Raw genomic sequence first — 115,343 nt, forward strand, 5'->3', positions numbered from 1 at the left:
GGAGCCAGCGTTTAAACGAACTACTACATGGAAAGCTTTAGTTGCAGCTAAAGCCTGGGTCTCACATTACCCGAAACTGGTCGATTTAGAGGGATAATTTCCCATACAAACAATTTAAGAGTGATTCGGCACGCGTGGCATTTTTACTATGCGTCGATTTTAGTGTTAAGGTTGTATGCGGTGGCAAAGGTATTGCGTGCTTCACACGTTAATTGGGCGTTATGCATTTCTCCAATTTTACGATTCAATGATGATTTATGAATGATTCAAAAGTGGTTTTAATCACAGGTGGCGGCCGAGGCATCGGCGCAGCGACTTCCAAATTATTTGCGTCAAAGGGTTATGCGGTTTGCATTAATTACAAGTCCAATTCAGCTTCGGCCGAAGCGTTAGCTCAAGATATTAGAGCTGCGGGTGGCCGTTGTATTACAGTTCAAGCAGACGTCTCCGTTGAGAATGACGTATTGAGGCTGTTCGAACAAATTGACGATGAGCTAGGCTCATTATCTGTACTCGTGAACAATGCGGGAATTTTGCGTAAGCAGTCTCGTCTTGAGGATCTGACGGCCGACAGAATCAATACAATTTTGACTAACAATGTGACTAGCTACTTTCTTTGTTGCCGAGAGGCGGTTAAACGTATGTCTACTCGTCATGGTGGCGACGGTGGCGTCATCGTAAATGTTTCATCGGGAGCAGCTCGCTCTGGCTCGCCCAATGAGTACATTGATTATGCTGCTTCAAAAGGAGCAATTGATACGCTAACAAAAGGCTTGTCACTAGAAGTTGCCTCAGAGGGCATTAGAGTTAATTGTGTCCGTCCGGGGCTGATACATACGGAAATGCATGCTTATGGTGGTGAACCTGAAAGGGTTGAGAGGTTAAAGAGTATTATTCCTCTTCAGCGTGGTGGTAAACCAGAAGAAGTGGCAGAAGCTATTTATTGGCTCTCATCGGAAAAATCATCGTTCTCGACAGGAAATTACTTAGACCTGTGTGGTGGTTTATAAATGCTTAGTATCAAGTTTGAAGTGCGACACTTTTTACAGATGCGCATGAATATACTCCGGTGGTGTTCTATACCAAAGCCTTTTGCGTGGGCGCATATTTAATTTTGTGTGCAATTTCATTGCAGAGCTTCTGTGTCACGTATGACATAGAAGTTCGTTTTGGTAAGTATTGTCGTATCAAGCCATTGATGTTTTCATTAGTGCCTCGCTCCCATAAATGGTATGGATTTACAAAGTAAAAATGTTTTTCTAGTTGTGCATAACCATGGAATTCAGTGCCGTTATCAGCAGTTATAGTTTTAAAAGGTAAATCAGAGCGGGTCATGATTTTGCTCATTCTCACATTGAGTGATCCCGTCGTTCGGTCGTCTAATTGGCCAATAAAAGTGTAGCCAGTCATTTTGTCGTTCCAAATATGCTGATAAATGAGCTCGTGGCTCATTGTTGGATAGCCTCTTACCCTTAGGTATCCGACGATTTGGTCAGGACTCCAATCCAGTCGTAGCAAGGCATCAGGCAACCTAAAGTCGATTTCGCTGTAGCGCTTGTTTCTGCGTGACCGGCTCAGTCGATTACGAGCCATTTGTTGGGGGCTCCATGCTTGATAGGAGTACCTTTAAAGTGTCTGTTGTATCGGGAATTACGTTCAATTTCTCGATAGATAGTGGCTTTGTGACGACCCAGTTGTTTAGCTATTTTTTGTGGTACTAATTCCTTGCTTTCTGAGTACAGAAATCATATACCTTTCGTGCTCAGTGAGGTGCGTGTATTTCATGTTTTTTACTTCTTGGCGGGAGCAAACTTCATGATTATCGCATCTCACTGTTTTTATGTTCAGAGGTGTCGCACTTCGTACTTGAATCCAAGGTCACAATTAGAGGGTTATTTGTGATTTTGCTAAGCATAAAATTCTTTTCTTTGTCTTGAGGTAAGCGTTTTCAGCCTTCAAGGACAGTTCATCTTCAATTATGATATTTTCATAATTAGAAGGTTTTTTGCTAACGAATCCATTTTTTATATTTTCCGAGGAATCCCCATGTTTCCTTTTTCCAGACAGTTCAAAAAGTTTATATTCTGAATTAAGAGTTGGTTTTAAATTAAACCAATGAGAGATTTTATTTAATGTATAATCAGTGTTATTTATTATAGTCTCGGAATCTAGGTAGTATACATCTTTCGTTTTGGCGTATTTAACAGCTATGTTTTCTATTTCGCTTAGTCTTTCTATGTAATATTTAGTTGCAAGGTCCACTCTCGCAAAATCGTGACTTGGATTGACTCTTTGGTAGAGTTTTACGATGCTTTTTATAGCCATATCTGGTCTTCTTAACATAAAGAAAAGAGACACATTATCTTGTTGAAAAATAGATTCTTTTATATGGTGTTCATTGTGCAGAATTTTGTCAAAATAGTAATCCGTTACAGGTTCTGCTGGGTTTTCACGAGAGAACTTTATCTTTTTTCTAATCAAGCTTTTCCAGCTGTAGTAACCAATATGGTGCTCATAATATCCTGATATATTATGATGGCTGCCAAAAATGTGCCCTAGTAAAGTAGTATTTGCTCGCATATGGCTTATAAGAATGATGTGTTTTTTCGGTAACAAAAGTGCTGGTTTTTTAATAGCTTCGACTAACATGTTAATTCCTTTTAAATGTTACGTATAGACTATTCTGAAGTGGGGTTTTTGACTTTATATATTAAAGTTAAACCACTTAAATACAAAGAGAATAGAAACCATTTTAAGCTGAATCGAACACCTAACGCTTGTCTTGAAAACGATGCGCTTTTTTCGTAATCTTTGTTTCTATATAATTCTTCCGTCATTTTTTTTAAAATATACATTTTATTCCTAATGCAAACATCCCTAACATTAGATGTTTTTGAAAATATTAATCCTTTGTTATACATTCTAAGTTGGTAAATAAATCTTTCTATATCAGAAGATGCGGTAGAAACATTATCTTTTTTCTTAGCGTTTGGAATGTTGTGTCTAGCTATAAATCTTGGACTGAATAATATTATTCCTTGCGCTAAGTCTATCGTTCTCAAGTAAAGATCTCTATCTGACTCGTAACGAATGTCCTCATCCATACCACCAATTTTTTCAAAAAATTCTTTACGGATGATTGAACAATTAAGATGAGAAAATCCATTGCTTTTAGTTAAATGGGTCACATCTAAAACCGTATTTCCTAGGTTGTCTTGCTTAGTATCCTCGAACCGAGAAATTAAATCTTCAAGCCATATACAGTTGCTGCTTTCCTGGCCATTTGGATCGTATGCTTTCTGATTTGTGTAATAAGCATCAACGATTTCTGTGTGAGATTTAATTGATTCATGTGCTGTACTTAAATGCTCATTATCAATCCAAAGATCATCATCGTCTAGAAAACATAAGTACTGACCGTTAGATACTTGTGCACCATAATTACGTGAGTAACTTGAACCATGGCCTTTAGGTCTGTGTATGAGATTGTAAAACCTGACGTTAGCTTGGCAGCCTGATTCTATCTCTTTGTACATTTTCATCGATTTGTCATCACTACCGTCATTGACAATAATGATTTCTATATTATCGAATGTTTGGTTGATCGCAGACTCAAGAGCACGTTTGAACAAAATCGGTCGATTTCTTGTAGGTATAATGACAGAGAAAAAAGGGACTTGTGATGTACTATTATCCATAAAATTACTCTTCCCAATCGAATTAGCGAGTACACTGAACTCACAGAGTGAACATTTAAGTACATCGGCATCACCTAGAAAGGAGCCTAACACTCAGCTAGTTCATGTTAAAATTCTACATTTAACTATAACACCAGATCTTTGAAAAGATAGTAAGAATGGCTTTTACTATTAACATTATAGTAGAGGTATACATCACTAATTTATCAATAGTAATAATGTAATTATCTCTCGATATAGCTTCATACGACAAGACTTGTCTATCCTAAAGCATAGATTAGTGATTTAGTCTAAAGTGTAGTGTGGCAACTCTAAAATTAGCAACGTTTTGAGAAACTCAGTTAACAAGGATATTGGCTGTGGAAAATTGGCTAGGGACAGTGGGCTACTCTTTGTCAGGAGCCGCATATCTATTTTCATTTCTTTTGTTGATCTTTACACAAACAACGTCACAGCAACGAACTTTGCTTGCAGCTACATTTGCTGTGGGAGGACTGTGGTCGGCGGGCTTTGCGGTGCAAAGCTATTATGGAAACTTTGCGCTCTACGTGTTTAGCCTAGAAACATTGAGAAACGCAATGTGGATAGCCATACTGGCCAATCTTTTAGACCGTGATGTTCAATTTTTCCGTTTGGTTGCAGGCAGTAAGCTTAGAGTGTGCATTTCGACGTTGTTAGTTTTATGTTTAATCATAGAAACAGGCCTTGGAGGGGGCACGGGAAGATACGAGGTATTCCTCATCCTTCACCTCGCTCAAGCGATTTTAATTCTTTGCTTGATCGAGCAACTCTATCGTCGCACAGCAAAGGTTCATCGCTGGAAGGTTAAGCCGCTATGTTTAGGTCTTGGTTTAATCTATACCTATGATCTCGCCTTTTTTTCCGATGCTTTACTTATCCAACGGATTGACGAGAGCTTTTTATATGGTCGTGGCTGGGTTTCTTTAATTGCTATTCCATTCATTCTTCTCACTGTAAGACGATTCCAGCAGTGGTCTATTCGAATTTATGTATCAAGAGATATTCTTTTTCATAGTACGTTGCTAATAGTATCAGGGGGGTACTTATTAGTGATGGCGCTTACTGGCTACTTGATCAAATATTTGGGGTATAGCTGGAGTAACATTGCTCAGTATGTCTTCCTGGCACTTAGCTGTTCAGTTTTGGTTAGTCTGTTCTTATCTGAATCATTGAGAAGCCAACTAAAAGTTTTCATTGTTAAACATTTTTATGAAAACAAATATGATTACCGTGAAGAGTGGATGAAATTTTCCGCAACGTTAGAAAGCGATAGTTCCACACCTTATCACGTTGCGCTGACTTCAATGATGAAACCTTTTAACTGTGAACAAGGACTTTTGTATGAAGTTAAGAATGACAGGCTCATTCAACGTGCTGAAAATAATGCTGTCTCACTTTATTATCAAGAGAACTTGACTAATTTGTCGAGGCAAGCAATTGAACACGATTGGATAGTTGATATCGATGAGGCTAAGAGTAAACCAACTTCCATGCCATTTGAGTTCAATCATGAAGATATCGAGAATGTGGGTGATATAAAATATATTGTTCCTGTTTCTGGATCGGGAAACTTAAAATTTGTTTTCTTAATATCAAAAATCAATAGCACTAGTAAACTTGATTTTGAGGACAGAGATTTGATGAAGGTTATAGGTACACAACTTTCAGTCTTTATCAATCTACATGTCACGAGCTCACAACTGGCGGAAAATGAACAATTTATTGCATTCAATCAAATGTCGACATTTCTCATTCATGATTTAAAAAATGTGTTGGCTCAACTTGAATTACTTTCTAAGAATGCGATAAAGCACAAAGGCAACCCTGAATTCATTGACGATGCGTTTGTGACTATTGACTCTGCGGCGTCACGCTTAAACAAAGTGTTATCACACCTACGCAAACATCGAGTCCAAGATAGCGGAATAGAAAAAACCAACTTGTGCGAAGTTGTCTTGCAAGCTTGCACTGAAAGAAAGAACACATCACCTTCACCCATTTGCGACATACGACCTGATGAGAAGGTATTTATAGAAGCAGATAAAGAAAGGATGAAGAATGTGTTCTCTCACCTAATACAAAATTCACAAGATGCAACTCAGCCAGATGGATGTGTAACCGTCTCGAGAATTAATAAGAAAGGATTCTTTGCTGTCAGTATTGAAGATGATGGTATTGGTATGTCTGAAGAGTTCGTTACCAAGCGGTTGTTTAAGCCTTTTGATACAACTAAAGGCAACGCCGGTATGGGTATTGGGGCGTATGATGCAAAAAAATTTGTTGAGCAGTTAAATGGGTACATTGAAGTCAGCTCGGTTGAGGGGGTCGGGTCAAGATTTGATGTATATATTCCTACCGACAAATAAAACTCTACTATAATCAGAATAATAGTCATGGTGTATAAAAGTGAAAGTTGTGCCAGAGGAAGGTGTGATGGAAAAGCTACTCGTCGTAGAAGATGATATTGGTATTCAAAAGCAGTTAAAATGGACACTAGATAACTATGATGTGGTATTTGCCAATGATAGGTCGTTGGCGATCTCATCCCTTCGACGATTTACACCTAGGGTGGTCACATTAGATTTGGGTTTGCCTCCGGATGAAGAAAACGCGAGCGAAGGGCTTGCTACTTTACAAGAAATTTTGTCGTTGAACCCAAGCTGTAAAGTCATTGTAATCACTGGAAACGATGACAACCAGAATGCACTTAAGGCAATCAAGTTAGGTGCCCATGACTTCTATCAAAAGCCAATTAACGATGAAGAACTGACCGTCATCATTAATCGAGCTTTTCTGGTTTCAACGTTAGAATCAGAGAATGCCAAGCTTGATGCTATCGATTGTAGCGATACACCTATCATTGGCTCCAGCCCTAAGATGATGAAAGTTAAATCCATGATTGACAAAGTCGCTCCAACTGAATTGACAACGTTATTATTAGGTGAAAGTGGAACCGGTAAGGATCTCATCGCACGAGAAATTCATCGTAAAAGCAGCCGAAGTGATAAGCCATTTGTTGCAATAAATTGTGCATCGATACCTGAAACCTTATTAGAAAGTGAACTTTTTGGTTATGAAAAAGGAGCGTTTACAGGAGCGCAGAAAACAACACCGGGTAAAATAGAATGTGCCGACGGTGGGACGTTATTCCTGGATGAAATTGGCGATATGCCCTATTCATTGCAAGCCAAACTGTTACGCTTTTTGCAAGATAAAATTATTGAACGAGTTGGCGGAAGAAATCAAATATCTGTCGATATCAAAATTGTATGTGCCACGCATCAGAATCTAAGAGAAATGGTGTTAGAAAAGACATTTAGGGAAGATTTATTCTATCGTATTAGCGAAATTATTATTGATATTCCGCCATTAAGAGAACGCAACGAAGATGTACTTACTATCAGCAGAACTCTATTAAACCAATCTGCTGACATGTTATCAAAGAACTTCAATGGATTTAGCGATGAAGCCATGAATGCGATACTATCTTATCATTGGCCAGGTAACATTCGAGAATTACAGAATAAAATTAAGTCAGCAGCATTAATGAGTGAGGCTAAACTAATATCTGCCGAAGATTTGGGGCTAAATTCAAATCAATCGACAATAGAATTCAATCTCAAGGTCACCCGTGATAAAGCAGAAAGAGAAGCCGTATCAAAAGCATTGACCTATTGTGATGGGAATTTATCAAATACAGCCAAGTACTTAGGAATCACTAGGCCGACTCTTTATCAACTTTTAGATAAATACGCATTGAAGAATTCTTAGTTGTTCGCAATTGGCAAGAACAAATTTAATTCTTTGGTCTATTTTTTAGAACTGGATTTATTAGGGTTATAAAGTGAATGTTACCATCATTAAATCAAAAATTACCGAATCAGCTAAAGAAAATGTAATATTGTTTTTATTTATTATCCCTTTAGCTACAGCCTTTTTCTTGCTGATAAATGTTTATCTTCTTAGCATCGGTTTTTATGATGATATCAATACAGTATTTGATTTTGACCAAGCTTGGTTTATCGAAACACTCGGCTATTCATCTTACGATTGGAAGATAAAGACCGCACACGAATCTCCTCCATTACTAATAAAGCACCCATTTCTTTACTTGTATCGTTTGCCTTGTGAAATATTTCAGTTATTTGGGATAAGTCCTGAAATAAGCGTTATATTCGTGTGCATTATATTCCATGTTGGATTGATTATTGTCGCTTACTTTATATTTTTTGAAATACTTCAATGTGCATTTAAAGCTTCATTAATGACATTATTCATGTTGTGTAGTTCTACTTTTCTCGTCAATGGTATTGTTCTGGATTCGTATGTACTTGCTGGGTTCTGGATCTCATGTTGTTATTATCTATACATAAAAAGTTACAATAAACCTGGCTTAGAAGTGACATGGTTAAAAATTTTTGTGTATACGATGGCAATAGGAACCACTACCTATCTATTGTTACTCATACTACTACTTGAAGTTAGCTTGCTGACAACGAAAAAAAACAGTTTAAACAATAAGGATATATATAAGTATCTGATTAGTGGGATTGTTCGCTTCCTACTTATATTTGGCACACTTTTTTTCATCTGCTATTACCAAAGTATTTATGAGTTACTTTCTAATCCTGTAGAAGTCATAAAACGGACTCTTTGGTCCGTTGTCCGACCTGGCGAGAAACAAGGTTTGCTATCAATTATGACCACGTTCTTGGCACATACTTTTATTGCACCTTTTCATCATGTAGTAGAAATCGGTCCTGACAACTTGATGGCTGATTTTCGTTCTGGTCGATTTAGCTTCATTGGTTACATAGGGTTAGGCGCATTGTTGTTTTTATATATACGCGCTTTCATACACCGAGACTCTTTACTTTTTATCGCTGCAGTTTGGTTGGTTATCACTATGCTTTTTCATGTTGAATATCAGGATCGTGGCAGCTTATTCTTGTATACAGGGCACACGATGTTAGCTTCTTCGATCATTATCGCATTTGGATTCAAGGGGTTACCATTAAAAAAGGCAGGCCTTTTAGCTGGGCTTCTGATTATCAGCATCGCATATAATAACCTAAATGCTATTTTTTATGCGATCCAAAGTGTATATCTGGTATGAGAAAATATTAATAGTAATTGCCTTCATAAGGGATGTTATTATCAAGGTGACGCTGTAACGCAGTAGTGTGTGAGATCGGCAATCATATTACCTAGAGGACTGTTCCGATGCGTCTTTCATTGGGGAAAGTTTCCTCAGTACTTGCAAAGCTAACTGCCACACCACAAAATCACAGCCGTTGAAATACCAGGCAATGGATATTTGCCTTGAGCAAAGTCGCCAACTTCTATTGATGAAATGGCAGAGAACGTGCGCAATCAATGTACCAAAAATTCTAAAATTGATGTCGTTACCATCTCCATGAAGGAATGATAGCCCAAAATGGGCAGAAATGTATCGCGTGGAGATTGGCAGCCTAGTACGTATTAATACCGCGCCAAAGCTTTTTGTCCATTTTATCATCGCTGGCCACCAAGAAATTATTATAAAATCTTTATGTCCTTGTTCTCTCCACCACATAGTCGTGAATCTCTAAAACATGACGATCTCCAACAAACTTTCGTTATAAAGCTACCAAAACGATAGCTGAAAGATGGCATAAATCTTTGTTCATAAATAGCTACGATGGTCAAAATATTACACTGATAACCGACTTTGGCTTTGTAAATCGTTGCCGATACTTAGTACCTTACTTTGAGTTATACATGATAGCTCAACCAGGCATTGCTCTATCTTATAACAACTTTAGTTTCACCTTCTTCCATAGGTTCAACTTGGCAAGATTTCACTAGTTACGGCGTCACTTTAGTGAGTCAAGTTTATTTTCTTATGATGCCAGAATACTGTTTTTCCGTTCTACATGAATTCAAATTAATTTCTACTTATGTAAATGTATATTTTCAAAAGTAGCTTACAGGAACTAGCGATTTTGTTAGTATTCAACTAGGATAAATTTCAGTTGGAAACTTAACAGTGCATAAGGCAAGTATGGTCAACAAACGAAATGAGGATTGTGAGCCAATGATTACGACAACATCGCTTGCAAAGTACCAAGAGAACGAAAATGCAGTTTTAGTAGCTGGTCATCAAACTAGAAATCCTGCTATTTCGTATTTACAAAGTTTGCCGAGTCGTAAAAGCCGACGCACCGTTGCATCATGTCTCAACTCATCTGTTCGACATTTTGGAGGTAAAGATATTCAAAATTGGGTATGGCACGAACTCAGTAATGTCCACTTGAGATTTATCGTTGATAAGCTTTTAGAACTGGGTCGTGCACCAAGGACTATAAATCTTTACTTAGCCGCATTAAAGGGCGTTGCTAACGAAGCTTTCATGATGAAACTTATTTCTTCAGACACCCTAGCTCTGATCAGAATGGTTAAATCAGTTAAAGGTCATCGTATTCCCAAAGGCCGCTCTTTAGACAACGATGAAATAGATAAGATATTTCATCACCTCGATCAGAAATTAGACGTAATAGCCATACGTGACGCAGCGATAATCAGTTTAATGTTAGGTGCAGGATTAAGAAGAAGCGAAGTTGTTGCGCTTGATTTCGCACATCTGTCATTTCGAGATATGTCATTGATCGTACATGGAAAAGGAAATAAACAAAGGCGAGTTTACCTACCAGCTCAAAGTTGGGAGCGGATAATGCAATGGATTGAAAAAGTGAGAGGTGAGTACCTCGGACCTTTGTTTACCCGTATCAGACGTCACAATGACGTGACACAAAACCGGCTGTCCGATCAGGCGATATACTATGTTTTACAGCGCCGCCGTGAGCTAGCAATGATACAAGATGCGTTCGCTCCCCATGATTTACGCCGAACTTTTGCCTCCGGTATGCTGGAATGTGGTGAGGATCTAGGTACATTAAAAGACGCCTTAGGGCATGCGAGTATTACTACAACGCAGCAATATGACCATCGCCACTTGGAGCGATTAAAAGATGCGAGGGTACGATTAAATACACGCTTTAAACTATAGGAGAAATTTTTAAAGTGCAGTGATACGCTCCGTATTAATTTGCATTTGTGATTCTTTTTTTAGAGTAGATAAACAAATAATCATAGCAAGAAGTACATAAAACAGTTCAAAATATGCCATCGATACAGCTGCTCCTGACACACAATAAGCCGTCAACGAAACTTTTATCATTCGTGCTAATTTAGACTGCCAATGACCTTTAAAGTATTTTTCAATTGATGATAGCTTCAAAAAGGCCAAAATGATGATCATCAAAAACAAAAATAGACCAACGAAGCCGTGATCTCCTAGCACTTGAAAATAGATACTGTGTGCCGCCCAACCTTTATCACCCGGAGGCGCAGATCGAATAAAACTTAATTTGTCAAAATCATACGCTAAATCTCGCCAAATATAGCCATATTGAGGTGCTCGGAATCCACCGCCAATAAGTGGCCTCTCTAACGCCATAAGGGTGTGTATTTTCCAAGAAACGAGTCGAGTAGCGAAAGATCCGTCGCTTTCAGCAGTTTGAATGGTTTCCATACGTTCAAACCATTTGTCTGGGAGTAGATCTATAGCAATGAAACTTAATGCGGCAAATCCAACAGTCGCAAGTAATTTTTTTTCAGATTTGACCCAAAAATATGCACCAACAATTAACAGGCCAATAAAGCCACCACGGGATTTTGTACCTAAAACAGCCAGAACACATACAAATATAAGCCCTATGAGACCTATTCTTAGCCACTTTTCCGGTGTATAAGAAATTAAATAAATAAGCAATGGTATCGCCATAAGAATAGCTAATGCCATATGGTTGTTATCGCCTAAAATATGACCATAAGCTCCGTGGACCTGGTGAAAGCCACCAGATTTTATGAACTTCAAACCTTCAACAAGTGCAAAAAAACCAATCGATAGAGCAATGATCCATATCAATAGGTTGAAGTGATTGATATTTCTAACTGTTAAATAAATAAATATAAACAGCAGAATAACTTTGAAAAAGTTATCCCATATAATCCATGAAACAGATGGTGGTATCAAAGTCATACTTGTTGTTATTGTCGTATGTAAGAAAAATATCAAAACTAAAAAAAACAGAGAGTCGAAATGAACACTTGGCTTTTGTTTGTAAAAGGCGTAAGCGATAATCGCACTTCCAGCAAATATTACGTTGTATCTGATAGCTTCAGCGAATCCGTATAGCCAGTATATGGGAACAAATATTCCTGACCACAACCAAATGGATACAGCAATAAAAGGCTTTCTAAATGAAATGAATAAGATTATGGCAAAAAATATTATAAATACTAAGTCCCTCATCAGTCTTCATCATCCTCAATTTTGTTCGCTCTAATACAGACGAAGACCACCATAACTAAGCAGCATGCAAATAAAAAGCTTTCCATACTAATTCGCTACCGTTTTATAGATAATATTGTATGCATCTACCATCTTGTCTTGACTATAATCAGAAACAATTCTTTGTCTTGCTTTATTAGACATAGCATGGAGACGTTCTCTATCATTAAATAGGTCAATCATCTTCAGATAGTATGTATGTTTTTCATTGTTTTCCAAGCTTAGCCCTGTTTGTTCATTCAGGATTACTTCTTTAATTCCACCAACGGATGTCACAAGGTGAGGTAGTCCCATTGCCATAGATTCGAGAAGTGTCATCGGTATACCCTCAGCTATGGATGACATAACAAATACATCAAACATTCCATAATAATCTCTGACGTTTGTTTTTGAACCAGTAAATATCACTTTTCCTTTCAAACTTTCATTTTGTAAAGCTTGCTTTTCGAGTTTATCTTTATCAGGCCCACTACCAACGATAACAAGTAAGCAGTTGTCTTTGAAACTATTACTTTCTGAGCATGCCTGATAAAATTGTTCTATTAGAAAACATTGGTTTTTTATTGGATGTAGCCTAGATACATGACCAAATACAAATTTATCTTTATAAATACCTTTATTGGTTTTACTTGCAAAGCTAGGGTTATAATATTTAGTATCGATCCCGTTCCTAATTAGATTCAACTTTTTAACTGGTAGACGGACATCATTTAACATCCAATTATGTAGGTCTAAGGAAACAGAAACGAAATGATTGATGAATGGACTCATTAACCGTCTCAATATCTGGTACTTTTTTATACTTCCATGAATGTCATATGAGTCTCTTCCATGCTCAGCATGAATTCTAAGTGGGACGCTAGCTATACACGCTAGCCATTGATATTCTATCGTAGATAAATTGTAACTATGCAGTATATCTGGTCTGATTTTTTTGATGAGATTAAACAACTTTAGATGTATTGAAAAATCATGACCTTTTGTCTTGTGTAGTGAGTAAAAGTTTGCGTGTTCTTCCACTTCATTAGCAAATGCACCAACTTCCGTCAGCGCAATAATACTGTGCCTATATTGTTCTTGATCTAGTGTTTTAATGCAGTCCGCGATCACTCGTTCCAAACCGCCGATATCGAAACTATAGACCAGATGACATACATGAATTCTTTCTTCCTTAACCATACAATCATTCTGTCTTTAATACATTCCATTGCCTAATGGTAACTCTAGGACTAGATTCGAAAATTTGCAAAATCATTGGTTATGGTCTTTAACTACATATGTTGGACGTAAATATGCTGTATGACTTATTGGAAAAGGACTTAAATATGTTGGTAAGAGCACGTTCTCCCCTACGGTTAGGGATTGCCGGTGGCGGTACTGATATTTCTCCTTATTGCGATACATTCGGTGGGTGCGTATTAAACGCAACGATAGATATGTACGCCAATTGTACCATTGAGCTCAAGGAGCACCATGACGGTATCACCTTTATCGCGCAAGATATCGAACAGAAATTTCATTCCCCATTAACGAATGAGCTACCGTTGAGTGGTGAACTACTATTGCACAAAGCAATCTACAATCGCATTGTTCGTGAATTTAACAACAATGAACCTTTACCGGTAAAAGTCTATACATACTCTGATGCTCCTCCTGGTAGTGGGCTTGGCTCATCCTCAACAATGGTTGTGACGATAATTAGTGCTTATCAGCAATTATTAAATTTACCGCTTGGAGAGTATGACGTAGCCAGGCTTGCTTATGAAATTGAGCGTAAGGATTGTCAGCTATCTGGTGGTCGTCAAGACCAATATGCGACAACCTTTGGTGGTTTTAACTTTATGGAGTTTTATGACAACGAGCGTGTCATCGTTAATCCTTTGCGCATCAGACAAAGCATATTGAATGAACTTGAAAGCCAAATTATTTTGTTCTTTACTGGTGTTTCGCGCTCTTCGGCTCGAATTATTGATGATCAGGTAAAGACAACCAATTCTGAAGATAAAAAGCCTCTTCAAGCGATGCATGAAGTAAAACATTTAGCATACTCAATGAAAGAGTGCCTGCTCAAATCCAATATTGATGGTATGGCTGATCTTCTGAAGGATGCATGGAATGCGAAGAAATCAACATCGTCCGCTATTTCGACTCAACAAATAGAGTTAATTGAGGATAAAGTGCTTAGCGCTGGTGCAAAATCCATTAAAATATCTGGAGCCGGGGGCGGGGGATTCATGATGCTCTTTGTCGACCCTATTCGACGATTAGATGTAGAAAGAGCATTGAATGAATTAGATGGGCATATACAGCCCTTCCGTTTCACCCAGCAAGGAACACAATCATGGACAGTCTAGAGTTTATACAGCAACACATTGCTGAATCCATTGAAACTAAGCAGGCGCTACTTTCATGCCTTTCGATAAATGAAAACATTGTTCAAGCGGCGAAAACCTGTTTGGCCGCCTATCAAAATGGACAAAAAATTCTGGTGGCTGGCAATGGAGGCAGCGCAGCTGATGCTCAACACATTGCCGCAGAGTTTGTGAGCCGTTTTGAGTTTGATCGGCCCGGTTTGCCAGCTCTTGCCCTAACGACTGACACTTCCATATTAACTGCAATAGGCAATGACTACGGTTTCGAAAGGTTGTTTTCACGTCAGATTGAAGCCAATGGCATGGCTGGTGACATATTTATAGGCATCAGTACATCCGGCAATTCTCCAAATATATTGGCTGCATTTGAATCCGCGAAACAGAATGGATTAACGACAATTGGCTTGGCGGGAGTTGGAGGAAAGATTCAAGATGCATGTGATATCTGTATAAGCGTTCCATCCTCACATACGCCACGAATACAAGAAAGCCATATTCTCATTGGTCATATAATTTGTGCTTACGTAGAAGAGGAACTTTTCCGTGCAAAGTATGGATAGCATTACCGCGATAATCCTCTGTGGCGGGTTGGGGACGAGGTTGCGCTCAATAAGCGGTCAGTTACCTAAGCCGATGGTCAGTGTCGCTGAGCGCCCATTTCTGGAGTATATACTTGATTACCTGATAGAGCAGGGTGTGACAAAAGTCATATTAGCGGTGTCTTACCAAAAAGAGGTCATTATTGAGCACTTTGGTTGTAAATATAAAAGTCTAGATATCACATACTCTGTTGAGTCTACTCCTCTTGGTACTGGTGGAGCAATCAAGCAAGCTATGGGGCATTTATCCCAGCCTACTGAGCAGCTCGCACTCATTATTAATGGCGACACCTTAGTTGAGTATGACCTGACTGACATGTACGCCAAAAGTACAGTCAAAAACGCAGATCTTGTTATGTCATTAATAAGCATTGAAGACACAAGCCGCTATGGACGGGTAAAGGTGTGCGATGAAAAAATAACGGACTTTGAAGAAAAGAAGAGTGGTCATTTTGGATTAATTAATGCCGGAGTCTACTTGTTTCACTCTCGTCTTTGTAATGAGCTCCCGCCGCAATCGTCGTTTTCTTTTGAACGCGATTTTTTGGATAACGTTATCCATACACACAATGTATTACCATCTATCTCTGATGGCTACTTTATCGATATTGGCGTTCCCGAGGACTATCGAAAAGCTCAATTGGACTTTACCAAGTTTAACGAAAATGTAGGAAACGCATGACGCTTGTTGATTTTTATGACGGGAACATTGTTGGGTTAATTGAGTGAGTGTAATCACTCTTCATACTCTTTTAATCGACTTCGAACACATTCACAAACATGGAAAGCACAGTGATAAATTTTCTTAACGGTTTGATCAAAAGACGCAACATTATTAAGTTTAATAAAGTGTTGTCAAATGTAATTGATACCCCTCCTATCTGTAGTTCCGATACTTCAGATGTACTTTTGGTTTCACAAGTACACCATGCTGCAGTGAAAATGTCATTGGTTGCAATTAAGTCTTTTGTCCAGAAATTCGGTAAGTGCAAAATTGAACTGATTGATGACGGGAGTTTAACCAACGACGACGTATTTTTATTGCGGAAACATATAATAGATGTCTCAATAATCGACATTAACGAGATCGAAACCTTCAGTTGTCCTCGAGGGGGGACATGGGAAAGGCTTTGTTATTTATTAAAAAGAACTGATTATTACTATGTCATTCAGCTCGATAGTGACACCGTCACTATTGGTGCGTTATCAGAGATCCGAGAGCAAGTAAATAATAACCAAGGCTTTACTATTGGTAGCCCAATGTTTCCTGATCCTGTTCCAATTGACTACATGGCTCAATTGGCAAGGAGTTGGAATAATAACCATGTGCAAGCAAAAGCGGAAATGAATCTAACGGCGCTTAAGGTGTTGAACGCTAGCCATTACTTAAGAGGATGCTCTGCATTTGCAGGTTTTCCTAAGGGGTCTAATTTACTGACATTACTGCCAGAAGTATCTAAAATCATGGAAGGAAAGCTAGGGAAAGATACATGGTCTGAGTGGGGAACCGAGCAATTTTCTAGTAACGTGATGCAATCATTATGTGAAAACAGCCAAGTTCTAAAATGGCCAAAATATCATAATCATGGTTTTCCGAACTTTGAAACCAAACAGTCAGGGTTAGCAGGGTATTTAGGCAAAGTCTCTTTAATTCACTTTATAGGCCCAACTAGATTCTCTAACGATCTCTATACAAAAACCGTTAAGCACACCATACAAAATTTAGGGCAAACATTATAGATTAAATTTTATACGGTTATACAAATAACAGTTTCGATATCAACGTGGGTACGTTATGGACAACAATGAATGTTATCCGATGTTTGTAGACTTGGATGGCACCTACACCAAAACTGATTTGCTATTTGAGAGTTTTATAGTCGCTTTCAAAAAAAATCCGCTCATCGCTTTTTACTGCTTTTTTTGGCTGCTCAAAGGCAGATCATATATCAAGTATCAACTTTCTGAGCGTGCCGAGCTTGATTTAAGGTCTCTACCGTTAAACCAGGAGCTTAACTCTTTTCTCCAAGAAGAGAAGAGCAAAGGGAGGAAGATATACCTTGCTACTGCGTCAAACGAAAAGTACGCGAGAGAAATTGTTAGCCAACATGATATTTTTTATGATTGTATTAGCAGCAACAAAAATGAAAATTTAAAAGGGAAAACCAAACTTAAGAAGATAGAAAACATAAGTAAAAAATTTTCTTACGCGGGCAATGATGTTATAGATTTTGAAATATTTGAACATGCGGAGCAAAGTGTACTGGTCAATCCTACTTATCAGGCAAAACGGAAAGCGCTGCAATTTCGAGTTGACAAAACGTTTGATGTTCAACAACCAAGTATGCGGGTTTGGTTTAAGCAGCTCAGGACCTATCAATGGTTGAAGAACCTACTTATTTTCGTCCCACTGGTCGTTTCTGGTACATTCGAAGATCTCAATAATATTAGCACCGCCATCTATGCATTTTTCGCATTTAGTTTCTTAGCATCATCAACTTATATTCTCAACGACCTTTTGGATATAGAATCAGACAGAGCCCATCGGATAAAGAAACACCGTCCTTTAGCTGCTGGAGTGATCAGCATCAAAAGCAGTGTTATTGTAGGCATAGTATTCCTTCTTATTGCATCTTTCATTTCAATTTTTATTGGTTATCAGTTTGCTCTCATTTTATTTTCGTACTTGATTTTAACCGTTTTGTATTCTTTTAAAGTCAAACAATATGTCGGTATGGACGTCGTGACACTTGCCCTACTTTACACGATTAGAATACTTGCTGGTGCTGCAGCCATAAATGTCGTTGCTTCTTTCTGGTTGTTAGCTTTTTCGATATTCATTTTTCTTAGTTTAGCGTTAGTTAAACGATGCTCTGAAATTCAAACTATGGAAGTAGATGGCCAAAAAAGCGTAAAAGGCCGAGATTATTCACCTAAAGACTACTCTGTATTGATCAGCTTTGGTGCCTCTTCTGCGTTATTGTCAGTACTTATGTTCTGCTTCTATATCAATAACAATGTACTTACAGACCAATACCAACAACCGGATATACTCTGGTTGATTGTGCCGGCTCTATGCTATTGGTTAATGAGAATGTGGATAAAAACCCATCGAGGAGAAATGCATCATGACCCCATAATATTCTCGCTGAGAGATAGGGGTAGCATAATCACTATAGGTTTTTGTGGACTAGTATCAATAGCGGCGCAAGTACTATGAATGTTATCTCTATTATATTAATTTTATTTAGCGTTTCTTTATCTGTTTTAGCACAGATTTTATTGAAACAGGGGATGTCAAATCCAACGGTTCACGATTCATTCAGCCTTGGAGTTTTTTCAGGTGTTACAACTGTTTTAACGAATATTTTTGTCCTGGGGGGCCTATTATCCTATGTCTCCAGTGCGGCTATTTGGTTAGGCGTATTAGCAAAGGTAGATGTTAGCAAAGCGTATCCATTCGTCGGTTTAGGCTTTATCGGTACAATGCTGTTTGCGTATTGGTTTTTAAATGAACCCTTAACCATAAATAAGACAACTGGAACACTGTTGATACTTGCCGGTGTATTTTTAATCTCAAAATAGAAAGTGTATGATACGTTGTATCAGCTCTGATCGTGTCTAACTATTGCTATAGATTAATTAATATCCTTCGAAAATAGATCATGATATCGAAGTCCAACATCTTTGAACTACAGCTAAAAATGTACCTGCCGCCTGATGCTGAGCTATAGTTTAGATGTGATCAAACGAATAATTATTTCGAATGTAGAAAATTCAACTATAGTGTGTGCAAAACCGTTCGGTTTTCTCATTAGTACTAGGGGGTATATAGGTGCCCACGATATCGTACCCATGAAGTTTTCTGTTAGGGACACCAATTTCATTCACGCAGTTTTATAGATGATATCGAGGTGTAGGTGATCAACGTTTTAAACATTGCTATTATCAGTTCGTTGCTACTCAGCTTTAATGCCACTGCAACATTGATTTTCATGGAACACATAGACGAAAGCCAAAGTGTCTTCTGGCTACATGTGCACTTAAATAGCGATTATCTACAATCGTCACAAAGAGACAACGGGGCAGTTAACACTCAAAGCTATTTTACTAACCAAGTTAATCTCGGCTCTCCGACCCAGCGTAAACGAAATAGCTCAATAACAGTACTTGATACTGTAATAGCCACTAGCAGCAATAATAGCGACCTATATTCACCTGATCTTGGAAAACTCGAACTTCCGGTTAACATAGATATCGTTAAGGAGTGGTTTCTTAGTTCTGGTAGCCAAACAAATCTACTTAGTGACTGGAAGAAGTATGTAGATGATATAGTTTATGAAAACCAAACCTATGGCGTATCAACTTCATCCCAAGACTATAACGCTTTCTATCATGACTCTTTTTTTGATTGGCAAATAATAGAAGGCTCTGGTCTGCTGACGTGGGCCAAAGTGTTTGTTGCTGTTATATTGGTATTACTTGGCTTCGTTACTTACATTCGTAATCAACCATCAGATCGGATACGGTCAAGAAGGTAAGAACAACACTACAAACCGCATTACTACTAAGCACGTGGTGTACTCTTAATGGGTGGAAATTAGATCCGTCAGTAATCTTGCGCCATCAACAGATGGATGATGATCATCAAAATACAACGCTTTACCATCCCTAACTGCAAAACAGTCTTTATCATCACAAAATGCATCCGTCGGGTCTATGAAAATCACATTGTCGGGATAACTCGTGTTCTTAAAGTGATTAAGAATAACTTCATTTCTCTTGTTATAAAAAGTCAAAGTAGTTCCGAGCACTTCATGGAAACCAAGATTACTCAACCATACTTTTGAGAGTAACAGCCCTATTGGTTTCTTTATCTCCGGAATAGGCAAATAAACATAGATATTCTTTTTACTTTTTGACAACTCCATAATTGCACGATCGACTGATTCCAATATCTCTTGGAAATTGTCATATAGCGGTCCAACATTAGGATAACTAGACAAATGATCGCCTAGCAAAGCAACAGAGTACCGGTGATTAAACACAACGTTTTGAATTCTGCTTTCATTAAGTATGCTCTTAACTGACTCGTTATACCATTTAGCACATTTTGAAAACCCATTCCCCTGCCCATAGGAAGGAAAACAACCAGAGAAGCTAAAGTGCTTAACACCACGTCCTGATTCTTTTAACTTTTCAGCTAAAGCATATGCAATTTCAACAGTGTGACTATCTCCTAATATCGCCCACTGAACATCGTTCTCAAAATACTCACAAGAATCCTCAGGTCGTTGGTATTCTCCTATGTGACACTTGTCTCTGTAAGGACTTGGATTGGCCATCGCCATAAGTGACTTAAACTCCATTGGTAGTCGATTGACATATCCTTTTTCGATAACCACCATAGAGGCTAAAACAGATACCCCTGCAACCATAGCCAAAGCTTTAACTTTCAGAATATCACGCCACGTTAAGTACCCAGAAAATCTATAACTTTCGATAAACTTAAAGCTTACAAACCCAAAAACTAAAGACAATATAATTCCATATAGAGACCAATTTCCAATATCAAAATAATAGCCAAACACCAAAATAGGCCAATGCCATAAGTAAATAGAATATGACCACTTACCTAAACACTGAAAAGCAAAGTTATTGGTCACAACGCTAGATTGCCGATTGGCAAGAACCATTAGGTAAGTGCCAAAGACAGGTAATAGTGAAAAATAACCAGGCCAAGGTACATCGCTCGATACAAAAAAGTATGAAACCAAAATCAAGGCTAAACCAATGCCTTCAATCAGCTTCTTTTTCTTTTCAGAACTAAGGCTCCAAGGGTAAAGAAAAGCAATCCCCCCCATCATCATTTCCCATGCCCGAGTAGGAAGAAGGTAATAAGCTGCATTGGGCCACTTCATCGTTGCAGCTGCACTAAGTACAAAACCTAACACAACACCAATGATGATTAACCTCTTTAAGTTCTCAAGAGAGATATATCGCTTTAGTGCTATAAGAACTATTGGATAAAGAATATAGAACTGCCATTCGACAGAGAGAGACCATGTGTGTAAAAGCCACTTCTCATTTGAAGCTGCATCAAAGTATCCAGACTCACTCCAATAGGTCACATTCGATAGGAAAACGATACTACTCACCACATGTCTTCCTAATGAGCTATAGTCTACGTGTGTGAGATAAAACCAACCAAAAATCAAGAGAACAAGACACAAAACAGCAAGCGCTGGAATAATCCGGTTAGCTCTAGCTACATAAAACTTAAACAAGTTGAAATTATTGTTCTCTAACCCTCTAAAAATAATCCCCGTCATCAAAAAGCCAGAGAGAACAAAGAACACATCTACACCAGCAAAACCACCTGGAACCCAAGATGGGTTAAAGTGGAAAAGAACCACAGCAATGACGGCTATTGCCCTTAATCCATTTATGTCATTTCTAAAATTCATCATTGATTTTAACTCGGCACCTGTCAGAGTTTGTGTCTAGATACTGTTTCCCATACTCTAATCACCCTGTTGACGCTCTCCCGTCGAACATATCCTCTATAAGGGAATTGGCTGTTAGTGTCTACACAGCGCCAATAAGTAGCTTCCGAAGTAGTAGGGCTATACACTTATCGATAATTTAGTTTGTTTCATCTATTGCTCTAACCATAATGGGGTTCGTATAGAACATATAGTCACCGTTAATAGGTTGGAAACTACGCCCTCTCAACCTTATAGCCATATCTCCACCCACAGCCAGTACTGGTACCGACATTACTATGCGATGACCGATCTTATAATCTTCTACATCAAATACTTGGCTTGTCACCGTTTCATTCGAGATAACGATTAACTCTACCTGTTCTAATTTTGTTGGCTTTCCTTTCCAGTTAAGTTCATTTAACGTTAGCTCAATATTGACTGTCAGCTTTTCGACGCCACTGATAGGTACTGTCTCTCCCATAATGGCAGGTCTTTCTAGCTTATCGTGCTTCAGCTCAAATTTTAGATCCCTTACGACTTTACCGTGACTAGCAAAAAAAGAGCCTTTACGTAATGCCTCTATTACTCCATTAATTGAATTGTCCCGCGAATAGACCCTAGTTTCTGAAAATTGACAAGGCCAATAATCACCTCTCGTACCATGAAAATCAGAAGGTGCACGTGCCCCCCAAAGTAATTTCCCTTTGCCAAGTAGATTATCCCACACCCCACCAACCTCTGAGACAACAGGGTCCCATCGGTCATGTGTCTTAAATTTATGGAAATACGAACCAATTTTATCACCAGGAACTCGTTGATGGCCTGGAGCTCCGGAAAAGCCTAAAAAAACACTGTTTTCTTTCGCCCAATCCTCCAAATTTCTAAGAGTCTCTTCAAAACTGTCGACTTTGCGGCTAGGGTGATTATAAAAAACTGCAGGTAAAACTGGGTAAGAATCGAAGCTACTTTCAAGCCACTTAAGCCCATCCCTCACAGATGAAAATGGGTTGTTAGGGTTTCTATAGTCATCGAACTGACGTCGAAACTGACTCGCTATCATGGCGGCAGTATGCCCTTCTGGGAACAGCAGCGTCGCATGCTCTCGTCCCTCATACGGAGGTAAATTCCATTCCAAGCCAGAAATAATTGAAAGTGTTGGAAATGCGCGATCGATTGCTTCAATTTCAAGAAAATAGTCTAATGAACCTGCATGTAAATCACCGTCTGAATGATCAGTAATCGCAATCGCATCGCACCCATAGCTCACCGCTTTATTGGCGATTTGTTCTATCGAATGCCCACCATCGGAATGCTTCGTGTGGATATGAGTATCGACAGCCAACCAAACACCATTGGAAGCCCAAGGGATAGTGTCAATTATAGCTAAACTCTTGTTTCTGGATAAATCATCTAAAGAACTGTTTTGATATAAGGTGAGAGCTTGCACTTCTGCTTGTAGTTTCTCTATCGTTTTAGTGTACTCCTCATTTTCAGTACTACCAATGACCTTTTCAAAGTCTTCAGAAGTTATAGAGCGATGCCGATTAACATTCGGAAAAAAAAGGGCTTCGGAATGACTAGCGATAAGAAGGTTTTGTGAGTGAACGGCATTAATTTTACGACTCGAGATAAAATTAGAAAATCTTGCACCAGCGATATCTGCGGCTAAATCAGAAATATCAAAACCAGAACCATCTTGATTAGCATCAAACAACTCTTTTAGTTCGCCCATATTATTAGCAATTGCTTCGCTACCAACTCTTTCAATAATAGCAGAATATAAAAAGTGCAGTGCTAAATCATTTCTGTTATTAAGAGATGCTGTCTTTGATGAGAGATTAGATAATTTAGTACCTATTGAATATGTATCAGCATCTATTAGCTCTGCAAAGCGATGGTTTGCGAATGCCATCGCGACCGCCCACAATGCATACTCATTTTCTTTTCTAGCATCACTAATGCGGCTTCTCTCTTTTGCATGTTGAAATACAACATTAAATATTTCTGATAGAGAAAGCTTTCTTTTTCTCATGATGACATCACTTTCCAACATAAACTCTAAATAGCTACCTATAACATCAGGATCAATTTTATTATTGTATCTTGAACTAAATGATTTTATAAATGAAGATATATCAGACAAACCAGATTTGATATAATTCTTTAGATCACCATTTTTTATCGCTCTTAAGCGTAATGTATTATCTTCTATTTCTATACTTTTTATAAATTGCTCAAAAATATCATTAACACCAGAATCAAATACTATTTTTAAAAAAACACTAACCCCGAATTCAACCAAAGAGCCAGGGACATAAATCCCGCCTACCTGACATGAATCGATGGCGTTATTACCATCTGGGATGATAAAGCAAGAAACGTTGACATATCGATTATTAATAAAACCGCTTAAATCTAAGGTTCCTAATACTACCGCACCATAATGAGAAACCTTAATCTCAAAATTCATATTAGGTGTAAGATGTGAAGCAACTTTAAATATAGATGTTAATTTTTCACCACTGATCTCTACTTCTATTTCATCCTCCAAACCAAAGATGACACCGGATACGTATTGATATTTATCCACTGCATCTTTGACCTCTTTTGGATTAATGTAAACATCAGAAACCAATGGTTTTTTAGATAACAAAAAAAATAGCGGCAAAAATAAAACAATCATAACAAACAGAATTAAAACCTTCCATTTATAACGCCTCAACTTGTCCATCTTTGACAATCACCTCATTGTAAACCCAATTTCAACTCTTTATATCTCACCTATTGATTAAAACATCAAAAATAAAATCATGCACTAACAAGGAATAAGTTAGTATTCAACTGAAACTGTAAAATTAGCTCTATTTTCTTTGTATATCGAACTATTGGCATGACGTAAGGACACGTCCCAAAAAATGCTGTTTGAAATCTGATTTTCTAAAGAAACATCGAATATACGGTAATAATTAATCAGAGATTCAGTTGGTTCAGAATCAAATTTATCTATATCAAATTGAAAGCTAGCAGACAATGAAGTCAAATTAGAGATATTGTGCAAAATGGCAAGTTTACTTCCATAAAGCTTACTGTCTCCTACATTATCACTTCCTACATTATCACTGTCAGAGAGTATTAGCCTCTCTTGAGCACGAAGGTCAAAACTAAACGTTGTTCTGCGTGTAATAAACGACGAGTTCATACTCAACTCTTTGACAAGTTGGAATTCCTCTATATTTTCTCCTACAACAAAAAATTGGCGTTCAAATCCTTCAAGTTCTTCACGATAGCTAATGGTGTTAGTCATTCTTTTGTTTATATTAATCAGCGTAAAGTCATAGGAATCCCCATAAAACTTTCTTGTGTAATCAAATGCTAAGAATGTTCTTGGGTTAGGATTAAGACTAACAGCCCACCTCCAAAAGTCCCTATCGTTAATCGAAAATTCGTAACCCAATTCAACATAAGATCTCCGATGTAGATAATATCGTACTCCAGGTCCCCAACTCCCAGATTCAACAACTTTATCTTGATTGCCTGTTGTATATCCTTCATAGTACGCGTGAATGAGAGGGCTCACCCCATATACAGTCTGAATTCCAACTTCTTGGTCGATCTCATAGTTATAATAGGATTCTTTTGTATTAGCAGATATGTTTTTTTCGTAAGAATAATCCGTCAACCAAAAATAATCCTTCTCAGACAAACCATTTTGAAAAACTATATTGCTTTCTATAGCATAATAATCACCTATACCATCTTCGTTAGATGTAGCGCTCCCATAAATGGATCCATAAATATCAAAATAACCTCTTGGATTATTCTGATATGAAATTTCTGCGTCTATCGAACGAGTTTCTATCGTGTTACCAGAAATAATATCAGGGTTAGCATTATCTTGAATAGAACGAGCAATATTGGTAATCGTAGCGTTAGTTTCTAACTCTACAGAGTCCTTATATATTTTTCTATTTGCGAAGAGTGAAAGTTCATTAAACAATTTATTTTCACTAGAGTCTTGCAGGTTAAACGTTTGATATACATCGTAGCCAAACAGCAACTCTCCATTATTTCCAATAGATTCAGTGATAACACCGGCGGACCATGTTGATACGAATCCACTGTTTTCATTTGTTGAATCTAAATTTATGTTATCGGAGTAAGTTAATTCGACCGAAGCCGTTGGACTAATCTCTACATTCGCGGAAAATACATTTTTAACGATGATAGATGATAAAATTAATATTATCCCCTCTAACTTTAGATATTTACAACTAGCCATACCCATAACCGTAACCATATTGACTTAGCTTATAGTTAACAGACTTATTAAGAATAAATCCAATGGCTAACCTGCTATCGAGCTGAGACACCGCCTCTTTGATAGATGAAATTTTCGTTTTGTTGTGTTCGACCACAACCACAACCTGACCGACGAGTTTTGACAACGAGATGGTTTCAATAACACCGAGAAGAGGCGGGCCATCGAACAGCACGATACGATCACTGTAACGGCTTGCTAATTCACTTGCCAATGCCAACATCTTGTCACTGGCCAAAAGTTCGTAGCTCAAATGATGAGCTTCACCTGAAGGCATTATCCGAAGGTTCTCTACTGAAGTGTTGTAAATAATACTCTCTACATCCGATACATCACCGTTTAAGTAGTCGATTAAACCAGGTCTATTATCAATATTAAGTATTCTGTTAACACTAGGATTTAGCACATCCGCATCAACGAGTAATACTGATTTGTTTTTCTCTAACGAAAGCATCATAGCTAAGTTAACAGCGCAGAAGGTTTTACCTTCATTTGCTGTCGAGCTAGAAACCATGATTAGATTGCCATTCTCATGGCTATTTGCTCCAGAGCCAAATGCATTGCTTACCAATTTATGTTTTATTGCACGAAACTCATCATTAACTCCTTGTTTATTCCCATTACTTCTTACGCAAACCATCCCCTTCTTTTTTAGATCTTCAACATCTATAACGATAATGTCTTTCTTTAAAAATCCAGGTTCATTGATTTCTTTCGTTCGCTCTTCTAAAGATAATTCACCGCTCTCTTCTGATTTTGAGTTGTGCATCCTTTCCCCCAAACGCATTTTATTGTAATAAATAAACTATCGAATCTACCTAATCATGCTATATATTGATGGAACAGTATTGATAACCAGTAACATGAACAACACGCTTAACAACATTAAGGTCATAAAAATAAATACCATTAACCTTTTCTTTTCTGCTGCTAGTAAACCAGAGCACGCTGTAGCCGACACAACACCAAAAACAGGCACTCCTGTCATCTGATAAAGTTGGTTTGGTGAAGTGGCCACTGGATACATCTGGCTCATAATAAACGACACCCCAAAGCCTGCCCCAACGCCAGCGACCAGAACGGCTAATAATAGTAGTAAGCGATTTGGGCCAGAAGGTGATGTCGGTATTGAAGGAGGCTCAATGATTTTGAATTTAATGTCTTCCGAAGCATTTCCGACGCTATTAGAAATAGAGGCAGTTTCACCTCGAGACATAAGCTCTAGATACTTTCCTTTAGTGACTTCGTAATTTCTTGTCAGTGATGTAAGCATAGCCTCAACATCTGGCACAATATCAAGCTTACTTTGATACTCGTCTATCTTCGCTTTGTGTTTTTCGACGCGTACTTCTAGCGATGCGATTTCATTGTTAAGTCGGTAAATCGAGATTTTTAAGTCCTGATAGACTAAATTATCATTTAAACTGTTGTCTACAGTGATATTTTTCACCGACTGACTTTTTAACTGTTTTAGCTCTAATAACTGTCGTTTAGTCTCAACGACATCAGGGTGTTTCTGTGTATATCGGAATAGAAGCTCATCTAAACGCATTTCGACAGCCTCAATCCTAGCGTCATACTCAGTCTGAATGGTGAATATTTGGCTCAATGCATTTTGCTTTTCTTCTTCGAGCTGAAGCTTGGCTCTAGCAACACCAGATCTTGCCTCTTTTAGGGCTAATTCTGCTTGTTCTAAATCAGACTTCTCTGATTCAAGATTTGAGTAGTAACTTTGATCACTACCAGGAAGAAGCCCGATATATTCTCGCTTAAAATCTGCTAAGTCTTTTTCTGCTTCGACTAATCGGTTTTCATAATATTCAATTTGGTCATTAATGACATAACGGGCTTGTTCAGCATCAAGTCGTTTATCTCCTAAACTGCTTTCAATAAATACGTTTAGCGCCGCTTGTACTACATTTTTGGCAAAAACTGGGTTTTCACCAGTATAACTGATTGTATATAAATTATTTCTACCCGCAGACCTAATTATTATTCCTGACTTCAAGTCATTTAATAATTCTTCGTATTCTTCTGGAGTAGTTGCCCTAATGTTAGCATCAACTTCATTTCCAATAACTTCGAGATTTCTCGTATTAAGTAATGTCTTTGCCATCAATTCCAATCTTTGGGAAGGATCCGTTTGTATTGCAAGCCCTCGTAGAAGTGGGCCAAGAATAGACTGTGTATCTGCGTAAACTTTTGCCTCTGATGTATACTGATTTGGCAGTAAAGTAACGCCAATCCACCCGATTGGACAAATGATCCAGGCCAAAATGAGCATATACCTTCTTTGCAACCAAATTCCCTGGAGATAGTAAGCCAACAACTTAACTTGTTCTTGCATGTATTGTTCTTCCCTGATTAAAACCACGCCTCTGGAATGATGATAATATCGCCAGGTAAAATATCGACATTCGCCTCTATATCACCGTCTCTCAGTAAGTCATCCATTCTTAAACCGAATTGTTTTTGCTGATTTTTAATCACTCTTATAAGTCGAGCGTTATTTCCGTCGGCAAAATCTGTTAATCCTCCAACCTCAATCATCACGTCAAAGAGCGTCATGTTTTCTTTATAATTGATAGCCTGAGGCTCTAACGCTTCACCCATTACCCGAACCTGCTCGCTGAATGGGCCAACAAAGGTGTCCACCGAGATAGAGACTATTGGATCTCTTATATACACAGATAGTTGGGCTTCAAGCTCTCTAGCGAGGAACGTTGGTGTCTTGCCAGCAACAACAATATCATCGACCAGTTGGGTAGAAATCATGCCATCAGGACGAACCGTATACGTTCCTGATGCCTCTGGATTTCCCCACACCGAAATGGTTAAAGAGTCTCCTGGGCCAATAAGGTAACGATAGTTATTAATGTCCTCAGTCAAGGATGGGTGGATTGTTGCCGTGGGTAACGAAGGTAAATCGTTAGTGGTACAGCCTATCATCAGCCAAACACAACTCAAAACGAATGCTTGTTTAGATTCTCTGTAGAATTGGCAAATTGCACTCATACATGCTTCCTTAGAATTCCTTTTCTCATCCATATCTTTACGTTCCGCTGCCACGTAAACTCAGAGTTCAACGTACCGAATGTTTCGTACTATGACTCCCTTTCCTATTTCCGAATGTACAAAGACATGAAAATCTATAGCTATACAAGAATCTAATATAGAACATGAATTTACACTCTGCACATTAGTTGACAGAAAAAACATGCCCCAAGAAATGCAAAAGTAAAATGTCAGTTACACCCAACATTGTTTTCAGTGGCACCACTCTTTTACCTATTTACATTGTGTAATACTACTCTTCAACATGCTTCCTTAACCTTCTGATTACCAAAATAATTACGGCGAGATTATCCAAATTAAGTAGGACACTACAAACCGCTACATTAAGATCTGAATCCTAATTGTGATTCGTTCATCACGGATTTACTTGAGTCATTAGGCGAACTGTCTTCTACAAGCAAACACTAAACTAAAGTGAAAATAGTCTAATATTGCATTGGATCTAACAACAAAACCCGTCTAAGTTTCATAAGTGTGTGACTCCCAAAATGTATTTAATTTGCTTTAGTGAGTTCTTAATTATGTCAGGGATAGGATATGTCGAGCGCTAAATTTCACGGATTGAATACCAATAATACTTTAATGATAGTTACTGATTTCATGGTGGTTTTTTTCAGTTTCATACTGACAATATTCTGCGCGAAGTTGTTCACGAGTGACTTTTATTTAAGTAATTCTAATATTGATGTTTATGTGCAATTCTTCATCTTTGCTCTGCCTTTACATTTAACGCTGTTAGGTGTTGGTTTATACAACGAAAAACTCAGGGAAACCTTTTATGGCATTCTAATTCGAATATTTGTCGCTGTTTTATTGGCTTATATATTAACCAGACTACTAAGCCATTTATTTATTGCAGACTTTTTCCCTCATTCATTCAATGAGTTATTATCCGTCTTCGCATTTTTTTCGCTGTCGATCTGCCGCTTTATCATGTTAAAGCTAGGGTTGAATCAATTGGTTAAGCGACGCATCCTAATCCTTGGTTCAGGGAAAAGGGCAAGTATCATTGAGCAATGTATGCGCCGTAGCTCCGATCGTATTGGGCTTGATTTTGTCGGTTTTGTCACTATTGAAGGCGATGCCCAGCAACAGATAAATGACGAACAAGTCATCAAAATCTCAGAACCGATTGATACTTTTGTAAGGCATAAGCAGATTGATGAACTCGTTATTGCAATTGATGAACGTCGAAATAACCTGCCCTTTGAAGAATTGCTCCGCTTAAAACAAGTGGGAGTGCAAATTACCGACATCATTGAATTTGTTGAGCGAGAAACTGGGCAAGTCGCCGTCAACTACCTCAACCCATCTTGGTTTCTTTTCCAGAACCATCGCTCAAAGAACCAATTGAGAACAAACTTGTATTGGTTGTTCAATGGTGCGATCGCGATTTCAATCGCTCTATTAACCCTCCCAGTGATGGCACTTACTGTGGTGGCCATCAAACTAGAAGGCGGGCGACATTTTCCTATCCTGTACTCTCAAGAGCGAGTCGGACTAAACGGCAGACGTTTCTTTATATACAAATTTACGAGCATGCGTACTGACGCAGAAAAAAATGGTGTTCAGTGGGCGCAACAAGATGACCCCCGAGTAACTAAAGTCGGTAAGTTCATTCGGAAATTTCGTATTGATGAACTTCCACAGCTCTACAACGTCATTATCGGTGACATGTACTTCGTTGGTCCGAGGCCAGAGAGACCACAATTTACTCAAGGCTTTAGTAGCTCCATTCCCTATTACAATCAAAGACACAATGTTAAACCAGGTTTAACAGGTTGGGCGCAGCTAAAGTATCCCTATGGCAGCAGTGAAAAGGACGCATTAGAAAAGTTGAAATTCGATCTTTACTACATAAGAAACCGCAACTTTACCTTGGATCTTTTAATTTTATTGAAGACATCCGAGATTATCCTCTTTGGAAAAGGTAGATAGCCGTATGACTGATTTACCAAGCAACGATCACTCTATAGCGCAGTGTGCGATGACCGTCGATGTTGAGGATTATTTTCAAGTAGCAGCCTTTGACAAAGTAATCAAACGTTCAGAATGGGGGACTAAGTACCCTCTACGAATCGAGCGAAGTACGAATAGGATCCTCGAAATTTTCTCAGAACATAATGTAAAGGCAACTTTTTTTATGTTGGGGTGGGTCGCTAATTCATGCCCACAATTGGCTAGAGCAATCACAGAGAACGGGCATGAACTAGCTAGCCATGGCTTCAATCACGAAAGAGCCACCTCTCAGTCCCCAATCGTGTTTAGACAAGATGTTCAACGTAGTAAAGCGTTGCTAGAAGATATAACTGGTGGCCAGATTAAGGGCTATCGAGCACCAAGTTTCTCGATCAACCCACAGAATGAATGGGCATTTAGTGTTTTGGCTGAATTGGGTTTTCTCTACAGCAGTAGTACTTACCCAGTTAAACACGACCATTATGGCGCGCCAGATTGGCCGAAATTGAAGTATCGTCGGCCTGAGGGAATTTACGAAATTCCCATACCGACGTTACATAAATTCAATCGCAGCGTCCCAATTGGCGGGGGTGGTTTTTTCAGACTCTACCCCTACGATTTGAGTAAAGTGTTGATTAACCGCTTTATTCGCGAGACTGGTTTGCCTTATAGCTTTTATTTTCACCCTTGGGAAATCGATCACCAGCAACCTCGCATCGCTGGGATAACCCTGAAATCTCAATTTCGCCACTATCTGAATCTTAATCGAATGGAAGCTCGTATTCAGCACCTATTAACGGATTTTTCATGGAATACGATGAGCCATGTTTTCCAACTGGATGGACTAACGGATGACTCAAAATCTACAAATCAGAAAAATGACTCAACAAGATATGTTGGCCTGGGATAAGTACGTTGACCATCATCAAGACGGTACGTTTTTTCACCTTACCGGTTGGTACACAGTCATACACTCTGTTTTCAAACATAAACCACAATACCTGCTCGCGGAACGCGACCACAACATCGTGGGTGTGTTGCCTCTTTTTGAGCAGAAAAGTGCGATTTTTGGCCACGCGCTGATATCGACACCTTTTTGTGTCTATGGTGGCGTGCTCGCTGACTCTGATGCCATTCGACATAAACTCGAAAAATCAGCACTTGAGCTTGGCGCGTCTTTAAATGTCGACTATGTAGAGCTACGCGATAAAACGCCCCGTGAATCAGAAGGGCCTTGGGTGGCACATTGCCAGCACGCAACGTTTTCATCCGTACTTAGTGATTCTCCCGATCAAATCCTAACTGACATTAAGCGAAAGCAAAGAGCGGTCATTCGCCACTCGCTTAAAAACAACCTGAAATGGGATAACAAAGACGACACGTCGTGCTGCTACGATGTGTATGCTCAAAGCGTTCACAACCTTGGCACTCCCGTCTTCAACAAAAAGCTTTTCGATTCACTAAAAGAAACGTTCGCTGAGCGATGCGAGACACTTGTTATCCATAATGATAAAGATACTCCAGTATCGAGTGTGCTCAGTTTCTACTACAAAGATACAGTACTTCCCTATTACGGAGGCGGTACTCACGATGCTCGAGATTTAAAGAGCAATGATTATATGTACTATCAACTTATGTGCATCGCTAAGGACAAGGGCATGACACAGTTTGACTTCGGTCGAAGCAAAAAAGATTCAGGCTCCTACCAGTACAAAAAACACTGGGGTATGCAGGAGAATAATCTTCACTATCGTATTGCACTAATCAAAGCCAAAAACTTACCGAACCTGTCACCAAACAACCCTAAATATCGGATACTAATAGGGTTATGGAAGAAAATGCCGTTAAGCCTTTCTCGTCAAATAGGGCCCCAACTTTCCAAATATTTAGGCTAGAACATGAAAGAACCGCTACTGTACTTGTGTCATCGTATTCCGTATCCCCCAAACAAGGGGGACAAAATCACGACATTCAATGTTCTGAAGTTCTTGAACAAACACTATGACGTATATGTGGGCTGCTTTATCGATGACCCAAACGACAAACAGTACACTGACAACGTTGCTAAGTTGTGCAAAGAATGTTTTTTTGTCGACCTCAATCCTACCCTAGCCAAAATAAAAGGATTAACTGCATTTGGTCGGGGTGAACCGATCACCTTACCCTATTACCGCAGTTCTAAAATGCAGAGCTGGGTTAATCAAACCATCGCAGAGCACAGCATCACTAAAGCTTTTATATACTCAGGCTGCATGGCGCAATATGTACTCAGGCCCGAATCACCAACCTTATATAAAGTGATGCAGTTTGCGGATATTGATTCTGATAAGTGGCGTCAATATGCATGTTCCTCAAACGGGGTCATGAGCAAAATATACATGCGTGAATACCAGGCTCTCGAAGGGTATGAAAAATACGTTGCAGATAAATTCGAGGTTAGTTGCTTTATCTCGGATGCAGAAGCTTCTCTTTTTAAGGAAATGGTGGACGACCATATTCAACCAAAAATTAAAACCTTAAGTAATGGTATCGACAGTGAATACTTCTCACCGTCAGCTATCGCGAACCTAAATGAAGGTTTTTCCGTTCAAGATGACAACTATATTGTCTTTACCGGCGCAATGGATTATCGACCTAACATCGAGACCGTAACGTGGTTTACTCATCATGTTTGGTCTGAAGTCATTAAACAGTGCCCAGATAGCAAGTTTTATATTGTCGGTTCCTCCCCCCCTAAACAGGTGTTGGAACTGTCCTCATTTTCTGGCGTTATTGTCACTGGTCGTGTCGATGATGTTAGACCTTACCTCGCACATGCTAAAGCGGCTGTCGCTCCTATGCAGATGGCTAGAGGAATCCAGAATAAAATTTTAGAAGCGATGGCAATGGAAAGGCCTGTACTTACGTCAAACCGTGGTATCGAAGGATTGGAAGGGTGCCCTAATGAAAACCTGTATGTCACCGATTCAGAACAAAATATGAGAGCATGGGTGATCAATAAGTTAGAGAGCCCTCCCCTTAACGCCACTGATTCTAGAGTGTGGTTAGAGCAAAATTACAGCTGGGAAGCAAAACTGACCCCTTTGCTGCATTATTTGGGAGCTCGCGGTGATTAAGCTACCCATATATCGCTTTATTCTCCCCCTTATCACTTGGGCTTTTGTTTACCATGAGTCTATAGAAAGCATGGTCACGGTATGGTCGCAATCTAAAACTTATGAACATGGCTTTATTATTGTTCCAATCTCTCTATGGCTCACTTGGCGTAAAAGAGACCAGATCAAGCAAACCCCGTTGGGGAGCAGCTGGATCCCTGTCGTTCTCTTTATATTCCCGACACTGTGCTGGATGTTCGGAAAGGCGGCAGATGTCGCGCTGCTTGAGCATATTGCCGCTATTTTCAGCTTGCAGCTAATACTTTGGGCGTTACTAGGGACTCCCCTAACGAAGATCCTGTTTTTCCCAATATTTTATCTAATTTTCTGTATTCCTTTTGGTGAAGAGCTCGTTCCTTATCTTCAGGTCATTACCGCTGATATCACCGTGTTTGCCCTACAACTCTCAAATATTCCTGTTTATCGTGAAGGGTTATTCCTCGAGATACCTAATGGCCAGTTTGAAGTGGCCGAAGCGTGTTCAGGAATACGATTCCTAATTTCTAGCCTCGCACTCGGGACCTTATTCGCTTACCTCAGCTTCAATAAATGGTGGAAGATACTCATTTTTGTCGGGTTCTCGTTTATTTTTCCGATTATCGCAAATGGCATCCGAGCTTACGGCATTGTGCTCATCGGCTACTTAAGTGACATGAAGTATGCCACTGGCGCGGATCACTTAGTTTACGGGTGGGTCTTCTTCGCTTTCGTCATCGGCATCATCTTCTATATCTCTGATAAGTTTGCCGACAACCCGCGATCTTCGGCTACGTCACAGAAACCGAACCATGTGATTCGAACGCCGGCCAAAACATTGACTATGTCGATATGCTTTACCGCCGTTTTGTTCCTACAATTCAAATGGGAAGCGTCTTTACAAAAAACCGACCAGCAAGCCGTCTCTCCAATTCGTTTACCTGACCAGATAACTGAAGTTCATTCGTCAGTGTGGGGGATCTCTTTCCCGCAGGCACTAACAGTAACGAGGGGCGTCACGCCTGACGGTCGAGTTGAATACTTTTCAGCAAGATATTCCATCCGTCAGAAGCATGGGGAATTAATTAGCTCAGTTAATCACCTCTATGACCAGAATAAATGGGCGCTGAACTCAAACTCGAAACACGTCATTTCACCACAGGTTATTGATGCCTTTAATGCAACGCAACTCACTATCGCTAATCATTACGGCGAGTCAATGAAAGTCCTTTACTGGTATTGCATCGATAATGTCTGTTCGAGTAACCCACTAGAAATAAAACTAATCAAAGCAACGAAATTGATGACTGAACGGTCGGGCACAGCAGATATATTGGCGTTGGCAAGTTTCGATTTGACAGACGAACAACTTCAAGCACTCGCGAAGGCATGGATGGCCAACGGAGACTACTAACAGGGAATCATGTTATGTGTGGAATATCCGGAATATTTAATCTTGAGACCAATGCAGCGATTGACGAGAGCCTATTAAAGCATATCAATCGAGTGCAATCTCACCGAGGGCCTGATGATGAAGGTTACTTCATTGATAGCGACGTTGGCTTAGGTCATCGTAGATTATCAATCATTGACCTCAGTAGTGGACAGCAGCCTATTTTCAATGAAGATCAATCCGTTTGCGTTGTCTTTAACGGCGAGATTTACAACTTCGAATCATTAGTTGCTGAGCTGTCATGTCTTGGCCATCGCTTCTCTACTCATAGTGATACTGAAGTCATTGTTCATGCTTGGGAAGAATGGGGAGTCAAATGTCTTGAACGCTTTCGCGGGATGTTTGCGTTTGCACTGTGGGACAGGAACAAAAAGCGACTTTTTTTAGCGAGAGATAGGCTCGGCAAAAAGCCTCTTTACTACACCAAAACCACATCAGGCCAATTCATTTTTGGTTCTGAGCTCAAGGTATTACTCGCCCATCCAGACGTCGACACAAGGTTACGCGAGCAGATGGCAGAAGAGTTCTTTATGTATGGCTACATACCTGAGCCATTCAGCGCATACAAAAACGTTTATAAGCTCAACGCCGGCCACTATATGCTGTTAGAGCCTTGCACAAAAATCCAACAAACTCGTTACTGGGATCTACCCGTGCCCACCAAAACTCATTCATGGGAAGATGTTCAAACCGAACTGATCGAGCGGCTAAATGAGTCTGTCAGAATTCGCCTGCTCTCCGATGTACCTTTGGGGGCTTTTCTGTCCGGTGGCGTGGATTCAAGTGCTATCACTGCCCTGATGGCTGGCCTGCAAGAAACCCCGGTCAACACGTGTGCAATAGGCTTTAATGAACGTGACTATGACGAAAGTGACTATGCCAACCAAATAGCCGTGAGGTACCAGACCAACCACATAAGCCAAATCGTCTCCTCAAACGATTACCATTTAATAGACAGGCTCAGTACCATTTATGATGAACCTTTTGCCGATAGCTCAGCACTCCCTACCTACCAAGTGTGCCAACTGGCACGGCAAAACGTAAAAGTTGCTTTATCCGGCGATGGCGGTGATGAAGTCTTCGCTGGCTACCGACGTCAAAGAATGCATTTAACCGAACAGCGTCTTAGAGATAAAATCCCCCTACATTTACGCAAATCTCTATTTGGTGGCTTAGCAAGCGTCTACCCTAAAGCCGACTGGGCTCCCAAGCCACTACGAGCAAAAACCACATTACAATCACTGGCGATGAATACGGTCGAGGCATACGCCAACACCATGTCAAAACTGCGAGCAGAACAAAGGCATCAACTTTTTCATCCCGATTATTTGCGTCGCCTCAATGGCTACTCCGGTTTAGAGATCATGCGACAGCATGCTAAGGCGGCACCAACCGATGATCCGTTAAAGCAGATCCAATATTTAGACATCAAAACTTGGCTTCCAGGAGACATATTAACCAAGGTGGATAGAGCCAGCATGGCGCATTCGTTGGAAGTTCGTTCGCCGCTACTCGACCATGTCTTTGTGGAATGGGCATTCTCAATTAAGAGTACGGACAATATCCGAGGCACCGAAGGAAAATACGCCTTCAAGAAAGCGCTTGAACCCTATGTGGACTCAAACATTCTCTACCGCCCAAAAATGGGATTTAGCATTCCTATCGCCGAGTGGTTTAGAGGACCGTTAAAGCACAGCCTCAGCTCAACCATACTTTCTGAAAATATGCTCGACAGTGGTTTTTTTTCTGCCGACACGCTTAAAAAAATGATTAATGAGCATATCGAAGGAAAGAGTAATCACGCCGACGCCCTTTGGTGCCTGCTGATGTTTGCAAAGTTTATGAATAGGCAGTAGTGATAAATGAAGATATTGACAGTAACAACCTTATTCCCTTACGCCAATAACCCAAAGCATGGTGTGTTTATCGAAACTCGGCTACGTCACTTAAAGCAGCATTTTCCTGACGTTGAAATAAAGGTTATCGCTCCGATTCCTTGGTTTCCATTTCGCCAGCCAATGTTTGGTGCGTATGCTTCTTATGCCAATGCTCCACTGCATGAAAATCGTTTTGGGATGGATGTCTACCACCCTCGTTACGTTGTCGTGCCTAAAATTGGAATGACACTCACTCCACATACACTCGCTAATACAATATATAAAAAAGCAGCGGAACTTATCCAGCAAGGCTTTGATTTTGACATAATTGATGGCCACTACTTCTATCCAGATGGGGTGGCCATATCACAAGCTGCAGAAAAACTGGGTAAACCCTTTACAGTCACAGCTCGAGGGACGGATATCAACCTTATTCCCGAATTCACAAAGCCTAAAAAAGATATCCAGGCGGTCCTTAAACGTAGCGATCACAACATGGCGGTTTGTGAAGCGTTAAGGAAGGAGATGATAACGCTGGGAGCGGAACCTAACTCGGTAACCACACTGAGAAATGGTGTGGATCTAGAGCTATTTTCCTATGTGGACGAGTTAAAACAAACCGCACTAAGAGCAGAGCTCAATCTGCCGCAGGATAAACCTATCATCATTTCTGTCGGTCATCTTATTGAACGCAAAGGCCATCACTTCGTTATCGAGTCATTACGACAGCTGCCCAGTGTCTTGCTTCTTATCGCTGGCAATGGACCAGACGAAAATCAACTCAAACAACAGGTCATAAAAAATCAGCTGCAAGATCGCGTCATTTTCCTCGGTAGTCTTAGTCAAAGTGAGCTTGCGAACTACTACGGAGCAGCTAACGCGCTTGTCTTGGCATCAAGCCGTGAAGGGTGGGCGAACGTTCTATTAGAGTCCATGGCCTGTGGAACCCCTGTCGTGGCAACAAATATCTGGGGGACACCGGAAGTGGTTCAAAATATACAGGCCGGTGTCCTTGTTGACAGAGATTCGAACTCGATCGCTCAAGGCGTACAGCATCTGCTAGAAAATCCCCCACAGCGAAATCACACTCGTCTTTACGCAGAACAGTTTGATTGGTTCACCACTTCTCAAGGGCAATACGAAATTTTTCATTCAGTAATGAACAGCTATCAAAAAATAGCATGAGGATATTTGATTCTTAACTTGCTTGCTTAAAGTTAAAAAATACGACCAGACTAAGGGTATAACTCAATGAAGATACTTTATCACCACAGAATCGCGTCTAAAGATGGCCAGTATGTCCATGTGGAAGAAATCATTAATGCCCTTGAAAGCCTTGGTCATCAAATTATTGTCGTTGGTCCAAATGTCTCCGAGGAGGCGGAGTTTGGCAGCGACGGTGGATGGGTATCAAAGCTAAGAAGTGTATTACCGAAAGCGTGCTCGGAAGTGTTGGAGTTTGGCTATGCGTTTTATGTCTTTTTCAAGTTGCTACTTGCTGCTATTAAGCACCGCCCCGATGCTATTTATGAACGCTATAACTTATTTTTGCCAGCTGGAATTTGGGTCAAGAAACTCCTTCGCCTTAAGCTCATTCTGGAAGTGAACTCCCCTCTTTACGACGAACGAAAGCAATACGGAGGCATCACACTAAAACCGCTGGCAAAATGGAGTGAAGTGTATACGTGGCGTAATGCCGATCATGTGTGCCCTGTTACCCATGTGCTCGCTCGCTATATCCTGCAAGTGGGCGTTCCAGCAGACCAAATTACGGTGATCCCCAATGGCATTGACCCTCAAAAGTTCTATCCAACCACTCAGCATGATCGAAATCGTAAATTTGAAAATCAGCTAACCATCGGCTTTGTTGGCTTTTGCCGGGAGTGGCATCAGCTCGATAAATTACTATCCTTGATAGCAGAGCCTGAAAATAACCATTTAATGCTACTTGTCGTGGGTGACGGCCCCGCTGCTGCAACGCTACAGCAACAAGCCCAACAGTTAGGCATTGAAGACCGTTTTCACGTCACTGGTTTAATAGAGAGAAACGATATGCCAGGTTGGCTAGACCAAATTGACATCGCTCTTCAACCTGCTGCAACACCATGGTCATCACCACTTAAGCTCATCGAGTACTTAGCAAAAGGGAAAGCCATTGTCGCACCCAATACCGAAAACATTAGAGAGCTTTTATGTGATAACAAAAACGCGCTTCTGTACGACATGAGCTCACCTGATGACATTTTAGTATGCGTGAAACGAATTCTCGCCGATGAAACCCTGCGGAAACAACTGCAGCTTGAAGCAACAAAAACCATTCAAGATAAGAAGCTGACCTGGCTGAACAATGCGAAACGTATCGAACATATATTTTCAGATATAACGTCTAAGGTATCGATACCGTTTAAGGAAACCGAGTAACGCAAGGAACTGCATGTGAACAAACTGGATAAAAGACTCCACATCGCTTTTTTGATTAATGATATAACAGCTCTTGGTGGTACAGAAAGGATGTGTACTATGATATCAAATGAACTCTTCGCCGCCGGGTTTGAAGTGACGATCATCAGTCACCATGAATCAAAAACAACACCTTTTTTCTTTCTCAATGAATCGGTGAAAAGAGAACAGCTGTTCGATGCATCGAAGTCGTCCCTTCACCATCTCACGCTGCCTTTCGCTATTTCTCGCATGATCTCACAACTTAAGCCTGACCTTATTATCAGCTGTGACACACAAATGTGCCTGTATTCATCGATACCACTGCTGCGCAAAAATCACGTAGCTTGGGAACACTTCAACTCTGGAATTAGCACCAGATTTGGTAGTCGTTGGTTTGGCCGTCGACTTGCCTCGCTCTTGTGCAAAAAAATCATTGTGCTAACAGCAACGGATAAAAGACATTGGATAAATACGCTTCAAACCAACCCTGACAAAGTGGTCGTTATTCCTAATCCCCTACCAATTGAACGACCTAAGAATTGGAACCACTCGGAGAGGAAGAACATCGTATTGGCAGTAGGACGAATGACCGCTCAAAAGGGATTTGATTTACTCATTAGAGCTTGGGCCCAAATCGAACGAGAATCAAAGAAAAACTGGACACTAAGAATCGTCGGCCCCACGGGGAGTGCGAAACCTGAGCTCGAAAAACTTATACGTGAATACCAACTGGAACAGAGTGTCGAGCTTGTTGCTGAGTCCACTCACATCGAGAATGAGTATCAACAAGCAGCGATGTATGTGCTGAGTTCACGCTATGAAGGATTCGGGCTGACCTTGATAGAAGCGATGGGCCAAGGGCTTCCCGTTATTGCGTTCAATTGTCCAATGGGGCCTTCAGAAATCATTGCCGACAAATATGGCAAATTACTGCCAGAGCATAATATTGAACAACTGGCAGAGTGTATTAACAGCTTCTTACTCAGTCCTCAACTTCGTGATGAATATGGCAAACTTGCCTACACACGTTCAGAGGAATACACACCCATCAATATCATCAACAAATGGACATCGATGATCCACCAACTATGAAGGCCTGCAACTATGAGTAAAGTGACAAAAAAAATCCGAATTAATGTGCTCGCTTATAATGAAGCAGATTTCATCGAGCGCTGTCTCAACTCTATCGATCAGTCTTTGTTCGCGCTGAGTAACATGGATGCAGAGGTCAACATCATCTGCAATGGATGTCGTGACGATACATACCCAGTAACTCAACGATACTGCCAAAATAAGGACGGTTGGCAAAGCTTCGACATCCCGCTAGGAGACAAGGCGAACGCCTGGAACTATGCAATCGAATTAGGCAACGATACCCCTCTCATGACTATTTTCATTGATGGAGACTGCACGATTACACCAGGTTCACTCATCAGTATCATGCAGTCATATGATGCTCACCCCGATTGCTACATCATCGCAGGCATACCAAAGACTCAAGGAAGAACGACAGATCACATCATCACAAATACACTAAAAGGAGAGGCGCTAAGCGGAGCGTTCTACGCTGTTACTCCGCTTTTTGTCGAGAAGTTGCAAAAGTTAGACTTTAGGCTACCTGTTGGGTTAATTGGTGATGACAGCCTTTTAGCTTGGGCCGCCAGCCATGATTTTAGACTATCCAATGGTTTTTCCTATGGCTTCATGCGCGGATGTGAAGGTGCCGAATTTTATTATCATCGGCTAACACCAACCAGTTTAAAGAATATTTATCTCTATATTAGGCGATTACATCGCTATAGCCTTAGACACCTCCAACAAAGTGCCATACGAGAACATCTGAACCATTATGACAGCTTCGAATCTTTGCCAGACTCGATTGATAGTATTTACAGTAACATCAAATTCGATCACTTAAGGTTAAAGTCACCAAACAGTGTTTTCGACATGATTAACTATTTTAAAATTAAAAACTCCGCATCAATAGCTACTTAAATCATTACCTAAAAGACGAGTACGCCAAATCTCACTATGGTTTCAAACACAGAAGTTAAAATGGGACATCATCATGAATAGTCACTCTTCCGATAGAAGTAACCAAGAAACTTATGTTGTAATCATCAGCGGAAACTCTCTTGGATTGGAAAATGATTCATTAGTACTTCAGTCTGCTCTAAAAAAAGCGTACCCCTGCATTTCCTCAAAAGTACTCTTGGGAAAGAAAAGTTTCTTAAACAAGGCATTGAGTATCGCCAGTCTCTTTCTAGAGAGAACTCGTGGTAAGGTGTTGGTGTTTATTCATATGGAAGAAATTCAGGCTAAATTGCTCTGGCTTGCAACACAAAATTACTTGATTCCTAATCAAGACTGGTTCCGCCCCCACACAGAGAAAACAACCTTAAGAAACGAAAAAATTGTGTTACTTTGCAAAACCAGAGACGCACTCCAAGCTTTTTCAGATATTAAAAATAGAACGCATTACTTAGGGTTTAGCTCTTTAGACCGTTATCAGTCTCACTCCCAAAAAAGTTTTAGCCGATATTTGCATCTCGCCGGAAAAAGCGAGAAAAAGGGAACATTATCTGTGATTAATTCGTGGAAAAGGCATCCTGAGTGGCCAAAACTGACTTTGCAAACCACCGTCGTTGCTCACATAGAATCAGCGAAAGACGTGAAGAATATTGACCTGATCACAACCAATCAAACTGGGGATGATTTACTCAGCTTGATGAACAGTCACGGCGTTCATATCTGTGTATCCGAAATGGAAGGCTTTGGTCACTATATCGTTGAAGCTCTCTCAACTGGTGCCGTCGTTGTCACAACAGATGGCGCACCTATGAATGAAATTGTCACACCCAACTGCGGCTTTCTGGTCAGTTGCGTCGAAGCAAATCATCAATATAGAGCGAAAGGATTCAAAATCAATGAGCCAGAATTTGAGAGTATCATCACTTCAATCACCAGAATGCCACACCACAAGCTAATGACAATATCGAAATGCAGCCGAAATAGATATCTTGAAATTACATCAACATTCGAAGGAAACGTTAAAGCTCATTTTGATCAATACATTCTTTCAAACAAATAAAGGATAGAGATAGAGATAGAGATTCTTTCTTAAACCATATTGTGGACTACTCGCTTGCCTTGCCATCGTAAAATGAAAATATCACTAGTCGCCAACAACAAGCGTCTCATTCAGTATCGTCATGATCTGCGCCGTCGGTGATAATGGTGGTCTTAGCTTCTTTTGCATATCCTCATCAAACATGACCTCATCACCTCGAATTATCGACACGATGAACCTTTCTATGTCTGATTGCTTTTCTGCTTTCAACATTGCGTCATAGCCTAACTTGCCGTAGTCATTCAGACGCTCTCTGATGTTCGGATTAAGGTAAAGTACTGGCTTACCTATGTATAAATACTCGGTGATAAATGAAGTACAATCATGGATCATGCCATCCGACTCTCTGAATAAACCCACATATTCCCCCTCTTCAAGTTGCAAATTAGGCTTGGATGACCAGAAGTTCCAATACTGATCGGTTTTTTCTTTTCCCCAGTCAGGGTGGCGATAAAGCTTCTCTTTTAGTAATGGATGGGGTTTAAAAGCAAAGTTCACTTGATCGGAATACTTGACCGCCAATGCTTTGAGGCACTCAGCGTTTTCAAGAAACGTTGCGTTGGATAAAAAGCTGCTATCAGCGATGCTGTGGTGTGGTGCAATGATGATTTTTTTGAGCGATGGGTTTATCCACGGGTTTTCATATTGGCTGTCATTATACAATGCCTCGGTCGCAGGATAGCCTACGACTACACTATTACTTCCTTCATTGTAAGCGTATTCTTGAGCAATTTTTCTATGGATCTCATTAATTTGAAAAAACTTCCATACCAGGTTTTCAGTCGGGCCATTAAAGTGAATAGCGAAATTCAAATCCAACAATTCAAAGTATGGAACATAACACGTAAGCTTATTTCTTAAGCTTGAGATAGAGTACTTCTCTAACGAGTCGTTATGTGGGTTGGTGAAGAATATCAGGTCTTGATTTATGACGTCATCCTCTTCCGCCCATTGTTCACTTGGGCAAGATCGGCTAACCCTATATCCCTTATCAACAAAGAACGCTTCGGTTTGTCTTGTGTTCGCTTCAATATCAGAAGCATTACACCTTGGGATCACCAAAATCATAGGACAATAATGGGGATGCTTATCCATCGCCTGGTAGAGCAAATCTGTTTTCCACATGCTTTTTTCAAGCACCAGAAACACTACCTTGATTTGATCGCCGTGTTTGGTCTTACGCCTAATCCGCTTTATCTCATAGTAGTGAAATGGTTTGGCGGCTAAGATTAAGAGCCGAGTTCGATGTTTTTTCACTCTCATCCATAACCAACGCACCATTGGCACTGTGCCTAAAACGTCCCTTATCATGATTACGCCTTATAAAAAGGGTCAAGCTGGTTGCGTTTGTATAGCGCCTCATAAGCATTCAAATCGTCGGTTGAGTCAATCTCTAACCATCCTGAATCCACCTCTACAGCTTTTATCTTCCAGCCTTTATTGATGAGTATCTGAAGAAAGCTAGTCATATACATATTGTAGAAATCCTTACCGTCATATAATGCCTGACGATCAAGTTTCAAATAGTCATTTACAAAGTCGCCAATCTTATCTTTTCGAATCTTGATAAGCCCAGTATATTGCCCTTGGATCTGATCATAACTTTCCGGCTTCTGACCTAACTCTAAGACGCATCCTTCCTTATCGAGCACCAAAGTCTCTGCATCGTTGAGGGGGTCATCCATCCTAATTGACCATAAATCATGCCAATTTTTGTCGACCATGAGCGCGATTTCAGCCTCCGATGCTAGCAGTGCCTCTAAATTCGATGGGTTATAGACAATATCACCGTAGCTAATAATCAAGTCCTCTTCACACGCTTCGATGAACTCAATTGCCGAAAATAAACTTTCTACCATATTAGTTCGCTGGAAGTGCTCATTGTAACTGGTATCATAACCGAGTACTTCAAGCTGCTCAGCGCAATAGCCAGTTGCGATGTGGATATCCTTAACGCCTTGACTTTTCAAGCTATCAATTTGCCTATCCAACAACGTTCGACCTACCAAGGGAACCAGACACTTAGGCTTATTATTGGTCAAAGGGCGCAGTCGCGTCCCTTCTCCTGCCGCCAAAATTAATGCTTTAGTCATAAGATTTGTCTTTTCAGTAAGTTTATGTCTAGTTGGTTGAAACCATCGACTCTTTCAGGGTGCCACATCATCCCGAACACTTGTTTTGAAGGATGAGTAAAAGCTTCAATATTTCCCATATGGTCTGATGCGATAGGTTTCAGATGCCTAGCTAATTTTTCTGAAGGGATCCCCCAACCATGAAAACTGTTCACCAATGTTGGCAATTCAAAATCCGCATTTAAAGTAACCAACTCATGCCAGGTACCAATGTGGCCTTCAATTGGTTGCAAACCGCCACCGAAATAATGATTTATCACTTGCATCCCTCGACATACCCCAATCAAAGGCAAATCATTTTCTAATGCATATTGGATAAGTGCATGCTCAAATTCATCCCTTTCAGGCGCCGTATCGCTCGCCAAGGGGTCAAGGTCAGTGATGCTATTTCCTCCGGAGAGGATAATCCCTGACAGACCTAGCGATGTCATCAGCACCTCCACTAGGCTTGCCGGAATATTCGGTAAAGGAACAGGCAACCATTCCATCGAAATCATTAATTCATACCAACGCTGATCGATTGCATCGCGTTGTTCGTCATGGCTTTCGACAAAGTCAACGCGGTGACTTATTCCCACGAGCTTCATTTAACGACTCTCAAGGTTTGTCCCAGGCAATCCAACTCGAGCTTATGAGAAGCTAATAATGCCTCGTAAAGTTTTTCCCCTACGCCTATGGCTGCCGGTAAACCTATCTCTGCGGCTCGAATCGCCATATGCGAGTTTGCGCCGCCAAACTGAGTGATCAGCCCTGCTATTTCGTGACCAAAAAGCCAATCGTAACCAGGATCAGCCTGAGGAATCATGACGATTTTCCCTCTAAGATTGATGTTCTCATTAGAGATAGAGGCAACCTCTGCCGTAACACTTTTTAAACCAATATAGTTTGGTAATGAAGAGTGTCTCTCAAAACAATAAAATTGAGATTGATCATTAATAAATGAAGGGAGCTCGACAATCCTTGTTATCTGATAGTCCGCCTTTCTTTTCTGTATGCTCTCAAGTAAGCCCTCCGTCGTCATTCGGTTGAGTGTTAAACTTTCAATGTCACTATATGTCATATAGGAGAGGTCATCTCTGCTTAACCCAATGCTATGACCCCATTTCACCAGACTGTCTAATGCTTTGCTTAAACTCTTTGTCATTTCGAATTTAACACTTTCACGCTGTTGAGTTGCTTTCACCAAGTACTCGATGAATGCAGACGTACTAAGAACTGATTCTAACTGTTCCAACAGACCACTCATGGCCAGCAGCTCACCGTCGGTAAACTGTATGTCGCAGCTTATTTGCTCTTTAGATTGCATCTCCTTCGGTATCAAGTAATGCTCAGGAAGCTCCCAATAGGCAGGCGTGGTCACTTCGTAAGTCCCTGGCCTCAAATGACCATACTGGTCTATTAACTCCCCCAAGGTGATTTCACCAGAGGAAAAACGCGCTTTATCTTTTTCAAACTGCCCCGCAACAGTGTCAAAACTACTCAAAAAACCCATGCAGCGCTCTTCCGACAAACCACCACTTTGTACCAAACTATTTAACAACGTACGAGCGACGAAACCCGCTCTCGCGGCATGAGAAAATGCCAAGGTACCATAACGCCTGCAATCATCGAGCAAGGCAAATGCTCTATCTAAATCCATCATACAGGCGTCATTAATATTCTGACGTCGCGATGTTAGGAGCACGACGGGACTCACGTCGTCATCTAACCGAGTCAGCGCATTTTGCGTTATTTCTTTTAGTCCTTGTTCTAAAATGGACAAGTCTGACTCTCGGACGCCATAAGGGAGTAAACGTGCAGATGCGTCTTGCTTAAACTCGGGCGTCCAAATCGTAAAAGCGACATCGAATTCAATTTTATCGTGCAGACTTGGGTTATTGTTCAGTATCGCGATGTAAGCATTGACGATCCTCCCCGCAGAGTCTTCAGGTACCGATTCAGGTATAAAAGAGCTAAAACTCGCTCTCACATCAACGTAAGGATGCCCAGAAAAACTGACAATTAACGGGTGTGGCCTCACGTCCTTGTAACCATACTCAGCTCTCTGTTTGGCCCAAACATCATTGGTAATAAGTTGCTGATACAGGCTTAGAGATAACGGTTTAGGCCGGGTACTAATGATTTCGGCAGGGTTCCAATCTGGCATATTGGCGAAGATTGTGGTGTCGCCGAACACAAAGGGAGGCTTAATTTGATACTCGTTATAACGGGTAACATTGGATTTTAGAGAGGTAATGATCCTGTTATTTTCGATCTCATCATCATTGCTGACTAAAACTGGCCGCACCTGAAATATATGCACTGTTCCGGAAGAGTCGACCGCAAACTCAATATCTAACTTGTCAAAACCGAGCAGTGTTTCTAGCTCTTGAACCGAAGTCAACACAGACTTGAGTTCTGGAGCCACCGTGTCGAGCGTCTCTGGATGAAATTTACTAACTAGGACGGTTCTTAATTCACCACCACAACCGGATGTCACTGACTCTGTAGATTGCGTTGTATCATCAAAATTAAACCGATAATAAGGTGCGCCGGTTTCTAGGCTACAGGTAAAGACAACACCGGACATGATGACATCTTGCAAAAACGCCTGAATAAGGATCTGTTCTTCACTCGCAAGTGACGGCCCATAAGAATCGAGCACCGTTTGTATCGCCGAGTTGAGTTGTGCCAGATCATTTCCATCAACGCCAAGAATACTATCAAATCCACCCGCGTTAGAGCTGTTCCAGTTGTCTTCGGCCTTTGAGCTGCTTCTCACCACCAGTTGCTTGTTTTCAAACTTATTTCTTATAGCTGCCAGTACTGTGGTTGAATCGATGCGCCATTCTGCTGCGGTAAAACTATACTGTTCGCCGATATAGCTGGTTTTTACGATATGTTCTAGGCGTGAAAGCGTGTCTGCTTTGGTACCCAAAATAAAATTTGCTATATCGTTTGGAGAATTAAACTCTGCCCACTCCCCCTTAACATCTTTATAATGGACGGTCAGTCCTTGCAGGCTCATGAAAGCGATAAGATCGAGCAGTTTTTTTCCTGCCATTTCTCGTTTAATGTCATGATTTGAGTCTACGATTACGTTGACGGCCCGCTCTCCGAAATACACTAAACCGGTAAATTCAAACAGTTCACTATCAACAATCAAAACTTCCGCTTTATCGATGTCTTCTTTTTTCCTGGCGTAGTACCTTTCTAACCAATGACTATCCACCGCAACGGTGATATCCGCCTCTAGTGAGATAAATTCATTAATAACATCATTTCGAAAGACAGTGTCCCCGTACGTTACGATGCAAGGTTTGTTTGAGATTGGGGCATGGAAGAAAGTATCCAGTGGCGTGGAACTTTTCCACTCTGGCGTGGCAATAAAGTTCAATTTGGGGTAAAGACCGATCACTTCCTCTATTTGATAACCTCCAAGAAAATACACATCATCAAGTCGAACTAAACTTGAAAAGCTGTGTATCTGCCAGTCCATTACTCTCGTATTCATTGAGATGTTTTTTAGTGCTGAAGGTTTGTTGCCACTCTTTGGAGCACCAGCCCCCAAAATAAACACGTTCACTCGCCACCCCCAACGTTCCATCCTTAGAACAAGCAATAATTAACTAACAGATTACTGCCGTCGTCGGGCATTGCTTTTCTTGTAACTAGGCAATCGCCCGACCAATTTCTCGCATCAGCGCTAATGGCATTCTCAAAAGCAAATAAATGCGACACTCTCATCCTTGCAAAAACCGCGAAGCTTCGACCGATTAAGCACAGGATATTTTCATCAAAATGCAACTTAGCATGCTTATTTTTTGTGATTATTCATTCAAAAATCGCTCGTTACTTCACCACAAATAATGACAATTATATTATCTTTCATTGCGTTATATCCAAATAACCAAGCAACATTCTGATTATCAAATAAGGTGTCAACCATCGTCTATCGTTAAATTAGATGGGAACATAAATCAGGAGCCCTTAGGCATAGCCAGCACGTAAGCCTGACTCTAGCCACGTTGATCATTAGGTTCGTTAAATAATTAGAGCCACTGCGTAATACGCTATGTGGCTCGGATATTTTACCTGTTCAGAACAAAATCGAATATTCAGCTCACTTTCCTACGACGAATCATGCCTAGGCCTAAAAGTCCCGCCGCCAACAAAAGGGTTGAACCTGGTTCAGGAATGCTTCTTGGCGTCCCGCGTCGTGGACTACCGTATGACTTATCACTCCCTGTACACTCTTCGATGCCATCCGGCAGCGTCGCGTCACCGGTACAGAGTTGCTGTGAACGAACGCCGGCTAAGCCAAAATCAGACAGCTCTAGTCCAAAATCCAATGTCGTCCACGTAAAAGTTTGGATTTGATCAAATCCTTGCGCGCCAAGTCTAAATACGAGCTCCCACTCATCATCTGGCGTTTCCAAATTAGGACTAAATCCTTCTAAATTACATCCGTTACCACAATTATTTGAGGTGGTATCTGTCGCCCAAAGCGCTACCTCATCTGCAGGGTCAATATTTGTCAAACCAATGTCCGCAGCCGTCGTCCCGGGCATCGTATGATCGCCAAAATCAATAAATAAACCCAGCGCTTCAGCATCCCAAGGGTCTACGGTAAACGAATAGTTAAATAAATTGTTAGTCTGGTCATGTTCGACGGCAAACACATAACTTCCAGATTCACCTTCATTCGTCGCCCAATTACTATAAACAATCTCAGCTTGCGCTTGAGTAATGAAAGCGATACCAAGATAAAGGAAGATTGCTGATTTAACACTCATAGCTTTAACACTCATAGCTTTAACCTCGTAAAGATGTATTGCAAGGATAAAGGAGCAAAGTTCACGCCAAAATTAAAAGTGCTAGTAAGACAACAAATTAGCGAAGCGCTCTTAGTAAGTCAGCCCTGAAGTGTAAAAAATATTGACAGTGTAGTTATTAAATAAAAATCCTCGTAAGCGGATGCGTCACGAGGATTCGGTTTAGAAAGCAAAAAATTTAGACCGTTATATGCTTATAATCAATTACTCTTCCAACAAGGCTTGATAACGGCTCTGATGGTAGTCTGAATCTCCGAGATGCATTTGGGCCACACGAATTCGCTTTAGATACAATCCCACATCCAACTCGTCTGTCACGCCCATTCCACCGTGCATTTGAACCGCCTCTTTGCTTATAAGATCCGCCATCTGGTTCATTTTCCATTTCGCTAAACTCACCGCTTTCGCACGTTGCTGTTCGTCAACTGAACTATCAATGACAGAAAACGCGTTCATCAAGGTGCTTTTGGCCAGTTCAAGTTCGACATAACACGCAGCAGCGCGGTGCTGAAGCGCTTGGAAACTGCCAATCGGTTGATCAAATTGCTTACGCGTTTTCAGATACTCTAATGTCATCGTAAACAGCGCCTCACTCGCACCAAACAACTCTGCAGCCAAACATGAAGCCGCGACATCCTGCGAGAACGCTAACGCTTCTCGAACTTCCTGCGCGCTACCAAGCATGGCCTCTTCCGTTACCACTACCTGCTCGAAACTGACCATCGCCATATTACGAGCATCGACCAGCTTCATCGATTTCTGCGTCACACCAACGCTGCTAGCGGGAACAAACACTAAACGAAGTTGGCTGTTCAGCTTCGCCACCACGAGGTAGGCATCTGCTCCTAGTCCATCGGTAACAAGTACTTTCTGGCCAGAAAGCACATAGCCATTATCATTCGCTGTCAGTGTGGTAGTCACCGTATTCGGATCATAAATGTGGCTCTCTTCATGAGCCAATGCCACGCGAAGTTCACCGCTAATAATCCCCGTAAGCCACTGATCTTTCTGCGATTCATTACTTAGCATTTCGATTAATGAACCGCACAATACCACTGATGAGAGTAAAGGCGATGCCGATAGATTGTGACCAATTTGAGTAAATACCGCGCCCATTCCTTTATAACCGAAAGCGAGACCGCCAAACTCTTCAGCGAATGGTATGGCAGTCCATCCCATTTCGGCCATACTCTTCCAAAGCTCGCTATCGAACGCTTGGTCTGTATTGTTGTCACGCAGTGTGCGCTGAGCAGATACCGGGCTGATCTCACCTAAAAGTCCTTCGGCACTTTCCAGTAACATCAGCTCATCTTGTGAATAAATTAGACTCATTGATGTACCCCTTATTGTGTCTTTTCTACTTTGCTCGCATCCGGCAAATTCAATACGCGTTTGGCAATCACGTTCAATTGAATTTCGGAAGAGCCGCCTGCGATGGTTTGAGTAAAGCTGTTTAACCAAGCTCGAGTGACACCCAGTTCCTGCTCTGAGAACGCATCATCCTGCCAACCCAGCCCACGATAGCCCATGACGTCAAGTAACAGTTCAAACTTGATTTTTTCTTGCTCAGTGTGCACGAGCTTCATGATCGACATTGTGCCACTCACGTCTAAGCCCGAACGCGCTTCTTCTGTCATGCGCTGAACCGTAAGCGCATAGGCTTGTTCTTCCATGTCGGCTGCGGTGATGCGTGCTTTCAGGCTTGCATTATTAGCAACCGGCGAAGAAGACAAATACGCTTTACTCAGTGCTAATAGGTCATAGTGCGTCGGCAAGCTAAACTCACCGAACTTCGACATCGCCGCACGTTCATGTTGAAGCAGTTGCTTAGCCAGTGACCAACCCAGATTTGGTTCACCAATGAGGTTGTTCTTCGGTACGCGCACCTCGTCGAAATGCACTTCGCAAAATGACGATTTGCCACTGATCAAATCAATCGGCGAAACCGTTACGCCTGGAGCGTGCATATCCATCAGTAATAACGAGATACCATGGTGTTTACTACCGGAGTTGTCCGTTCGTACCAAAGCATACATCCAGTCACTTTTATTGCCGTAAGAGGTCCAGATTTTTGCCCCATTGACGATGTAATCATCACCATCTTCTTTTGCCGTCGTGCGAATATTCGCTAGATCGGAGCCTGCATTAGGTTCACTGAAGCCTTGGCACCAACGCACTTCTCCACGAGTCATTGGGGTCAGAATACGTTGCTTTTGCGCTTCTGTACCGTATTTTAAAACCACGGGACCGAGCATCCAAATACCGAGGTTAATCTGCGCAGGTCGGCAGCCTAAGCGGCGAATTTCTTGTTCTAGAATATTTTCTTGGGTCGCATCTAAACCGCCACCGCCATATTCTTTAGGCCATCCCGGACAAAACCATCCCTTGTCGCGCATGCGCTCAAACCACAAACGCTGATCTTCCGTCTTGAATTCAATCTGGCTTCCGCCCCAAACCAGTTCGTCATCAGGAGTGGGCGTTCTTAACGAAACCGGACAGTTTTCTTCTAGCCATGCCCGAACTTCCTGTCGAAATAAATCTTTATCGCTCATCGATGTTCTCCTTGAATTATCGGGCTCGAGGCAATCCTAAGCCTAGCTGTGCGATCAATTCGCGCTGAATTTCGTTGGTACCACCACCGAACGTTACCGTAACAGAAGCGCGAACTTCATACTCTAACTCACCCTCAAGTAATGATGCCGCCGATCCCTGACGAACCATGCCATTCGCACCAGTTATCTCTTGTAGCTTGCGCAGTATCTCGATGACAGACTCTGAGCCGTATACTTTGGTCGTTGACGCTAAGGCCGCATCTAACGCCCCTGCTTCAAGCTCAGCCGCAATACGGAAATTGATCAAACGCATCGCTTCAAGACGGGCATAGCACTCAGCCAATGCTGTACGCACCCATGCTTTATCCATCGCTTTGTTGCCTTGCTCGTCCGGTGTTTTTGCCCACAAAAATACGCGGCGGAATAGACCAACGACTTTGTCGGACCATGAGCCAAGACCCAGTCTTTCATGGTTTAACTGAGCCGTCATTAGCTTCCAGCCACCGTTTAACTCACCAACCAACATCGATTTTGGTACTTCCACATTGTCATAATATGTCGAAGTAGTGGTGTTAGATGTCGTAGGAATTAGCGTGTGAGAAAAGCCTTCACTCTTGGTATCAACAATCATGATTGAGATACCTTTATGTCTTGGTAAATCAGGATCAGTGCGAGCCGCTAACCAAATATAATCCGCTTCATTTGCGCCTGATGTCCATAACTTGGTGCCGTTAACCACGAAGTGATCGTCTTTTTGACGCGCAACCGTCTGTAAGCTTGCCAAATCTGAACCCGCATTCGGCTCAGAGTAGCCAATCGCAAAATGGATATCACCGCGTGCAATACCGGGTAAAAACCTCTCTTTTTGCTCTTGCGTCCCAAAGGTCATCAACGCGGGACCAACGGTGCTGATAGTAACAAAAGGAAGCGGAGCGCCTGCGATATTGGCTTCTTCAAAAAAGAGCAACTGCTCCGTTGCGCTGTAACCTTGACCGCCATATTCTTTCGGCCAACCGACGGCTAACCAGCCATCTTTGCCCATCTGACGAATCACATCACGGTATTCCGTGCCGCTCTCTTTACCGCGTAATCGTGCTTTGAGCTCCGGCGTCATCAGTGCAGAGAAATAGTCCCGAATAGTACGGCGTAGCTCTTGTTGTTCTGGTGTTAAATCGACAAACATACTGCCTCCTACTCACTACCTAAAATCAGACCACTGGTTGGAACACCCGTACCTGCCGTCACGAGCACATTGTGTACATCATCAACCTGGTTGACTGCTGTGCCACGAACTTGCCTTACTGCTTCCGCAACGCCGTTCATGCCATGGATATATGCTTCGCCAATCTGGCCACCATGTGGGTTGATTGGGAGCTTGCCACCACGAGCATGATGACCCGCACGAATGAACTCTTTCGCTTGACCCTTAGGCACAAACCCAAACTCTTCTAATTGAGGCAGAACAAAAGGAGTGAAATGGTCATAAATGATCGCCGTTTGGAAATCTTCCGGTGTCAAGCCTGACTGGTTATAAAGCTCTTTTGCGACCACGCCCATTTCAGGCAAACCCGTGATATCTTCACGGTAATATGAAGTCATGCATTGCTGACCATCGGCAATGCCTTGAGCGCCCGCTTTGATGATGACTGGCTTAACTTGCAGTGTTTTTGCTACTTCAGTACGTGTGATAACCATCGCGACCGCGCCATCAGACTCTTGACAGCAATCAAACAAATGCAGGGGTTCGCAGATCCAGCGCGATGCTTGGTGCTCTTCTAACGTGAGCGGTTTTTCATAGAAAAACGCATTTGGGTTAGTCGATGCGAAATCGCGTGCCGCCACCGCGACGCGACCGAAATCCTCAGACGTTGCACCGTATTCATGCATATAGCGCTGTGCAAACATACCAACCCATGCTGCTGGCGTATGGAAACCATGCGGAAGGTACCAGCCGTAGTTAACGTTCTCGAAGATTGGCGTTGATCCGAAACCATAGTCGCCACTACCAAAACGGTACCACGAACGTTCATTCATCGCGCGGTAAACCACGACCGTATTGGCAAGGCCCGAGGCAACGGCCATTGCGGCATGCATAACCGGTGCACAAGCAGCGCCGCCACCATGAGGGATTTGAGAGAAAAAGGTCACTTTCTCACACCCTAGCAAGCGTGCTAATTCGTATTCCGGCACTTTATCGACCGAGTAGCTGCAAAAGCCATCGACTTCGGAAGGAGAAATGCCCGCATCTTCCAAGGCAGCTAACGTCGCCTCCATGGCCAGACGCAGTTCTGTGCGACCTGAGTTTTTGGAAAACTCCGTTGCCCCTAACCCCACGATTGCGGCTTTGCCGCTGATTGACGAATCCATTCTTTTTCTCCCTTATGCCGGCAATGACATTGAAACAGTGCCACTCACGTGTGTACCCATGCTATTTTTGCCCGCGATGCTCACGACGACGTTATTTGCTTCTGAGTCGATGTGCGTCACTTCACCTTTGAATAGCATGGTGTCGCCTGGGTAGTTAGGCATGCCTAGCTTGATCTTAAGATCTTTCAAACGGGCCCCATTACCCGCCCACTCTTCAACGTAACGCTGAACCAATGCATTGGTGGTTAAGATATTCATAAAGATATGCGGGGTACCCGATGCCTGTGCTGCATCTTTGTCATGGTGACCCGGAAAGTAATCGCGTGTGGCAAGTGCACCGCCCGTAATCAAAGCAACAGTAATTGGGATCGATAGCTCTGGTAAGTTATCACCAACATTGATTTCACTGATTCTATTATTTTTCTTCGAGATCATATTTCCACCCGAGTGTGTTGTTATCTGCTAGCCAATCGCCTAAGCGTTCAAGGTTGTCACTGCTGCCTCCAAGAGCAAGGCAAATCGCACGGCTCCAATACAAGTACAAATACGTTGGAGAGCTAATGTCAACGCCAAAGCCGCCATGCACATGTTGAGTTTTATGACAAATGAAATGCCCCGCTTCACACGCTTGCCACGCCGTTGATAAGGCCTCCGGCTCACACGGCAAACCTTGATCTAATCGATAAACCAATTGCCAAAGCGTAGATCGCACGGCCTCTAGTGAAATTTGGCAGTCGGCTAATACCATCTGCACCGCTTGGAATGCACCAATTTGTCGTTCAAATTGGCGGCGCTCACTAACGTACTCAACCGTGCGTTTGATTTGCTGCTTACACAGACCAACCAACATGGCAGACTGAGCCGCAATCAAACGAGGATGAAGCCAAGATTCTGCATCGTCAGACAGCAAATAGTGTTGGTTTAGACGTACGCCTTCAAAGACAAGATCGGAAACCGATTCTCCTTGAGTTAGCGTGCCATCAATGCGCTGGATGTCGCTTAAGCTCAAGTCGATCAATACCAAGCGTTTTCGACCTTCAAGCTCAGCGGCAACCAACGTATATTGGCTATCACTCGCTTCAGGTACGGCATTAACGCGTCCAGAAAGGATTAATTCACTACCTTCAAATTGTGCCGATAGTGAAGCGTCATCGAAGTTGGCGATGGTTAACACATTTGCCCCTTCTGCAGCAGTGATTGCAATTGGCAGTAAGGATTCATTGCCAAACTGACTGATCACCGCCGCAGCAAGTTGATGGCGATATAACGGTACCATTGCGAGCGATTGCCCTTGAGCTTCAAGCACCACCATCATTTCGGTCATGTTTAGTCCACTTCCGCCCACGGTTTCTGGGATCAACAGCGAGTGTAAACCGGTCTCGATGCACGTATTCCATAACGTTTCCATGCGATTTTTACCTGAATCGGCAAACGTGCATAACTGCTCATCGGTACAATAATCACTAAAAACGGAGACGGCTAACTCTTCGATGGCGCGCTGGTCATCTGTAAGGGTAAAGTTCATTGCGCCTCCCTAATTTTAAACATCGGTAATGTCAACTCACCATCAAAGGTTTCAAAGCACACTTCTACTGGAGTTCCAATAGCCATCTTCTTCGGATCCATACCAACGAGACCCGCAGTAATACGAACCCCTTCTTCAAGTTCAATAAGACCGATTGGGTTTGGGTAATCGAAAGGTGGAATTTCTGGGTAGTGCATCACCACGTAGGAATAAAGCTCACCTTGGCCGCTTGCCACTTGATAGTCGAGCTCAAAAGATTGACAGTGAATACAAACCGGAGCCGGTGGGTGCTGCAATTTATTGCAACTTTTGCAATGCTGAATACGCAATTCATGAGCATCACAGCCTTCCCAGAAAAAGCGGTTGTCATCACTGATACCAGGCTTAGAGCGCTTGATCACAGGAATCGCTGAATCACTCTCTTGTTTTGCTTCCACGGGATGAGCAGGCTTAAATTTGAACACTCGGAAAAGCAACTCGCCCACTTTCTCATCGCCGTTTGGTCGTTCTGAGAAATAGGCCATCTTCAATGTGACAAAATAGCCCGTACCTAGCGCGGTTTGTTTCTCGTCACTGAGCGCTTCGAAACGAGTCGTGTAGTACAGCTTTTCGCCCATTTTTAAATAGCGATCAAAGCTTAGCTCCGAGTTAACCGCCACGACCGATGGGTAGCCGTTTTCTTCAAGCAAACTCAATACACCATATGGATTTTCGTCGGTAGAACCTGGTGGGTAATTATTTTGATACAGCCCCGATTCACACCAACTCTGTAGCATCGCCGGTGGCGCAACTATTCCCTCAAATTCGGTGCGAAGTGCGTACTCAGGATCCGTGTACAACGGATTATTCACCCCCATCACTTCACACCATTGCCTTACCATTGCTGGGTTCACTTCATCCCACGCGTAAATACGGCCGAACTCTTTGCCGACCATTTCGCGTAATGGGGTTAACCAGTTATTATCAGCCAATGTCTTTCTCCTACTATTCAAAACAACTGATTACTTAGTTGTTGATGTGTTTACGCTTCTGCCGCAGATAAGAAAGCGGGTTTTTCACCACCACCATGGAGCACTAAATTACAGCCACTCCCGTATAGGCAATGTTCAGATGCCAAAAATAAGCACGCACCACCAATGTCACTTGGTTGGGCCATGCGCCCTAAAGGAATAGTCCCACTCACTGCTTTAATACCGGCATCATCACCATAATGAAGGGTAGATTGCTCAGTCTCGACCAAGCCTGGGGTCACGGCAACAACGCGCACTTTAGGTGCCCACTCCACAGCCAGCGATTGAACTAAAGACAATACGCCCGCTTTTGCTGCACCATAGGCAGCTGTGCCTGGAGATGGTCTCAACGCACTCACACTGCTGATGAAAATGATCACCCCAGGACGAGATTGACTCTGCATCAGGGTGTTTGCTCGTTGAGCTACATTGAGGGGTGCGATTAAATTGAGTCGAATAATACTTTCGTGGAAGCGTGGCGATGCCTTGTCAGCCAGTGCAAACGGGCTGCCTCCGGCGTTATTGATTAGCACATCGAGTTGGCCATATTCAGCCTGAATAATCGAAAACAAGGTATCGACAGAGTCTAAATCGCGTACGTCAACAGGTAAGAAGCGGGCTTTCATTGCGCCACTACTTGGCAATGTTTCTGGCTCTGTGCGGCCACACACAATGACTGTCGCACCACTTTGTAGAAATGACTCCGCAATACCGAAACCAATACCCTTCGTACCTCCGGTGATCAACACCGTTTTACCTATATTTTCAAATTGCATAACGTCTCCATTTACCATCATTCCATCACAATGGAAGTGTCCTGATGTTATTTTCAATGCTTATGCCGACCAATTCGTCGTCTAAATGGACGATGAAAAAAAAACGTGAGCTATAGAGAATCGCCTTGAAAGAGAAAGGAGTTTCCGATGGACGAAAAACCGGTTTTATTGACTTATCCTAGCGAAGGGGTAGCGCAGCTAACGCTCAATCGCCCACAGGCGACAAACGCACTGAGCTTAGAGCTGCAGAAACAACTCGCTGATTACTTTGTGCAGTTGTCTGAAGACTCAAGCGTGCGCTGTATTGTACTCACTGGTGGTGAAAAGGTGTTTGCAGCCGGAGGCGATATCCACAGCATGGTCGATTGCAGTCCTATCGATATTTATAAGCGTCACACCGAACGTTTGTGGGCACCGATAGCCAACTGTCCCAAGCCTATCATCGCTGCAGTATGCGGCTATGCTTATGGCGGTGGTTGTGAGTTGATGATGCACGCCGACATCATCATCGCGGGGGAAAGCGCCTCATTTTGCCAGCCTGAGATCAACATCGGTATCATGCCTGGCATAGGCGGCACACAGCGCTTAGTCCGTGCGATTGGTAAAGCCAAAGCAATGCAGATGGCGCTGACTGGTAAACCGATCAACGCCCATGAAGCGTGGGTGGCTGGTTTAATCAGTGAAGTCTGTGCAGACAACAACGTCCTTGAACATGCCAATTCAATGGCGAAAAGGGTCGCAAGAATGCCACCATTAGCCGCCGAGCAGATAAAAGAAGTGATCAATGCAGGGATGGATGCATCGCTGGATGCCGCGATGGCCATTGAGCGAAAGGCGAATGCGTTGTTGTTTGCTTCGTACGATCAAGAAGAAGGCATGAAAGCCTTTATTGAAAAACGCTACCCTAGCTTTAAAGGGGAATAAAGCAAACCCCAAGCCATGATTTCCCAAAAACATATCTTGGGAACGTCATGGCAATTATTAGGCTCATTTAATTAGCTTGAAGCGATGTAAGAACATGCTGCCACTGCATCAATAGGGATCACATATGAGCTTCTGCATCCGTGCATGCAAGTGGCGCAACACTGTTAAGCAGAATACGGACAAGCTCCGTTTGGCGTCGAACGCCGGTCTTGGAAAAGATTGAACGCAGGTGTGCACGAGCAGTATTGCGGCGAATATTGAGCCTTTCTGCCGCTTCTTCTAAAGACAGTCCGTTGGCCAATTCGAGTGTCAGCGCCGTTTCAGCAGACGTTAAACCAAAAATTTTCTTAGCAACATGACTGCTTGCCTGAGACTTAGCTACAGAATCACGGATATAAACCACCGCTTTTCCATGCCCAGTACCATTTTGCCATGCAGGCGATGGGATCACTTCGACAACAACCCCAAGGTTAACCTCACCCGATGGGCGAGCCACAGACATAGCTTCAGGCAGTATCGGTCGATCCGACTCCCTAACCATCTTAAATGAATTATGGATCAGCTGCTTGAGCTCTCGATTATCATTCGGATAATGGGCCGTCAATTTTCCGCCCTGAACTTTCAGTCCATCTTCTTGCATCAACAATTCATTGGCAAAGACATTCTGCTCAAGAACACGGCCCGATTCATCGATTTGCACCGTGGCGATCGATAGACGGCTAATCGCTTCATTGTACATTGAGCCGAGTGAGTGGCTTCTGTCTAGCTGGTGATGAATATCAAGGGCACGTTTAAGGTGGGAGACAAGCATTTGACAAAGCGCTTTGTCTTCGGAGGAAAAGTTTTGGGCAGCTTCAGGTCTCGTGATACGCAGTTTCACCGTTCCGCCATCACTCGTTGCAATATCAACCGACATCACATGATAGACATCAATATTTGCACACCAATATTTACGATAAGTACTTTGGATCCACGCTTCTTCATCCATTAGATCATCAACCGTAAATACCGTATCTACTTGTTGATTATTAAATGGTGTGATGTGATAACGATAAGGAAGATACTGCACCTTTTTTTCTGCGCTAATACCGTTTCCAATCGCGATCATTAAGCCTAGATCTTCTTCCTCATTTTCGAACGTTGGTTTAAGAATCAAAGTAACATAATTTGCCTCAAAGCAATCGCGCAAAGCTTGTAATGGCTTATACCAATTGGATTTACTTTGAGAAAATTCATAAATACCTTCAATCAGTCCACTGTACTGTTTAAGATCAAAAGACATGTCCGCCAAATTACCCTCCGTTATACTACTTATTTAAGGGTAGGAACCCGCAGTAATCACTTACTGCGGATCGCACTATGACTGAGCAATAGATTCCGTAAGTTCAGGAACCACAGTGAACAAGTCACCTTCCAGGCCATAATCAGCAAACTGAAAAATAGGCGCATCAGGATCCTTATTAATGGCTACTATTACTTTAGAATCGCTCATCCCTGCAAGATGTTGAATCGCGCCAGAAATCCCTACAGCTATATATAGCTCAGGCGCCACAATTTTACCGGTTTGCCCTACTTGATAATCATTCGGCACATAACCTGCGTCTACTGCAGCTCGTGAAGCGCCTAGCGCCGCACCCAGTTTGTCAGCCAGTGGTTCTAGAAGATCGCGGTAGTTTTGATCACTACCTAACCCTCTCCCCCCGGACACCACGACTGACGCAGTATTGAGATCTGGACGATCTGATTCAACCAATTCAATTTTAACAAACTGCGATAGACCCGTGTCTGCAGCAGCTTCAATGTTAACTAATTCAGCTTGACCTTCCATGGCTGCCTTTTCAAATGCAGTCGTTCTGACAGTTAAGATCTGAATTTTTTCTTTCGACTCAAGTGTTAACAGTATGTTACTAGTGTATATGTGGCGTTGGTAGATGCCAATATTTTCTATACTAATGACATCCGAAACTTGAGCTGTATCAAGAAGTGCACTTACACGAGGGGATACATTTTTTCCAAACGTTGAGCTGGCGCTAATAATAGCGTCGTACTGCTCTGTTCGAGCCAACTCAACCACAAGCTCTGCCACGTTTTCAGCAACCAAGCCAGCATAATGAGCGGCATCGGCATGTAATACGCGGTCAACACCAGAGATTTTCTGACACGCTTGCGCGACTTCAGCACACTGCTCGCCCGCAACAAGAAGATCAATCTTTGCGTCGGTACTCAAGCTTGCTAGCTTTTGAGCGGCGCCAACGGCATTACACGTAGCACTGACAAGTTGATTATTAAGATGTTCTGCGACAACTAGAATTTTCATAATTTCCCCTTAAAGAACCTTTGCTTCGTTCTTAAGCTTTTCGATTAGCTCTTCAACACTTGAAACCATCACGCCACCTTTGCGCTGCTCAGGAACGGCATAAGACACGGCCTTAAATCGAGGTGTGGTATCAATGCCTAAGCTTGCTATATCGATGGAATCTAAGGGTTTACGCTTTGCCTTCATGATATTCGGAAGTGAAGCATAGCGAGGTTCATTGAGTCGTAGGTCACACGTCACAACTGCTGGTAAAGGCATGTTCAATACTTCCAAGCCTGCGTCAACTTCACGTGTCACGGTCAGTGAATCACCATCCACGATAATCTCAGAGGCAAACGTCCCTTGTGGCCACTTAAGTAGCGCCGCAAGCATTTGACCAGTTTGGTTGCTGTCGTCATCAATCGCCTGCTTACCAAGCAACAATAGTTGTGGCAGCTCTTGCTCTGTCACCGCTTTTAGGGTTTTCGCAACCGCCAGAGGCTCGATGCCATCTTCGGCAAGAACATGAATGCCTCTGTCAGCCCCAACCGCCAATGCGGTTCGAATGATATCTTGGCAACCTTGACTGCCGATACTGACGACGACAACTTCAGACGCGACACCCGCCTCTTTTAGACGAACCGCTTCTTCTACCGCAATCTCGTCAAACGGATTCATGGACATCTTTACGTTATCAAGATCAACACCTGAGCCGTCTGACTTCACTCGCACCTTAACGTTGTGATCGACCACTCGTTTGATGGGAACCAGAATCTTCATGTATTACTCCCTCATTTGTACATGGCACCGATCATTGCTTTTAGAATCTTACGTTTAGCAATCATCGATTAACCGGGTTTTCCGTAAGTTTCACCAAGGTTAAGAAAAAGTAACGCGTTAAACATCGTCCATTGAGACTAGCGATAACTGTTGGGAAACAGTGAAACACAAAAAACCAAGACAAGAAAAAGCGGCCATCTAAAATGCCAACACCTATCAGCCATCAACTGTTATTGGTACCAATACATTACTTGCGTACGAAAACATGGTTTCGTGCCATCGGTTTCGTCATTGATGAGATTAAGGGCTCATCAAGTTGATCAAAAAGGCTGCGAATGTCGCTCCCAGTGAGCAATGTCCAAAAATAAGGAGAACAAGATGACAATGACACGCCCTAGATTTTGCATGACCACAACGTTCAGCCCCTTTGCAGCGTTGGTTTTATTGACAAGCTATAGCGATCTCGCCAGCGCTCAGTTACAACCCGCTTGTTGCGATGATAGATGGGATCCCGAATGGGCTCAGCGAGATATGTGGGGCCCAGGCATGATGAATCCTGGACAGCGACAACGAATGACAAGGCATTGGACATTTACGCACTCAAACATTCCACAAGAATATCTCAATGTAAAAAGCCATTTGCACAAAAGCCAGACGCGATTCGTGAAGGTGGCAAACTGTATCAACAGAAGTGTGTACGCTGTCATGGCACACAGGAGGTGGGAGATGGAAAAATCGCCAACTCATTAAATCCCTCGCCCGCACTTTTAGCGTATATGATCCAAATGCCTATGGCGGTGGATGGGTATTTACTTTGGTCAATCTCTGACGGGGAAATTGTTGGGCACAGGTATGCCTGCGTATAAAGGCCAGTTAACGCAGAATGATATGTGGAAAATCATTACTTATATTCGAGCAGGGTTCCCTCAGATACTCAAAGCGAGCAGAAATAATTCACCTGAATACGGGATAAGGAAGCCTGTGAGCCAATAGATATCATTAACTTATGCTTTCTTGGTTGGTCGTGCTAATATTTCGATATCCAACGACGTAACACTATCCTTAGGTAACAAAAACGGGAAGCGCTCACTTCCCGTTTGTTACTGTTTACACGAAGTCTCTTTAAGTAAAGCGAATCTTAGCTACTTTAGAGTGTGGGATCGCTTGGCAACTCAAAATCAGCTTTTGCTTGATATCACGCTCATCTAACACCTCATTAACCAGCATGCTGACATCGCCTTCTACCACTTCACACATGCACGAGGCACAAAGCCCGCTGCAACAAGAGTAAGGCAACTCGACCCCAGCTCGCTCGGCAGCGTTCAATAGCGTCTCGTCTGGCTGCCATGGGAATTGATGCGTTTCGCGTCCAATTTCCACCGTTGTGTCACAGATTGAGCTAAGCCCATCATCCGATGACATCTCAAGCACTGGCTTACTGTCAGCGGATGGCGCAACAAAGCGCTCTAGGTGAATCGCCGACTTTGGTATGTCAACGGTCGATAGCGCGTTTTCTACCGCGTCCATGAAAGGTGCCGGCCCACAAATGAAAACCTGAGCTGAAGATGACATTGAACTCGCGAGCGATGTCAAAAAGGACTCACTCGGAATACCACTCAGGCTCTCCAGCAAGTGAATCACTTCTAAGCGCTGTGGGTAATCCGCCTGCAAACTTTTGAGCGTGTCTTTAAAAATCACCGACTGCTCATCTCGGTTGGCGTAAATAAGGCGAATGCGTGCATTGCCTTTAACCAATGCGCTTCTCAATATCGAATAGACCGGGGTAATACCACTTCCCCCGGCAAACAGTAACAACTCATCATCAAAGCTTTTCGGCACAAATACGCCAGCAGGCGGCATTACGTCGAGCACATCACCTGGCTTTACGTTGTCACACAGGTAGTTAGAGACTCGACCTCCTGCCACACGTTTAACCGAAACTTGCAACTCCGTATCGAGTTCAGGTGAACTGGACATTGAGTAACAGCGGACCTGATCGCCTCCTTCCCACGGCACACGCAGAGTAAGGAATTGACCTGGCTTATATTGGTATAATGTGCGAACGGACTCCGGCACTTCAAACTGCAACGAAATCGCCTCTTGGGTCTCTTGAACGACCTTCTTAACCACAAGCGCGTGATAATGAGCTGCCGACATAGATTATCCTCCGATAACTGAGATTAATTATACAAATGGGTCCATGTTTGGCATACCAAGCATGACAGCGCCATGTGCACGCATATAAGCATCTGTGTTGTTGGCAATGTGACCACGAGCTTGATGAATATCGCGGAAAATTCGTTCAATAGGATTAGCACGATACAAACCAGACGCAGCGCAAGCACGTAATAAGGCATCCACTTGCTCTGCACAAAGCTTAGGCACCGCTGATGACTGAGCACGCTGCAGTAAACGTTCATTTACGTCTAGAGTGCGTCCATCGCGAATGCTCTCTACAATGCGACTGTAGTTTCTAAATAGCACCAACTTTAGCTGATCACTGACCATCATCGCATCGCATACTGCAAATTGAGCATTCGGGTCTTCGGCAGTTTTGCTGCCGTGCTTACCGATATGCGCGCTTGCTCGCTCTCTAAACTCGTTGATAGCACCATCTAGCGCACCAATACACGCCGAAGAAACTGCACGTTGGAACACTTGAGTAAATGGAATCTTATACAGCCAACTCGGGTTAGTCGCTCGACCTGGACAGCCCTCGTCACTGTGATTGTTTGTACGTTGAGTGCGATGCTCTGGCACAAACACACCTTCAACGACAATATCGTGACTGCCTGTTGCTCTTAGGCCATGAACATCCCAGTTTTTCTCTATGCGGAAGTCAGACTTAGGCAGAAGGAAAGTCGTGTGTTCTAGGTCACCACTGTCATCATTTTTTGGTAGCAGTGCACCAAGGAAGATCCACTCACAATGCTCACAGCCACTTGAATAGCCCCAACGACCCGAGAACTGGTAACCACCTTCGACTTTTTCTGCTTTACCAACCGGCATATAGGTTGATGCAATTCGAGTGCTGCTATCGTTCTGCCACACATCTTGTTGAGCCTGTTCTGGGAACAACGGCAGTTGCCAATTGTGAACGCCAATCACGCCGTAAATCCAAGCGGTAGACATACAGCCTTTGGCCAGCGTCATTTGAATACGGTAGAAAACACGTGGGTCAAGTTCGTAACCGCCCCATCGTTTTGGTTGCAATACGCGGAAAAGACCCGCCGCTTCGATGTCAGCAACCGACTCGCTAGGCACCTTACCATCAAGATCGGCCTGTTGGGCGCGTGCTTTCAGTTTTGGGATTAAAGCCGTTGCTTTTTCAATAAGATCAAGCGCCTCTGGCGTGAGGTAGTCTTCGTTGACGGCGTGTGCGGTAATTTCTTCATAGATTGCCATGTTTATTCTCCTAAACACCCCCGCCAAATCTCGACGGTTTCGGCGTTACTCTCTTTGATTAGACGCTAAAAGATTTCCACACTTCCTGTAGGCTCTCATCGTCAATACGGACTAACTCCCTATTCGACACCAGGATTCATGACGGTAAAGCGATAAAACGACACGACTTGTGACAAGCGCACATGATGAATCGCGGGAAGAGAGTAGAAATAGAGGATGAGAGCGGACAAACAGAGAGAAGGCTGCAACGCAGTGACTAAAAAGCAATCGTCAAAGTAATCGCGTCGCAAGCCGAATTTACGTAAAAGGTTTAGATGGTGCTCGGCATACGATCATGCCAAGACAGTGCGGTTTCGAGCTGCGCGGCTAAAGAGAGCAGTAACGCCTCTTGACCGAATCCAGCCGCGAAGTGCATACCAATCGGTAGATTATCCGCATTCCAGTGTAGCGGGACCGACATGGCCGGTAAGCCCGTCATATTAAACAGCGCGGTAATTGGGGATGCTTTGATCACCTCACGGACAAATGCGTCATAAGGCTGATAGAGACTTAACTCACCAATTTTAGGCGGAGGCCCTGCGGTGACCGGCGATAAGATCACATCATATTGATTGAAAAACTGATCAAATGCCTTACCGCCTTGGTCAAAGGCGCTACGTGCGTCATACACTTGTTGAGCTGTGAACGTTTTTGCACGTTGAATATGCTGCCAGACAATAGGAGAAAACTCTTCCTCAGTCGCCGCGCGGCCGAGGGAAGCTTCTCTGTCTCGAACGGCGTGTAAAACACCACTCGATGTTGCCACGCCCATCCCACTGAACATCGATTCGATTGGCAGTATAGGCGCCGCTCGCTCGACATGGTGACCCAAAGAGGTCAATAAAGCGGCTGTTTTATTCACGCCATCCAAGCAATCTTGACTGATGGGCAATCCGAATGGATGTGAATCCATAATGGCGATTTTCAAACGCTTAGGCGGACGTTTTACGGCTTCAAGATAATCGTGTTGCTGATGAGGTATGCGTGACCCTGCTTCTTGACCACTGGTCAAAGCCAGCAATTTCGCCGTATCTCTCACCGTACGCGTGATCACGTTATGCACCGATAATCCCATCCAGCCTTCCATATGTTTCGGGCCCATCGGCACCAAACCACGACTTGGCTTTAAACCGAACACACCACAATGGGAAGCGGGAATACGAATGGAACCACCACCGTCACTGGCGTGCGCCGCAGGCAAAATGCGCGCAGCCACAGCAACCGCGGAGCCACCGCTCGAACCACCGGAGGAGTAACGAGTATCCCAAGGGTTTAACGTATCGCCATGTAACTGGGATTCCGTCGTCGCGGTTTGACCAAATTCAGGGCTGGTCAGCTTAGCCAATATGTTGAGCCCGGCCGCTTGATAACGCTCGGTCAACGTCGAGTTTTGAGTCGCACGTGCGTTTTTATAAAACACGCTGCCATTCGTAGTTACTGTATCTTTCAGCTGAATATGCAGATCTTTAAGCGCGAAAGGCACACCAAGTAATGGTGATTGCTGATAAAGAGCGTCACGCTCTTTGCTCGATTTAGCACTCAGTTCACTGGCACTCTCACGTGCCCGTTCGAAGTGGTTCACCGATAACAAATTGAACTGTTTGCGTTTTTCAAACCTTGCCGTTGCCGCATCAAATAGCTCTAAAGGGGTCACTTCACCTTTTCTGAGCAGCGAGGCCATGTCTGTTACATCCCACCCTTCATACTCAGGCAGAGGTAGCGTTGATCCAGAGATCGACGAGGCGTTTGCAGTAAAGCTAAGGCCAGAGGCGACTAGTGCCCCTGTCCCCAAACCACCTTTCAGTAACTGTCGACGACGGCGGTCTATATTTTCCATATTAACTCCCCCACACCTTTTGTGCAGGCTTGGCATCATTAAGTAATGAAGTGATGGCTGGGCCAACTTGGTCCATTTCCCACTTCGCGCCTTTATCTGCTGTTACGCCAGTGCGCCAACCGTCACCTAGCGAGATACGGCCACCCTGACTCTCGAAGATTTGACCAGTGACATGCGATGACTCCGTACTACCAAGCCATACCACAAGTGGTGCAACGTTTTCTGGTGCCCATAGATCAAAGCTGTCGTCTTCTGGCTTTTTCACCACGTCAGGCATCGCGCTTTCCGTCATATGAGTACGTGCTGCAGGTGCTAGTGCATTACTTGTAATACCGTAACGTCGTAATTCAGCGGCTTGAACAAGGGTTAAGCTCGCAACGCCACCCTTAGCTGCCGAGTAATTTGATTGACCGATCGAACCCTGTAAGCCCGCGCCTGAGGTCGTATTGATAATACGAGCGTCAACTGGCGTGCCTGCCTTGGCGAGATCACGCCAGCGACGCGCCAAGATATTCGCAAGACAGAAGTGACCTTTAAGGTGAACCTGCATCACTTTATCCCAGTCGGTTTCCGTCAGACTCACGAACATTCTGTCGGCCAGAATACCCGCATTATTGACCAACACGTGTACTTCACCGAATGCCTCAAGTGCCGCATCGACAATGAGCTGTGCGCTTTCAAGCGAAGTAATGTCATTACTGTTTGCAATCGCTTTACCGCCCGCAGTGACAATCTCATCCACAACCGCTGCTGCCGCTTCATGGCGGATATCATTGACCACCACATTGGCACCTTCTTTTGCAAATGCCAACGCGTACGCTTTACCAAGACCACCGCCTGCGCCTGTGATGATTACCGTGCGTCCATTACACCATTCCATTGTCTCTCCTTAACTGGGTATCCCGTCTGTATTCTGTTTAAAGTCGTTCGATGATGGTGACATTGGCGACGCCGCCACCTTCACACATCGCTTGCAGACCATAGCGTCCACCACGACGCTCAAGCTCATGCAACATTCCTGTCATTAGCCTAGCGCCAGTTGCGCCAAGAGGGTGTCCCAGTGCAATCGCGCCGCCATTAACATTCATTCGATCGTAGTCACAGCCCGTTTCTTTCATCCAAGCCATCGCGACCGATGCAAACGCTTCATTCACTTCGGCGATGTCGATGTCACTCATTTCCAAACCGGCTTTTTCTAACGCCACTTTGGTGGCAGGGATGGGTGCCGTTAAGTGCCAAATTGGGTCATCACCCAACACACTTAAATGATGAATTCGAGCACGTGGCGTCAGGTTGTAGCGATTCAACGCTGCTTCTGAAACGATCAACAGAGCAGCTGATGCGTCACAGGTTTGGCTTGATACAGCGGCGGTGATCGAGGGGTAATCTTCACCAACAGGCTCCAACTCAGCCATTTTCTCAATCGATGTTTCTCTTGGCGTTTCATCGCGACTTAGCCCAGCGAATGGTACGATTTCTCGATCGAAGTAGCCCTCTTCTCGAGCGACTATCGCACGGCGGTGACTTTCCAGAGCAAACGCTTCCATCTCTGCGCGAGTAATTCCCCAATGGTCAGCGATGCGCTGAGCGGCATAGAATTGATCCACGGGGGCATCGCCAAAGCGGGCTTTCCATCCCTCACTCTCAGCAAATGGCGTGGTAAAACCAAGCGGTTGTCCAGCCAGCATGGCAGAAGAGATAGGTATTTGGGTCATGGTTTGTACGCCACCCACGGCGATCACATCTTGTGTGCCACTCATCACCGCTTGCGCGGCAAAATGGATAGCCTGCTGAGAAGAGCCACATTGGCGATCCACCGTGGTACCCGGTACATTCAGTGGTAAGCCCGCCGCCAACCAACTAGTTCGAGCAATATTGCCCGCTTGCGAACCAATGGTGTCCACACAACCAAAAATCACATCATCGTATTCTTGGGCAGGAATGTTGTTGCGTTCGACCAGTGCTTTTAGCACATGAGCGCCTAGGTCCATCGCGTGTACGTGAGCTAAGCTCCCTTTGCGTCGTCCCGTTGGCGTTCTTATTGCGTCTACTATGTATGCTTGTGCCATTAGTCTCTCCCGAATGTAGATGCAGGGCCTGCAGTCTCTAATGCGTTGGCCAGAGAAGTATGTACGAAGTCGGTAACTCGCTGCTGATGGAACGCTTTTGAACCCCAGTAAGATTCCAGCGCCCATGTACGCTTCATGAACATCTGTAAATCCACTTCCCAGGTGTAACCCATCGCACCGTGAACCTGAATGCCGTGCTTTGCCGCTAAATGCGCCGCTTTGGAAGCAAACAGTTTTGCTTGAGAAACGTGGAACTCAACATCAGAGTGACCAGATTCCAACGAGTATGCTGCGCGGTACAAGACCGGACGTGCAAATTCAATCTCTTTCGCCACATCCGCCAAGTGGTGCTTCAGCGCTTGGAAACTGCCAATCGCACGACCAAACTGTTTTCGTTGCGCTACATAATCAACCGAAAGATCGAGCATACGTTGCGCAAGTCCCAGCAGTTGCCCAGCGGTCGCTAATGTACCACGGTTAAATAGCTGGTTTTTTATCGCCTTACCTTGCTCATCGCCAACCAATTTGGTTTCAGCACTTGGGTGCCATGCCACTTTGGCTAAACGTCGAGAGGAGTCGATACTGTTGCAGGCTTCGATATCGACCTGATCACGCTTAACGGCATGAAGATCATCACCATCAAACATCAGTAACAAATCAGCCAGGTGCGCGTCAGCAACTAATGCGTTAACCGGATGCGAAACCGCAACGCGTAACGCTCCAGATGCAATCTGCTCAAGCCACTCATCACGTTGGCCTGAGGTCGGTAACGCACTCAGTAAACCAACTGCGGTATAGCCGGTGTCAGCAATCACATCCGGAATGCAGTAATAGCCGAGCTCTTGAGTCAATAAAGACCAAGCAACATCGCCCATACCAATGCCTCCGGCCTCTTCAGGAACCGAGACCGCAAGTACCCCTTGCTCGGCAATGTTGGTCATCAATATCGGTGAGCGGCCTGAATCGGTCTCCCAAATCTCTCTTAACACTTCAGGGGCGGTTTCCGTCATCAGAAAACGGCTTATCGCTTCCTGGAAGGCCAACTGATCATCTGTGAATGTAAAGTCCATTTCTCACCTCAACTTTTTGGTAGCGCAAGCATACGCTCGGCAATGATGTTGCGTTGAATTTCGTTCGTTCCTGCGTAGATAGGACCCGCATGAGAAAAGAGGAAGCCTTCTAGCCATTTCGAACTTTGTTCTCCTATCAGTTCGCCTCTCGCACCGAGAATTTCCATCGCCAGCTCATGCATTTTTAAATCCAACTCTGACCAAAAGATTTTGTTTACGCTGGATTCGGCGCCGATTTTTTCGCCTTTACTGAGTCGCCCCACTGTGTAGTACGCCGATAAAGCGTAAGCTTGTGCATCCGACCACGCGTTGGCGACTTCCACGGCAAGTTGTGGATTTTGCTCAGCATGCTGCTTGTTTTCGTGAAACAATTTGATCAGCTCGCGAGCCGTCTGCTGGAATCGAGCGGGTGAACGCAGCAACAATCCACGTTCAAAGCCCGCGGTCGCCATCGCTACCTTCCAGCCTTGACCTTCGTCACCGATGCGGTTTTCAACCGGCACACGTACGTTGTCAAAAAAGATTTCCGCAAACGCCTCTTTGCCGTTCAGTGCCTTGATTGGACGGATAGTCACACCCGGCGTGTCCAATTTCACCATGATATAAGACAGGCCATGGTGGCGTGTCGAGTCTGGTTCACTGCGAAACAGGCCAAAACACCAGTCGGCAAAAATGGCTCGAGTTGACCAGGTCTTCTGGCCATTAATAACGTATTCGTCACCGTCACGAACTGCTTTGCTGGTGATGGCCGCCATATCAGAGCCTGCATTAGGCTCAGACCACGCTTGAGCCCACATGTCTTCGCTCGATGCCATGCGAGGCAGAAATTGCTGCTTTTGCGCTTCGGTGCCAAAATCAATCAACGTTGAGCCAAGCAGTAACTGGCCATTTTGGTTAACACGCATTGGCGCGCCTGCACCGTAATACTCCTCTTCGAATATCAGCCAATCAATCAGGTCACAACCGCGACCACCGAGCTCTTCAGGCCACATCACCATAGAAAGGCGCGCGTCAGACAGTTTTTTCTCCCACGCACGATGCTGTTCAAAGCCTTCTTTGGTGTCGTAGCTGGCTAATGGCTCACGAGGTACATTTTCAGCGAGCCACTGGCGTACTTCGTCGCGAAAAGCTCGTTGTTTATCATTAAAAATTAGTTCCATGGTGGTTTATGTCCTCCATTACACATCGAAACGCGCTTCACGTTTTTCAACAAACGCGCGTCGTGTTTCTGCTGAATCTGGACGAGTGTAAGCTTCCAGTGTAAATCCTTGTTCCCAGCGGTATTTAGCTTCTAAATCACCATCTTCGATACCGTTCAGTGCCTCTTTTGCGATGCGTATCATCGCCGGGCTTTTCGCTGCGATCTTGCTTGCGATCTCTAACGCGGTTTCTCTTAACTGAGAATGAGGAACGATACGCTCAATAAAGCCATAACGATCCGCCTCTTGTGCGGTCACCGTTTCGCCAGTAAAGAACATGTAACGCACTTTTTGTACTGGGAATAGGCGTTGTAGATGCGCGCCACCGCCCATCGCACCGCGATCAACTTCAGGCAGGGCAAAAGTGGCACATTCCGAAGCGATGACAATATCAGCCGCACCAGTAATACCAATGCCACCGCCAAGCACATAACCGTGCACCGCGACGATCACCGGAACCGGGCTACGATGCACCGCTTTAAACGTGGCGTAGTTACCCGCATTCACTTGAACAATACGCTCTGGGTACTGATCCAGCTCCTTAATATCAACACCGGCACAAAAACCACGTCCTTGTGATCGAATCACAATCACTTTAACCTGCTCCTCATTGCCAAGCTGGTCAATCGCTTGAGCTAACGCAAGCCATTCATGGCTGTCCAGGGCATTCACTGGCGGCTTTTCAATAACAAGCTCTGCGATACCATTGTCGATAACGATGCTAAACGCATCGATTTGATTATTTCGTTGTGTCATCTAACTCACTTCCTTGTGCATATAGATAAAATGGTTGGCATTCTCCTGATACAAGCGGTTTAAACACTGCTCCGCTTCTTCAGCAATGCCGTGAATAAGCTGCTCAGCAGAAACCAGTTCATCAATCGCCGCGGCAACCTGCCCACTTGGTAAAATACCTTGATCAGGGTGACCATCAACCATCGAGTGTTGTAACAACACTGGCTGATTCGCCGCCATAACGGTTTGTGACAGCTCTGCTGGATCTTCTTTTAACGCTTTAAAAAACACACTCAGCATATGCAGGAATGTCATGTTGGTTTGCTTCTTCCATTCCCATGCACTTTTAAGGGCAATCAGAAGACGTCCCATTGCACTCGATTTTTCAAGCTTTCTAATCAGGGAAGTGGCAATCATTCGGTGTCTAAGTCCGTCCACCGCAGTGGTGACTTGAATTTGTTGCGGGTCTCTGACGTTGAGATAACGCTCCAGCGTCGCACTCGGTGTTGGCGAGTCCGTGGTCATCAAAAAGCGGGTGCCCATCGCGATACCACAGGCGCCAGCACCCAGCGCCGATGCCAAACCACGCCCCGTAGAAAAACCGCCAGCAGCAATCACTGGCACATCAACCGCATCCAACACTTGAGGAAGCAAAATAGAAGATGGAACACCACCAGTATGACCGCCCCCTTCTGCGCCTTGAATGGTGATCATATCGGCACCGAGTTTCACCGCGCTCACCGCATGTTTTACTGCACCGACGGTTGGGATACATAGCACCCCGGCAGCTTTCAAACGCGCAATGGTTTCTTTATCAGGACCACGACCGTAACTGATCGCTTTCAGTTGGTATTCAATGGCCAAGTCGACACATTGCGCAGCATTTTCCTGAAACATATGGAAATTGAGGCCAAAGTTTCGGCTGCCGGTGTGAGAGATGACACGCTTAATCTCATCTTCCAAGTCATCTGGGTTAATGGTTGCACCAGCCAGAAAGCCAAAGCCGCCTGCATTTGTGGTGGCAATCACTAGGTTTGAATCCGACACCCATCCCATTGCCGTCTGCACAATTGGGTATCGACAACCGAGTTTTTGGGTGAGCTCTGTCTGTAACATGCGCCTACCTCACTTTCTCAGATTCAGCGTGTTGCTGCTTGTTGGCTTTTGCCATCGCTTTTGCATCAAATCCCGACAGCTTGTCACCAGAAATCAACTGGTTGTGAGCATGAGCAAAGTGGTGAAAACCAAACGCCATGTCCATCGAGGTGCGTTTGCCCATGATATCTTCAATGGTATTGACGACTTGCTTGGTCAGTTGCAGGCCAAGTCTTGGCATCTCGGCGATTTTTTCCGCCATTTTGAACGTTTCTGCTTCAAGGTCTTCTCTTGCAACAACGCGATTCACCATGCCAAGCTCATAAGCGCGCTGTGCGCTCATTCGCTCACCCAAGAACAGAAACTCTTTCGCGACACGTGGGTTCATCTCAAACACGTGAGCAAAATATTCCACGCCAGGAATCCCCATTCGTACCACAGGATCTTGAAAGAAACTGTCTTCCGAACAAACGATAAGGTCGCACACCCAGGCCAGCATCAAGCCGCCTGCAATACAGGCACCATTCACCATTGCAATGGTTGGCTTCGGCATTTCTCTCCAACGGCGGCACATGCCTAAATACGCTTCCTGCTCACGGGCGTATTGGAACTCGCCCCCAGGCTTATTGGTATGGTCATACCAAAGGCTTGTACGATCAAAGCTCTGATCCACATCGCGGCCCGGAGAGCCTATATCGTGACCGGCGGAAAAGTGCTTACCTGCGCCACACAGAACAATGGCTTTAACATCGTCGTCATCACAAGCACGCTTAAAAGCATTATCCAAGGCATAAGTCATTTGACCATTCTGCGCGTTGTTGTATTGCGGTCTTGCCATCGTGACGACCGCGATACCACTACGAACTTGGTATTCAACCACGTCGTCAATCAAAATTGTTTCTTCGCTCATACCACGCTCTCCTTTTCAGCAGCCTCAGATACACGAACGCCAGGAGGATTGTCTTTTAATTGTCGAGCACGAATATTATGCGGATCTAACTGACGAATGATCTCCAGTTGCTCAATCGTTGGCGCAGGAGTCACACTGACAACATCCGGCACAAAGATCTCAAAGCCCGTGTTGGCAACCACGTCATCCACCGATACACCTGGGTGCACACTGAGCACACGCAGCTGGTTGTTAGGTCCTTGCCAGTCCATTACGGCAAGGTTGGTGATAACCAAGCGCAGGTCGATATCATCCAGCGAGTAACCTTTAGGTAGTCGCGCTGGGTTTTTACCAATTGACGCCACCATGTCGCATTCACCGCTGACGAACACACGGCTATTGTGATCAGGAACGAAAAATGAGTTCGCATGACAAATCGAGTTTCCTGGAAAGCCACGCACACCCAACATTTGCACTTTTGGACGCTGGTAATCGCTGCCCAATGCAGAAATATTCGCCTGACCAAACTGGTCAATTTGGGTTGGCCCGACCATGGCGTGTCGCTTTTTGCTCCACACGTTGTCAAAAATGCGCGAAAATCCCATCCAAGTTTCATTTTTCTGGATAAACTGCTCGCTGCGTTGACCAATTGGATTCGGCTCAGATAGCAGGAATGCCTCTGAGTCTGTCATCATCAAATCAGGGTTGCTTGTCTTCATTGCCAGGCTGGCAGCAAGACGCGGGATCACACCGATCCCGGTTGCGAGCACTTCTCCATCATGGCGAAAGGCTTCTGCACCGGCACAGATCATTAACTCGGCAAGGCTGTAGTCTTTTGCAACTGTCATCGTATCATCCTCTAGTAAACAGGTAGTGCTAACTGTCGAATGGCATCCAAACCACCCACTTTTTCCTGATAGCCTTGCTCATTTTGATGCTCAATAAACTTGGCGTAGTAGCCTTCGAATCCACCTTCACGGGCGAATCCGGCATACTCTTTAAAGTGCGCGGTATCAAAGCCGTACAATGGCGCGCAAGACGTTGGATGAGCCCCTCCAGCCACCTCAACAACACCCGTGGTATGACAGCGCTCCCAAAGCACATAACGTGATTCTTCTGCGCTGTAGAACGCGTCCGATTCAACGAGCGCTTCACAGCTGACAAATGTCTTATCTGCCGCACGAGCAAACCAATCATCCATGTAATGATCTGGTCCCTTGATTTGGCAAACACCTCGTCGATCGGCTTTGTCGACGTGCACGAGCGCAACATCCAGTTTCAGAGCCGGCATTGCCACCCACTCTTTGCCATCATAAGGGCTGTCAACGCGCTTCAAATCAGGGTTCACCGAAACCACATCGGTGCCTAAACCCAAGGCTGTTGGGATATAAGGGCACCCCCAAGCAGCAGCCCGTAACCCGAGCAACATCATCCCTTCATCAATTTCCATCACTTCTAATTCACCTTTTTGGCGCGCTTGGCGGAAGAAAGGCTCAAGTGGGATGAAATCAAGAGAAACGAAGGCAAAAATGAGTTTTTTCACTTTCCCTGCAGCACACAACATGCCGACGTCCGCACCGCCATAAGCGACAACGGTAAGGTCTTTCACGTCTGAGTTTAAAATGGCGCGAATCAACGCCATTGGTTTACGGCGAGGCCCCCACCCCCCGATTCCGATCGTCATCCCATCTTCGAGGGAGTTCACCATCTGCTCAATGGTCATTTCCTTATTCATCTTATTTCTCCTGTCCGACCGAAAAATCGTGTCCCCATAGGCTGACACGAGTAAATTCAAAGGCACTGTGATTATCCCAATCGACCTGTAGGCCGCCGTAGCCAAATTCCATATCGAAACCTGAAGGCGTCTGCATGTAAAAAGAGGTCATTTTGTCATTCAGATGCTGACCCAGCGTCGCTGATAGCTGGACACCATGTTCAATACGGCGGTCATTCGCTCGCCCCACTTCCGACATGGAATCCACTTCAACCATGGTGTGTACACAGCCCGATGGCACAGGAAACTCGCAGATTGCAAGGCTGTGGTGACGAGGATTATTACAGTGCATAAAGTAAATGCGAGCACTTGGCGCGTCTTCTGCTGGACGGAAATTGAAAATATCGGAAAGTTGGAAACCCATCACTTCGGTTAAGAACTGGTGCGTTTCGTCAAAATTAGGAGCAGGAAGAACGGTATGGCCAAGCCCCATTTCATCGGTAAGAAAACGAGGGACGCCCTGAGGAGAAACAAGCGGTTCGCAACCTGATAGGAATCCCCAGTACACTTCATGAGTGTTGCCAGCAGGGTCGTTAAATGTCACTAGCTGTTGCACACCACGTTGCGTACATTGCTCGTTGTCGGCTAGCTCCCATGGCACCTGATGCTCGGTGAGCTTTTCAAGGGCGGCATCGAATGCGCCTTTAGAAGCCAGCTCCCAACCTGAAGCGATATAACGATTCTCGCTTCCTTCAATAATGAGCATACGAAATGGACGCTCATCCATTTTTACGTATAGGCCGCCACTTGGGGCTGGGTGGGTAGACATGCCCAATACTTGCTCTGCATAGTGTTGCCACTTATTCAAGTCATCGGTCTGGGCTACAAAATACCCGAGCGCCTTGATATCCATATTCTCGTCCTCTGATTATTACACACTGGCAATTATCGAAAGGTTATGGAAATCTCTCATCGTCCATTAAGACTAAAGGTTGAATTGTTGTTTTGACTTGAGTTTTCGGGAACAAATGCAATAAGTAGACTACAATCACTCTGTTGTAGCTAAAAAATAAAGACTTCTGAGATTTCAAATCGGTGAAAGTTATGGATAACAAAGAGAAACCAAAAACAATGCCAGATGGTGACAACATTACTAACATTCAACGGAGCGACGATCAAAATGCAGCTGCAACGTCGCGCTTTTCACGAAGACGATTCATTCGTTCAGCTGCGGTTACTTCACCGATTTTATTATCCGTAAAAAGCCCTGTTGCTTGGGGAGGAGGCCTCTATAGCGATCAATGTAGTATCGTTTCGCAATTGTCCGGTAATGCTTCCCACCCCCATAACTGTCAGACTCAGGCCAAAAGCCCGTTATACTGGATTAACACCTTCATCGGTGACAATGAGATAGTAAATCAAGAACTGGAGAAGCAAGGATATTACGCCACTACTCCGTTTCATGAATTGTTCCCCCACAATCTCAGCTCCTATAAGATACAACCTCGGATGAGCAAAACCTGGCGCTACCGAGTGAACCCTGACACAGAAAACCCCGCATTATTGCAATGCCTAATGAGATCTGACACAAGCTTCTGGTTAGAGTTCGAGAATATTGAAAGTAAGCAGAAAGTAAATATTGATGTGCTCAATGGCGTTCCAAACTTCCATTGCTGCGTCACAGCTGGTTTTCTCAACGGTTTATTTCACCCTTCTCCGATAAACTACGTTGGCGATGAGACCTACGTTCAAAAAGTATTCAAAGAAGCGCTGTTTCGTTCCGTTAACACCATCCTTTGGGATATTGAAACAAAACAATTACAGGAAACAAGTGGGACAAAATATTCGCAAGCGATGCTTGACGTAACGACTCGTCTTAATAGGTGGGATAACGTTTGATAATAAATCATTTACTTAAAAATTTACATCAAGCAGACAATATCGAAATAAATCCAGCGTTTTGCTTGAAAGATAGCGTGTTTACTAGCGAACATAACGTGGTGATTTTTAGTCCATTCACATGTGAAACCTTATTATGTGAAAGAAAAGCACTCCGTTTGCTAGTAGATTTAGTACAGAAACAAAATAATCCATCTAAAGTTAAAATTAGCCAACACGAAACTCAATGGATTAATGATATCATCGTAAAACTGATATCAATGAGGATAATTTTGCTCAAGGAGTGAGTCCATTAATGTTCCTTAAGAATCGATTATACCTACTTCAAGTGGGGGAGTTTACTTTTCAGATTGAATCTAACGTTTCTACCATCCATGACTACCTTTGCACGCACTATCGCTCCAACTTAAAAGAGCCTTCTTCACAAACATATGTTGATTACTATATCGCAATCAAACATGGTTGTTGGTATCGTCGTTTTTTTAAACCACAAGTTGCGTTTTATTTTAATCATCTGGCTCCCTTTAAACCACTCCCCCTTTCTCAAGCCCACGCACTGCTTGAATGGGGAATGAACTGGGTTATTTCGACCCAAGCTCATCAACACTTGATCATCCATGCAGCTTCATTAGAAAAGAACGGTAAAGGCATTATTATTTCAGCACCTTCTGGATCAGGGAAAAGTACCCTCTGTGCCTATTTAGCTTCCCAAGGTTGGCGTTTACTCTCGGATGAATTAGCATTAGTGCATACCGAAAGCTTGGCTATACACGCCCTTGCCAGACCCATCAGCCTAAAGAACCAATCCATTGACGTCATCAAACCCTATTTTAGTGATGACCATTTTAGTGACATTGCTGTTGATACACATAAAGGTTCCATTTGCTTAGTGAAGCCTCCTCTTTCAAGCTCAATACGGGCGCAAGAGACCGCGAAGCCAAGCTTAATTGTCATGGTGAATTTTAACCCAGATGAACCTTTATATATAGAACGTATGGACTCGGCAGTTGCATTAACTGAACTAATCCAAAACTGTTTTAACTTCGGATTGTTGAATAACAATGGGTTTCAATGTGCAAAAAAACTTATCAACACCTGTGAAAATCTCTATGTAGAGTACAGTAATTTTCAAGATTGTGAGCAAGCACTAAGCCATTACTTGGAGGCAGAAAACCGTTGTGATAAAGCTAGTTGATGTATTAGTTCAGCCTGAACAGTTAATCGAAGTCTCGCCGGCAACATTATCGAATATCGTAGCTGAAGCTCGATATTTTAATATGTTGGGACAGCTTAAGTATCATTGTAATACACGTGGAGTATGGTCTCGTCTACCTAAAAAATTTCGCCAACAGCTCGATACTGCCACACTATTTTACGACAACCAGCGCAGAAAATTGGCGGTTGAAACTGACGAAATTGCTCATGCGCTCTCTCCACTCAACATCAATTGGATCTATTTGAAAGGCAGCGCCTACCACTTAAATAACATGAGTAACTTCTCAGGAAGAATGATGAGCGATATTGATGTTCTTGTGCAGGAGGAAGACTTACCACAGGTCGAAGCCGCACTAAGATCTCATGGCTGGATGCCTGCTCCGGTGAATAGTTACGATGAAAAATTCTACCGCAATTGGTCGCAAGAGATCCCGCCATTACGACATATTTATCGCCAAGTAGAACTGGATGTACATTTCAATATCCTGCCGAAGACATTAAAAGAGTCCATTAATAATAAACATTTATTCGAACAATCACTTCCGTTTAGCGATGACCCCAATCAAAAAGTACTCACCCCACATGCAATGCTCGCCCATAGTGCCATTCATCTGTTCTACGAAAGTGAATATGCCAAAGGGCTAAGAGATCTTTACGACATTGCTCTGTTGATCAATCATTATTCTGTAGAAGCGTCATTTTGGGATGATCTCATCGAACTTGGTCGTACGATTGGTAACGAATCATCGATCTACTTAGCGTTACGTTACAGTCAGCAAATTTATTGCTCTCAAATTCCTACCACGGTGATTGATCACTATGCTCAGTTCAGACCCAATTGGTTGTATCTCACTGTATTGGATTTCTGTTTCTTTGCCATTTTTACCCGCTCATTTCCACCTCACAGAAAGTCAGGACATGGGTTGGCAGAAACATTCCTCTACCTAAGAGGGCATTTGAAAAGAATGCCACTGCGCTTACTCGTCCCGCATCTAACCAAAAAGTACTTCGACAAATTTAAAGTCAAACAACAAGCAGACGAACTGATTTAATACTAACAACTATCTTCTTTTGCTAGCAACAGACAGCAAGCAGAGCTAAATACACTCTGCCTACTGTCTGTTGACAATTCGAGTTGAAACGCTGACTACTTAACGACGATATCGTCAATCAACAACACGGAATCGTACAGATCATCTTCACTGTCTGAAATATTGATTCGGTACTCACCTTGCCCTTGTGTCACCGGTATGGTTAAGCTGACGTTCTTAAACCCTATGTGCCCCACAGTGTCATCCCCTCCTGGAAAATCAATGCCGTCAATGAGCGTAAACTCAGAGTCATTCACACTATCACGGGCTAACTCTTGTTGCGTGCCATCGGGCAATGTCAATGTGATAAGCAATATGTCATCAAATGGAGAGCCTAAAAATTCCGGATACTCTTCGGTAAGGAAATTGTAAGTCAACTCAAGCGTTAACTCTGTAACGCCCGGCTGAATAACAAATGACTTGAGCAAGGTTGTTTCCGCTTGATCTTCTTCTGGACCAGTACTCAACAACGCCATTCGATTCCCTGAAGGTGGACGTAGACTACCCAGTTCAGTAATGCTACTCGCGGTACCACTAGTTTCCCATTCAGCCAAGTCCCCAATCTCAAAACCACCATTAAACACCGCCTCAAAAAGGTCAACGCGACTTGTACCAATCAACAGTGCTGCGTCAACCGATTTACCAGACCTGAGCAACCGCTCCCTAATTTGCTTTGGTTCCCATTCAGGGTGTTGAGTCCATATCACCGCGGCAGAACCCGACACCAAAGGCGCAGCCATACTAGTGCCCGATTTTATCGACGTACCACCGCCAAGCTGAGTAGAACGCGCATTTTCGCCCGGTGCCGCAATATCAACCCATGTCCCAAAGTTACTTAAAGATGCTCTCTCATCAAGATCTGTTGCGTTTCCTACGCACAGTGTTTGTTCATAATAACAAGGGTACTTTCTCTTATTCGACGCATCATTACCGGCTGTGGATACGATTAAGGCCCCTTTATTCGACGCATAGTCAATCACGCGATTTAGCGAGACCGAATCGACATAACCACCGCCACTAATATTTACTACTTTAGTGCCCCTGTCCGCAGAATAGCGAATCGCAGAGACCAGTGCCGCGTAACTTCCGCCTAGACCTCGAACTGCCAAAATTTTACTGTTCCAAGCAACACTAGCGATACCATCACTATTGTTTGATTCCGCCCCGATCAGTCCCGCAACGTGGGTGCCATGGCCATTTTCATCCATAGGATCATCATCACCGGAGACAGAATCGATTCCTTTAATAATTTTGCTGTCTAAATCGGCGTGTGTATAGTCAATGCCAGTATCCACCACACCAACAAGGGTGTCGCCAGAAGAGATATACCACGCCTTATCGGCACGTATTGTGGTCATATTGGATTGATTCAAAAACTCACTGTCATTCGGATAAGAATCAATGCTCGCAAGCACTGAGTATTCGACATAGTCCACTTCAGTGTATGTTTGAAGAGATTCAATCACTTGCTCTAAACGAGATAACGAATTATTGGTTTCAACTTGGAGTTGGTAAATCCCTAGACTCAATACCGTACCAACAATTGTACCGTTCTCTGACGCGACGATTTCCTGTATACGATCTTCGCTAGTTACATCTACAAACTTGACCAACAATTCGTTACTAAAGATTTGGTTGCCACTCTCATCGGTAATAAGAGCACTGAAATCTGACGGAGCAACTGAAGTGGGTAATTGAGTAACACTAAGCGTATGAACTCCTGATTTGATCTCGCCATTGGTAACGCGGTAATAAAGTTCACCGATACTGTTTTTAGAAACGGTGTGCAAACCGGTGTAAACCAAATCCCTAGCCACAATGTCTGGTGCGATACCGTCATCACGCAGTGAGCCGAGCGTCGCAATAACGCCAGTCCCAGCCTCATCGACTTGTTCAAGTGTTAGAGTCTCTGGAGCAGTGGCGGTACGTGTTACTTTGGCACTGACAATCAGCTCTTCAGTTTGCCCGAGCGTAATGGCATCTTTATCAGTTCCAGGGGTACTTAACTTCATTGAGCTTCGAGACGCGGTATCAGTAACCGTAATTGGCAACGACAATGTCATTGTTTGTCCTGTTTCTACCAAATTCACCACACTGGTGAACGTATACTCACCTGCGGTTACGGCATTCAATGTCACGTTGACGACCCATGAGTTATCTTCTGCGGCAAGCCATCCCCCATTAGGGTAGTTACTGGTATAGGAGACACCGCTTGCCGGTGTGACCGATTGTTCCAGCTGCACGCCATACTCTGCGGCATTGCCATCAATAAACTTAACGACAAACGCGATGATTTTTTCATCACCTTCTAGCATCGAAATGCTCGAAAGCCCCTGTTCGATAGATACAAATGCGTCTTGCGGTTGAACAACCGTTACAGTTCGTGTAGCGGTCGCTTGGTTACCAGATGAGTCCATCGCTTCGTAAGTCACGGAGTAATCACCCTTGATATTAGTATCGACATTCCCAATTGTTATTACGTCAACAGAGCCATCGACATCATCATCCGCTGTTGCGCCTGCGTCATTGTACGTTTGACCTTGGCTTATCTTCGTTGGGTTATCCCCCAGTACCGTGATCACCGGAGGTGTCGTATCTGACTTAGTGACTGCCGCTTGTACTTTTACCGTTCTACTCGCAGAAGCTTCATTTCCAGCCGCATCTGTTGCCACATAAGTAATGGTATAAGTGCCCACTTTACTAGTATCAACATCCCCTGTTGTTGTTACCGTAACTGAACCGTCAACGGCATCGTCAGCCGTAGCTCCTGCATCACTATAGGTTTCCCCTTGCTCTACCATCGCAGGATTATCACCCATAACAGAGATCACTGGCGGTGTGGTATCCGAGCTCGACTGTACCTCCCCATCACCACCTCCCCCGCAACCAAAGAGAGAAAAGAATAACGCCGCCAGCGCCACTTTTTTTAGTGGTTCAAATACTTTGGTGTTTCCCATCTGATTTCCCCTTTCATGATCCCATCATGAATCGTGAGCCGTGACTCGAATCTCCTCCACCGTCGCTCACTCATAAATATCAATATGGCATTTTATTCCTTGCCTCGAAAAATGCTTGATTAAGCACCTAGATTAAACATAGCAAAAAAAAATCAATCTCATATCAATAAGGCTGCATAAATAATATGTAACCACATCACTTAGCGCGACTTGTCTGTTCATGAACGACGTCCATCATCAAAAAGCAAAAGGGCCTGAATTTACATTCGGGCCCTTCTCTCTACTTCTAAATTTGTCGCTGCCACTAACGATAAATAATCACCAACTCGTTAATCACTGATGGGCGTTCATTACCCACTACATGAGTCATCACTTCCAGCGTCAGCTGAGTGCCTTTTGGACTTTGAGTCGCAGACTTCACTCGCGCACGCGCATGCAACACGGAATCAACGGGCACCGGGGCAGGAAAACGTAAGCGATCAGAGCCGTAATTCATCATGGTGCTAAAACCGGTAATTTCATACGGAAGTGCTAAATCAAATCTTGACTGAAGTACTTGAACAAGTGCACCGTGAGCAATCGTAGAGCCAAATGGACTCTCTTTCTCCGCTCGCTCTGGATCGGTATGCAACCAATAATCATCACCCGATAGCTTAGCAAAATCATCAATAAGTGCTTGATCGACGGTAATCTGGTTACTCCAAGGCGTAAAGCCTAACGACGGTAATGCGCTGATCGCGGCGGTATTCTCGACACCAATTTTCACCTGGCCACGATCGTTTTTACTTAAGCACTCAAGCGGGCTCTGGTAAGTGATCTTATCAAAGTCAACCTCCTTCGCCGTGAATTGCAGCAGCGTTGTGCCTTCTGCATCCACCTCTTCAAAAACGGGCTTTAACGGCATGCCAACGGCTAGATCCGCTTCTTCAACACCCACTATCGTTGTGTTGATCTGTACACCTTCTTTGAGTTGAGCGACCGCCAGCACTTGCGGCTTATCGCTAGCAAACTCAGCCATGGTTGGCACTCGAGCGATGGTAAAGCTATACAACGTCGCTTCTCCCGATACCTCTTTCCACTCCAACTGGTCACTAAGGCAGTGTGAACAATGGTGGCGTGGATAAAAGACCCAGCCTTGACAGTCTTGGCATTGTTGAATACGAACAACACCATCTTTTAGCGATTGCCAAAAAGGCGTTGAAATCGCCGTTGCTAACGGCATTGGTTTAGTATGATTCATCGATTTATGCTCCTTGCAAGATCAGGGCGCCCTGCTCACTCATCACGCCACCTGTGCCACTGACAAAAATTTGGTCACATTTCGCCAACTGCCTTTGATCTGCACGGCCAGCGATTTGGTGAAAGGCTTCTATCACTTGCGACATGCCACCGGCCGCCCCCGATTGACCGAAGCTTAACTGACCACCATGGGTGTTCAGCGGAAAATCACCTTTAAACGTCAAGTTATGTTCTTTAACAAACGACATCCCCTCCCCTTTGCCGCAGAACCCCGCGTCTTCTAGTGAGAGCAACGTGGTAATGGTGTAGCAGTCATAAAGCTGCGCCGCATTCATATCTTCTGGCTTCACGCCAGCCATGGTAAAGGCTTGTTTCGCGGCTCGCTCTAGCGGTGTCACTGTCATCTCTTCACTGTAAGAGGGGGATTTATAGGACAAGCGTTCACCAAAACCTTTCACAAACGCAGGGCGGTGTCGCGCACGTGTGGCCAACTCTTTCGATGTCACCAATACCGCAGCACCACCGGCAACTGGCATCACAATTTCAAGCACATGAAGCGGATCGGCGACCACTTTACTCGCTAGTACGTCTTCAGCAGTAAGCGTTTGTCCGTTGAAGATGGCATCTGGATGATACTGCGCGTTAAATCGTTGATCGACCGCGATTTTAGCCATCGCTTGCTTATCATAACCATATTTCGCGGCGTAACGTTGGGCGATCATTGCATAGCCGGTATTCTGGCCAACGTGGCCATAAGGCAGATCAAATTCCGCTTCAGGGGCACCAAACGCCGTCGAATGACCACCGTAGCGCATCGCCTCGGCCATCCAGCTTAAATCTTCACCCGGAGCAAATGGTGCCATGCGAGCAGGAATAACACACAAAACCGCTTGGCATAGGCCCATTTCAATGGCCGCAGCGGCGCGCCAGATCATCCCAACCGAAGAACAGCCACCAAGATCCACCACTTCAGCAAAGTTAACTTCTACCCCGAGGTATTCTGCCGCCATCGCTGGTACAAAAATGGACGCTTCATGAAATTGCGGGCCATGTAGCACAAGGCCATCGACATCTTTCATACTCAGCCCAGCATCAAGCACCGCTCGACGGCTAAGATCAGCCACCTGCTCCAAGTGAAACATTTGCGGAGCAGTTTGATATTTCTCAGGCTTATACTGCGCCGCGCCAACGATTGCTGCGGTTCCTTTTAATCCCATTGTTATACTTCCTTATCCCTGTTCAATTTGGTGAAATGGTGGATACCCCACTGCTTTAAGTACGTCGAGTGAGTACGGTTCATAAGTCGCCGTTTTCTCATTGCGCACATACAACGGGTCTTGACACTCCTCTGGGTCATAACCTTGTCGTTGCAGATCCACTTTACGCAGCTTAAATGTGGTGGTGATGTCTGCTGCCCCACAGACACGAACAAATTGTGGTGCCGCATAACGCGGTAATCGTTCCTCAGTGAGCTGATAAAATGCCGCTGGGTCAAAAATCGCCCCCTCTTGCATTACTACCGCGGCCATACCTGCACGACCTTCATGATTTGGCACTTGTACACCATAGATATTGATCGTTTCAGCACCTTTAAAATCCGCCAGTTCAGTGGCAACTTCTTGGGTCGACACATTTTCACTTTTCCAGCGGAACGTATCGCCAATTCGGTCGACAAAATAGTAGTAGCCATCGTCATCATAACGAAGTAAGTCACCCGAGCGCCAATAAGCATCATTATCTGCAAGCACATTTCGGACAATTTTTTGCTCCGTAGCCTCTGCAGACACATAACCTTCAAATCGCCCCGCACCAATCTCTGGATGATTAATGATCATGCCGAGCGCTTCACCAACTTCTCCCGGCTCACATGGGATGCAAAATCCGTTGCTATCTTTAACGTATTGATCCGCTTCAACATCGTATTTCACCAACAAAAAGTTGGTTTTCGTATTATCCGGCACCCGTCCACATGAGCCAATATAGTTGTCTAAGTTGATCAGGTTCGTATTGGCTTCGGTTGAACCCCAGCCTTCGTAAATGTCCATTGAGCCAAATTTATCCAACCAACGTTGCCATGATTCAGCCGTCAATCCAGCCCCTAACATCGCGCGCACTTTATGGTCACGATTGCCCAAAGCCTGATTGCTATTGTCATCGTAATTCAACAAATAACGACAGATTTCGCCAATATATTGAACAACGGTAACCTGATGTTGTTTTATGTCACACCAGAACGAGCTCGAACTGAATTTACGTCGTAATACAATCGCCGACCCAGCAGCTAGTGCGGTAGAAGTGACTGATGTAGCGGCAGCGCCGTGATAAAGAGGAAGAAAACAATAAAAAGTGTCATCTTCTTTGGCATCTAACGTCACTTGCATCACATCACCAGAGGTCATCCAACGCATGTGGCTGTAGATCGCCGCTTTAGGTAATCCCGTCGTTCCTGAGGTAAAAATCAGTAGTGATGGCGTTTCCGCCGTTACCGATGAACGAACTGCCTTATCAAACGGTTCTGCGCTAGCGGCCTGCAACGCATGGACAAAACCTAAATCAAATCGAGCATGAATGCGCTCATCAGCGGGTTTTTCTTGGTCCGGTAATAAATAAAGCGGTAGCTGGGCAAAATCAGCAAATTCATCCATGGTTTGGGCAAACAGTGGCGCGCACTCTTCTCCAACAATCACCATACTTGGTTGACACGCATCAATGGCATGCACCAATGGCATGCCATGAATTTGGGTATTAATGAAAGCAACGGTCACACCGATTTTGGCGAGACCAAGCCAAACAAAAAAGAATTCGGGACGGTTCTCAATGGCCATGGCACATACATCGCCAGCTTTTAACCCTTTTTCATGTGCAACATGTGCGATTTTGTTTGCCTGACGATCAACCTCGCGGTAGCTCCATGAGTGATGGTCATAAATCAAGAATGGACGCTCAGCGATTTGGCTTACTTGTTGTTCAAACCGATCGGCCAACGTGTAATGATCAGACGGTTTTATTAACATCGCCGCTTTCGCTCGACGATCCATTTTTGCCTGTGTCTCACTGCGAGGAACAGGTAAAATGACGTCTGCTACTTGGTCATAGGTGCCACTCACCTTCGGACTCATTGTGTCTGTCATATTACTTCCTGTTGTATTCAAAGGATTCATTCCATGAAATTGAGTGACGAGTCGGAGCAGTTGAATCATCAACCCTAGCAAAAACTGACGGTGTTTATTCTTATTAATTAATAGCGCCGACCTGCCATTCAATATCCCTCAATTTTTTATAAAAAATTGAACCAAGCCTATGTTGATAAATATCTTATCTCTCAACATCGTCCAACGGGACTAATCAGCGTCTATAGCGCAAAAGTCTATCTGGTCTAAACGGACGATGTAAAATCAGGCCAAACAAAGGACGATGGCAAGATGACAGTCATTGCGACTGAAAGGCATAACAACAACAAGGAGAAAGCAATGTCTAATTTGGAGCTAAATTTGCCTGAGCAGCATTATCTAACATTGCAAAATGGACTCACGGTACACTACCTAGACGAAGGCGAAGGCGACGTGGTGATTTGGCTACATGGCAGTGGACCAGGCGCATCCGGATACAGTAACTTTAAAGGCAACTATCCTGAATTTACCCAGCAGGGCTTTCGTAATATTGTCCTCGACCTTCCCGGTTTTGGTCGCTCAGATAAGCCTAGTGATGTGCACTATAACCTCGACTTCTTTGTCAGCGTACTCAATGAAATCATCGAAACCTTACGTCTCTCGCCATGTACCTTATTAGGGAATTCTTTAGGCGGCGCGATCGCGCTTGGCCAAGCGTTACAGTACCCTTCAACGGTCAATAAACTGATCCTAATGGCGCCTGGTGGGGTGGAAGAGCGCGAAACGTATTTTGAGATGGAAGGCATCCAAAAAATGGTGGCCACATACAACCAAGGGCCAATGGGAATCCACGAAATGCGAGAAGTGATGAGCCTGCAACTTCATGACTCGTCACAACTGACAGACGACATTCTGCGCGAGCGTGTTGCTGTCGCTGTTACCCAACCAAGTCAACTGTTTTCAACCATGATGGTGCCAAACATGACAAAAGATCTGCACAAGTTGGCGTGTCCCGTACTTGGCTTTTGGGGTAGCAATGACCTCTTTAATCCGCCATCCGGTGTATTTAAGTTTCTCGACAATGTGCCTGAAGCAAAATTCATTTTACTAAACCAATGCGGCCATTGGGTTCAAGTCGAGCACACTGCTCTGTTTAACCGCACCTGTTTAGATTTTCTTCACGGCTGTTAATCGAACAAGGACAGTAATATGAGTAGCTATGAGCATCTTCTAAAACCCGGAAAGATCGGTTCAATGACGGTGCGCAATCGCATTGTATCTGCACCGATGGGAACAAATCTTGCTGAATCAGATGGCCATTGTGGTGAGCGTATTCAAGCTTATTACGAAGCACGAGCAAAAGGTGGCGCGGGATTGATCACCATGGGTGTGGGCGCAATAGCCTACCCCGCAGGCACTGCAGAACCTTATCAAGTCGGGCTTTCATCCGACGAATTTCTTCCCGGCCTAAAGCAGCTAACTGAACGCGTGCACAAGCACGGTGCAAAAGTCGCCATTCAGCTACAGCATGCTGGTAAAACCGCCGTTCGAGACATCGCCGAAGGGCGAGAACTTTGGGTGCCGTCGATACCACCTAAAGCATCTATGGCCATGATGGCCGCGCTATCAAAAGAAGAACTGGCATCGTTTGTCCGCCCTAAAGGGGGCAATGTCAAAATTCGCGTCATGGATCATAAAGATATTGAACAGATGATCACCTGGTTTGCTGACGCGGCGGATCGTGCGAAAAGAGCGGGATTTGACGGTGTAGAAATACACGCCGCACACAGCTATATCATCGCTGGCTTCTTATCTAGATATTACAATAAACGAACCGATGAATACGGCGGCAGTTTCGAGAATCGAACTCGCCTGTTACGCGAAATCATCGCCTCAGTTCGTCAAAGGGTTGGTAGTGATTACCCCGTTTGGTTACGCCTTGACGCATGCGAAATGCGAACGCCTGATGGCATCGATCTCAATGATTGCCTACGCGTTGCCAAACTGTCAGAAAAACTTGGTGTGGACGCGGTCAGTATCTCTGCATATGCCACAACAACCAGTGGTGATGCCTTTACTGAAGCACCATTGGTCCATAAGCCTGCTGGATTTTTAGATTGGGCGACAGAGGTTGCGAAACAACTAGTGATTCCAGTCATCGCCGTCGGCCGTTTGGAGCCTGAAGTCGCCAACCGAGCGATTGAAAAGGGTCAGTGTGATTTTGTCGCAATGGGAAGAAAACTGCTCGCCGATCCAGAGCTGCCAAACAAGCTAATGGCGAATAATCCTCAGAGCATTCGTCCTTGTATCTACTGCTATACTTGTGTAAGCCAAATTTTTATTAATCAACGTGTTAAATGTGCTGTCAATCCAGCCATGGGGCAAGAAGAACACTACCCTCTTTCCATCCCTGAACGTCAGAAACACGTTGTTATTATTGGCGGTGGTCCGGGCGGAATGGAGGCGGCGAGCCAAATCGCCAGACGTGGCCACAAAGTCACCTTGCTTGAGCAAGAAAAACGTCTAGGCGGCACGCTATTTTTCGCCTCAATGGTGTACCCAGAGAACAACAAACTGCTTGATTACCTGTACCAGCAAATCGACCACCCAATGATCACGGTTAAGCTCAATACCAAAGCGACGCCATCTGTATTAGCCGATCTAATGCCCGACGAAGTCGTGGTCGCGACCGGAGCATTGAGAGGTAAACCTGAGATAAAAGGCGTAGAACAAAAGCATGTCTGGAGTGGTGATGAGCTGCGTAAAGTGATGACCAGTGGTGGCAGTAATGTTGGAAAAGAGAAGTTCAATCTATTCCAAAGAACCCTGCTCAAAAGTGGTCAATTGAGTGGTATTACGGGCTCAGTTGAAGCCACAAGAAAGCTCTCCCATCTTTGGATGCCCCTAGCAGATAACGTTTGTATTATCGGTGGCGGTCTGGTTGGTCTGGAACTGGCGGAGTTTCTTGCTCAGAGAGGTCGAAAAGTAACGGTATTAGAGCCAGGTGAAACATTAGGCAGAGAGCTGTCAATTGTTCGCCGCTGGCGAGTGTTGCACGAAGTCGAGAAGCTTGGTGTGACAATGCACAACCAAGTTTCTATTCAAGAGATCACGTCCAATCAAGTCCACTTTTCATTTGCAGGCAATGAGGAAATCCAAACGTTGCCCGCAGGCTCTGTCATCCTCGCTTCAGGCGCAGAAACCGACAGTACATTAGCAAACCATATTTCGGATACCTATACCGTCCATCAAATTGGTGACTGTGGATCTCTTGACTACATCGAAGGCGCGCTCTCCACGGCATGGAAAGTGGCAGCAAAAATATAGCGCTAACTCATAAATATAAAGGGCACATCGATAACATCGTCGTATCCAGTCTAACGATTTATCGATGTGCTTAAGCAAAACATAAGGAAGAAATGGATGTCAGACAATTTTGCTCACCTTAGCCGTACTTTCGAACAACAGGTATCGGCTTATAAAGCGTTCAAGACCAGTTCAGCTCAAGAGCGACGTGATATTATCCAGCAAGTCATTCAACTGCTCGTCGATCATTACCAACCACTCATAGAAGCGATGGAGGCTGATTTTGGTGGCCGCAGTCAAACCTTTTCTATGATGAATGATATTCTAGGTTCGCTTGGCTCTCTCAAGCATACAAGAGATAACCTAGAGCAATGGCTTAAGCCAGAACAAAGATCCATGATTGCGCCATATGAACAGCTTGGCGCTCAGGCTGAAGTGCTCTATCAACCCAAAGGTGTAATTGGTATTATGGGTACTTGGAATGCCCCACTTTATACCCTTCTTAGTCCATTAGCGTGTGCCGTTGGAGCGGGAAATCGTGTCATTCTTAAGCCATCAGAATTGACACCACGTACTGCTGAGGTGCTTGCAGAACTGCTCCAAACCAATATTGATCCTAATTGGGTTAGTGTGATCACCGGCGACAGCGAAGTCAGTAAAGCGTTTTGTGCCACGCCATTTGATCACATAGTTTTCACAGGCTCTCCTAGCGTAGGTAAAAAAGTCATGGCTGCGGCAGCGGAAAACTTAACACCAGTGACACTCGAGTTGGGTGGTAAATCCCCAGCTATCATCAGCTCATCAGCGAACTTGAAAGAGGCTAGCCAGAAACTTGCCATCGCCAAAGGTACTAATGGGGGGCAAATATGTATCAGTCCTGATATTGTTTATGTGCCATCTGATGCTTTAGATACGGTTGTTGCAGAAATTAAAGCCGAGTTCAAACGTTGCTATCCGACGGTGATTAACAACCCGGATTTGGTACCGATTATTAATGCCTCTCATTATGAACGCATTCACCACTATATTGAGCAAGCGTTAAGCCAAGGGGTTCAGATTGAGCTGAGCCATGATGAACGTGATGCTACTGGCCGAAGAATGCCATTAACGTTAGTGATCAACCCACCGTCTGACATTTTGATCATGAATGAAGAGATTTTTGGTTTAGCATTAGTTATCAAAACTTATGAAAACTTTAATGATGTTCTCACGGATATCAATTCACGCCCAAATCCACTTGCTCTATATTACTTTGGTGAGGATCAACAAGAGCAGAAGCAAGTTCTGGAAGATGTTCGCGCAGGTGGTGTAACCATCAATGATGCCTTAATGCATGCTGCATTGCATGATGCGCCGTTTGGTGGTACTGGTGAATCAGGTATGGGTCACTATCACGGTAAAGAAGGGTTTTTGGCATTTAGTCACCTAAAAACTGTTTTCTATGCACCGAATAATGATATTCGTAGAGAGTGGGGAATGTTACCTCCTTATTCCACTGACTTTCATACATTGATCAAATCTCAGATCACCTCAGAATAATTAAACTACCTGTTAATGGTAGCAATTATCTATTGTTACTATTAACGGGGATTTTATCCCATTCAAATCATCCTGTATCCCACCATAATAGACTTTAACAAATCAATTAGTACATAGGCTTAGGTTAGATTTCTAAATCCAATTAGCGTGCTTGTGAAGCCTTTTTAGTACGATCCTTTTCTTTAACACCGACATGTAATCTAGAGAGAAGCGGAACAATGCTTCAACATGAACGTCATTTATTCGGACTTTTCTTGTGATCAACAGTCTTATCGATGATCAGAGGGAGGTCTGTAGGAATCTAATAAAAATATAAATTGGTTGGTTCTGTGGATTAGTGTGTAAATCTTTGATTTTCCACTTATCCACAGACACTATAAAGATCTATTTTACCTATGAACACTATTATTACTATGAAAAATATAAGATCTATAGGCTTTGCAAGTTATTGATTTTAAATGATTTAATCCCGCAACATGATCCTTTTTTAGGTGCTTAAGTGACATTATCTAGGTGTTTATGATCACTTGCTAGGTGTTTATGATCCTTTTTCAGGTGTTTAGCAGACAGCTTCTAGGTGTTTATGATCATTTATCAGGTTTTTAGGTAACAAGATCTAGGTATCTGCATCGCTCGCTTTGCCATTTGGAGTACATTAACAATAGAAATGGAACCGATCTGCTTGAGATTTCTTCGACCGCTTGTTTTTTGTTCGTAAGTTCATTGTTGAGATGGTCAAATACCTAAAATGTGTCTTTTATCACAGGTAAACACCTAAAATCTGTCTCCTAAAGTTCTTAACACCTAAAATTTGTCATGTTCAATAGTCTGGGTTATCGTTGATATCGAGTAATGTATCGATTTTATCAAGTAAATCATCAATCTCTTGAGTTTGACTGGAAACATGTTGCTCTTTTTGTTCTCGGTGTCTTCTCGCGAGACTCTGCTCTACCTTTAGCGCATGCTCCTCTTTGCCTAAATTTCGGTAAGACATCGCTAAGATTTCTAATTCTGCATCGGTCAAACGTTCATTGCCATTGATACGTTTTAACTCTAACTCTTTGATTTTTAGTAATGCATCGTGTTGGTTAAATTCATCAACGGTTGATAGCTTCAGCCAGCGGAAAAGAAATTTGATGCCGACGATGGTTTTTCCCTTCTTGATCAATTCGAAGCCTTTATCTCCTTTTTCGCTTTCGAGAAAAAGGAGCTCTTTGCTGATTTGAGGGTGTTCTGAGAGTTCTTTGATGCTTTCTCTGATACAACGTTTCATAAATACGCTGTTATTTTTAAATGAGCTTTTGTCTTTTTTTAGTTTACCAGCTTCATCTAGCAGCCCAAACACCCCTTTCAGTTCGTCTAATTTCTGGGTGTGCATCTCAAAGCCTTTATCTTTAAAGCGGCTTAACAATTCGTAAAGGCGTTTTGAGTACTCTTTTTTTACATTAAAAAAGTTACGCGTATTGATGAGCGCAAACCCCTGATTATATTCTATATATTCAGGCTTCAGCATGTCGTTCGGGACCATGGTCAGCACACTATTTTTGTAGGCAATGTGCTTAAACAAGGGGCGATAATCAAATTCGGTATCACCCTTCTTATTTTCAACTTTGATGCCGACTTTTCGGCTGGCCAATCGATTGGCGACAGGGCTTAAGTTACTACCAATATGCTTTGACTCAACATTGAGCCATTCTGAAAGTTGATGCGAAGTAAACTCGTAATGAGGTGTACTTGTCTCCCAGTCATTCGGTCTCATATGCGCAATCATTAGCGCAAACATGTCTGCTTCACGTGCAGACAAATCCTGGCGACTGAATACCAGTTGGTGCCCTTTTTTGATGTGTTTAGGTAAGTTATCACTAACAACAGGGTAGTAATATGGCTCTTCGCTCATGGTCTCTTACTTCATAACTAACATAATTTAGGTATTCTGACATATTTTAGGTGTGGGATCATTATTACACCTAAATTATGTTAGCTATAAATGTGCTTTCTGTGATGTGTGCAATGCTGCTCGTTTCATGTGGCTTGAGTCTTCGCATTATCGTCGCTTAACTGGTCGGCTTGACAATATTTGGCTATCAGTATTCAACCTCCCTACCTAGAAAAGGTATTTTATAAAGTGAAAGGTGATGCTATTTGATCTTTAACCTGCCAGTTGCCCCTTTTGTTTATATCTTGGTTTAAAATCAAACGTACTTTTCTCACGGTTAAGAACGGGGGGGAGCGCAGTCTTTACTTGATGGGATGGTGACTGGCGTTTTTTATCGTTAAGGAGAAAAAAACTTGGATAAATTACGGAAAACCTGTACCTCCTTTGCTTTATGAAATCACGCTAAATCCGTACTTGTTCGCTGAATTGGCAGATTGACAACATGGTTGTTGATAAAAAGTACGGGCAAACGATCTTTCAATGATTCTAAATTCGTATTATGTGTTTTTTGGGGTTTAAGCGGATGATAGATGAGCATAAATGTGTACAACTGGATACGAAAAAGCGGTATTTTGAGTTTGATTCGAATTGTGTTTTACTCGATTTCGTCAAGGGCAGCTTTCCTAAATAAAAATATTTAAAAGGTTAGATATTTGCATCGGAAAATGGACTTAGTATTTGCTGTCTGAATTTTGTACTTTTTGGCTTGTTCTGTCATTCCGGTTGAGTGGACGTTGGCCCATGTTGTATTTCTCTTCGGCCTTAAACTCATGTGTTGCGTATAAGATTGTTTTTCGTCCAGGACATTTGACGATCTGTAAAGCATATTCATTAGATTGATATCATGAACCCAATGCCCATCGCTTGTCGTGTATAGCGGCGAGTTTGGGGTTGAGTGTGGTTCGGGGGAATGAAAAAATGATGCTGCTTTTCAATGAATAATTGTCAATATTCAGGCTGAATATTGACAATTATAAAGGTAGGTAGACTTCGTGGATGACCGTTGAATGACAGTGAGCGTGTTAACCTAAATACGCTTGTCCGCCATCTAAAGCAATGCTTTGGCCATTTAAGTAGCTGGCTTCATCACTGCACATTAACGCGACAAATTTTCCAATATCATCGACACAATCACCGACACGTTGTAGTGGTATTTGTCTGATAAACTCGGCAGCTTCTTCTGGATTTTCGCCCATCCACCAATTAAGGCCGGGTGATTTAGCATGTGGTAAAATGACATTGGTGCGAATATTGTCTGGTCCCCATTCATTCGCCGCAGCGCGCGTCAACGAACGTATCGCTTCTTTGACTGCTGCGTAGCCACCATAACCACTCATATCCCAACGTTTGCTTGCGCTACTAGCGAGATTGATAATACAGCCATCTCCTTTGAGGTATGGATAACACAGCTTCATCATGCGAAAGGTCGCTAAGGGCCCAGATTGCCAACCACGCTCAAGCTGTTCTTCGGAGAGATCTTGAAGACGTCCTAGAGGAGAGTCCTGTGCATTATTGACCAGAATGTTGATGCCTCCAAAATGGCGAACCACGGCATCGATGCACTGGCTCGTGCTGTGGCTATCCGAAACATCAAGCGTAAATGGCTTAGATTCACCTCCGAACTCTTGGATTAACTGGCACGTTTTTTCAAGTTTACTTTCGGTACGTCCCACTACCGCGATCTTCGCGCCATGCTCGGCAAGAGCGAGAGCGATGCCTTGGCCAACGCCCTGCCCTGATCCGGTAATGAGTGCGACTTTTCCTTCTAGTTTTTTCATCGTTATTCCTGTCTGTACTCGTTGAGATTATGGTCAGTGTTAAGACTGCTGAGCCTCTCTGGCTTCAGGCTCTTTTTCTGGAGTGTGCTTAGGATTAAGTACGACCGCTTTTGCTCCTAATAAATAGGCAAGAGCAGGTAATAGCAGTATCGCGCCTAGCACATTTACTAGGAACATGAAGGCGAGAAGTAATCCCATGTCGGCCTGAAATTTCAACGAAGAGAATGCCCAGGTTGCCACGCTTACCGACATCGTCACCGCAGTGAAAATTGCTGGGATGCCACGAGTTTGAATGGATTGGTAGAACGCTTCTCGTAGTGGGACGTCACGATTGAGAGCATGCTGCATTCGTTCATAAATGTAGATACCGTAATCGACCCCAACCCCAACCCCAAGCGCAATCACTGGTAAGGTGGCAACTTTTAGTCCAATGCCAAGTACGGCCATTAATGCATTACACATAATACAAACTAGCATTAGCGGTAGAATGACACACAGTGTGGCAATAAATGAACGGAAAGTGAGCCAACACAAAAAACCAATCGCAACGAAAATTGAGATCAGAATTTGAACTTCCGCTTTTTCTACCGCCTGATTGGTCGCGACAGCAACACCCGCGTTACCACCGAGTAGTCGAAATTCTGCATCGGTTAGGTTTGCATTTTGGATGAATGTCTGGATTTCAGAGATGACATGATTCAGCGTCGTACTTTGGTGATCATCGAGGTACACCATCATATTTATGGTTTGACAACCATTGTCATTCAGACCAAGTTGTGGATGTGCGGCTTGAGCACCTGCACGTAATGCGACAGGATCACGCTGCAGAGTACGCCATAATGGGCTGCCTTCGTTATTACCGGAGACATATCGCTTAGCGTTGCCCGCCGTCGTGGCGACTGACTGAACACCATCGACGCCTCGCATATGAAAATCAAAACGCGAAACTGCATTCATGATTTCCCAGTTCAGGCAAGCTTCTTCTTGGTTCTTGGTCTCAAGGTAGACCGATAACACATCCATCCCAATGGAATAATCACTGACGATTTTATCGTTGTCCAAATTGTAACGTGAGTCAGCATGTAACTCCGGAACTCCATTACCAATGTCGCCAGTCAATAAGCTACGCGATTGCCATGTCGCACCCGCGAGCAAAATAAGCATTACGGCAACGGAGATTTTTGCTGGTTTTTCTGTTGCTAGCGAGGAGACTGCCCACCATAATGGACTGTGTTTGTTCTGCTCGGGAGTGTGACGAAGCGCCATACTTTCAAGGCTTAAATGCGAAAGTATGATCGGCATAAACATTTTATTGGTCATGATCATCATCGCAACGCCAAGGCAAGCGGTCACACCGAGCTCGTGGACGATTGGGATATCGATAACCATGATAACCATAAATCCAAGCGCGTTTGCGAGTAGCGCGACGGTGCCCGGAATTGCCAAGCGACGAAATGCATTCACGGCTGCTTCTTTACTATCAACCCCCGCCAAAACATCAAGTTTCCATGCGTTGGTCATTTGGACCGCGTGGGAGACACCAATCGAAAAAATAAGGAAAGGGACTAATAAGGACATTGGATCAATACCGTAGCCAATGATGGGCAATGTCCCTAATAGCCAGATCACCGGCAGTAGTGCAACCGCAACAATCAAGCCAGTCAGTTTAATTGACATGGTGTAGTGCCACAGTAAAAGCACAGTAACGACAAACGCAATAGAGAAAAACATCAAAACATTGGATAAGCCATCCATGACATCGCCCATGACTTTTGCAAAGCCGATGATTTGGATTTCAACACCTGCACCGGAAAGCGCTTGGCGGATATTTTCTAGGTGCTTAGCTACGGCGGCATAGTCGGTTTTAAGTCCGGTTTCTGGATCGATATCGAGCAGTTCAGCTTGCACCATCGCCGATTTATGGTCGTTAGATACCAAGTTACCGATCTGACCTGATTTGGCCACATTACTTCTGACTTGCGCGAGGCTTGCTTTGTCTGCAGTGAAGCGAGATGGGATAACGACATCTCCCATAAAGCCAAACTCGGTGACCTCAAGGTAGCGAACTTCGGGCGTAAAAAGAGATCGTACCGTGGCTCGGTTTACGCCCGGAGTGAAAAAAACACCATCGGTCGCTTTTCTTAAACGAGCGAGAAGCTCTGGGTTGTAAATATCCCCCTCCCCCTTCCAAGTTAAGCTGACCATGACACGGTTGGTACCAGTAAACTTATCGGCATGCTCTAGAAAGGCTTCCATATACTGGTGTTTGATTGGGATTAGTTTGGTAAAACCTGGATCAAATCGTGTTTTAGTCGCGGTGTAACTCAATAGAACGGTTAAAACTAAGAAAAACAGTGCTAGCGGAAAGCGCCAATGAATGATCAATCGACCTAACTTATCCACAAATAAATGACTACGTGTAAGGGCTTGTGTTGACATGGTTACTCCGAATTCAATCACTTGTTGATAATGGTTGACTTATAAGCGATTTCTTTAGCATCAGACACAGGGAAATGAATCACACCTGCGTCTGAACCCAGTAGAAGGTCACCGCTGTCAAGTAGATGGATATCGGTGATGGTTTCGCGCCCACCGCGTCTAAGCAGGTTGAAACTCTCACCGTTATCGGTTGAGGACAGTAATAACCCACCCTGCCCGCCCAGCATGATTTGGCCGTCGGGCAATTGAAGGTGTGCAAAAAGAGAAATAGGCAGGTTGAAATCGGCTTTTTGCCAGCTGATGCCGTCATCAAAGGAACGGAATATGTTGCCGCGCATGCCGTAAATTAGCCAAGACTGGTTACCAAGATGGATGCCGCCATAAAAAGAACCGTCGTAGAATGGCGTGATGCTTTGCCAGGATTGACCGTTGTCTTCTGATCTCAGTACTGTGCCCGCTTCGCCGGCAATCAATCGAGTCTTGCCTTCCTTTGGCACTATCATGGCATTGAGATGCCAATCCGTTTGTGCCGGAGGTGGCACATCCTGCCAAGTGTTTCCGTTATCATTCGATATTCTGGTCAGGCCATAAGCACCAATGGTGGCCCATTGATTCTTGGTGACCTGGCTGATGTTTAGCAGTGGTACGCTGTGCTCACTGCCGAAACTTACTTCATTCCAGTTCGCACCGCCATCTTGGGTTTGTAATATCCAACCTTCGTGCCCAATGGCTAGCCCATATGATTCAGTTTGAAACGTGAGATCGGTAATCAGCGCATGTCGCTGTGTGTTGATATTGGCTTTGTTCCACGTTTGACCATTATCTTGAGAGAGGAGAATATGACCTAGCTCTCCAGCGGCGATAAGTCCGAGCTTTGACTGAGCGACGCTAGTAATGATCATATTCTTGACAGGGATTTCGGTTGCCGCGAGAGGTTCAGTTATCCTTGGTGCAAAAGCTATGGTGCCAGCTGTGGCCATGATAAGTGACAAAGCGATTGCAATTGGCGTAGTTGCCATTTTTTTCATATACCACCTCGTTTCAATGTTATTTGGCATCGTTCCTTAATGCGCATTTTTGTCGTGCATAACAGTAGACCCTAGTTATAGTTGCACATACGGATCACTGGCATCGTCCAAACGGGCTAGGTGGATATTTTTCAGTTTAAATGCGTCGGTGGTCGCCGATTAATTAGTGGGAAATGCAATGTGGTTGACGGAATTAAGGACAGACATTGACGTGACGTTGAATAAAAAAATGGAGGCGTTATCGCCTCCATTTTATGCTCATTAAAATGCGTATTTAGCGGTAAAAGAGATGTTGTCTCTATCACTTAAAGGACGTTCTTTAATTGGGTTACCAACATCTGGATTACCAAAGTATCCAGCATATTGAAGAGTTAATAGAATATTGGATTCGTTGTGAGTCAACTCAGCACCGACTCGTGCACGATGGTCGCCTTCACCGCCCACACCACCGGTAAGCGTGCGCCCTGAAATCTGGCCGGTATAACCGATAGGGATGGATAGCCCCCACCCTTCAGAGAAACTAGGGTAAGATAGGATCAGTGTTGCCGCAACTGCTAGGCTATGATCATCATAATATACTTTATCACTTTCAGGGTTTGGTAGGCTAGGCGGAATTCCGGCGATGTTGCGCTTATCTGCATCAAGAATATCAACGTAGGCGATTTCTGCCGTAAGGTTGACTGATTCCGCAATGGCGTTGCGACCAAAGTTAACAATGGTGTTTAAATTGGTTTGCAACACTTCGCCTCGAGACGCAAGGGGTACGGCGTTCCCAAACAGAGCACCTTCAACGAACACAGGTGCGCCGTCTTTGTATGAAACTTCCGCCGCAATAGAGGCAATGCCCACATTGGTTGAATAGGTTAAACCGTATAGTTTAATATCATCAAAATAAATGATATTGTATTTCCCTGGAGTACCAGGAACAAGGCTATACTGAGTTTCAACGAGCGGGATACGGTCGGAATAGTTGAGGTAGTACAAGCCCACTTCTGATACATCGGTCACGCGATAACGAGTACCAATGCCCCACTGGTCGGTTTTACCTGGCTCGATATTAGCCCCGCGAGAGGCGACAACACAAGGTTCGCCCGGAGGTTGGGTTAAACATGTTGCCCCCTCACCAACCGCTTGAGAGGTACTGAAAAAGGTACCTGGCTCAGGAACCAATGTTTCTTGCCAATTAAACTGCCATTGTGCAAGTAGAGACAATTCTGGGGTGACTTCTAGCTGCATCGAAACCTGGTCTTCAGGTAGAAGTATTTCCTTTACTTCTGTACCCGGAACGGAGGCTTTAATCGCATCGGTCGGTCCTTGCGCTAGCGAGATGCTAGGAAAAAATAATCCCTCACCCCATGCAACTACATGGCGACCTACGCGAATATCCGCATAGCCGTATTCACCATATGGAAAAGAAGTGTAGCCATAAAAATCGAGTAGGCGGGTGTAACCACCGCTGTATTTCTGTGCATCGTGAGAAAATTTATCATTTTGATAAACATGATCGTAAAAAGTACTTGCAGAGGCAACAAAACCAAAGTTATCCCATCTCAAATGCCCTTCGAGTAACAGGTAAAGACCATTACCGATCATGTCGTACTGGTCAAAATTACTGTCGCCGACTGACCCTTTCCCTGTTTTTGGGTTATATGCCAATACTGGATCGGGCTCTTCTAAGCGCATACCAGCGGAATAAGTGATGGTTCCTTTCCAATCCAACGTGGCATCATTGCCTAGATTGATGGTTTCTCCAGCTTGCGAACTAGAAGCAAATAGTGCTAACCAGAGAGCAGATTTTTTATAATTGGTTGTCAGTTTCACGTTTCTGCTCTCCTATTAATGGCTCAGACGGCGCAGTGCGGCTGGCGTAAAGTTGTTAGCCGTGAAGTTACCTTTGTTTAGAATTGGTGCAATACCACGTTCTTGGAACAGGTTGTAACCTACATAACCTCCGCTTTTCAGATCGTGATAGAAGCTTGAACCTGCCTCATAAGCTTTGGCATCAAACGCGTAGTAGTAGTTGATGTAAGCGTATTGAACTAGTTCGCCACGGGTGTCATAAAAATCACTGGCAATGGCATGCCAAGTATCTTCGTCAATGTACATCACACGTTTTCCATATTTATGACGGTACTCGTCTTTAAGGTTGCCTTCTAACACCCAAACACGACGGAGCTCGTAGCGCATAAAATCAGGGTTTGCATGATTTTTCGTTAAAAGCGCATCATAGGTGACATCATCTTGGTGTACTCGGTAGGCGTTGGCCGGGATGTACATTTCACGGCGCTCAAATGCTTTCCACTCATAGCGCTCAGGCGAGCCGTTCATTAGGCGATCCGAGTCAAGCGTTAGCTTGCCGGATGTGCCTGTTAATGGGGTATCGAAACCATACTCAGGCAGCTGACGAACACGACGAGTACCTGGGTTGTAAGTCCACGCTAGACGTTTACCACGGGCAAAGTTAACTGGCTCAGAAGTCACTGTTGCATTACCTTTTTGGCGTGTTGGCAAAATTGAGGACACAAAGCTGTAAGCCATTACACCTTCCATCGGCTTACCTACCTCATCCGGGTGGTTCGTCATGTCGAGGCCCTTATTGATGGTACGCGCCCAGGCAATTGATCCAGTAGAACTGACGTCAGCGACATCGCGAGTGGTGTTGTAAGTGTAAGGACGGTGTGGAAAAGTCTGATTCGCATAGATTTGCATTGGTTGGCTAAGATCAGGGATAGGGAATGGTGCGCCACCTTTGTAGCCGGAAAAACCAAAACCATCGTCGATCAGCTCAGCGTCAACGGCGTTTTTCTTAATCGCCACACAAACGTCATCTGGATAACGGAAATCGCGACGACCTGGGTAGATGGGCATTTTAAACGTATCTGGGTACTGCTTGAACATCGCAATTTGTCCCTGAGACAATTTGTCCGCGTAGTCATTGAAGTTCTGGCCATCAATCACATAGAGCGGTTTATCATCTTTGTATGGGTCGACGAGTGGTTGACCCACGTTTAACTCATAATCGACATGCTCTGGCTTTCCTAGCCATTTGCCTGAATACGCTGGGATAGTCCCTGCTTCATTGCCAGCTGCAATTGCGCCGGTACAAGTTAATGCGTTGCCCAATTGGCTCGCTTCTTCTTGCGACACCTTAGCCAATACTGAGGTCGATGGTACCAGTAGCATACTGGCTAGTAGAGCGGGGAATCCTTTCTGGTATTTCATGCTTCTCTCCTTTGTTCCTTCACCTGTTATCCGTGCTTTATCACCGTTAATCAGTACATCGAAGTGTTTTTGTTTGAGTATCACAGAATGATTATTTTCGAAGCACTACGGAACGGAATCGTCTATTGGGACTAGGAGCTAAATCTATGCGTCATAAACTGTAGTCCGTATTGACGATGGAGGTCGCCACGTTCCTTTCAATAATGACAGGGTCAAAGACAACTCATTTTTGTAGAGAGGAAGAGCTGATGCAGCAATCGAATATCGATCCTAAGGCGCTCCGTAACGCCTTAGGTACATTCACCACGGGCGTGACCATCATTACGACTCGAGATGGTGAAGGACAAGCGGTTGGCCTAACCGCAAACAGCTTCAATTCGGTTTCGCTTGATCCACCGTTGGTACTTTGGAGTCTGGCTAAAACTGCGCTGAGTGTACCGGCATTTACGTCAGCAACACATTGGAACGTTCACGTGTTGTCGTCAGCTCAGCAAGAACTATCGAACCGATTTGCTTCGAAAGGTGAGGATAAGTTTTCAGGGCTAGAACTGGATAAAGGTGTCTCGGACGCACCGTTGCTTCAGCAGTGTACGGCGCGTTTTCAGTGTCGTACGGCGTTTACGCATGACGGCGGGGACCACATCATTTTTATCGGCGAAGTGATCGCTTTTGACCAACAAGACCTGCCTCCTCTGGCATTCCAGTCAGGCCAATATGCGGTTACTGCGAAAAAACCGTGGCAGGAGCTAAAACTTTCATCGGCGAGTGAGGCATTAGAATGCAGCTACAGTGAAGATTTACTGGGTTACCTTTTGGGGCGAGCTCATTTTCAAATGTTAGGTAGAATGCAAAAAACCCTTAAAGAGCAAAGCATCACGGCGATGCACTTCTTTGCCTTATCGGTGTTGGCGATTCAGGACGATATTGGACTGAACGAAATTAATGCACATGTCGATTATACCGGCCAAAAAATTGAAACTCAGCATATGGATGAGCTGGTCAAGCAGGGCGCGGTTCGAGAGATTGACGGCCGATACGTACTGACGGAAAACGGTCACCAAGCCGCATTGCTGCACATTTCCGAAGCCAAAGTGATTGAACAGGAAATGGTCGCACAACTAGGCGAAGGCGATGTGATGGCGTTGAAAGTCATTTTAAAACGCCTGATCCAGCAAACCGACCCCGGCCTACCAGATTTATGGGCGAACGCATCTTAAGGAATGGTTTATGAGCAATATTGCAATAGAAAAATATGGCGAGCAATTATATCAAGCTTTACGCCAACGTAAGACCATCGCCCCTTTGGTATCTGGTGAGGAGAGTCACTTACTCACGATAGATGATGCGTACCAAATCTCGCTGCATGCGTTAGAGAAGAGAGCCCAGGATGGTGAAGTCGTGATCGGGAAAAAAATCGGCGTTACCAGTAAAGCGGTGCAAGAGATGCTTAATGTTCATCAGCCAGATTTTGGGTTTCTTACTGATAGCATGCACTATCCAGATGGCAGTGAAATCAGTTTAGCGCAGGCTAAGTTGATTCAACCGCGCGCTGAAGGAGAAATTGCTTTTTGTCTCAAGCAGGATCTGATCGGCCCAGGTGTGACGGCAGAGCAAGTTATCGAGGCGACCGAATGGGTTGCACCTTGCTTTGAGATTGTTGATTCTCGAATTGAAAATTGGCAGATCAGCATCATTGATACAGTGGCTGATAACGCATCTTGTGGTGTGTTTGTCATTGGCGAGTCACGCGTTGATCCACGTACGGTCGACTTAGCGTTGGCCCAAATGAAGGTATACCACAATGGTGAGCTTGCGGTTCTCGGTTTAGGCAGTGCGGTTCAAGGTCATCCAGCGGAGGCCGTCGCTTGGTTGGCAAATACTTTAGGTGAATACGGCATTCCATTCAAAAAAGGCGAAATTATTCTTTCGGGTGCATTGGCACCATTAATTGATGCGAAAGTTGGTGATCGTTTTGATATGGAAATCGAAGGGTTAGGAAAAGCGAGCATCAGCTTTGCCGAGTAAGTCATTGCAATGGAAATTTCGAATTAGATAAAAATGAAGGATTAGTAAATGAGTAAAATCAAATGTGCTCTGATCGGTTCAGGGAATATTGGCACAGATTTACTGTATAAATTGCAACGCAGTGGCGTGCTAGAACCAGTTTGGATGGTTGGTATTGATCCTGAGTCAGAGGGCCTAGCTCGCGCTCGTGATGCCGGGCTAAAAACTACGGCTCAAGGTGTCGATGGTTTGCTTCCTTATGTTAAAGAGGACGAGATCAAAATTGCTTTTGATGCCACGTCAGCTTATGTGCACGCAGAAAACTCTCGCAAACTAAATGAACTGGGTGTTGTGATGGTGGATCTCACGCCAGCGGCGATTGGTCCTTATTGTGTCCCGTCAGTGAATTTAAAGAAAATGGCCAGCTCGATCATGAATGTCAATATGGTGACGTGTGGGGGCCAAGCGACCATTCCAATGGTTGCAGCGGTATCGCGAGTACAGGAAGTGGAATACGGTGAAATTGTTGCAACGGTTTCTTCCCGCTCAGTTGGTCCAGGTACACGTCAGAACGTTGATGAGTTTACTCGTACCACGGCGCGTGCCGTTGAAGAAGTCGGTGGGGCAAACACCGGTAAGGCGATCATCGTTATTAACCCGGCCGAGCCTCCGCTCATTATGCGCGATACGATCCACTGCTTGACTAAGGAAGCGCCCGACCAAGCGGCGATCACTGAGTCTGTCCATGCGATGATTACAGAAGTTCAGCGCTACGTACCAGGGTACACACTGAAGAACGGTCCAATCTTTGATGGCAACAAAGTGTCGATCTTCTTGGAAGTGGAAGGGTTAGGGGACTACTTGCCGAAATATGCCGGCAACCTTGACATTATGACCGCATCTGCAGCGAGAACGGCAGAAATGCTCGCTGTTGAACTGTTAGCGAACATTGAATCATCGGCTGTCGTATAAGGAGTGAACCATGAATTTTGAAAATAGAGATGTCATTCTACACGAAATGTCACTTCGTGATGGCATGCATGCAAAACGTCATCAGATCACAGTTGATGAAATGGTTGCAGTGGCGACTAATTTAGATGAAGCGGGCGTACCTCTGATTGAAGTGACGCACGGCGATGGACTGGGTGGTGCGTCTTTGAACTATGGTTTTCCTGCGCACACAGATGAAGAGTACCTGACGGCGGTTATTCCAAAAATGAAGCAGGCCAAAGTATCCGCATTGCTATTGCCGGGTATTGGTACTGTTGATCACTTGCGTATGGCGCATGACCTTGGAGTGAGCACAATCCGTGTTGCGACCCACTGCACCGAAGCGGACGTATCACAGCAGCACATTGGTTTAGCGCGCGAACTGGGCATGGACACTGTCGGTTTCTTGATGATGGCTCACATGGCGTCACCGGAAAAGCTGTTAGAGCAGGCAAAATTAATGGAGTCGTACGGTGCAAACTGCATCTATTGTACGGACTCAGCAGGCTACATGTTGCCAGAGGATGTCACTTCACGCATTGCGTTGCTAAGAGATTCACTCAACCCTGAAACGCAAATTGGTTTCCATGGCCACCACAACCTGGGGATGAGCATTCCAAACTCTCTTGCGGCAATCGAAGCCGGTGCGAAGCGTATTGATGCCTCTGCTGCGGGCCTCGGTGCTGGCGCAGGTAACACGCCACTAGAAGTGATGGTTGCTGTCTTGAACCGCATGAACATTCGTCATGGTGTTGACCTGTATAAAGTAATGGATGTGGCAGAAGATATTATTACGCCAATGATGGAGCAGCCGATCCGAATTGACCGTGATGCGCTGACGCTTGGCTATGCGGGCGTATACTCGTCATTCCTACTGTTTGCTAAGCGTGCTGAAGCAAAATTCGGAGTGCCTGCCCGTGATATTTTGATGGAACTTGGGCGTCAGGGTACAGTAGGGGGTCAAGAAGATATGATTGACGACACCGCTATGACAATGGCAAAACAATCTGCGTAGTCACACTCAAGCAATAGTTTATTTGGGTTGGAAAAATAACGATTAACTAGGGAGCAGTTATGGCCTCAATTGCAGTTACAGGTTCAGCATCAGGTATTGGTGCTGAGGTTTGCAAAATGTTGGCGTCTGAAGGGTATTCTATTATCGGTATCGATAGAAATACGGACGACAACTTTACAAAAATCGCAGCAGATTTAGCGACAATATCGGGTCGTCGATCAGCGGTTAATGAAATCACACGTCTATGTGACGGTAAGCTTGATGGCATCATTTGCTGTGCCGGTGTTGGTGTTACTGCACCGTCGACGTCTTTAATTGTTGGCGTTAACTATTTTGGTGTTACTGAGTTGATTGAAGGACTAACGGAATCTTTGACAAAAGTCGGAAAAGCATCCGTGGTTGTGATCGGGTCAGTCGCGTCGACACATCAGCAACAAGAAACGGCAGAGCTTGCACAAGCGATGTTTGATTCTGATGAAGAGAAAGCGAACCACATTGCTGAAATGATGGGCTCAACCCATTTAGCTTACGCTGCATCAAAATATGCAGTGACTGCCTGGGCTCGTAAATGGTCGGTTTCTGTTGCGAACAAAGGTATCCGCGTCAACATTGTTGCGCCAGGTGCGGTTGAAACGCCACTGCATCAAGCATCAAAAGATGATCCTCGATTTGGCGAAGCGGTGAAAAACTTCGTCGCGCCGATGGGGCGCAATGGTCAACCGGAAGAAATTGCTAATGCTGTTTCGTTTTTGGTTTCTGAAAAGGCGAGTTTTGTGAATGGTAGCGTGCTATTTGTTGATGGCGGTATGGATGCCATGATGCGAGCTAAACAGTTTTAACTTAAGCGAGCCTTAACGCTATCACAAATAACAAGGCCGTCATTCATACTATGAATGACGGCCTTGTTATTTGTTCAAACGAGTAAAATAGAAAATCTCAAGTACCATACTCATAACAGATCTATGACGTTGTTCACTCCTAGAGCTGATGATTTATGCTCATGTGCACCAACAGGCGCTTCAAAGACAATGGCCAATATACATGCAGTCTGACTGATACACTCTCCTTGATGGACCGCTTTCGCTGGACCGTATGCGTACATTCCCATTTTTAGGCTGGTAGGGGCTTGCCCCTGATAAGTGACGTTAAGTTCGCTTGAAATTTAAACCATCCTCTCTGCTGATGTATCCCAATAGGCAGGTTTTTTTAGCCACTAGTAATTTTGACCTAGATATCGGCATTTGTTTTCCCCGGCTCACCATGCAGAACGGCTATTAGACATTCATCAGGAAAGAAAGGCGGGCAGCTTCCCCACTCGATGTCTTCATCGTCCATTGATGCCGATATTGCTTGTTTTTTGGCATAACCCAACCAAGGCATGACCATAATGGTTGATATGATCAATCAAGTTAAAACGTTTTTTATCGTGACTCCTTACTTTGGGTATCTTTCTGCTGACTCATACATTGTCAAAGGAGGGCTGATGACCATGAGACTACGCATGATGCTGTACTCACTCAATTTATGTGTAGCAAGTTATGCAGTTCGGTGACGTTGTGGAGACGGTGTCTATTTAGAGAGACGTTCTTTGCAGGCTTAAACGCGAATAAGTGAGCCATATAGATTAACTGGCATAGAAGATTGGCGATATACACACCAACAAAAAGCCAGTCTTTTGGGACTGGCTCTGTGCTGTAGGGGGAGGGGAGGCTATTTATCCCTGATGTTTTTCTAGAACTTGGGCAATTGCATGATCAAGGTCATCCTGCAGCGACTTAGGTAGACGTGAAAACTCATAAGAGAAATTACGCCCTTTGACTCGCTTGCGAGCAAACATACTTTTGTTACTGAACTGTGCCAGTGTCATCACTTCTGCCTTGTCTTTTTCTTGTTTTGCTTCTGTGATTTTAAGCTCAGCTTTGATAGCGGAAATGATCACGTCTTTCTGATCTTGAGTGGAATATTCAGCCTGAATATTGACAATTTTTTTGCCAATACGGCGGACAAATTCCGTTAAGTTTACATCATCACCACACGCTTTCATCACCTTATCAAGTAAGGTGTAATCTGGGTGGGAGAGGGCATTTACCACAGGGAACAGTTTGACTAGGTTGTCATCAACACTCGCTGCTTTGATGGCTTTGCTCACACCAGCTTGACTGAGCCCAACCTGCGCAGCAATTTCTGCTTGGGTTATGCCCTCATTGGCTTGTTGAATGGCGACACACTGCTTACCAATCTCTCGTAGGTTGTGTTCTTTCGCGGTTTGTAGTTGCTTTGCTAACGCTTTAGCATCCGCAATCGAAATGTCGTCCTGAGTAACCAGAATGCGAAACTCTTTTACGCGACCCTCTTGGAGCAAAAACCACGCTCGGCGACGGGAACCATCTAAAATGTCAAGCTTGCCATCAATCTCACGACCCACTGCTGGGTAAAATTGCTGAAACTCGAGCGAGTTAAGGTCTTGTAGTGATTCTTCAGTTAATAACGACTGATCTCGGCCATTGACATCAAAAGTAACGTAAGTATCGTCGCGAACCTGCTCATACGAGAAGATCACTTCGTTGAAGTGCGCTGACTGACCAGAAGCCAGTTGCCACTGCATGCTTTGACCAACTGACTCAATGCCAAATTGTTTTTGTAAGTACTCAGCTGCAGAGCGTCCACTTTTTTCCAACTCATTAGTCAGTTGATGAGTCAAAGAGGTTAGGTTTGATTCCGCTGCTGCTTGTTGCGCTTGAGCTGCGCCAACTGCATTACCAAGAGGGCTACCGCCACGTTTTTTCGCCATTACGCTTGCTCCTGTTCACGCCATACATTCACAATATCACGCAAGATTTGGCTTGTTACCTCGTAACTATTTTGCTGCGCTGATTGGAAAGTCGCCTTGCTTTTTGGGTATTCACTTTTTGACATGTCAAAAACGGTAGAGAGTAGTGAAGAAGCCTGACGAACCGCTTCACTGTGCTTAAATTCTTTTGAATAAATGTACGGTGCAAAGTTGTCATACAAGCTGTTCATCAACTCGGTTGTGGTTGAGCTATCACGATGGTTCGTCAGCATGATTTTCATAAAGTCATAACCTTCGTGGTTGGCATTGGCCAATAGCGCCCATACTTGAGGGATGTAACTAAAGTAGGAACACGTCGCATCAATATCATTTTCTGTAATGGATAATGGGAACACCACACTGGTTGCTGCAAAGTAAGCATTGTAAGTGGCATAGCCAAGCGACGGTGGCGTATCGATAATGATGATGTCAAACTCATCGCGAACCGCATCAATGATATCGCTCAAAATAGAGTAAGGTGAAGCCAACTTGTGGCCGAACACCTGCTCGTGAAACCAACCTTCGATCGCTCGGTCAGTTTGTGATGCGGGTAAAATACGCAGGTTTGGAATAGTGGTCGTAAGGAATGCGTCAGACACTGCTTGATCGAACGTTTCACCTTCATCCAACTCAAAATTGCGCATCATGAGATCGCCAACCGATAGATTGCCTTCCAGCTCGGCTTCCGGCGCATAATACATAGAGAGCGTTGCCTGACCGTCCATATCGATAAGACCGATGCGATACTCTTGGTGAAACTCAGTCGCGAGGCCTGATGCGATGGTTGCGGCGGACACTGTTTTACCCACACCACCTTTTTGGTTTTGAATCACAATCACCTGAAGTTTTTGCACGTCGCTTCGGATGAATTTGCTTTCTTTACGCAACGCTTCTGGTAATAAATCACGCACACGATACATCTCCTCAATATCAATGTTCCATTGAGAGTCTTCATGACGGCGTGGATCAATATCGGCTGCAGCGACATACTTGTCTAAGGTTTTTGCGTCGATATCAAGGTATGTTGAGGCTTCTGCGCGAGTAAAGTTACGTAATTCTTTACGATGATTAGCCAAAAGGCGCAGGTTACGGCGCTTGATATAGGCGTCGGCGCCATCTTTTAGCGATTGAAACGTTGTTGTTGTTTGTTGAGTGTCCATATCTTTCTCCACCTCGTAATGGCAATAAGTATATCCCTTATTTTTTGAGTGTGGTAGTTAAAATTGAGGTATAAATGAAAAAATGGGACGTAGATATGTTTGGTCTGTGAGAAAGGAAATTGGGGAGCAGAAAAAACGCAGTGAAGATAATGGCGGAGGGGGATCCCAATAGCCTTCATCTTGGTAGACAAAGGCTATTGTGAGGAGAGTTTACTCGCTGTATGGGGTTGCGCCTTTCGGCACATAAACACCTTCACACTTATCTAAGAATTCTTGCTTACGTGCTTTAGGGTTATAGAACTGCTTATACCAGATACGTGCTTTCATGAACGGACCGTCACTTGGCAAGAATAGACCATTCAGACATGCCGCCTTGTTTGTCCATACTTCAAAGTCTTGAGCAAATGCAAGCTTACTTGCTTCTTGGAATTGACGTGCAGAAATCACATCTTCCACGCTTGCTTTCTCTTTACCGCTTGGCGATTTCACAAGTAGACCATGCCACACATGCACCTTACCGTCGTCAACCGGGGTATGGGCAATCATTAGCACCGACTCGTAGTATCCCGTTAGATCAGAAAGCAACACACCTGGACCATGATAAGTTGTCGTGGTGTGCAGAATAGGGCTAACGCCATCTTCACCAACCAGCGTACGGTGAGGACCACATTGACGCTGAATCGCTTTATAGCCTATAAACTCATTTTCGTATCGTTGTACGGTTGATCCATGAATCGGGCTAAGGTGACCATAATCACAAATGTTATCGATGACTTCCTGAGGGTGCTGCTCTAGCTCGCCTAGGTCATCAAATTTCCATTGAACCCAAGATTCATCATCCCACTGAGGCAGAGAAGGGTGATCCCACTCTGGATCACCATTTTCAGGATCGTGCCAGACCCAGATGGCTCCCATGCTTTCAACCACTGGCCAAGACTTAACACACGCTGTTTTTGGGATCGGGCCGTCATGATAAGGAATATCGTCTACTTTACCATCTGGACCAAAGCGCCATGCGTGGTAAGGACAACGAATACCATCGCCATCGATGTTGGTACCTCCACCATCGATAATTACGTATGACGTGTCATTCTCTGCCGCAAGGTGTGTTTTCATGTGCGGGCAGTAAGCGTCAAGTAGTACGACGCGACCCGTCGCACGACCACGATAGAGAGCGAAATCACGGCCAAAAAATCGAACCGCAAGGGGTTTCGGTTGGTTGATATCCTCAGAAGTCGCGATCATGAACCAGCCACGTGGGAAGGTAAATTCCCCTAGGCGGTAGTCTTCGGTTTTAGCCATGATTTTCTCCTTGTTGATAATTAGGCTCAGTTAGATTCTGTTTTGTGTTAGGCGCACTTGTCGATGTGTGCATGTTGTCGTTCGTTGTCGTGCTGTCTTCGTCTACTGGTCGGTAATAAAAAGACGCGAGTAGATAAAAACAGGAAGAAATCAAGAACAAAGAAAACGTAATAAGAAGTGCGTCAGCCAACCCGTTGTCACCAAAGTAGTCGCTAAGACCACCAGTGATAAGTGGGCCTAGGCCGGCGCCAAACAGAGTTAGGAATAAGTTAAGTAACGCAGCTGCACTCGCACGTTGTGTGGAACCAACAATTTGACTGACTGCCGCATAAGAGAGACTTGGCCACCATGAATTAAAAAACGCAAACAACCCGATGAAGACGAAGCTTGGTGAGATCGCAAACCCCATCAATTCCATGCTCACGTCAGCTGGCCATAGGATCAGTGCGATGCCTGCTGGAAAGCTAAGTAAAATCCCGAGCATTGGGAATAGAATTTGCCAGCGGAAATGTTTTTGCACCAAGCGGTCACAAACGACGCCACTGAATATACTGCCGATACAGGCGCTTACACCACTAGCAATGCCGAATATCAAGCCGGCACTGGCTAAAGACATCTCTTGTGTACGTACCAAATAGGTTGGTGCCCAAATGACATAGCCATAACCCGCCGTTCCGGCTAGTGCACAACCGATGGCTAGCATTAGGAAGCCAGGTGTTTTCACAATAGAGGACAATTGCGAACGCAGTGAATGATGAGGTTGCGCAGTTGTCGGCTGCGATTCTATGTTGCGTTTAGGCTCGACACCGAAAAAGTAGAGTAAAACGGCGAGTAAAATACCTGGTGCACCAAAGACAAAAAATACCGTTCGCCAGCCATATTCTTGTGCGATCCAACCGCCGATGATCATGGCTAATAGCAGACCAAGGTGTGGACCCATCATAAAGATGCTGATCACCAATGAACGGCGATTTTTTGGGTACAGTTCTGAAAGCATTGAAATCGAAGGTGCCATACCTCCGGCTTCACCGACCGCGACGCCCATTCTAGCGAGTAATGCTGTCCAAAAACTTTGCACCGCGCCACACAGCACAGTGGCGATACTCCACAATCCACAGCAAATCGCGACCATGTTACGGCGGTTAACGCCTTTATCAGCGAAATGACTAAGGGGGAGGCTAAGCAGTGAATAAACGGTGGCAAATGCGAGGCCAGAAAGTAGCCCCATCATGGTGTCTGATGCGCCAAATTCTTGTTTAATTGGCTCAATCAGGATCGCAATGACGTTACGGTCAATATAAGAAAATACATAAATCAGAGCGAGGAGCAATAACGTTGTATGGGTACGCCAGTTAACCGTACTCGTAGATGACGGAATCATACTTCTCTCCTATCAGTGAGAAAGCCATCGGGATGCTCCGGTGGCCCTTGTTTAAAACATCGTGCGTGACAACTTACGCATTAAGTCAATGAGAACGAGCCTCATGACATTGAGTCTCTTTGTTGTAGATAGAAGATAGAGAGTTTGTAATTTTAAACATCGTCCTTTTGGACGTATTGCATTCTGCGTATTTTGTTTACATTTTGGTAACGTCTGTTTTTGGGATAAATAAGAGAGGGAGAATTTAGGGTGACAGTTGAACGTTCGGCTCCAGAACATACCAAGTCTCATGCGACTGAACTGAGCTATCCTATGGCTTCCCCATCTGTCGGTGAGCCAACTCTTATCGTACCTGGCGTTTATATAGTCCGTATGCCGATGGATTTGGGGCTCGATCACATAAATATCTATTTGTTAGAAGATTTCGACGGCTGGTATGTCGTAGATACGGGGCTTGCGACCCCAATGGTCAAGAAAATTTGGCGGGAGATTGTCGATAAGTGGTTAGTTAAAAAGCCACTAAAAGGACTAATTTGTACCCACTTTCATTATGATCATGCCAGTTTGGCTAAGTGGATGATGGTAACCTTCGATATTCCTCTTTATATGTCTGCGGGAGAATATTTTTTGATGAGGACGCTAGCGGATTCGAAGAAAAAGCGCGTCAACACGCACTTAAAACCGTTTTATCGTCAGCAAGGCGTACCAGAATCGCTCATTGATAATATCTTGTCCCTGATTGAAATGGATCCTCTATCCAGTCTTTATGCCCCAAACTATTGCCGCGTTCGCGAAGGTGATGTGTTTCAGATTGGGGGAAGAGAATGGCATGTTCTCATCGGAGAAGGCCACTCACCAGAACATGTCTGTCTTTATAATGCCACGGATGGTTTATTGATTGCTGGTGATCAACTGCTACCAGAAATCAGCAGTAGCGTATTCGTCAATGAAATTGAGCCCCAAGCTGACCCGTTGCGTGGCTGGTTGGCGTCATTAACGAAATTAAACGGTTTGCCTAGTGATACGATGGTGCTACCCGCTCACGGTGGTGTGTTTTTCGGTCTGCATCAGCGGACTAATGCGATATATGCCCTTCATCAGAGGCGGCTTAAACAAACGCTAGACGTCGTACAAAATAACGGCACATGCCATTTATATGAAATCATGCGTAGCTTGTTTACCAGAGAAATGAGCGCGATGAATACCATGCTCGCGTTAGGTGAGACAGCGGCACACGTGAACTATTTACAATTTGAACAAAAAATTGAAAAACAATTTAGTACAGACGGGGGCGTGATCACATACCGTCCTTTTTATGCTATCGATTCGCTTACATAAAGGAGATTGGTCTATGGAACAGGATGTCCAAATTAGCCAGCTAGTGTCACAACTGACGGCACAAGAGAGCCCATTTGCGTTACAACAGGATAACAAAGGCTTGTTCTCTTATTGCAATGCACCGCAGAGCTTACCGCAGGTGATCGAAACAGCAAGGCGCGAGGATGACTCATGTTTTATGGTTTACCAACAGGACCGCTGGAGCTTCCAACGCTTTTTTGATGAACTCGATCGTCTGGCCAGTTGGATGTTACAACGTGGTATTAAACAGGGCTCGGTCGTCGCTATTGCCTGTCGAAACCGGCCGGAGTGGGCGGTCGCGTTTTGTGCAGCGGCACGTCTCGGAGCGATTCCTGCGCCGTTAAACAGTTTTGGTCG

Annotated in this window: 92 protein-coding genes and 1 pseudogene (1 of these 93 running past the window's edge); 38 read left to right on the forward strand and 55 right to left on the reverse strand. The window is 44.1% G+C overall.

Features of this window, described 5'->3' with window-relative positions; all coding sequences use genetic code 11:
- Window positions 1-257 precede the first annotated feature (257 nt).
- Window positions 258-1,010, forward strand: coding sequence for an SDR family oxidoreductase (locus AK965_RS09440; RefSeq protein WP_099079360.1), 753 nt, complete (start codon window positions 258-260; stop codon window positions 1,008-1,010).
- 33 nt (window positions 1,011-1,043) lie between these two features.
- Here the strand turns inward: AK965_RS09440 and AK965_RS09445 are convergent.
- The 3 genes and pseudogenes from AK965_RS09445 to AK965_RS09455 form a co-directional block, all read right to left on the reverse strand.
- Window positions 1,044-1,785: pseudogene (locus AK965_RS09445) on the reverse strand (IS30 family transposase).
- Window positions 1,786-1,884: 99 nt separating this feature from the next.
- Window positions 1,885-2,649 carry a hypothetical protein gene (locus AK965_RS09450; RefSeq protein ID WP_099079361.1) on the reverse strand — a complete coding sequence of 255 codons (765 nt, stop codon included), beginning with the start codon at window positions 2,647-2,649 and terminating at the stop codon, window positions 1,885-1,887.
- Window positions 2,650-2,678: 29 nt separating this feature from the next.
- A complete protein-coding gene (locus AK965_RS09455) occupies window positions 2,679-3,698 on the reverse strand; it encodes a glycosyltransferase family 2 protein (protein WP_099079362.1) in 1,020 nt (339 codons plus the stop codon).
- A gap of 359 nt (window positions 3,699-4,057) precedes the next feature.
- Between AK965_RS09455 and prsK the strand changes: the two genes are divergently transcribed.
- The 4 genes from prsK to xerC all read left to right on the forward strand — a co-directional run bounded on the left by prsK (window position 4,058) and on the right by xerC (window position 10,767).
- Complete coding sequence (gene prsK / locus AK965_RS09460) at window positions 4,058-6,085, forward strand: XrtA/PEP-CTERM system histidine kinase PrsK (protein ID WP_172438115.1); 2,028 nt, start codon at window positions 4,058-4,060, stop codon at window positions 6,083-6,085.
- Between the two features lie 67 nt (window positions 6,086-6,152).
- The gene (gene prsR / locus AK965_RS09465; RefSeq protein ID WP_099079467.1) at window positions 6,153-7,490 is read left to right on the forward strand and encodes a PEP-CTERM-box response regulator transcription factor; all 1,338 of its coding nucleotides are present in this window, start codon (window positions 6,153-6,155) and stop codon (window positions 7,488-7,490) included.
- Between the two features lie 73 nt (window positions 7,491-7,563).
- Window positions 7,564-8,835, forward strand: coding sequence for a hypothetical protein (locus AK965_RS09470; RefSeq protein WP_099079364.1), 1,272 nt, complete (start codon window positions 7,564-7,566; stop codon window positions 8,833-8,835).
- A gap of 960 nt (window positions 8,836-9,795) precedes the next feature.
- The gene (gene xerC / locus AK965_RS09480) at window positions 9,796-10,767 is read left to right on the forward strand and encodes a tyrosine recombinase XerC (protein ID WP_099079468.1); all 972 of its coding nucleotides are present in this window, start codon (window positions 9,796-9,798) and stop codon (window positions 10,765-10,767) included.
- Window positions 10,768-10,776: 9 nt separating this feature from the next.
- Here the strand turns inward: xerC and AK965_RS09485 are convergent, their stop codons facing one another.
- Complete coding sequence (locus tag AK965_RS09485; protein WP_099079366.1) at window positions 10,777-12,075, reverse strand: putative O-glycosylation ligase, exosortase A system-associated; 1,299 nt, start codon at window positions 12,073-12,075, stop codon at window positions 10,777-10,779.
- Between the two features lie 87 nt (window positions 12,076-12,162).
- Window positions 12,163-13,293, reverse strand: coding sequence for a glycosyltransferase (locus AK965_RS09490; RefSeq protein ID WP_099079367.1), 1,131 nt, complete (start codon window positions 13,291-13,293; stop codon window positions 12,163-12,165).
- A 113-nt stretch (window positions 13,294-13,406) separates the two neighbouring features.
- Here AK965_RS09490 and AK965_RS09495 point away from each other — a divergent pair, with 113 nt between their 5' ends.
- The 7 genes from AK965_RS09495 (at window position 13,407) to AK965_RS09525 (ending at window position 19,626) form a co-directional block, all read left to right on the forward strand.
- Complete coding sequence (locus AK965_RS09495; protein ID WP_216360612.1) at window positions 13,407-14,468, forward strand: GHMP kinase; 1,062 nt, start codon at window positions 13,407-13,409, stop codon at window positions 14,466-14,468.
- The gene (locus tag AK965_RS09500; RefSeq protein WP_099079369.1) at window positions 14,456-15,046 is read left to right on the forward strand and encodes an SIS domain-containing protein; all 591 of its coding nucleotides are present in this window, start codon (window positions 14,456-14,458) and stop codon (window positions 15,044-15,046) included. The genes AK965_RS09495 and AK965_RS09500 overlap by 13 nt, the downstream gene beginning before the upstream one ends.
- Complete coding sequence (locus AK965_RS09505) at window positions 15,039-15,767, forward strand: nucleotidyltransferase family protein (RefSeq protein WP_099079370.1); 729 nt, start codon at window positions 15,039-15,041, stop codon at window positions 15,765-15,767. The genes AK965_RS09500 and AK965_RS09505 overlap by 8 nt, the downstream gene beginning before the upstream one ends.
- A 110-nt stretch (window positions 15,768-15,877) precedes the next feature.
- A complete protein-coding gene (locus tag AK965_RS09510; RefSeq protein ID WP_099079371.1) occupies window positions 15,878-16,825 on the forward strand; it encodes a hypothetical protein in 948 nt (315 codons plus the stop codon).
- A 55-nt stretch (window positions 16,826-16,880) separates the two neighbouring features.
- Window positions 16,881-18,305: a UbiA family prenyltransferase gene (locus AK965_RS09515; protein WP_099079372.1), complete on the forward strand. Its 1,425-nt coding sequence runs from the start codon at window positions 16,881-16,883 to the stop codon at window positions 18,303-18,305.
- A complete protein-coding gene (locus AK965_RS09520; protein ID WP_099079373.1) occupies window positions 18,302-18,670 on the forward strand; it encodes an EamA family transporter in 369 nt (122 codons plus the stop codon). Before AK965_RS09515 ends, AK965_RS09520 begins: the two co-directional genes overlap by 4 nt.
- A 335-nt stretch (window positions 18,671-19,005) precedes the next feature.
- Window positions 19,006-19,626 carry a hypothetical protein gene (locus tag AK965_RS09525; protein ID WP_099079374.1) on the forward strand — a complete coding sequence of 207 codons (621 nt, stop codon included), beginning with the start codon at window positions 19,006-19,008 and terminating at the stop codon, window positions 19,624-19,626.
- A gap of 45 nt (window positions 19,627-19,671) precedes the next feature.
- Here AK965_RS09525 and AK965_RS09530 read toward each other — a convergent pair whose 3' ends face one another.
- The 6 genes from AK965_RS09530 to AK965_RS09555 form a co-directional block, all read right to left on the reverse strand.
- Complete coding sequence (locus AK965_RS09530; protein ID WP_253252682.1) at window positions 19,672-21,555, reverse strand: acyltransferase family protein; 1,884 nt, start codon at window positions 21,553-21,555, stop codon at window positions 19,672-19,674.
- Window positions 21,556-21,730: 175 nt separating this feature from the next.
- Complete coding sequence (locus AK965_RS09535; RefSeq protein WP_099079375.1) at window positions 21,731-24,304, reverse strand: PHP domain-containing protein; 2,574 nt, start codon at window positions 24,302-24,304, stop codon at window positions 21,731-21,733.
- A 99-nt stretch (window positions 24,305-24,403) separates the two neighbouring features.
- Window positions 24,404-25,858 (reverse strand): hypothetical protein, encoded by a 1,455-nt coding sequence (locus AK965_RS09540; protein WP_099079376.1) that lies wholly within the window; start codon window positions 25,856-25,858, stop codon window positions 24,404-24,406.
- On the reverse strand, window positions 25,845-26,660 hold the full coding sequence (locus AK965_RS09545; RefSeq protein ID WP_099079377.1) for an XrtA-associated tyrosine autokinase: 816 nt from the start codon (window positions 26,658-26,660) through the stop codon (window positions 25,845-25,847). The genes AK965_RS09540 and AK965_RS09545 overlap by 14 nt, the downstream gene beginning before the upstream one ends.
- Before the next feature lie 45 nt (window positions 26,661-26,705).
- Complete coding sequence (locus AK965_RS09550) at window positions 26,706-28,238, reverse strand: XrtA system polysaccharide chain length determinant (RefSeq protein ID WP_099079378.1); 1,533 nt, start codon at window positions 28,236-28,238, stop codon at window positions 26,706-26,708.
- Window positions 28,239-28,255: 17 nt separating this feature from the next.
- On the reverse strand, window positions 28,256-28,906 hold the full coding sequence (locus tag AK965_RS09555; protein ID WP_099079379.1) for an XrtA/PEP-CTERM system exopolysaccharide export protein: 651 nt from the start codon (window positions 28,904-28,906) through the stop codon (window positions 28,256-28,258).
- Window positions 28,907-29,503: 597 nt separating this feature from the next.
- Between AK965_RS09555 and AK965_RS09560 the strand changes: the two genes are divergently transcribed.
- From AK965_RS09560 to AK965_RS09610, 11 genes are all read left to right on the forward strand, one after another.
- Window positions 29,504-30,904 (forward strand): TIGR03013 family XrtA/PEP-CTERM system glycosyltransferase, encoded by a 1,401-nt coding sequence (locus AK965_RS09560; RefSeq protein WP_099079380.1) that lies wholly within the window; start codon window positions 29,504-29,506, stop codon window positions 30,902-30,904.
- Between the two features lie 4 nt (window positions 30,905-30,908).
- The gene (locus tag AK965_RS09565; protein WP_099079381.1) at window positions 30,909-31,835 is read left to right on the forward strand and encodes an XrtA system polysaccharide deacetylase; all 927 of its coding nucleotides are present in this window, start codon (window positions 30,909-30,911) and stop codon (window positions 31,833-31,835) included.
- Complete coding sequence (locus AK965_RS09570; protein WP_099079382.1) at window positions 31,777-32,820, forward strand: FemAB family XrtA/PEP-CTERM system-associated protein; 1,044 nt, start codon at window positions 31,777-31,779, stop codon at window positions 32,818-32,820. The genes AK965_RS09565 and AK965_RS09570 overlap by 59 nt, the downstream gene beginning before the upstream one ends.
- Window positions 32,821-32,823: 3 nt before the next feature.
- On the forward strand, window positions 32,824-34,041 hold the full coding sequence (locus AK965_RS09575; protein WP_099079383.1) for a TIGR03087 family PEP-CTERM/XrtA system glycosyltransferase: 1,218 nt from the start codon (window positions 32,824-32,826) through the stop codon (window positions 34,039-34,041).
- Window positions 34,034-35,470: an exosortase A gene (xrtA, locus tag AK965_RS09580; protein ID WP_099079384.1), complete on the forward strand. Its 1,437-nt coding sequence runs from the start codon at window positions 34,034-34,036 to the stop codon at window positions 35,468-35,470. The genes AK965_RS09575 and xrtA overlap by 8 nt, the downstream gene beginning before the upstream one ends.
- Window positions 35,471-35,484: 14 nt before the next feature.
- Complete coding sequence (locus tag AK965_RS09585; RefSeq protein ID WP_099079385.1) at window positions 35,485-37,365, forward strand: XrtA/PEP-CTERM system amidotransferase; 1,881 nt, start codon at window positions 35,485-35,487, stop codon at window positions 37,363-37,365.
- A 6-nt stretch (window positions 37,366-37,371) separates the two neighbouring features.
- On the forward strand, window positions 37,372-38,571 hold the full coding sequence (locus AK965_RS09590) for a glycosyltransferase family 4 protein (RefSeq protein WP_099079386.1): 1,200 nt from the start codon (window positions 37,372-37,374) through the stop codon (window positions 38,569-38,571).
- Window positions 38,572-38,637: 66 nt separating this feature from the next.
- Window positions 38,638-39,807 (forward strand): glycosyltransferase, encoded by a 1,170-nt coding sequence (locus AK965_RS09595; RefSeq protein ID WP_099079387.1) that lies wholly within the window; start codon window positions 38,638-38,640, stop codon window positions 39,805-39,807.
- 15 nt (window positions 39,808-39,822) lie between these two features.
- Window positions 39,823-40,920 (forward strand): glycosyltransferase family 4 protein, encoded by a 1,098-nt coding sequence (locus tag AK965_RS09600; protein ID WP_099079388.1) that lies wholly within the window; start codon window positions 39,823-39,825, stop codon window positions 40,918-40,920.
- Window positions 40,921-40,932: 12 nt separating this feature from the next.
- Window positions 40,933-41,823, forward strand: a complete 891-nt coding sequence (locus AK965_RS09605; RefSeq protein ID WP_099079389.1) for a glycosyltransferase family A protein — start codon at window positions 40,933-40,935, stop codon at window positions 41,821-41,823.
- Between the two features lie 73 nt (window positions 41,824-41,896).
- The gene (locus AK965_RS09610; RefSeq protein WP_099079390.1) at window positions 41,897-42,919 is read left to right on the forward strand and encodes a glycosyltransferase; all 1,023 of its coding nucleotides are present in this window, start codon (window positions 41,897-41,899) and stop codon (window positions 42,917-42,919) included.
- 84 nt (window positions 42,920-43,003) lie between these two features.
- Here AK965_RS09610 and AK965_RS09615 read toward each other — a convergent pair whose 3' ends face one another.
- The 13 genes from AK965_RS09615 to AK965_RS09675 form a co-directional block, all read right to left on the reverse strand.
- Entirely contained in the window at window positions 43,004-44,215 is a 1,212-nt protein-coding gene (locus tag AK965_RS09615) for a CDP-glycerol glycerophosphotransferase family protein (protein WP_172438116.1), read from the reverse strand.
- Between the two features lie 56 nt (window positions 44,216-44,271).
- On the reverse strand, window positions 44,272-45,051 hold the full coding sequence (locus AK965_RS09620) for an NTP transferase domain-containing protein (protein WP_099079392.1): 780 nt from the start codon (window positions 45,049-45,051) through the stop codon (window positions 44,272-44,274).
- Window positions 45,048-45,677, reverse strand: a complete 630-nt coding sequence (locus tag AK965_RS09625) for a gamma-glutamyl-gamma-aminobutyrate hydrolase family protein (RefSeq protein WP_099079393.1) — start codon at window positions 45,675-45,677, stop codon at window positions 45,048-45,050. Before AK965_RS09625 ends, AK965_RS09620 begins: the two co-directional genes overlap by 4 nt.
- Window positions 45,674-48,655, reverse strand: coding sequence for a PEP-utilizing enzyme (locus AK965_RS09630; RefSeq protein WP_172438117.1), 2,982 nt, complete (start codon window positions 48,653-48,655; stop codon window positions 45,674-45,676). The genes AK965_RS09625 and AK965_RS09630 overlap by 4 nt, the downstream gene beginning before the upstream one ends.
- 532 nt (window positions 48,656-49,187) lie before the next feature.
- A complete protein-coding gene (locus AK965_RS09635; protein WP_099079395.1) occupies window positions 49,188-49,880 on the reverse strand; it encodes a PEP-CTERM sorting domain-containing protein in 693 nt (230 codons plus the stop codon).
- 228 nt (window positions 49,881-50,108) lie between these two features.
- Entirely contained in the window at window positions 50,109-51,236 is a 1,128-nt protein-coding gene (locus tag AK965_RS09640) for an acyl-CoA dehydrogenase family protein (protein WP_099079396.1), read from the reverse strand.
- An 11-nt stretch (window positions 51,237-51,247) separates the two neighbouring features.
- Window positions 51,248-52,456 carry an acyl-CoA dehydrogenase family protein gene (locus AK965_RS09645; protein WP_099079397.1) on the reverse strand — a complete coding sequence of 403 codons (1,209 nt, stop codon included), beginning with the start codon at window positions 52,454-52,456 and terminating at the stop codon, window positions 51,248-51,250.
- 16 nt (window positions 52,457-52,472) lie between these two features.
- Complete coding sequence (locus AK965_RS09650; RefSeq protein WP_099079398.1) at window positions 52,473-53,639, reverse strand: acyl-CoA dehydrogenase family protein; 1,167 nt, start codon at window positions 53,637-53,639, stop codon at window positions 52,473-52,475.
- Window positions 53,640-53,647: 8 nt separating this feature from the next.
- A complete protein-coding gene (locus AK965_RS09655) occupies window positions 53,648-54,823 on the reverse strand; it encodes a lipid-transfer protein (protein ID WP_099079399.1) in 1,176 nt (391 codons plus the stop codon).
- Between the two features lie 12 nt (window positions 54,824-54,835).
- Complete coding sequence (locus AK965_RS09660; RefSeq protein WP_099079400.1) at window positions 54,836-55,258, reverse strand: MaoC family dehydratase; 423 nt, start codon at window positions 55,256-55,258, stop codon at window positions 54,836-54,838.
- On the reverse strand, window positions 55,239-56,348 hold the full coding sequence (locus tag AK965_RS09665) for an acyl-CoA dehydrogenase family protein (RefSeq protein ID WP_099079401.1): 1,110 nt from the start codon (window positions 56,346-56,348) through the stop codon (window positions 55,239-55,241). Before AK965_RS09665 ends, AK965_RS09660 begins: the two co-directional genes overlap by 20 nt.
- Window positions 56,345-57,319 (reverse strand): OB-fold domain-containing protein, encoded by a 975-nt coding sequence (locus tag AK965_RS09670; protein WP_182852700.1) that lies wholly within the window; start codon window positions 57,317-57,319, stop codon window positions 56,345-56,347. Before AK965_RS09670 ends, AK965_RS09665 begins: the two co-directional genes overlap by 4 nt.
- A gap of 50 nt (window positions 57,320-57,369) precedes the next feature.
- Window positions 57,370-58,134 carry an SDR family oxidoreductase gene (locus AK965_RS09675; RefSeq protein WP_099079402.1) on the reverse strand — a complete coding sequence of 255 codons (765 nt, stop codon included), beginning with the start codon at window positions 58,132-58,134 and terminating at the stop codon, window positions 57,370-57,372.
- 147 nt (window positions 58,135-58,281) lie between these two features.
- Here AK965_RS09675 and AK965_RS09680 point away from each other — a divergent pair, with 147 nt between their 5' ends.
- Window positions 58,282-59,058, forward strand: a complete 777-nt coding sequence (locus tag AK965_RS09680) for an enoyl-CoA hydratase (protein WP_099079403.1) — start codon at window positions 58,282-58,284, stop codon at window positions 59,056-59,058.
- Window positions 59,059-59,176: 118 nt separating this feature from the next.
- Here the strand turns inward: AK965_RS09680 and AK965_RS09685 are convergent, their stop codons facing one another.
- The 3 genes from AK965_RS09685 to AK965_RS09695 all read right to left on the reverse strand — a co-directional run bounded on the left by AK965_RS09685 (window position 59,177) and on the right by AK965_RS09695 (window position 62,134).
- On the reverse strand, window positions 59,177-60,340 hold the full coding sequence (locus AK965_RS09685) for a helix-turn-helix transcriptional regulator (RefSeq protein WP_099079404.1): 1,164 nt from the start codon (window positions 60,338-60,340) through the stop codon (window positions 59,177-59,179).
- Between the two features lie 75 nt (window positions 60,341-60,415).
- Window positions 60,416-61,375: an electron transfer flavoprotein subunit alpha/FixB family protein gene (locus AK965_RS09690; RefSeq protein ID WP_099079405.1), complete on the reverse strand. Its 960-nt coding sequence runs from the start codon at window positions 61,373-61,375 to the stop codon at window positions 60,416-60,418.
- A gap of 9 nt (window positions 61,376-61,384) precedes the next feature.
- Window positions 61,385-62,134, reverse strand: coding sequence for an electron transfer flavoprotein subunit beta/FixA family protein (locus AK965_RS09695; RefSeq protein WP_099079406.1), 750 nt, complete (start codon window positions 62,132-62,134; stop codon window positions 61,385-61,387).
- 515 nt (window positions 62,135-62,649) lie between these two features.
- On the opposite strand from AK965_RS09695, the gene AK965_RS20930 reads away from it, so the two are divergent.
- Window positions 62,650-63,000 (forward strand): cytochrome c, encoded by a 351-nt coding sequence (locus AK965_RS20930; RefSeq protein ID WP_172438118.1) that lies wholly within the window; start codon window positions 62,650-62,652, stop codon window positions 62,998-63,000.
- Window positions 63,001-63,256: 256 nt separating this feature from the next.
- On the opposite strand, the gene AK965_RS09710 is transcribed toward AK965_RS20930, so the two are convergent.
- The 13 genes from AK965_RS09710 to AK965_RS09770 form a co-directional block, all read right to left on the reverse strand.
- Window positions 63,257-64,291 (reverse strand): ferredoxin--NADP reductase, encoded by a 1,035-nt coding sequence (locus tag AK965_RS09710; protein WP_099079409.1) that lies wholly within the window; start codon window positions 64,289-64,291, stop codon window positions 63,257-63,259.
- A 27-nt stretch (window positions 64,292-64,318) separates the two neighbouring features.
- Window positions 64,319-65,539: an acyl-CoA dehydrogenase family protein gene (locus AK965_RS09715; RefSeq protein ID WP_099079410.1), complete on the reverse strand. Its 1,221-nt coding sequence runs from the start codon at window positions 65,537-65,539 to the stop codon at window positions 64,319-64,321.
- Window positions 65,540-65,849: 310 nt separating this feature from the next.
- Complete coding sequence (locus AK965_RS09720; RefSeq protein ID WP_099079411.1) at window positions 65,850-67,415, reverse strand: amidase; 1,566 nt, start codon at window positions 67,413-67,415, stop codon at window positions 65,850-65,852.
- A 1-nt stretch (window position 67,416) separates the two neighbouring features.
- Complete coding sequence (locus tag AK965_RS09725) at window positions 67,417-68,295, reverse strand: SDR family oxidoreductase (protein ID WP_099079412.1); 879 nt, start codon at window positions 68,293-68,295, stop codon at window positions 67,417-67,419.
- Window positions 68,296-68,332: 37 nt separating this feature from the next.
- Window positions 68,333-69,484, reverse strand: coding sequence for an acetyl-CoA C-acetyltransferase (locus tag AK965_RS09730; protein WP_099079413.1), 1,152 nt, complete (start codon window positions 69,482-69,484; stop codon window positions 68,333-68,335).
- Window positions 69,484-70,554 carry an acyl-CoA dehydrogenase family protein gene (locus tag AK965_RS09735; protein WP_099079414.1) on the reverse strand — a complete coding sequence of 357 codons (1,071 nt, stop codon included), beginning with the start codon at window positions 70,552-70,554 and terminating at the stop codon, window positions 69,484-69,486. Before AK965_RS09735 ends, AK965_RS09730 begins: the two co-directional genes overlap by 1 nt.
- An 8-nt stretch (window positions 70,555-70,562) precedes the next feature.
- A complete protein-coding gene (locus AK965_RS09740; RefSeq protein ID WP_099079415.1) occupies window positions 70,563-71,714 on the reverse strand; it encodes an acyl-CoA dehydrogenase family protein in 1,152 nt (383 codons plus the stop codon).
- An 18-nt stretch (window positions 71,715-71,732) separates the two neighbouring features.
- Window positions 71,733-72,509 carry an enoyl-CoA hydratase family protein gene (locus AK965_RS09745; protein ID WP_099079416.1) on the reverse strand — a complete coding sequence of 259 codons (777 nt, stop codon included), beginning with the start codon at window positions 72,507-72,509 and terminating at the stop codon, window positions 71,733-71,735.
- Window positions 72,510-73,604 carry a nitronate monooxygenase family protein gene (locus AK965_RS09750; RefSeq protein ID WP_099079417.1) on the reverse strand — a complete coding sequence of 365 codons (1,095 nt, stop codon included), beginning with the start codon at window positions 73,602-73,604 and terminating at the stop codon, window positions 72,510-72,512.
- A 4-nt stretch (window positions 73,605-73,608) separates the two neighbouring features.
- Window positions 73,609-74,493 (reverse strand): enoyl-CoA hydratase, encoded by an 885-nt coding sequence (locus tag AK965_RS09755; protein WP_099079418.1) that lies wholly within the window; start codon window positions 74,491-74,493, stop codon window positions 73,609-73,611.
- The gene (locus tag AK965_RS09760; protein ID WP_099079419.1) at window positions 74,490-75,320 is read right to left on the reverse strand and encodes a CoA-transferase subunit beta; all 831 of its coding nucleotides are present in this window, start codon (window positions 75,318-75,320) and stop codon (window positions 74,490-74,492) included. The genes AK965_RS09755 and AK965_RS09760 overlap by 4 nt, the downstream gene beginning before the upstream one ends.
- An 11-nt stretch (window positions 75,321-75,331) precedes the next feature.
- A complete protein-coding gene (locus tag AK965_RS09765; protein ID WP_099079420.1) occupies window positions 75,332-76,207 on the reverse strand; it encodes a CoA transferase subunit A in 876 nt (291 codons plus the stop codon).
- A gap of 1 nt (window position 76,208) precedes the next feature.
- Window positions 76,209-77,099 (reverse strand): VOC family protein, encoded by an 891-nt coding sequence (locus AK965_RS09770; protein WP_099079421.1) that lies wholly within the window; start codon window positions 77,097-77,099, stop codon window positions 76,209-76,211.
- A gap of 191 nt (window positions 77,100-77,290) precedes the next feature.
- Between AK965_RS09770 and AK965_RS09775 the strand changes: the two genes are divergently transcribed.
- The 3 genes from AK965_RS09775 to AK965_RS09790 all read left to right on the forward strand — a co-directional run bounded on the left by AK965_RS09775 (window position 77,291) and on the right by AK965_RS09790 (window position 80,352).
- Entirely contained in the window at window positions 77,291-78,085 is a 795-nt protein-coding gene (locus tag AK965_RS09775; protein WP_099079422.1) for a hypothetical protein, read from the forward strand.
- Window positions 78,086-78,380: 295 nt separating this feature from the next.
- Window positions 78,381-79,280 (forward strand): HprK-related kinase A, encoded by a 900-nt coding sequence (locus AK965_RS09785; protein ID WP_099079424.1) that lies wholly within the window; start codon window positions 78,381-78,383, stop codon window positions 79,278-79,280.
- Window positions 79,264-80,352: a nucleotidyltransferase family protein gene (locus AK965_RS09790; RefSeq protein WP_099079425.1), complete on the forward strand. Its 1,089-nt coding sequence runs from the start codon at window positions 79,264-79,266 to the stop codon at window positions 80,350-80,352. Before AK965_RS09785 ends, AK965_RS09790 begins: the two co-directional genes overlap by 17 nt.
- Before the next feature lie 95 nt (window positions 80,353-80,447).
- Here the strand turns inward: AK965_RS09790 and AK965_RS09795 are convergent, their stop codons facing one another.
- The 4 genes from AK965_RS09795 to AK965_RS09810 form a co-directional block, all read right to left on the reverse strand.
- On the reverse strand, window positions 80,448-83,348 hold the full coding sequence (locus AK965_RS09795; protein WP_099079426.1) for a S8 family serine peptidase: 2,901 nt from the start codon (window positions 83,346-83,348) through the stop codon (window positions 80,448-80,450).
- A 304-nt stretch (window positions 83,349-83,652) separates the two neighbouring features.
- Window positions 83,653-84,588 carry an OB-fold domain-containing protein gene (locus AK965_RS09800; protein WP_099079427.1) on the reverse strand — a complete coding sequence of 312 codons (936 nt, stop codon included), beginning with the start codon at window positions 84,586-84,588 and terminating at the stop codon, window positions 83,653-83,655.
- Between the two features lie 4 nt (window positions 84,589-84,592).
- Window positions 84,593-85,804 (reverse strand): thiolase family protein, encoded by a 1,212-nt coding sequence (locus tag AK965_RS09805; RefSeq protein WP_099079428.1) that lies wholly within the window; start codon window positions 85,802-85,804, stop codon window positions 84,593-84,595.
- A gap of 12 nt (window positions 85,805-85,816) precedes the next feature.
- Window positions 85,817-87,718, reverse strand: coding sequence for a long-chain-acyl-CoA synthetase (locus AK965_RS09810; protein WP_099079429.1), 1,902 nt, complete (start codon window positions 87,716-87,718; stop codon window positions 85,817-85,819).
- Between the two features lie 339 nt (window positions 87,719-88,057).
- Between AK965_RS09810 and AK965_RS09815 the strand changes: the two genes are divergently transcribed.
- The 3 genes from AK965_RS09815 (at window position 88,058) to AK965_RS09825 (ending at window position 92,542) form a co-directional block, all read left to right on the forward strand.
- Window positions 88,058-88,888: an alpha/beta fold hydrolase gene (locus tag AK965_RS09815; RefSeq protein ID WP_099079430.1), complete on the forward strand. Its 831-nt coding sequence runs from the start codon at window positions 88,058-88,060 to the stop codon at window positions 88,886-88,888.
- Window positions 88,889-88,906: 18 nt separating this feature from the next.
- Complete coding sequence (locus AK965_RS09820) at window positions 88,907-91,024, forward strand: FAD-dependent oxidoreductase (protein WP_099079431.1); 2,118 nt, start codon at window positions 88,907-88,909, stop codon at window positions 91,022-91,024.
- Window positions 91,025-91,120: 96 nt separating this feature from the next.
- The gene (locus tag AK965_RS09825) at window positions 91,121-92,542 is read left to right on the forward strand and encodes a coniferyl aldehyde dehydrogenase (protein WP_099079432.1); all 1,422 of its coding nucleotides are present in this window, start codon (window positions 91,121-91,123) and stop codon (window positions 92,540-92,542) included.
- Window positions 92,543-93,362: 820 nt separating this feature from the next.
- Here the strand turns inward: AK965_RS09825 and AK965_RS09830 are convergent.
- From AK965_RS09830 to AK965_RS09855, 6 genes are all read right to left on the reverse strand, one after another.
- Entirely contained in the window at window positions 93,363-94,439 is a 1,077-nt protein-coding gene (locus AK965_RS09830; protein WP_099079433.1) for a replication initiation protein, read from the reverse strand.
- Window positions 94,440-95,500: 1,061 nt separating this feature from the next.
- Window positions 95,501-96,256, reverse strand: coding sequence for an SDR family NAD(P)-dependent oxidoreductase (locus AK965_RS09835; RefSeq protein ID WP_099079434.1), 756 nt, complete (start codon window positions 96,254-96,256; stop codon window positions 95,501-95,503).
- Window positions 96,257-96,295: 39 nt separating this feature from the next.
- Complete coding sequence (locus AK965_RS09840) at window positions 96,296-98,695, reverse strand: RND family transporter (RefSeq protein WP_099079435.1); 2,400 nt, start codon at window positions 98,693-98,695, stop codon at window positions 96,296-96,298.
- A gap of 17 nt (window positions 98,696-98,712) precedes the next feature.
- Complete coding sequence (locus tag AK965_RS09845; protein ID WP_216360614.1) at window positions 98,713-99,723, reverse strand: YCF48-related protein; 1,011 nt, start codon at window positions 99,721-99,723, stop codon at window positions 98,713-98,715.
- A 261-nt stretch (window positions 99,724-99,984) separates the two neighbouring features.
- Window positions 99,985-101,544 (reverse strand): DUF1302 domain-containing protein, encoded by a 1,560-nt coding sequence (locus AK965_RS09850; RefSeq protein WP_216360615.1) that lies wholly within the window; start codon window positions 101,542-101,544, stop codon window positions 99,985-99,987.
- Between the two features lie 15 nt (window positions 101,545-101,559).
- The gene (locus AK965_RS09855; protein WP_099079436.1) at window positions 101,560-102,945 is read right to left on the reverse strand and encodes a DUF1329 domain-containing protein; all 1,386 of its coding nucleotides are present in this window, start codon (window positions 102,943-102,945) and stop codon (window positions 101,560-101,562) included.
- Between the two features lie 248 nt (window positions 102,946-103,193).
- Here AK965_RS09855 and AK965_RS09860 point away from each other — a divergent pair, with 248 nt between their 5' ends.
- The 5 genes from AK965_RS09860 to AK965_RS09880 are packed head-to-tail and all read left to right on the forward strand — an operon-like array spanning window position 103,194 to window position 107,793.
- Window positions 103,194-104,162 carry a flavin reductase gene (locus AK965_RS09860; RefSeq protein ID WP_099079437.1) on the forward strand — a complete coding sequence of 323 codons (969 nt, stop codon included), beginning with the start codon at window positions 103,194-103,196 and terminating at the stop codon, window positions 104,160-104,162.
- Between the two features lie 10 nt (window positions 104,163-104,172).
- The gene (locus AK965_RS09865) at window positions 104,173-104,970 is read left to right on the forward strand and encodes a fumarylacetoacetate hydrolase family protein (protein WP_099079438.1); all 798 of its coding nucleotides are present in this window, start codon (window positions 104,173-104,175) and stop codon (window positions 104,968-104,970) included.
- Window positions 104,971-105,018: 48 nt separating this feature from the next.
- Window positions 105,019-105,921: an acetaldehyde dehydrogenase (acetylating) gene (locus tag AK965_RS09870; protein ID WP_099079439.1), complete on the forward strand. Its 903-nt coding sequence runs from the start codon at window positions 105,019-105,021 to the stop codon at window positions 105,919-105,921.
- Between the two features lie 10 nt (window positions 105,922-105,931).
- Window positions 105,932-106,954: a 4-hydroxy-2-oxovalerate aldolase gene (gene dmpG / locus AK965_RS09875; RefSeq protein WP_099079440.1), complete on the forward strand. Its 1,023-nt coding sequence runs from the start codon at window positions 105,932-105,934 to the stop codon at window positions 106,952-106,954.
- Between the two features lie 59 nt (window positions 106,955-107,013).
- Complete coding sequence (locus tag AK965_RS09880; protein ID WP_099079441.1) at window positions 107,014-107,793, forward strand: SDR family oxidoreductase; 780 nt, start codon at window positions 107,014-107,016, stop codon at window positions 107,791-107,793.
- A 388-nt stretch (window positions 107,794-108,181) separates the two neighbouring features.
- Here AK965_RS09880 and AK965_RS20435 read toward each other — a convergent pair whose 3' ends face one another.
- From AK965_RS20435 to AK965_RS09900, 5 genes are all read right to left on the reverse strand, one after another.
- A complete protein-coding gene (locus AK965_RS20435; protein WP_172438119.1) occupies window positions 108,182-108,358 on the reverse strand; it encodes a hypothetical protein in 177 nt (58 codons plus the stop codon).
- Window positions 108,359-108,668: 310 nt separating this feature from the next.
- Window positions 108,669-109,745, reverse strand: coding sequence for a ParB family protein (locus AK965_RS09885; protein WP_099079442.1), 1,077 nt, complete (start codon window positions 109,743-109,745; stop codon window positions 108,669-108,671).
- A complete protein-coding gene (locus AK965_RS09890) occupies window positions 109,745-110,944 on the reverse strand; it encodes a ParA family protein (protein WP_099079443.1) in 1,200 nt (399 codons plus the stop codon). Before AK965_RS09890 ends, AK965_RS09885 begins: the two co-directional genes overlap by 1 nt.
- A gap of 210 nt (window positions 110,945-111,154) precedes the next feature.
- Window positions 111,155-112,246, reverse strand: coding sequence for a Rieske 2Fe-2S domain-containing protein (locus tag AK965_RS09895; protein ID WP_099079444.1), 1,092 nt, complete (start codon window positions 112,244-112,246; stop codon window positions 111,155-111,157).
- Window positions 112,239-113,627, reverse strand: a complete 1,389-nt coding sequence (locus tag AK965_RS09900) for an MFS transporter (RefSeq protein ID WP_099079445.1) — start codon at window positions 113,625-113,627, stop codon at window positions 112,239-112,241. Before AK965_RS09900 ends, AK965_RS09895 begins: the two co-directional genes overlap by 8 nt.
- A gap of 249 nt (window positions 113,628-113,876) precedes the next feature.
- Here AK965_RS09900 and AK965_RS09905 point away from each other — a divergent pair, with 249 nt between their 5' ends.
- Window positions 113,877-114,965, forward strand: coding sequence for an MBL fold metallo-hydrolase (locus AK965_RS09905; RefSeq protein WP_143699939.1), 1,089 nt, complete (start codon window positions 113,877-113,879; stop codon window positions 114,963-114,965).
- Window positions 114,966-114,978: 13 nt separating this feature from the next.
- A protein-coding gene (locus AK965_RS09910; protein WP_099079447.1) for a class I adenylate-forming enzyme family protein crosses the window boundary here: on the forward strand, window positions 114,979-115,343 show its 5' portion. 1,357 nt of this gene lie beyond the right edge of the window; the window shows 365 of its 1,722 coding nt (coding positions 1-365); its start codon is at window positions 114,979-114,981; the stop codon falls past the right edge of the window.

Source organism: Vibrio sp. PID17_43 (genome assembly GCF_002608565.1).
In the GTDB taxonomy this organism is placed as follows: Bacteria; Pseudomonadota; Gammaproteobacteria; order Enterobacterales; family Vibrionaceae; genus Vibrio.

Coding starts and splice junctions, on each gene's coding strand:
- AK965_RS09440 (WP_099079360.1), top strand. CDS start 258: ATGAATGATTCAAAAGTGGTTTTAATCACAGGTGGCGGCCGAGGCATC.
- AK965_RS09450 (WP_099079361.1), bottom strand. CDS start 2,649: ATGTTAGTCGAAGCTATTAAAAAACCAGCACTTTTGTTACCGAAAAAA.
- AK965_RS09455 (WP_099079362.1), bottom strand. CDS start 3,698: ATGGATAATAGTACATCACAAGTCCCTTTTTTCTCTGTCATTATACCT.
- prsR (WP_099079467.1), top strand. CDS start 6,153: ATGGAAAAGCTACTCGTCGTAGAAGATGATATTGGTATTCAAAAGCAG.
- xerC (WP_099079468.1), top strand. CDS start 9,796: ATGATTACGACAACATCGCTTGCAAAGTACCAAGAGAACGAAAATGCA.
- AK965_RS09485 (WP_099079366.1), bottom strand. CDS start 12,075: ATGAGGGACTTAGTATTTATAATATTTTTTGCCATAATCTTATTCATT.
- AK965_RS09490 (WP_099079367.1), bottom strand. CDS start 13,293: ATGGTTAAGGAAGAAAGAATTCATGTATGTCATCTGGTCTATAGTTTC.
- AK965_RS09495 (WP_216360612.1), top strand. CDS start 13,407: ATGCTGTATGACTTATTGGAAAAGGACTTAAATATGTTGGTAAGAGCA.
- AK965_RS09500 (WP_099079369.1), top strand. CDS start 14,456: ATGGACAGTCTAGAGTTTATACAGCAACACATTGCTGAATCCATTGAA.
- AK965_RS09505 (WP_099079370.1), top strand. CDS start 15,039: ATGGATAGCATTACCGCGATAATCCTCTGTGGCGGGTTGGGGACGAGG.
- AK965_RS09515 (WP_099079372.1), top strand. CDS start 16,881: ATGGACAACAATGAATGTTATCCGATGTTTGTAGACTTGGATGGCACC.
- AK965_RS09520 (WP_099079373.1), top strand. CDS start 18,302: ATGAATGTTATCTCTATTATATTAATTTTATTTAGCGTTTCTTTATCT.
- AK965_RS09530 (WP_253252682.1), bottom strand. CDS start 21,555: ATGATGAATTTTAGAAATGACATAAATGGATTAAGGGCAATAGCCGTC.
- AK965_RS09535 (WP_099079375.1), bottom strand. CDS start 24,304: ATGGACAAGTTGAGGCGTTATAAATGGAAGGTTTTAATTCTGTTTGTT.
- AK965_RS09540 (WP_099079376.1), bottom strand. CDS start 25,858: ATGGGTATGGCTAGTTGTAAATATCTAAAGTTAGAGGGGATAATATTA.
- AK965_RS09545 (WP_099079377.1), bottom strand. CDS start 26,660: ATGCACAACTCAAAATCAGAAGAGAGCGGTGAATTATCTTTAGAAGAG.
- AK965_RS09550 (WP_099079378.1), bottom strand. CDS start 28,238: ATGCAAGAACAAGTTAAGTTGTTGGCTTACTATCTCCAGGGAATTTGG.
- AK965_RS09555 (WP_099079379.1), bottom strand. CDS start 28,906: ATGAGTGCAATTTGCCAATTCTACAGAGAATCTAAACAAGCATTCGTT.
- AK965_RS09560 (WP_099079380.1), top strand. CDS start 29,504: ATGTCGAGCGCTAAATTTCACGGATTGAATACCAATAATACTTTAATG.
- AK965_RS09565 (WP_099079381.1), top strand. CDS start 30,909: ATGACTGATTTACCAAGCAACGATCACTCTATAGCGCAGTGTGCGATG.
- AK965_RS09570 (WP_099079382.1), top strand. CDS start 31,777: ATGACTCAAAATCTACAAATCAGAAAAATGACTCAACAAGATATGTTG.
- AK965_RS09575 (WP_099079383.1), top strand. CDS start 32,824: ATGAAAGAACCGCTACTGTACTTGTGTCATCGTATTCCGTATCCCCCA.
- AK965_RS09585 (WP_099079385.1), top strand. CDS start 35,485: ATGTGTGGAATATCCGGAATATTTAATCTTGAGACCAATGCAGCGATT.
- AK965_RS09590 (WP_099079386.1), top strand. CDS start 37,372: ATGAAGATATTGACAGTAACAACCTTATTCCCTTACGCCAATAACCCA.
- AK965_RS09595 (WP_099079387.1), top strand. CDS start 38,638: ATGAAGATACTTTATCACCACAGAATCGCGTCTAAAGATGGCCAGTAT.
- AK965_RS09605 (WP_099079389.1), top strand. CDS start 40,933: ATGAGTAAAGTGACAAAAAAAATCCGAATTAATGTGCTCGCTTATAAT.
- AK965_RS09610 (WP_099079390.1), top strand. CDS start 41,897: ATGAATAGTCACTCTTCCGATAGAAGTAACCAAGAAACTTATGTTGTA.
- AK965_RS09620 (WP_099079392.1), bottom strand. CDS start 45,051: ATGACTAAAGCATTAATTTTGGCGGCAGGAGAAGGGACGCGACTGCGC.
- AK965_RS09625 (WP_099079393.1), bottom strand. CDS start 45,677: ATGAAGCTCGTGGGAATAAGTCACCGCGTTGACTTTGTCGAAAGCCAT.
- AK965_RS09635 (WP_099079395.1), bottom strand. CDS start 49,880: ATGAGTGTTAAAGCTATGAGTGTTAAATCAGCAATCTTCCTTTATCTT.
- AK965_RS09640 (WP_099079396.1), bottom strand. CDS start 51,236: ATGAGTCTAATTTATTCACAAGATGAGCTGATGTTACTGGAAAGTGCC.
- AK965_RS09645 (WP_099079397.1), bottom strand. CDS start 52,456: ATGAGCGATAAAGATTTATTTCGACAGGAAGTTCGGGCATGGCTAGAA.
- AK965_RS09650 (WP_099079398.1), bottom strand. CDS start 53,639: ATGTTTGTCGATTTAACACCAGAACAACAAGAGCTACGCCGTACTATT.
- AK965_RS09655 (WP_099079399.1), bottom strand. CDS start 54,823: ATGGATTCGTCAATCAGCGGCAAAGCCGCAATCGTGGGGTTAGGGGCA.
- AK965_RS09660 (WP_099079400.1), bottom strand. CDS start 55,258: ATGATCTCGAAGAAAAATAATAGAATCAGTGAAATCAATGTTGGTGAT.
- AK965_RS09665 (WP_099079401.1), bottom strand. CDS start 56,348: ATGAACTTTACCCTTACAGATGACCAGCGCGCCATCGAAGAGTTAGCC.
- AK965_RS09675 (WP_099079402.1), bottom strand. CDS start 58,134: ATGCAATTTGAAAATATAGGTAAAACGGTGTTGATCACCGGAGGTACG.
- AK965_RS09680 (WP_099079403.1), top strand. CDS start 58,282: ATGGACGAAAAACCGGTTTTATTGACTTATCCTAGCGAAGGGGTAGCG.
- AK965_RS09685 (WP_099079404.1), bottom strand. CDS start 60,340: ATGTCTTTTGATCTTAAACAGTACAGTGGACTGATTGAAGGTATTTAT.
- AK965_RS09690 (WP_099079405.1), bottom strand. CDS start 61,375: ATGAAAATTCTAGTTGTCGCAGAACATCTTAATAATCAACTTGTCAGT.
- AK965_RS09695 (WP_099079406.1), bottom strand. CDS start 62,134: ATGAAGATTCTGGTTCCCATCAAACGAGTGGTCGATCACAACGTTAAG.
- AK965_RS20930 (WP_172438118.1), top strand. CDS start 62,650: ATGGGCTCAGCGAGATATGTGGGGCCCAGGCATGATGAATCCTGGACA.
- AK965_RS09710 (WP_099079409.1), bottom strand. CDS start 64,291: ATGTCGGCAGCTCATTATCACGCGCTTGTGGTTAAGAAGGTCGTTCAA.
- AK965_RS09715 (WP_099079410.1), bottom strand. CDS start 65,539: ATGGCAATCTATGAAGAAATTACCGCACACGCCGTCAACGAAGACTAC.
- AK965_RS09720 (WP_099079411.1), bottom strand. CDS start 67,415: ATGGAAAATATAGACCGCCGTCGTCGACAGTTACTGAAAGGTGGTTTG.
- AK965_RS09725 (WP_099079412.1), bottom strand. CDS start 68,295: ATGGAATGGTGTAATGGACGCACGGTAATCATCACAGGCGCAGGCGGT.
- AK965_RS09730 (WP_099079413.1), bottom strand. CDS start 69,484: ATGGCACAAGCATACATAGTAGACGCAATAAGAACGCCAACGGGACGA.
- AK965_RS09735 (WP_099079414.1), bottom strand. CDS start 70,554: ATGGACTTTACATTCACAGATGATCAGTTGGCCTTCCAGGAAGCGATA.
- AK965_RS09740 (WP_099079415.1), bottom strand. CDS start 71,714: ATGGAACTAATTTTTAATGATAAACAACGAGCTTTTCGCGACGAAGTA.
- AK965_RS09745 (WP_099079416.1), bottom strand. CDS start 72,509: ATGACACAACGAAATAATCAAATCGATGCGTTTAGCATCGTTATCGAC.
- AK965_RS09750 (WP_099079417.1), bottom strand. CDS start 73,604: ATGTTACAGACAGAGCTCACCCAAAAACTCGGTTGTCGATACCCAATT.
- AK965_RS09755 (WP_099079418.1), bottom strand. CDS start 74,493: ATGAGCGAAGAAACAATTTTGATTGACGACGTGGTTGAATACCAAGTT.
- AK965_RS09760 (WP_099079419.1), bottom strand. CDS start 75,320: ATGACAGTTGCAAAAGACTACAGCCTTGCCGAGTTAATGATCTGTGCC.
- AK965_RS09765 (WP_099079420.1), bottom strand. CDS start 76,207: ATGAATAAGGAAATGACCATTGAGCAGATGGTGAACTCCCTCGAAGAT.
- AK965_RS09770 (WP_099079421.1), bottom strand. CDS start 77,099: ATGGATATCAAGGCGCTCGGGTATTTTGTAGCCCAGACCGATGACTTG.
- AK965_RS09775 (WP_099079422.1), top strand. CDS start 77,291: ATGGATAACAAAGAGAAACCAAAAACAATGCCAGATGGTGACAACATT.
- AK965_RS09785 (WP_099079424.1), top strand. CDS start 78,381: ATGTTCCTTAAGAATCGATTATACCTACTTCAAGTGGGGGAGTTTACT.
- AK965_RS09795 (WP_099079426.1), bottom strand. CDS start 83,348: ATGGGAAACACCAAAGTATTTGAACCACTAAAAAAAGTGGCGCTGGCG.
- AK965_RS09800 (WP_099079427.1), bottom strand. CDS start 84,588: ATGAATCATACTAAACCAATGCCGTTAGCAACGGCGATTTCAACGCCT.
- AK965_RS09805 (WP_099079428.1), bottom strand. CDS start 85,804: ATGGGATTAAAAGGAACCGCAGCAATCGTTGGCGCGGCGCAGTATAAG.
- AK965_RS09810 (WP_099079429.1), bottom strand. CDS start 87,718: ATGACAGACACAATGAGTCCGAAGGTGAGTGGCACCTATGACCAAGTA.
- AK965_RS09815 (WP_099079430.1), top strand. CDS start 88,058: ATGTCTAATTTGGAGCTAAATTTGCCTGAGCAGCATTATCTAACATTG.
- AK965_RS09820 (WP_099079431.1), top strand. CDS start 88,907: ATGAGTAGCTATGAGCATCTTCTAAAACCCGGAAAGATCGGTTCAATG.
- AK965_RS09825 (WP_099079432.1), top strand. CDS start 91,121: ATGTCAGACAATTTTGCTCACCTTAGCCGTACTTTCGAACAACAGGTA.
- AK965_RS09830 (WP_099079433.1), bottom strand. CDS start 94,439: ATGAGCGAAGAGCCATATTACTACCCTGTTGTTAGTGATAACTTACCT.
- AK965_RS09835 (WP_099079434.1), bottom strand. CDS start 96,256: ATGAAAAAACTAGAAGGAAAAGTCGCACTCATTACCGGATCAGGGCAG.
- AK965_RS09840 (WP_099079435.1), bottom strand. CDS start 98,695: ATGTCAACACAAGCCCTTACACGTAGTCATTTATTTGTGGATAAGTTA.
- AK965_RS09845 (WP_216360614.1), bottom strand. CDS start 99,723: ATGAAAAAAATGGCAACTACGCCAATTGCAATCGCTTTGTCACTTATC.
- AK965_RS09855 (WP_099079436.1), bottom strand. CDS start 102,945: ATGAAATACCAGAAAGGATTCCCCGCTCTACTAGCCAGTATGCTACTG.
- AK965_RS09860 (WP_099079437.1), top strand. CDS start 103,194: ATGCAGCAATCGAATATCGATCCTAAGGCGCTCCGTAACGCCTTAGGT.
- AK965_RS09865 (WP_099079438.1), top strand. CDS start 104,173: ATGAGCAATATTGCAATAGAAAAATATGGCGAGCAATTATATCAAGCT.
- AK965_RS09870 (WP_099079439.1), top strand. CDS start 105,019: ATGAGTAAAATCAAATGTGCTCTGATCGGTTCAGGGAATATTGGCACA.
- dmpG (WP_099079440.1), top strand. CDS start 105,932: ATGAATTTTGAAAATAGAGATGTCATTCTACACGAAATGTCACTTCGT.
- AK965_RS09880 (WP_099079441.1), top strand. CDS start 107,014: ATGGCCTCAATTGCAGTTACAGGTTCAGCATCAGGTATTGGTGCTGAG.
- AK965_RS09885 (WP_099079442.1), bottom strand. CDS start 109,745: ATGGCGAAAAAACGTGGCGGTAGCCCTCTTGGTAATGCAGTTGGCGCA.
- AK965_RS09890 (WP_099079443.1), bottom strand. CDS start 110,944: ATGGACACTCAACAAACAACAACAACGTTTCAATCGCTAAAAGATGGC.
- AK965_RS09895 (WP_099079444.1), bottom strand. CDS start 112,246: ATGGCTAAAACCGAAGACTACCGCCTAGGGGAATTTACCTTCCCACGT.
- AK965_RS09900 (WP_099079445.1), bottom strand. CDS start 113,627: ATGATTCCGTCATCTACGAGTACGGTTAACTGGCGTACCCATACAACG.